Consider the following 111,733-nt stretch of genomic DNA (forward strand, 5'->3'; position numbering starts at 1 on the left):
TGGGCGGTGGCTTCTATGACCGCAGCCTGGCCTACCAGGGCCGGCGCCAGACATGGAAAAAGCCCTTGCTGCTGGGACTGGCGCACGAATGCCAGAAAGTGGAGCGGCTCAACCAGGCGAGCTGGGATGTACCGTTGCAAGGCACGGTCTCGGACCGAGGTTGGTACCTGGCACCGAAGTGAGGTGCGATCAGCGGTGCTGTTGCTGCGCCGGATCAACAGGCGCCTGCTGGTAGGCGGCATCCAGCTTGCGCTCCCAGAAGCCTTGCGCGTAACCGGTGGTGACCACGCCCAGCCCGAAGACGAAGGCCAGAATCCAGAGCAGGTCCGGTTTACGTTGTTTCATTGATCGTCCCCCAAGAACAACTGTCCAGGCTCGGCGGCTTTCTTGATGGCGGCCGGAGCGTATAGCTTAAAATCGGCGCATTTTCCGACAACATGAGTCGCCAGGCAAACGTTGACGCCAACCGACTGTCGGTTTCATGCAACGAGTTATTTCAAACTCTTTCAGGAGCAGCATCCATGGCCTACTGGCTGATGAAATCCGAGCCCGACGAGCTCTCCATCGAAGCCTTGGCACGCTTGGGCAACGCCCGCTGGGACGGGGTGCGCAACTACCAGGCACGCAATTTCCTGCGGGCCATGAGCGTAGGCGACGAATTCTTCTTCTACCACTCCAGCTGCCCGCAACCGGGGATCGCCGGCATCGCCCGGATCAGCGCCGCCGCCTACCCGGATCCGACCGCCCTGGATCCGCACAGCCACTACCACGACGCCAAGGCCAGCGCCGAGAAGAACCCGTGGAGCGCGGTGGACGTCGAGCATGTGCAGACCTTCCGCCAGGTACTCGGCCTGGGCCTGCTCAAGCAGCAGGCGGCGCTCGAGGATCTGCCCCTGGTACACAAGGGCAGCCGCCTGTCGGTGATGCCGGTGACCGCCGGGCAATGGGCCGCGATACTCGCGCTGAGCTGATTGTGCGGCTATTGTCAGGGGTTTGACCAATATCAACGCGCAAGGAAGCGCGTCGCGCCAGGATAAGGCGTGCTAGCCGCAGGATGCAGACCGATGAATCGAAAAGCCCCCAGAATCTTCGCCTCCGCCTTGGTATTGCTGTTGCTGGCGGCAGGCGGGCTGGGCTACTGGAAGTCCCTTCACGATCGCCTGCCCGAAGGCCTGAGCATGGGTAACGGGCGCCTCGAATCCACCGAGGTGCAGATCGCCAGCAAGATCCCCGGGCGCCTGGCCGAGGTGCTGGTCGATGAAGGCGACAAGGTCACCCGCGGCCAGTTGCTGGCACGCATCGACACCCGCACGATGGAGGCCCAGCGTAGCCAGGCCGAGGCCGAAGTGCTGCGCGCTCGCGAGAATTATGCCGCCGCCCAGGCCAGCGTGCAGCTGCGCCAGAGCGAACTGTTGCTGGCCAGCCAGGAACTCAAGCGGGTGCGCGAGATCTACCAGCGCAAGTTCGCCAGCCAGCAGTTGCTCGACCAGCAGCAGGCCCGCTACGACACCGCCACCGCGGCCGTGGTCGCGGCCCGGGCCCAGTTGGCGGCGATCAAGGCCGCCATCGGCGCCGCCGAGGCCCAGGTCGCCCAGCTCACCAGCGAGATCGACGACAGCAGCCTGCGCGCGCCCATCGACGGCATCATCCAGCTGCGCCTGGCCGAACCCGGCGAAGTGCTCGGCGCCGGTGGCCGGGTGCTGATGCTGATCGACCCCAGCGACCAGTACATGAACCTCTACCTGCCCGCCGCCACCACCGGCCGGCTGACCGTCGGCGACCAGGCGCGGATCGTGCTCGACGCCCTGCCGGACAAGGCCCTGCCGGCCAAGGTGGCGTTCGTCGCGGCCAAGGCGCAGTTCACTCCGAAACAGGTCGAGACCCGCGATGAGCGGCAGAAGCTGGTGTTCCGGGTCAAGCTGCGCCTGACCGAACCAAGTGCCGTGCCCCAGGCCAAGCCAGGCATGCCCGGCGCCGGGTACGTGCGCACCGCCGATGTGGGCTGGCCGGCCAACCTGCAATGAACGCGGCGATCGCCCTGCGGGCCGAGGGTGTCAGCCATCGCTATGGCGACCTGCAGTCCTTGCACACCCTCGCGTTCAGCCTGCCGGCCGGGACCCGCTGCGGCCTGATCGGCCCGGACGGCGCCGGCAAGTCGACCCTGCTCGGACTGATCGCCGGGGTCAAGCGCCTGCAACAAGGCGAGTTGCAGGTGCTCGGTGGCTCGATCCGCCAGCGCCGCCACCGCACCGCGCTGTATCCCAAGGTTGCCTTCATGCCCCAGGGCCTGGGCAACAACCTGTACCCGGAGCTGTCGATCCGCGAGAACATCCGTTTCTTCGCCACCCTGTTCGGCCTGGGCCGCGCCGAATGCGAGCAACGCATGGCCAGCCTGCTGCGCGCCACCGACCTGGAGCGCTTCGCCGAGCGCCCGGCCGGCAAGCTCTCGGGCGGCATGAAGCAGAAGCTGGGGCTGTGCTGCGCGCTGATCCACGAGCCGGACCTGCTGATCCTCGACGAGCCGACCACCGGCGTCGACCCGCTGTCGCGACGGCGCTTCTGGGAGCTGGTCGAGCAGGTGCGCGCCCAGCGCCCGCAGCTGACCCTGCTGGTGGCCACCGCCTACATGGAAGAGGCCGAGCAGTTCGAGCATTGCCTGATGCTCGACGCTGGCCGCCTGCTGGCCGCCGGCCTCAGCCGCGAACTGGCGGCGGTTACGCCCAGCGGCAAGCTGGACGACGCCTTCACCCACTTCCAGGGCGCCGGCCGCGCACAGCCCGAGCCCCTGCGCATTCCGCCACGCCAGGCCGACGACGGGCCGATCGCCATCGAGGCCCACGACCTGACCCTGCGCTTCGGTGACTTCACTGCAGTGAACAAGGTCAGCTTCGCCATCGGCCGCGGCGAGATCTTCGGTTTCCTCGGCTCCAACGGCTGCGGCAAGACCACCACCATGAAGGTGCTCACCGGCCTGATGCCGGCCAGCGAGGGTAGCGCCAGCCTGCTCGGCCGCCCGGTGGATGCCGGCGACCTGGCCACGCGCAAGCGGGTCGGCTTCATGTCCCAGAGCTATTCGCTGTATGGCGAACTGAGCGCCCGACAGAACCTCGAACTGCACGCCCGCCTGTTCGACCTGGCCAAGGCCGACAGCGCGCCGCGCATCGCCGAGCTCATCGAACGCTTCGACTTAGGCGCCATTGCCGACCAGCCGTCCGGCGCCCTGCCCCTGGGCCTGCGCCAACGCCTGTCGCTGGCCGTGGCGGTATTGCACCGCCCGGAAGTGCTGATCCTCGACGAGCCGACCTCGGGGGTCGACCCGGCGGCCCGCGACGACTTCTGGCGCCTGCTGGTGGAGTTGTCCCGCGAGCAGGGCGTAACCATCTTCCTGTCCACCCATTTCATGAACGAGGCCCTGCGCTGCGACCGCATCTCGCTGATGCACGCCGGTCGGGTGCTGGCCTGCGACACCCCGCTGGCGCTGCAGCGCCAGTTCGGCGGCGAGACCCTGGAAGACGCCTTCGTGCGCTGCCTCGAACAAGCCCAGGACGCGCCCGCCCAGGCGCAGGCCGATGCAGGGTTGGAACAGGCCGCCGCCCCAGCGCCCGCCTTGCGCCAGGCCTTCAGCCTGCGCCGCCTGCTGGCGGTGGCCAGCCGCGAAGGCAAGGAGCTGCTGCGCGACAAGGTGCGCCTGGCCTTCGCCCTGCTTGGCGCGCTGTTCATGATGGTGATCTTCGGCTACGGCATCTCGCTGGATGTAGAGAACCTCGCCTTCGCCGTATACGACCAGGACCAAAGTCCGCAGAGCCGCACCTACCTCGAGGCCTTCCGGGGCTCGCGCTACTTCGCCGAGCAGGCGCCGATTCGCGATGCCCGCCAGCTGCACCAGCGCCTGCAACGCTCGGAGATCAAGCTGGCCCTGGAAATCCCGCCGGGTTTCGGCCGCGACCTGCATGCCGGGCGCCAGCCGGTGGTGGCCGCCTGGCTGGATGGCGGCATGCCGTTTCGCGCCGAGACCAGCCGCAACTATGTGGAGGCCGTGCACCAGGCCAACCTTGAGCAGCTGGCCGCCCTCGGCCCGCACCCGGTGGCGCGCCAGCAGCCGGTACGCCTGGAAACGCGCTTTCGCTACAACCAGGACGTGGTCAGCGTGAACGCCATCGGCCCCGGCGTCATGGCACTGATCCTGGCCTTCATCCCGGCCATGCTCACCGCGCTGGGCATCGTCCGGGAAAAGGAACTGGGCTCGATCACCAACTTCTACGCCACCCCGCTGACCCGCCTGGAGTTCCTGCTCGGCAAACAGGCGCCCTACCTCGCGGTGAGCCTGGTCAACCTGGCGCTGCTGGTGGCGATGAACCGCTGGCTGTTCGGCGTGCCGCTCAAGGGCAGCCCGCTGGCCCTGGCCTGCGGAGGCCTGGCCTACCTGCTGGCGACCACCAGCCTGGGCCTGCTGATCTCGGCGTTCACCCGCACGCAGATCGCGGCGATCCTCGGCACCATGATCATCACCAGCCTGCCGACCATCCAGTTCTCCGGCCTGATCGTGCCGCGCTCGTCGCTGGACGGCGCGGCGGCGCTGATGGGCCAGCTGTTCCCGGCCGGCTATTTCCTCGACATCGCCGTCGGCACCTTCACCAAGGCCCTGGGCCTGCGTGAGCTGTGGCCGCAGTGCCTGGCGCTGCTGGGCTTCTTCGCCGCCTTCACCGGGCTGAGCCTGGCCATGCTGAAAAAGCAGGAGGCCTGAGATGAGCCGCCTCTCCCACACCCTGCGCCTGGGCCTGAAGGAACTCACCAGCCTGCGCCACGACAGCGTGTTGCTGCTGTTCCTGCTGTACGCCTTCAGCGTGGCGATCTACATGCCCGCCGCCGGCTCCGTGATCGGCGTGCACAACGCCAGTGTCGCGGTGGTCGACGAAGACCACGGCGCCGTCTCGCGCAAGCTCGCCGAATCGCTGCAGCCGCCGGAGTTCCAGCCTGCCGTGGCACTGCCGGCGGATCGCCTGGACCAGGCCATGGACAGCGGCCAGTACACCTTCGTGGTCAACGTCCCGGTGAACTTCCAGGCCGACCTGCTGGCCGGGCGCTCGCCGGAGCTGCAGGTCAACGTCGATGCCACGGCCATGAGCCAGGCCTTCATGGGGGCCGGCTACATCGGCCGGATCTTCGAGCGCGAACTGCTGGAGTACGCCGGCCGCGGCACCAGCAGCCCGGCCCTGCTCAACCCGAAAGCCCTGTTCAACCCCAACCTGGAAGGAGGCTGGTTCCTGGCGGTGATCCAGATCGTCAACAACATCACCATCCTGGCCATCGTCCTCACCGGCACCGCGCTGCTGCGCGAGCGTGAGCACGGCACCCTCGATCACCTGCTGGTGCTGCCGCTGACGGCGCTGGAAATCATGCTGGCGAAGATCGCCAGCAACGCCCTGGTGGTGGTGGCCTGTACCTGGATATCGCTTGAAGTGGTGGTCAAGGGCGCCCTGGGCGTGCCGCTGGCGGGCTCCATGGGGCTGTTCCTGGGGGTGACCGCGCTGTACCTGTTCGCCAGCACGGCGCTGGGTATCTTCCTCGCCACCCTGGCGCGCTCGACGCCGCAGTTCGGCCTGCTGGCGATCCCGGTGATCATCCCGATGCTGCTGCTCTCGGGGGGCAGCACGCCGCTGGACAGCATGCCGCAGTGGCTGCAGTGGGTCATGCAGGGCTCGCCCTCGACCCACTTCGTCAGCCTCGGCGCGGCGATCCTGTTCCGCGACGCCGGACTGAACGTGGTGTGGCCGGATGTGGCGGCCCTGGCCGCGATCGGCCTGGTGTTCTTCGGCGTGGCCCTGGCGCGCTTTCGCCGCAGCCTCGCCGCCTGATCACTGCACGATCAGGTTGTTGAACAGCAGGTCCTCGACGATCGGCTTGCCCTCTTCGGACTCCATCACCTGCTGCACCTGCTTCAGGGCTTCCTGACGCAGTTTTTCCCTTGGCCTCGACGTTGCTCATGTTGTCCACGCCCTGCTGGGTGAACAGCGCCACCAGCTGGTTGCGGATCAGCGGCTCGTGGTGCTTGACCGCGGTGGCGGCGGCATCGCCAGTCACGCGCAGGGCGACGTCGGCCTTGAACACACGCAGCTTGGGGCTGCCGTCGAGGGCGTAGTTGCCGACGAAGGGCGGGCTGAGGCTGATGTAGGCGACCTTGGGCTCGCCTTCCTTTTCCTCGGCCATCGCCGCCACTGGCAGCATCAGGGCCAGCACCATCAAGATCCACGCTTTCACGAATTCGCTCCTCAATACAGTTGGCGCCAGCTTACCCAGCGCGCCGGCCAAACCCAAGCCCGGGCTTATGCCGGCTCATCAGGGCCGGCCATGCTCGTTGACCCTGGGGGTGGCCCTCCTACACTTATCGGCCACCACACGCAAAGGAATAGCCCTGATGAAAGCCTTGTTGTGCAAAGCCCTGGGCCCGGCGCGGGACCTGGTCCTGGAAGAGGTCGCCAGCCCCGCGCCCAAGAAGAACGAGATCCTCCTCGACGTGCACGCCGCCGGGGTCAACTTCCCCGACACCCTGATCATCGAAGGCAAGTACCAGTTCCAGCCGCCGCTGCCGTTCGCCCCGGGTGGTGAGGCGGCCGGCGTGGTGGCCGCGGTCGGCGAGAAGGCCGGCGCGTTCAAGGTCGGCGACCGGGTCATGGCCCTGACCGGCTGGGGCGCCTTCGCCGAGCGGGTGGCGGTGCCGTTCTACAACGTGCTGCCGATCCCGGCGGGCATGGACTTCACCACCGCCGCCGCGTTCGGCATGACCTACGGCACCTCGATGCACGCCCTGACCCAGCGCGGCCAGCTCAAGGCCGGCGAAACCCTGCTGGTGCTCGGTGCCTCGGGCGGCGTCGGGCTGGCGGCGGTGGAAATCGGCAAGGCCCTGGGCGCGCGGGTGATCGCCGCGGCCAGCAGCGCCGAGAAACTGGCAATCGCCCAGGCGGCCGGGGCCGACGAACTGATCGACTACAGCCAGGCCAACCTCAAGGACGAGATCAAGCGCCTGACCGGCGGCCAGGGCGTGGACGTGATCTACGACCCGGTCGGCGGCGCGCTGTTCGACCAGGCCGTGCGCGGGCTGGCGTGGAACGGGCGGTTGCTGGTGGTGGGCTTTGCCAGCGGCACGATCCCGCAACTACCGGTGAACCTGACCCTGCTCAAGGGCGCGTCGGTGCTCGGGGTATTCTGGGGCGCCTTCGCCCAGCGCCAGCCGGAAGACAACGCCGCCAACTTCCGTCAGCTATTTGCCTGGCACGCCGAAGGCAAGTTGAAGCCGCTGGTGTCGCAGACCTTTGCACTGGCCGAGGGTGGCGCGGCGGTCGAACGCCTGGCGCAGCGCCAGGCGGTGGGCAAGCTGGTGGTGACGATCCCGCGCTGACCGCTCACGTAAACCATTGATTTGACCTAACCCTGTGGGAGCGGGTTTACCCGCGAAGAATCCAGCGCGGTGTATGGCACCGGCTTCGCCGGTGTTCGCGGCGGTGCGGCGGTCCGACAAGCCCGCTCCCACAGGGATAGCATTTCCCTGCACGACAGGGCCGACCCTGCAGTTCTTCTATCCATATTCCTAAACGGTAGTTCATAAACTTTTTCTAAACGAATAGGGTATATCGACCGGACCACCGGACCAGCAAACGTCTGTCGCCATCAGCTGAGGCGACGCTTTCAACTTTGTGAGGTTAGGAATGGTCAGGATCACAATCACCCCAGTGCATAACGCCAGGGCATTGAGTGCAGCCAAGGAGCGGTACTGATGTCCAGCCAACCAACTACTACCCGATTCCACAGCGATCTCGACAGCTCGCCGCTGCTGCTGCCGGCCACGGTGTTGCGCAACGACGAAGAGGCCCTGCAGGCCGCCCGCGAACTGGCCGAGGTGGCCCGCCAGCAGGCCGCCAAACGTGACCAGCAGCGCAAGCTGCCCTGGGCCGAGATCGAACAGTTCACCCGCAGCGGCCTGGGCAGCATCAGCGTGCCCAAGGCCTTCGGCGGCCCCGAGGTGTCCTTCGCCACCATCGCCGAAGTGTTCCGCCTGATCAGTGCCGCCGACCCGGCGCTGGGGCAGATTCCGCAGAACCAGTTCGGCATCCTGCAACTGGTCCGCCTGACCGCCACCCAGGCCCAGCAGGAACTGATCTTCCGCTCGGTGCTCGACGGCTGGCGCATCGGCAATGCCGGCCCCGAGCGCGGGACCAAGGACACCCTGACGCTCAAGGCGCGCCTTACCCGTGATGGCGATGGCTATCGCATCAGCGGCGAGAAGTTCTATTCCACCGGTGCCTTGTACGCCCACTGGGTGGCGGTCAAGGCGCTGGACGACGATGGTCGCCAGCGCCTGGCGTTCGTCCGTCGCGGCAGCCCTGGGCTGCGCATCGTCGACGACTGGTCCGGCTTCGGCCAGCGCACCACCGCCAGCGGCACCGTGCTGCTCGACCAGGTGCCGGTGGACGCCGACCTGGTGGTGGACAACGGGCGCCTGCGTGAGGAACCCAGCATCCAGGGCGCCGCCTCGCAGTTGATCCAGGCGGCGATCGACGCCGGCATCGCCGAAGCGGCGATCGAGGACACAATCCAGTTCGTTCGGGAGAAGTCCCGGCCGTGGATCGAGGCCAAGGTCGAACGCAACAGCGACGACCCCTATGTGATCGCCGACATCGGTCGCCTGAAGCTCGAACTGCATGCCGCCGAGGCCCTGCTGCGCAAGGCTGCCAAGGTGCTCGACGAGGTGAACGCCGGCGTGATCGATGCCGCCGCCGCGGCCCGTGCCTCGATTGCCGTGGCCGAAGCCAAGGTGCTCACCACCGAGACCTCGCTGCAGGCCAGCGAGAAGCTGTTCGAGCTGGCCGGCAGCCGCGCCAGCCTGGCCGAGTTCAACCTCGACCGGCACTGGCGCAACGCCCGGGTCCACACCCTGCACGACCCGGTGCGCTGGAAGTACCACGCCGTCGGCGCCTACCACCTCAACGGCACCCTGCCTGCCCGCCATTCCTGGATCTGATTTCGAGCCTTGGGGCTGCTGCGCAGCCCTTCGCGGGTAAACCCGCTCCCACAGGGATCGCACTGATTCCGATAACAGCGCTGTACCTGTGGGAGCGGGTTTACCCGTGAAGAGGCGCACGACGTCCCCAGGCTCCGGAGAGCAAAATGACTGCATCCATCATCACCACCGACGCCCAGGCCCTGGCCGTCGCCGACGAACTCGCCCAACACCTGCGCCAGGACAGCGCCCTGCGCGACCGCGAGCGCCGCCTGCCCCATGCCGAACTCGAACGCTTCGTGCAATCTGGCCTGTGGGGCATCAGCGTGCCCAAGGCCTTTGGCGGCGCCGGGGTGTCCAACGTCACCCTGGCCAAGGTCATCGCCCGCATCGCCCAGGCCGACGCCTCGCTCGGGCAGATCCCGCAGAACCACTTCTACGCCCTGGAAGTGCTGCGAGTGAACGGCAGCCCCGAACAGCAGAAACGCCTCTACGCCGAAGTCCTCGCTGGCCGCCGCTTCGGCAACGCCCTGGCCGAGCTAGGCACCAAGAACGCCCACGAGCGCACCACCCGCCTGAGCCGCGACGGCGACCACTATCGCATCGACGGCCGCAAGTTCTATTGCACCGGCGCGATCTACGCCCAGCGCATCCCGACCCTGGTGATCGACGAGCAGGATGTGTCGCACCTGGCCTTCGTGCCCGCCGACAGCCAGGGCATCGAGGTGATCGACGACTGGAGCGGCTTCGGCCAACGCACCACCGGCAGCGGCTCGGTGGTGTTCAACCACGTGGCGGTCCGCGCCGAGGACGTGGTGCCGTTCCAGAGCGCCTTCGAACGCCCGACCACGGTCGGCCCGCTGGCGCAGATCCTCCATGCCGCCATCGACACCGGTATCGCCCGCGCCGCCTACGAGGACGCCCTGCACTTCGTGCGCACCCGCAGCCGCCCCTGGATCGACTCCGGCCTCGACAAGGCCAGCGACGACCCGCTGACCCTGAAGAGCTTCGGCCACCTGGCGATCCGCCTGCACGCCACCGAGGCGCTGCTCGAGCGCGCCGGGGAAATCCTCGACATCGCCCAGGCCGACAGCAACGCCCAGACCCTGGCCGCCGCTTCCATCGCCGTGGCCGAGGCCCGGGCGATCAGCACCGAGATCTCCCTGGCCGCCGGCACCACGCTGTTCGAGCTGGCCGGCAGCCAGGCCACCCTGGCCGAGCACAACCTCGACCGCCACTGGCGCAACGCCCGGGTGCACACCCTGCACGACCCGGTGCGCTGGAAGTACCACGCCATCGGCAACTACTACCTCAACGACGAGAAGCCGCCGCGCCGGGGGACTATCTGATGGCGAAGGAGATCCTGCTCAATGCCTTCAACATGAACTGCATCGGGCACATCAACCACGGTTTGTGGACCCACCCACGGGACACCTCCACGCGCTACAAGACCCTCGAGTACTGGACCGACCTGGCCCGCCTGCTCGAGCGCGGGTTGTTTGACGGGCTGTTCATCGCCGACATCGTCGGCACCTACGACGTCTACGGCCAGTCGGTCGACGTGACGCTCAAGGAGTCGATCCAGCTGCCGGTCAACGACCCGCTGCTGCTGGTCTCGGCCATGGCGGCGGTGACGAAGCACCTGGGCTTCGGCCTCACCGCCAACCTGACCTACGAGGCGCCCTACCTGTTCGCCCGGCGCCTTTCCACCCTCGACCACCTGAGCAATGGCCGGGTCGGCTGGAACATCGTCACCGGCTACCTCGACAGCGCCGCCCGGGCCATGGGCCTGGAGCAGCAACCCGAGCACGACCGCCGCTACGACCAGGCCGACGAGTACCTGCAGGTGCTGTACAAGCTGCTCGAAGGCAGCTGGGCCGACGATGCCGTGGTCGCCGACCGCGAGCAGCGGGTCTATGCCCACCCGGACAAGGTGCGCAAGGTCGAGCACCACGGCGAGTTCTACAAGGTCGAGGGCTACCACCTGTGCGAGCCTTCGCCGCAGCGTACGCCCGTGCTGTTCCAGGCCGGCAGTTCGCCACGCGGGCTGGCCTTCGCCGGCAACCATGCCGAGTGCGTGTTCATCAGCGGCCAGAACAAGGTCGCCACCCGCGCCCAGGTCGACAAGGTGCGCGCCGCGGCCAAGGCGGCCGGGCGCGACCCAGAGGCGGTCAAGGTGTTCATGGGCATCACCGTGATCGTCGCGCCGACCGAGGCGCAGGCGCAGGCCAAGCACGCCGAATACCTGCGCTACGCCAGCGCCGAGGCCGGGGTCGCGCACTTCGCCAGCTCCACCGGTATCGACTTCTCGCGCTACGAACTGGACGAGCCCATCGGCTTCGCCAAGGGCAACGCCATCCAGTCCGCCACCCGCCAGTTGCAGGAAAGCGCCTGGACCCGCCGCCGTCTGCTCGAACAGCACGCCTTGGGCGGTCGCTACGTGACCCTGGTGGGCGACGCCGAGCAGGTGGCCGAGCAGCTGATCGCCTGGATCGACGAAACCGGCCTGGACGGTTTCAACCTGACCCGCACCGTCACCCCGGAAAGCTACGAGGACTTCATCGAGCTGGTGGTCCCCGCCCTGCAAAGCCGCGGTCGCTACAAGACCGCCTACGCCGAGGGCACCCTGCGCGAGAAGCTGTTCGCCAGCGGCGAGCCGCGCCTGCCCGCCGGACACCCCGGCGCCCGCTACCGCAACACCCCCGACCCTGCCCCGACTGGAGCCCTGCACCATGCTTGAGAAACTGTTCCGGCCCGTCGCGGCCATTGCCCTGGGCCTCGGCCTGTCCGCCGCCGCCCTTGCCGCCGAACCCCTGAAGATCGGCACCACCGCCGCCTTCGCCATCCCCCTGGAGGCGGCGGTGGAGGAGGCCCATAAACAAGGCCTGGAAGTGAAGCTGATCGAGTTCAGCGACTGGATCGCGCCCAACGTCAGCCTCAACAGCGGCGATATCGACGTGAACTACTTCCAGCACATCCCGTTCCTGGAAAACGCCAAGGCCGCCGCCGGCTTCGACCTGGTCCCGTACGCGCCGGGGATCATCAACAACGTCGGCCTGTACTCGAAAAAATACAAGAGTCTCCAGGAACTGCCCGAGGGCGCCAGCGTGGCCATCGCCAACGACCCGATCAACAGTGGCCGTGGCCTGCAGTTGCTGGCCAAGGCCGGGCTGATCACCCTCAAGCCGGGCGTGGGCTACAAAGCCACCGAGGACGACATCGTCGCCAACCCGAAGCAGATCCGGATTCTCCAGGTCGAAGCCGTGCAGCTGGTACGCGCCTACGATGACGCCGACCTGGTCCAGGGCTACCCGGCCTACATCCGCCTGGCCAACAGCTTCGACGCCACCTCGGCGCTGCTGTTCGACGGCCTGGAGAACAAGGAATACGTGATCCAGTTCGTCATCCGCCCGCAGGAGAAGAACGACCCGCGCCTGGCCAAGTTCGTCGATATCTACCAACACTCGCCCGGTCGTGCGCGCCGCCCTGGACAAGGCCCATGGCAAGCTCTACCAGGCCGGGTGGGAAGGCTGACATGGCCCAGGCCAGCGCCCTCAGGGCGCCCATCCCGCCCGCCGAACCGCTCAAGGCCGAGGAAACGGCCCTGCGCCCGGAGGTGAACCAGGCGCACATACGTTTCCTCGGCCTGGGAAAGACTTATCCGGGCCAGAGCCAGCCGGCACTGCAAGGCATCGACCTGAACATCCGCCGGGGCGAGATCTTCGGCATCATCGGCCGCAGCGGCGCCGGCAAGTCCTCGCTGCTGCGCACCATCAACCGCCTGGAGCAACCCAGCCAGGGCCGGGTGCTGATCGACCAGGTGGATATCGCGCCGTTCGACGAGGACCGCCTGGTGGCCTTGCGCCGGCGCATCGGCATGATTTTCCAGCACTTCAACCTGATGTCGGCCAAGACCGTGTGGCAGAACGTCGAGCTGCCGCTGAAGGTGGCCGGGGTGGCCAAGGCCAAGCGCCAGCGCAAGGTGCGCGAGCTGCTGGAGCTGGTCGGCCTGGCGGAAAAACATCACGTCTACCCGGCGCAGCTGTCAGGTGGGCAGAAGCAGCGCGTCGGCATCGCCCGGGCCCTGGTACATGACCCCGAGATCCTGCTGTGCGACGAGGCCACCTCGGCGCTGGACCCGGAAACCACCGCCTCGATCCTCGAACTGCTGCGCGACATCAACCGGCGCCTGGGCCTGACCGTGGTGCTGATCACCCACGAGATGGCGGTGATCCGCGACATCTGCCAGCGCGTGGTGGTGCTCGAACGTGGCGAGATTGTCGAGCAGGGCGAGGTCTGGCAGGTATTCGGTACGCCGCGCCACGACGTCACCCGCACCCTGCTCGCACCGCTGCAGACCAAGCTGCCGGCAGCCTTGCAGGCCAGCCTGCGCGCCCAGCCGGTCAGCCGCGACGCGGCCGTGGTGCTCAAGCTCGACCTGGTCGGCGAGCCGGAGCTGAGCGCCCTGTTCAACGACCTGGGCGGGCGCGTGCGGCTGCTCCAAGGCGGCGTCGAGACCATCGGCGAGCATGCCCTGGGGCAGTTCATCCTGTCCGTGCGCGGCTCGCCGCTGGACACCCACCAATTGCTCGAACGCGCCCGTCGCTGGGCCGCGGATGTGGAGGTACTCGGCCATGTGGATTGATCGCCTGCTGCAAGGCCTGCTCGACACCCTGCTGATGGTCGGCGTGTCCTCGCTGGTAGCACTGCTCGTCGGGGTGCCGATGGCGGTGCTGCTGGTCACCAGCGACAAGGGCGGGATCTTCGAGGCCCCGGCGCTGAACCGGGTGCTGGGCGCCATCGTCAACCTGTTCCGCTCGATCCCGTTCCTGATCCTGATGGTCGCGCTGATCCCCTTCACCCGCCTGGTGGTCGGCACCACCTATGGCGTGTGGGCTGCCGTGGTGCCGCTGACCATCGCCGCCACGCCGTTCTTCGCGCGGATCGCCGAGGTCAGCCTGCGCGAGGTCGACCACGGCCTGATCGAAGCCGCCCAGGCCATGGGCTGCCGGCGCTGGCACATTGTCTGGCACGTACTGTTGCCCGAGGCCCTGCCGGGCATCGTCGGCGGCTTCACCATCACCCTGGTGACGCTGATCAACTCCTCGGCCATGGCCGGGGCGATCGGCGCCGGGGGTCTGGGGGATATCGCATATCGGTACGGATACCAACGCTTCGACAGCCAGATCATGCTGACCGTGATCGTGATGCTGGTGGCATTGGTGGCGGTGATCCAGCTGGGCGGGGACCGTTTGGCTAAAGGTTTGAACAAGCGTTGAGGCCATCGCGGGGCAAGCCCGCTCCCACGACCCACCGTGGGAGCGGGCTTGCCCCGCGATACGATCTCAGCCCCAGTGCAGCTCCGCCGCCGGCACCGGCCGCCCGAACCAGTACCCCTGCCCCAGCTGGCATTGCTGCTCCAGCAGGAACCGCGCCTGCTCCGCCTGCTCGACCCCTTCGGCGTGCACCTGCATGCCCATGCTCCGCGCCAGGGCGATGATCACCCGCACGATGGCGATGTCGTCCTCGTCATGGGGCAGGCCCGCGACGAAGCCCTGGTCGATCTTGAGCTTCTGCACGGGCATTCGCTTGAGTCGCAGCAATGACGAATACCCCGTGCCGAAGTCGTCGATGGCCAGTGTCACGCCCAGCTCGCGCAGGCGGTGAAGCTGCTCCAGGGCAACCTCAGGGTCTTCCATCACCGCGCTCTCGGTCACTTCGAGCTCGAGCAGCGCTGGGTCCAGCCCGGTGTCGTGCAATGCATCGGCCACCTGCCGGTACAGGTCGCGCTGGCTGAACAGGCGGCTGGAAATGTTCACCGCGACGAATGCCAACTGCCGCCCCTCGGTCTGCCACTGCACCATCTGCCGGCAGGCCTGGTGCAGCACCCAGGCGTCGATCTCGGCGATCAGCCCGGTGCGCTCGGCGATGGGGATGAACTCCCCGGGCGGGACCAGGCCGCGCTGCGGATGCTGCCAGCGCACCAGTGCCTCGACGCCGATCATCCGGGCGGTGAACAGGTCGTGCACCGGCTGGAAGAACACCCGCAGCTCCTGCTGCTCCAGCGCCCGGCGCAACTCGCCGGCGGTCTCGACCCGCTGCTGGGCATGGGCGGTGAGCTCCTCGGTGTACAGCGCGTAACAGGCGCGGCCGTTGCTCTTGGCCTTGAACAGCGCCGAGTCGGCGTTGCGCAGCAACTGCTCGGCGCTCAGCGCATCGCTGGGGAACAGGCTGATGCCGATGCTGACACTGATGAACAGGCGGTTGCCTTCGAAGCAGAACGGTTCCTTCAAACGCTCGATGATCGATTGCGCCAGCTTGCCGGCCTGGCCGACCTGCTGGCAGTTCTCGGCCAGCACGCCGAACTCGTCGCCGCCCAGCCGGGCCAGGGTCACGCCACTGCCCAGCACCTCACACAGACGCTCGCCGACCAGCTTGAGCAACTGGTCGCCGATGGTGTGGCCGAGGCCGTCATTGATGCTCTGGAAATGGTCGAGGTCCAGAAGCAGCAGGGCGCAGCCGCGCTTGTTGGCCTGGGCCGCGGCCATGGCCTGCATGGCGCGGTCATTGAACAGCAGGCGGTTGGGCAGGCCGGTCAGCGGGTCGTGATGGACGAGATAGGCCAGTTCTTCCTCGGTGTGCTTGATCGCGCTGATGTCGCTGAAGACCGCGACGTAATGGCTGAGCGCGCCACTGTCATCGCGAATGGCGCAGATCGTCTGCCATTGCGGATAGATCTCCCCGCTTTTACGGCGGTTCCAGATCTCCCCGCTCCACTCGCCCTGCTCCGCCAGGGCGGCGTAGATCTGCTGGTAGAACGGCGCGCCATGCCGACCGGACTTGAACTTGCTCGGGCGCTGGCCGATGACTTCGTCCTGCTGGTAACCGGTGATGCGCATGAAGGCCCGGTTGACGTGCACGATCAGGCCATTGCGGTCGGTCACCAGCACACCCTCCAGGGTGCTGTCGAACACCGCCGCGGCCATGCGCAGGCGCTCGCGGTCTTCACTGCGCAGGCGCGCGCCGATGCCGATGAAGTTCAGCAACCGGGCGCGCGAGACGAAGATCAGCAGGGCGCTGAGCAGCACCCACACCACGACGTTGATCTGACGCCCCACGGTCAGTGCCAGCGGGTCCTCGGTCATGCTGTGCAGAACCCCCTCGGACGCTGCCAGCCAGAGGATCGAGAACACCACGTAGAGCCCGGCCATGCGCAAGGCGTCGCGAACGGAAACAGACATGTCGGGTGGATGAGCCCATGAAAAAGGAAGGGGCATTATAAGGGCTGAAACACCCTGTGACCTCCTATCTAAAAGAGCGACTGGTTTTATTTACCCACCCGGGGATAATGCGAGCGCTGTTCCCCCTGAGTTTTCGAGGGTCTTTCCCGTTATGTGGTACTACGGTCTACTCGACTTGTCGGCCTGGCAACTGGTCGCCGTCACCCTGCTGATGACCCACCTGACCATCGTCAGCGTCACCATCTACCTGCACCGCTACTCGGCGCACCGCGCCCTGGAGCTGAACGCGGGGCTCAAGCATTTCTTCCGTTTCTGGCTGTGGCTCACCACCGCGCAGAACACCCGCGAGTGGACCGCCATCCACCGCAAGCACCACGCCAAGTGCGAAACCCCGGACGACCCGCACAGCCCGGTGCACAAGGGCCTGGGCACCGTGCTGCGCAAGGGCGCCGAGCTGTACCGTGAAGAGGCGCGCAACGAGGAAACACTGCGCATCTACGGCAAGAACTGCCCGGACGACTGGATCGAGCGCAACCTCTACACCCGCTACAAGCTCGGCGGCATCGCCCTGATGGCGGTGATCGACCTGCTGCTGTTCGGCACCATCGGCATCACCATCTGGGCGATCCAGATGATGTGGATCCCGTTCTGGGCCGCCGGCGTGGTCAACGGCCTGGGCCATGCCGTGGGCTACCGCAACTTCGAATGCCGCGACGCCGCCACCAACCTGGTGCCGTGGGGCATCATCATTGGCGGCGAGGAACTGCACAACAACCACCACACCTACCCCAACTCAGCGAAGCTCTCGGTGCGCCGCTGGGAGTTTGACATGGGCTGGATGTGGATCCGCCTGCTGAGCCTGCTGCGCCTGGCCAAGGTGCAGCGCGTCGCGCCCATCGCCCATCGCGTGGAGGGCAAGGCGTCGCTGGACATGGACACCGCCATGGCGATCCTCAACAACCGCTTCCAGATCATGGCCCAGTACCGCAAGCTGGTGATCGGCCCGCTGGTCAAGCAGGAGCTGGACAAGGTCGACGCCTCGGTGCGCCACCGTTTCCGCCGTGCCAAGCGCCTGCTCTCGCGGGAGACCAGCCTGCTGCAGGACCGCCACCACGTGCGCATCGAGTCGATGCTGGCCCACAGCCAGGCACTCAAGACCATCTACGAAAAGCGTCTGGCACTGCAGCAGATCTGGGCGCGCACCAGCGCCAACGGCCATGACATGCTCGCCGCGATGAAGGATTGGGTGCACGAGGCTGAGGCCAGTGGCATCCACTCGCTGCGTGACTTCGCCGCCCAGCTCAAGACTTACTCGCTGCGCCCCAACGGCGCCTGAACACCGTTGATCGGCATGCCCCGCAATGGGGCGTGCCGGCCGGAACTTCCCCCCCGAAAACCGACTCAAACCCGGCATATCGCCCGCGTGGCGGGCCGGACTGTGGCCGCACGCCCATCGTCGAGAAATGTTCCGTGCTCATGGCCAAAGACCTCCCACCCACACCTGCCAGCACTCCCCGCCCAGAAGCCGCCCAGACCCTGCTGGCCCTGCTCCACGCCCAAGGCGAAGTGGCTCGCCTGAGCGAACGCGAGCAGCTGTACAGCTCGCTGCTCGACAGCGTCAACGCCGTGCTCTGGGCCTTCGACTGGGAAACCCGCCAGGTGCTCTACGTCAGCCCCGCCTACGAGCGCATCTTCGGCCGCCCGGCCAGCCTGGTACTGGCCGACTACAACGAATGGCGCGACGCCATCTACCCGGACGACCTGGAGTACGCCGAGCGCAGCCTGGCCCAGGTGCTGGTCAAGGGCACCGTCGAGGACCGTGAGTACCGCATCCTCAATGCCGCCGGCGAGGTGCGCTGGCTCAGCGACAAGTGCTACATCAACCAGCAGCGCGAGGGCGACCAGCGGGTGATAATCGTCGGCATCGCCGAGGACATCACCGAAAAGAAACAGCTCGAAGGCGAGTTGCAACGCCTGGCCACCACCGATGTGCTCACCCAGAGCAGCAACCGCCGACACTTCTTCGAGTGCGCCCAGCAGGCCTTCGACAGCGCCCGCGAGGACGGCACGCCAATGGCCTTCCTGCTGCTGGACATCGACGATTTCAAGCACATCAACGACACCTACGGCCACCAGGAAGGCGACCAGGTACTACAGCGCATCGCCGACAGCGGCAAGGCCGTGCTGCGCCGTGGCGATCAGTTCGGGCGAATCGGTGGCGAGGAGTTTGCCGCCGTGTTCCCCGGCTGCACCGCGCAGGTGGCCGAGCAGATTGCCGAGCGTCTGCAGCGGGAGATCCAGCGGTTGAGTTTTAGCCATGGCGAGCACACCTACGGGGTTACCGTAAGCCAAGGGCTGACCGGGTTGCAGGATGAGGATGAAACGCTCGACAGCCTGTTCGCCCGAGCAGACGCCGCCATGTACCGTGCCAAGCGCCAAGGCAAGAACCAGATCGTTAAAGGCTGAAGCGGATCACTTCACGGCTGCGGTACTCCACTCGTAATCGATCGGCCCGCTACGTGGCCCAGCCAACTTCCCCTCAGGCTCTTTTTCCAGACCCTCCTTGAACCCGACTTCAAGAAAATGCCATTGCTGATCGGTGATTTCACCCGCCAGAGCGATGGCTTGGGCTGTGTAGCGTTTGATCAATGCAGCCTTCCTGGAATCGTTCGAATAGCTCATTGGTACCTCCGATATGTGGAAAGTACGTTGCTGGCTCATAGCCGCAACGGGGATCACGAGACTCCCGGCCGAATCGCGAACGAAACCAAGCGACTGATACAGGGGTTCAGCCCCTGGGTCGGGCTGTTGAACTTCGATTCGCGAGTACTTGAGCATCCTTGCGTACTCCGCAACCGCCAGCAGCGACAGTGACGCCACGAGCCCCCTCAATGGGTTACCCGGCCCGGGATTGCCCTCCAGCAGGATAATCTTGATGCAGCGCCTGCTTTGCCGGGGACTGGCATAGCAAAGACCGCAGAGCTCTCGTTCTGACCACAACGACAGGTCGAAACCTTTAAGATCGCAGTCCGTCCATCGCGGCACCTCTTCCCAAGGAAAGTGGTGAGTCTGCTCGCCCCAGCGCTGAAAAGCCTCGACAGCCCTGTGACCTAAGGGCTCGAAACACACCTTGTCGACGTCAAACCCGGGACTGAGCAGACGTTGACTCCTGCAGAATGCTTCCTGGGCAAGCTTCCGCGCTTGCGATCGATAGACCTGATAGCGCAGACCACGATGTCTGTACGTGCTCATCTTCAGCCGCAACCTTCCTGCCATTCCGCTGATGGAGTGGAGGGAAAGCTACGCCTGGAGGACTTCTCTGGATACGAACAGTCGTCCGCAATATCTGTAGGAAGGGTCCCAAGCCTGATACAACCCCGGCGATGCGCCGATCAGGCCTGGCGCTCCTCGCCCTCGGCCGGGCCTGCATCGGTAGCCGACGCAATGATCGGGGCAACCTCCGGCTCGCTGGCAGCAGCTTCCGCCGCCAGACGCTCGGCCTCCTCCCGCGCCAGCGCCTCAGGGTCCACCTTGCGCAGCCGTGACAGCTCCGGCAACCCAAGTTTGAGCAGGCGCGCGGTCTTGCTGCTGGCGACCTTCTCCAGCCCTTCGCTGGGCTTGAGCCGCGACAGCTGTCCAGCCAGGTTCATCGCCAGGATCTCCCGGGAATAGACGCCGCCGCCCAGCTGGTACACCGCGGCGATCAGCTCGCGCAGGTCCAGCGGCAGGCGCCAGCGGGTGCGCAGCGCCGAGCCGAACGGCGCGCCGAACTCGTTGAGCGACAGCTCCACCTGGTCCTCGTCCAGCTCGCCACCGGCCAGGCGCCACTCCTGCAGGGTACGCAGCACCGCCAGGTCACCCAGGCAGTGCAGCAGCCCCGCGCAGTAACAGCGTGCTTCGTCCACCTCGAGCATGCGCGCCAGGGTGCGGCCGTACTCGGCGGTGTGCAGCGAAAGGTTCCAGTAATGGGTGGCGTGCCGCGCCAGCAGCGGGTCGGTCAAACGGGCGCTGCGCTTGAGCGTGAGGCCGAGGATAAGGTTCATGCTCTGGGTGCTGCCGAGCTTGTTCAGTGCCTGCAGCAGGGTCTGTACCGGCGCTTCGCGGTGCAGGGCGGCACTGTTGGCGGCGGCGATGAGCACGCCGGTGATCTGCGGGTCGTTGCGCACCTCTTCCTCAAGCACCTTGAGGTTGAGGCCGTGAGGGTTGAGGGCACGCTTGACCGCCAATTGCACATCGGCGAACAGCGGGCCGCCATCGGCGCTGGCCCGGCGCTGTTCCAGGTAGGCCGGCAGTTGCGCGCCCGGCTGCAACGGCGGTACCGGGCAGGCGATCTGCTCACCCACCGCCAGCAGCAGGTTTTCCAGGCGCTTGCGCAGATTGTCCAGGTCGAGTGGCTTGCTCAGGTAGGCGGTCGGGTGCAACGGCAGCGCCTCGCGCACACTGGCGCTATCGGTGCGGTCACTCATCAGGATGAACGGCAAACCGGGCTTGTCGCCCTTGGCGCGCACCTTGCGCAGCAGATCGAGGCCGTCGAGCCCGGAGAGTTCGCGGGCGGCGATGATCAGGTCAGGCTTGGCCGCCAACGCGCTCAGCGCCTCGGAACCATCGGCGCAGACCTGCAGGCGGGCGTCGCAGCGCACGCTGAGCAGCATTTCGCTGAGCATGTCGCGCACCCAGGGATCGCCTTCGGCAATCAGCACGCAGGGGGGGACGGGGTCGACAGCGCTCATGGGCTATTCTCCAGGCTATGACGCGCGATCCATCGCAGCTTCCACGGAATCCTCGTACAACCTTAGCGCCTGATGCCGGCCAACGGCACAAAAAAAACCCGCCGAGGCGGGCTTTTTTCTGAAGCGTGTCACATTTTTCAGGCCAGTTCGGCGAAGCACTCTTCGATGATGGCCAGGCCTTTGTCCAGCAGCGCGTCTTCGGCGGTCAGCGGAACCAGGATCCGCAGGACGTTGCCGTAGGTGCCGCAAGACAGCAAGATCAGGCCCTTGTCGCGAGCCTTGGCGACCACCTGGGCAACGGCGGCGGCGTTCGGGGTGTGGGTGCCTTTCTCGAAGACCTCCACGGCGATCATCGAGCCCAGACCACGGACATCGCCGATGATCGAATGCTTCTTCTGGATTTCACGCAGGCCGGCGGTCAGGCGCTCGCCGACAGCCTTGCTGCGATCCAGCAGTTTCTCTTCCTCGAACACTTCGATCACGGCCAGGGCCGCGGCGCAGGCGATCGGCGAACCGGCATAGGTGCCGCCCAGGCCGCCCGGGGCGATGGCGTCCATGTACTCGGCCTTGCCGCACACACCGGCCAGCGGGAAGCCGCCGGCGATCGACTTGGCGAAGGTGGTCAGGTCAGGCGCGACGCCCATCTGTTCCATGGCGAAGAAGGTACCGGTACGGCCGGCGCCGGTCTGCACTTCGTCGGCGATCAGCAGGATGCCGTGCTGGTCGCACAGCGCGCGCAGGCGCTGCATCAGCTCTTTCGGCGCTGGCAGGAAGCCGCCTTCGCCTTGTACCGGCTCGAGGATGATCGCGGCGATATCACGCGGCTCGGCGTCGTTCTTGAAGATGCGCTCGACCGAGGCGATGGCGTCGTCGACGCTGATACCGTGCAGTTCGCTCGGGAACAGGGCGCGGAAGATGCCGCCTGGCATCAGGCCCATGCCAGCGGAGTACGGCACAACCTTGCCGGTCAGGCCCAGGGTCATCATGGTGCGGCCGTGGTAGCCGCCGGTGAAGGCGATCACGCCGGCACGGCCGGTGGCGGCACGGGCGATCTTCACGGCGTTTTCAACGGCTTCGGAGCCAGTGGTGACCAGCAGGGTCTTCTTGTCGAAGTTGCCTGGGACCAGCTTGTTGATCTTCTCGCACAGCTCGACGTAGGGCTCGTAGGCCAGCACCTGGAAGCAGGTGTGGCTGACCTTGGTCAGCTGCTCTTGCACGGCGGCTACCACTTTCGGGTGCAGGTGGCCGGTGTTCAGTACCGCGATGCCGCCGGCGAAGTCGATCAGTTCGCGGCCTTCGACGTCGATCACCGTCGAGTTCTTCGCGGTATCGACGAAGATCGGGTGGATCTGGCCGACGCCACGTGGGACGGCGGCTACACGGCGTTGCATCAGGGATTCGTTGGTCTTGCTCATAGTGCCCTCAATTGCGCCGGTTCTGCGGCGCTTTTATTCGGGGGTGGCTGGATGCAGGCGTGCACAGTATTCGTTGATCGACTGCCACACATGCCCTGGCCACCAGGTACCGCTATGTCAAAAAGGCCAGCGAGACGTCGCTCTCGCGCCCCGCTGGCAGAGGTAAAAGCGTTTACCTGGCGATCAGACGCTGATGCACAGGTATTTGATTTCGAGGTAGTCCTCGATACCGTACTTGGAGCCTTCACGGCCCAGGCCCGAAGCCTTGATGCCGCCGAACGGCGCCACTTCGTTGGAGATCAGGCCGGTGTTGATACCCACCATGCCGTATTCCAGGGCCTCGGCGACGCGGAACACGCGGCTCATGTCGCGGGCGTAGAAGTACGAGGCCAGGCCGAATTCGGTGTCGTTGGACATGGCGATGACTTCGGCCTCGTCCTTGAAGCGGAACAGCGGCGCCAGCGGGCCGAAGGTCTCTTCCTTGGCGACGGCGGCGGTTTTCGGCACGTCGACCAGGATGGTCGGCTCGAAGAAGTTGCCTTCGATGATCTTGCCGCCGGACAGCACCTTGGCGCCCTTGGCGACGGCGTCCTCGATGTGCTCCTGGACCTTGGCGACAGCCTTGCCGTCGATCAGCGGACCAGTGGTGGTGCCTTCTTCCAGGCCGTTGCCGATCTTCAGCTTGGCCACGGCGGCTTTCAGCTTCTCGGCAAACGCGTCGTAGACACCGTCCTGCACGTAGATGCGGTTGGCACAGACGCAGGTCTGGCCGTTGTTACGGTACTTGGAGATGATCGCGCCTTCGACCGCCTTGTCCAGGTCGGCGTCGTCGAACACGATGAACGGAGCGTTGCCGCCCAGCTCCAGGGAAACCTTCTTGATGTCCTTGGCGCATTCTTCCATCAGCTGGCGGCCGATTTCGGTGGAGCCGGTGAAGGACAGCTTGCGCACCAGGGAGTTGCCGGTCAGCTCGGAGCCGACTTCGCCGGCGCTGCCGGTGATCACGCTCAGCACACCGGCCGGGATGCCGGCACGGGTAGCCAGCTCGACCAGGGCCAGGGCGGAGTACGGGGTCTGCGAAGCGGGCTTGAGCACCATGGTGCAACCGGCGGCCAGGGCCGGGCCGGCTTTACGGGTGATCATCGCGGCCGGGAAGTTCCACGGGGTGATGGCGGCGGTGACACCGATCGGCTGCTTGATGACGATCAGGCGCTTGTCCGGCTGGTGGCCAGGGATGACGTCGCCGTACACGCGCTTGGCTTCCTCGGCGAACCACTCGATGAACGAGGCGGCATAGGCGATCTCGCCCTTGGCTTCAGCCAGTGGCTTGCCCTGCTCGGTGGTCATCAGGCGGGCCAGGTCGTCCTGGTGCTCGATCATCAGCTCGAACCAGCGACGCAGCTTGCCAGCACGCTCCTTGGCAGTCAGTGCGCGCCAGGCCGGCAGCGCCTTGTCGGCGGCCTCGATGGCGCGGCGGGTCTCGGCGGCGCCCATCTTCGGCACGGTACCGATCACCTCACCGGTGGCCGGGTTGGTCACCTTGATGGTCTGACCGCTGTCCGCATCCAGCCATTCACCGTTGATGAAGGCCTGCTGGCGGAACAACTGAGCGTCTTTGAGCTGCATGTCGGCTTCCCTTTACTGCGAATTATTGATTGTTGAAAAGGCGCCCCCGAGCGGGGGCGGCCGTCACAAATTCGTGCACCAGGGTGTTCGACGCCTGGGTGCCGAGCGTTTGAAATCTCAAACGGAATGCTAAGCGGGGGTTGGGGTGTTGGACAATAGGCTGTTCGAAAAAAAGAACGAATGGTCGGAATTCAGATCAGTGGAAATGCATCGCGGGGCAAGCCCGCTCCCACGCAGTCTTTGCACGGACGGCGTGGGAGCGGGCTTGCCCCGCGATAGGGTCCTGGGAGGTTAGTCCATCAGAACGCCTTGTCGAGATCGATCACCAGCGCCCGATAGCCCACGCTGCCCGGCTGGCGACTGTGCACTTTCAGCTCCACCGCCACCTCCTGGGTGCCGCGACGCACTTCATTGAGCACGCTGGTCGTCAGCTTCTCGGGCGTCAGGAAATTCACCGATGCCGAGTAGATGAACTGGGTATCGGTATCCGCCCGGTACGCCACCACCGAGGTGATCGGGCTATACCACTCGTCACCGCGCTCCTTGCCGTACTGCCACACCTGCTCGACCGTGCCCTTGGCCTCGTCGATGCGGTACTCCACCGCCCGGCTGTAGTTTCCGCTCAGTTTCGTCGGCCCGAAGTCGCGGCCCCAGCCGTTGTCGAACACGGTCAGCGTGCCGCGCCCGGTCAGCCAGGCAGTGTGCTGGGTCCAGGACCATTCGAAACCCTCGCCCACCGGTTTGAGAACTTTGTCCTGCAAACGTGCCGGCCAGCCTTGCGGCGCGGCGAGAATCCACTTCACCTGCTTGTCGCGGCCGATCTTCACCACGCCCTGGTGCCGTGCTGAAACGATGATGCTGTCGTCATCGGCATCGTAGTCGATGGCATTGACGTGGGCCCAGTTGCGCCCGGTACCGACGCCGGGAGTGTCGCCGAACGGCAGGTCGCCTTCGGCCAATTCGTTGGCCAGCCGGTCATCCTGTTTTTGCACACCGTCCGGCAGCTGGATCGCGGCCTTGCCCAGGGTTTCCAGCAACTCGCCGCGGTACGGGTCGAGGATCTGGTTCAGGTCCCAGAAGTCCAGCACATCGCCGGCCTCGTTGACCTCGATGATATGGTCGCGGATCGAGCGCACGCGCTTGGCGTCCGGGCGGCGGTAGTCGCTGGTGCCGACCCGAAGCAGGTAGCTGCCGTTCACCGTCTCGCGGATCTCGTGGGAGAAGTCGGCGAACTTGTCCGGCAGGTTGCGCTGCCACACCTTGCGCCCCAGCAGGTCGTACTTGGAGTAGGTCTGGCCCTGGCCCCAGATCAGCTTGCCGTCGCGGGTCTGGTGGAAACCCATGGTGCCGCCCAGGCCGTCGCGGTGGTTGGAGTCGTGGATCTGCTCGATGTCCAGGTACCAGCGCACGTCACCGTTGCTGTCGGCGATCCAGTTGTTGCCCACCGAGTCCCATTCGGCGGCGCCGCCCAGGCCGTTCCACTTGAAGGCACGCCCGCCGGGGATCTCGGCCAGCAGGTGGTTGAACAGGTACAGGCGCTGCTCGAAACCGGGCGCGACCTTGACCGGCTCCACCTCGGGCAGCGCGGCGGTCTGGTTCGCCACTACCGGCAGGCGCACCGCCGGGGCGTAGATTTGGTAACGCTCGCGGATGCGTTCGCCATCGAGCTTGTAGCTCACCTCGACCTGGTTGACGTGGTCGGGGTACAGGCCGAACACCGGGATGCCGCCGTAGGTCCACAGCGAACGGTCGGACACGTCGTAGACGATATCGACACCGCGCTCGCCGCGGCCCAGCACCCGCACATGGGCGGCGCTCAGGGTGCGTCCGCCGTCACGGATGATCGCGGTCAGCGGCGCCAGGCGGTACGGGTTGACCACCACGTCACCGAGCAGGGCTTGGTCGCGGTCGGGCACCTTGGCGGTGAGGCAGGCGCCTTCGGGCAGGTCGTGCGGTTGGGTCTTGGCATTCATGGCAAAGCTCCTTGTGCTCAGAAGTCGTAACGGGCGGTGGCACCCACGGTGCGCGGGGTGCCCAGCACGCCGGCATAGCCGCCGTTGGCGGAGTTCCACAGGCTGGTGAAGTAGGTCTTGTCGCCGGCGTTCTTCACCCACAGCGACAGGTCGAGCACGCCGTCGCCCTGGTCCAGGCGCACGCCGGTGGACAGGTTGACGATGCCGTAGCTGGGGATCTGGCCGTAGTCGGAGTCATCGATGGTACCGACGGCCTTGGAGCGGAACGCGTAGCTGGCGGTGACGTAGGGCTCGATGCGCTCGCTGAGCTGCCATTTGTACTGGCCATTGAGGTTGGCGATGTACTTGGAGGCACCGACCACCTGGTGGCCGGACAGGTCGCAGGTGGCGGCGGGGTTGGCCAGGCTTACCTCGGGCGGGCACGGCGCGTCCTTGTAGTCGGTGTAGCGCACGTCGTTCCATGAGCCGTTGAAGTTCAGCGTCAGGCCTCGGATCGGCAGGGCCGTGGCTTCGAACTCCAGGCCGCGAGAACGCACGCTACCGGCGTTGGCCAGGTACTGCACACGGTTGGCTTCGTCGTAGACGTTGGCCTGGTAGCCGTGAACTTCAGTCCAGAACAAGTTGGTGTTCAGTTGCAGGCGGTTGTCGAACAGGGTGCTCTTGAGCCCGAGTTCGGCGTTGTTGGCCCGCTCGGTACCCACCAGCAGCGAATCGGTGCCCAAGCGTGGGGCGGCACCGACGGTCAGGTTGACACCCCCGGACTTCTCGCCGTGGGACAGGCTGGCATAGCCCAGCACGTCGTCGCTGAAGCGGTAGCTCAGGCTGAGCAGCCCGGAAGGTGAGAAGCTGTACTGGTTGAGGTCACCTGAATCGTAGGCGCCCACCCGGCCCTGACGGGCGGCGGCCGCCGCACCGGTGACGGGCGCGCCACCGGACGGCGCATCGCGGGTCACCCAGGCGCTTTTCTCCTCGTAGGTGCCACGCACCCCGGCGGTGAAGTCCAGGCGTTCGGTCAGGTGCCAGGTACCCTGGGCGAACAGGGCGTAGCTGTCGGTGTCGATGTGGCCATTGCCGATGGTGTTCACGTTGGCCAGGGCGCCGGCCGGGGTCAGGTTCCAGACATCGGCCTGCGGCCCGTAGTAAGTGAACGATTTATTGTCCAGGTCCTGCTTGAAGTAGTACGCACCCAGTACGTAGTCGAAGAAGCCGCCGGTGGGTGAGGCCAGCCGAATCTCCTGCGAGTACTGCTTGTCCCGCACCGAAACCCCGGCACTGTAGAACACCGGCACGTTGAGACCGTCGTCGTTGCGCGGGGTGAAATCCCACCAGCGGTAGGCGCTGATCGAGGTGAAGGTGAAGTCGTTGGGCAGGGTCCAGTTGGCCTCCACCGAGGTGCCGCCCTGGAACACCTTGACCATCTGGTCGGCGTCGAAGTTGACCTTGCGGTCCTTGCCCGACACCAGGGTGGCGCCGGCCTGGGCGGCCAGGCTTTCGTAGCGGTTCACGCCATTGATGGTCGGGCCGGTGCTGTACAGGCTGAGGATGCCGTTATCGGAGTCTTCTTCGTTGTACTCGCCGATCCAGCGCAGGTTGAAGGTTTCGCTGGGCTTGAACAGCAACTGGGTGCGAAAGCCCTGGCGCTTGCCGCCATTGAGGTCGTGGCCGTTGTAGATGTTCTTAACATAGCCGTCGTCCTCGGTGTGGTAGGCGCTGATGCGCCCGGCGAGGGTGTCGGTCAGAGGGCCGGAGAAGCTGCCCTGGGTCTGCCAGTAGCCATCCTCGCCCAACGACGACTGCACGCTGCCTTCCTGGTGGAAGGTCGGCTTGCGCGTGGTGATGTTGAGCACCCCGGCGGTGGTGTTCTTGCCGAACAGCGTGCCCTGCGGTCCGCGCAGCACCTCCAGCTGCTCGACATCGAGCAGGTCGAACACCGCCATGCCCGGGCGCCCCAGGTAGACGTTATCCAGGTACACGCCAACGCTGCCTTCCAGGCCATCACTGGCCGGGTTGTTGCCCAGGCCGCGAATGGAAATGCTCGACTGTCGGGCGTGGACATAGGCGACGTTGGTACTCGGCACCAGCTGTTGCAGGTCCTGCACGCGGTAGATGCGCTGGGTCTCCAGGGTTTCGCTGCCCAGCACGCTGATCGGCGTGGGCACGCTCTGGGCGGTCTCCTCACGGCGCCGGGCATTGACGGTGACGGTGCCGAGCTTGGCTTCCTGCTCCACGGCCGGTGCGGGGCTGGGCTCGTCGGCGAAGCTGCCGCCGGCGGCGCCCAGCAGCATCCCGGCAGCCAGGGGTTGTAGGACGAACAACGAGGCGCGCGCGGGCCAACGGGAAAGTCGGGACATGCAGATGCTCCTTGAGGCAAGGGCCCAGGCGAGCATTTCCGTTGGCGGAACCGAATCGCGGTCAGGCTGGCTTATATTCTTTTAGGAAATATAAATATTTGTATTTCATATTTTGTGGAATAAGTGACTCCCTTTATAAGGTTCCCAACCCTTCCCAGCAATTGCATTCCACCGAAAGTTTCCATGTAGAAAATGCATATCGACCTGCGCCAGCTCCGCCACTTCATCGCCCTTGTCGAGCACCGCAGCTTCGTAGCCGCGGCGGCGGCGGTGAACCTCTCGCAATCGGCCTTCAGCCGCAGCATCCAGACGCTGGAACACAACGTCGGCTGCCGCCTGGTCGACCGCGCCAGCAAGGAACTGGCGCCGACCCGCCAGGGCCTGCTGGTGCTGGAGCATTCGCGGCGGCTGGTGCACGGGGCGCACAACCTGGTCAACGAGATCAACCAGTTCAATGGCGCCACCACTGGCGTGGTGCGCTTCGGCTCGGGGCCGGCGCCCGCCGGCGGGCTGGTGCCGCGGGCGGTGGCGCGGTTCGTTGCCGAATACCCGGCGGCGCGTACCTGCTTCCAGGTGGACAACTGGCAGGCACTGAACCGGCGGCTGATCGCCGAGGAGATCGAATTCTTCGTCGCCGATACCCGCCAGTTCGAGGCCGACCCGGACTACCAGGTGCACAAGCTCAAGCCACAGCGCTGGCACTTCTGCTGCCGCCGGGGGCATCCATTGACCGAGCTGGACGAGGTCAGGGCGCGGGACCTGTTCGATTACCCGCTGGCCACCACCTTTCGCCCGCCGAACATCCGCAAGATCCTCAGCGACCTGAGCGGGCGGCAGGATTTTCTGCCCAGCGTGGAGTGCGAGCATGGCTATGCGCTGCTCAATGTTGTGCTGCATTCGGACACCATCGGCATCGCCTGCAGTGCGAACCTGCGGCCCTATGACGGCCTGGTGGCCCTCAAGCTGGTGGACCTGGCGCCGGAGCAGGAAGAGGCGTTCTACACCCGTTATGGGGTGGTGAGCCGGGTGGGGTATGGGTTGTCGGCACTGGCGCAGGGGTTGGTGAGGCAGTTGGTGGCCTGTGATACCGAGTTGTAGCGGATAGGGGCTGCTGCGCAGCCCTTTCGCGGCGCAAGGCCGCTCCTACAGGGGAACAAGATCTCCTGTAGGAGCGGCCTCGTGCCGCGAAAGGGCCGCAAAGCGGCCCCAACGATCTCAGCCCTTGCGCGTGGTCCGGCTCAGTTGCCCATCCACCCCCACCGGCACCTCGCCAGCCAGGGTCACGCGGCGCACGATGCGCGGCTGGGTACCGTAGTCATCCACCGCATAGTGCTGCGTCGCGCGGTTGTCCCAGATCGCCACGTCCCCCGCCTGCCAGCGCCAGCGCACGGTGTTTTCCAGGCGTGTCACATGCCCCTGCAGCAGCGCGAACAGATGCTGCGAGTCCGCCAGCGAGTAACCCTTGATGCGCTTGACGAAATGCCCCAGCTGCAACGCCCGCTCGCCGCTGATCGGATGCACCCGCACCACCGGGTGCTCGGTCTCGTACACCGTCGAGGTGAACACCTTGCGGTAGCGCTCAAGCTTCGCCGGATCGACATCCGGCTTCACGCTGGCATAGTCGTACTCGTTGCTGTGCACCGCCCACAGCTTGTCGGCCAGTTCGCGCAGCGGCTCGGGCAGCTCCTGGTAGGCCGCGGCGGTGTTGGCCCACACCGTGTCGCCACCGGCAGCCGGGGCCACCACGCTGCGCAGGATCGAGGCCTTGGGGTAGGCGTCGACGAAGGTCACGTCGGTGTGCCAGGAGTTGGCCCGCTGCCCCTCGGCGCCATCGAGCTGCAGCAGGTAGCTGGTGCCATCGACCACCGGCACCGTGGGGTGGGCGATCGGCTCGCCGAGCAACTGGGCGAAGGCCTCCTGGCCCACGTCGTCCAGGTGCTCCTGGGCCCGGAAGAAGATCACCTTGTGGCGCACCAACGCCGCCTGGATGGCATCGATGGTGGCCGGATCGAGGTCGGCGGACAGCTTGATGCCACGGATCTCGGCGCCGATGCGCCCGGCAACGGGGTGGATGTCGAGTTCGAGGGTTTGCGGCGCGGTGGCCAGTGCGGCGTTGCTCATGGTCGTGCTCCTAAGGGTTGTTGTCGGGTCAGCGAGCGGCCTGGACGACCTGGTCCTGGCGCTGGGCGGCATCGATGAAACGCGGTTCGATCCAGTCGGCCACCTGGAAGCCGCGGCGGATCAGGCGCTCTTGGACGGCCAGGTCCACGCCCTGTTGCAGCAGGCCAACGAAACCGGCATCCAGGCGTGGGTCGAAGTAGTTGGCAAGGTTCTCCTGGGCAAGGTCGTCGCGCAGGATCGCCTTCGGCCAGTTGGCCGTGTTCGCCACCAGATCCACATAGGCTTCGCGGTTGCGTTCGTCGCGCAGCCACTTCACCGCCTGCTCCTGGGCGTTGACCACGCGCTGCACCAAGTCGGGGTGCTGGCGGATGAACTCGCCGGTACCGAGCAGCACCGCCTGGGTGCTACCGGCGCCCTTGAGGTCCCGGGAGTTGACCGGCAGCTCGACCAGCCCGCGCTCGCGCAGCGACAGCAGGTTGGACAGGCCCCAGGTGGCGTCGATCTGCTTGGCGGCCAGGGCGGCGTTGGCCGCGTTGAAATCGAGGTTGATGACTTTCAGCTCACGTTCGGACAGCCCCTGGCTGGCCAGGGCGCTGGCGAACGACAGCTGGTTGGCGGTGCCGCGGAACACCGCCACGCGCTTGCCCTTGAGGTCCTGCAGGCTGTGGATGCCCGAGCCCGGCACCACGCCGAGGTAGCTCTTCACCCCACGCACCCCGGCCGACAGCACACGGGTGTCGAGGCCGTTGGCCTTGCCGATGATCGCGGCCAGGTCGCCCAGGTAGGCGAAGTCCGCCTGGCCGTTGGCCAGGGCCTCGTTGACCACGGGGCCGGCGCCCTTGAAGAAGCGCCAGTCGATACGGATGCCGTCCTTGGCGAACTCTTTCTCCAGCAGTTGCTGGTCGCGAAGCACATCCACCACGCCGCCGGCGCTGGGCTTGCTGCCGGCGCTGAGGTCGGGCACGGCGATGCGGATCACATCCGGCTGGGCGGCATGGGCTGCCACGGGCATGGCGCTCAACACGGCGGCGAGCAACGGGCTGAGCAGATGGCGGAAGGCGGTTTTCATGGCAAGGCTCCTTGGCAGGCTGCCACCGGCGATGGCCGGCGCTATGGGCCAGAAGCTAGGCAGGTCCGGTTAGAACCTACAAAGATCAAAACTTCATTTTTTAGTAACCAGAAGACATAAACCAGGCGTCATGCGGGCCTGCGGCTGGCTTGCAGGAAACGCATGGAAAATATGAGGAAAACGCAACGGGACGGGGCTTTCGCATGCACCGGGCGCATGCTCTTATCTCTTGAGTTTCGCTTGTGACAATTTTTAATTCCATAAGCGAATAAACAAGGAACGGTTTGAGAGGTGCCCTGATGAGCGAAGTCTTGAGCGTAAGCCTACGCCGTCTATGGGGGCCGCTGCGCGGCCCTTTCGCGGCGCAAGGCCGCTCCTACCTGCCGTGGATCATGCCACTGGCGGTGGCGGCCTTGTGGGTCGTCGCCAGCCGTGAGCACTGGATGAGCGAGCAGATCCTGCCTGCCCCCGCGCTGGTCTGGCAAAGCGCGCTGGAGTTCGGCTCCGGCGAACTCTGGGCTCACCTGTGGATAAGTCTGCAACGCCTGATCTGGGGGTTGCTGGCAGGGATCACCAGTGGCTTGCTGCTGGGTACCTGGCTGGGTGGATCACGGCGGGCGCAGACCCTGGTACTGCCTACCTTCATCGCCCTGGCGCAGATCCCGACCCTGGCCTGGATCCCGCTGTTCATGCTGTTCTTTGGTATCGGCGAACTGCTCAAGCTGGTGGTGCTGGTCAAGGCCGTGGTGGTGCCGGTCACGCTGCATACCCTGGTGGGTGTGCGCGATGCCCAACCTAAACTGCGCGAAGCCGCCGCCGTCCTGCGCCTGCCCCCTCACCTGCTGTTCCTGCGCCTGCTGCTGCCCGCCGCGCTGCCTGCGTTTCTTGCCGGTGTGCGGCTGGCCCTGGCCACCGGCTGGACGTCATTGCTGGCGGTGGAACTGCTGGCCTCCAGCGAAGGCATCGGCTACCTGATGGTCTGGGGGCGGCAGTTGTTCATGCTCGACCTGGTGTTCCTCTGCATCTTGCTGATCGGCCTGGTCGGCGCACTGATGGATCGCGGCTTCTCACGCCTGGAACGCGGCCTGTTGCACTGGCCGCAACCGGTCACGGGCGAACAGCTGCGCGGCCAGGTGCCACGCGGCTGGCAAAGCCTGCTGCTGCCCGCGGGGCTGTTGCTGCTGTGGCAGGCGGCCAACAGCCTTGGCTGGGTCGATGCCAACATCCTCTCTTCACCGCTGGATGTGCTGCGCAGCCTGTACGCAGGCCTGCTCGACGGTTCGTTACCCGAGGCCCTGCGCCTGAGCCTGCAACGCACCCTGGCCGGTCTGCTGCTCGGCGGCGGGGCAGGCTTCGTGCTGGGCCTACTGCTGGGCCTGTCAGCCAACGCCGAGCGCCTGCTCGGCCCGAGCCTGTCAGCGTTGCGCCAGGTGGCGCTGTTCGCCTGGGTGCCACTGCTGACTGCCTGGTTCGGCCTGGGCGAAGGCGCCAAGCTGGTGTTCGTCGCCTTGGCGGCGTTCTTCCCGCTGCTGATCGCCACCCAGCGCGGCATCGCCAGCCTCCCGCCACAGCTGGGCGAGGCGGCACAGGCCCTGCGCCTGGACCTGCCACACCGGCTGCGCCTGCTGGTGCTGCCCGGCGCCGCCCCGGCGATCTTCGCCGGGCTGCGCCTGGCGCTGATCTACGCCTGGCTCGGCACCATCGGCGCCGAGTACTTCATGCCCTCGGACGGCGGCATCGCCAGCCTGATGATCGGCGCCCAGCAATTGTTCCGCATGGACCAGGTGATGGCCGCCATGGTCCTGATCGGCCTGGTCGGCGCCCTGCTCGGCCACCTCGGCCAACGCCTCGAATCGCGCGCCACGCGCTGGAGATCCGCATGAACGCCTTCATCACCCCGGCCCTGCACGCGGCCAACCAACCCGACGCCACGCCGCCGCTGGTCAGTTTCGAGGGGGTCGGCAAGACCTTCAGCGTCGATGGCCAGCCGTTCGAGGCGATCCGCGACTTCGACCTGTCGATCAACGAAGGCGAGTTCATCGCCATCGTCGGCTCCTCCGGCTGCGGCAAGTCCACTCTGCTGCGTCTGCTGGTGGGGCTGGACACCGACTACAGCGGTACGATCCGGGTCGACGGCCAGCCGGTCAACGGCATCGGCGGCGAACGCGGCATCGTGTTCCAGGAGCACCGCCTGTTCCCATGGCTGACGGTGGCGCAAAACATCGGCCTGGGGCTGGTAAACGAGACACTCACCCAGGGCGAGCGCGCCCGGCGCGTGCACGAGTACGTGCAACTGGTGGGCCTGGTCGGCTTCGAATCCGCCTATCCGCACCAGCTGTCCGGCGGCATGGCCCAGCGCGTGGCCATCGCCCGCGGCCTGGTGGCCAGCCCACGGATCCTGCTGCTGGACGAACCCTTCGGCGCCCTCGACGCGCTGACCCGCCAACAGCTGCAGGATGAACTGCTGGCGATTCGCGAACGCTCGGAGATCACCATCCTGCTGGTCACCCACGATGCCGAGGAGGCGACCTACCTGGCCGACCGGGTGGTGGTGCTGGAGCCGAGGCCCGGACGGATCAAGGCGGTGGTGGAAATCGACCTGCCGCACCCGCGCCAGCGCACCGGCGTGGCATTGCATGGCTTGCGCGAAAAGGTCCTGCACCAGATCACCGGGGATGGCGGGTATCTCAAGCCTGCGGGACAGCGGGTGGAGGGGCTGCGGCCGGAGCTGATCGCGCTGTGACCGGCACCCGCTGTCCCCCCCGGGAAAAAACTCCACAGATCAAGGCCATGGACGCCACCGACACAGATGGGTATCATGCGGCCCGTTGCACTCGTAGCTCAGCTGGATAGAGTACTGCCCTCCGAAGGCAGGGGTCGTGGGTTCGAATCCCGCCGAGTGCGCCATGACATCAGCAAAAGCCCCGCTCAGATCGCTCTGGCGGGGCTTTTTCGTTTCCGGGCCTCAGCACTGCACGATGATCTGGCCTTGCAAGTTCCGGAACAATGGTCTCGAGGGGGCTTCTCTGGTGACACGATGTTTATTACAAAAAGCGCTAATGATACGCATTTTTGTCATAAACCTGCAGGCCGCGCCGTAGATGAAAGCTTGCACGTTTGTGCAGAAAAGCACATTGCCACCTCTCCCGTGCCGGTGGTCATTGGTGATAGCTTGAGCATCTTCCGTTTGCGTAAACGGTCACCCTCCACCCCTTGCAAAGGAATGCCCACACCCATGCCCTTCACCAAGCTATCCGCCGTATCGCTCCTGCTGGCCAGCGTGGCCATGTTCTCGATCCCGGCCCAGGCCAACCTCTCCCAGCAGCAGTCCGCCGCCATCATCAAGGCCTACGACGGCAGCGACCCGGCCGACTTCAAGCAGTTCCTCGGCAAGCTGGCCGGCAGCGACCTGGCCAAGGCCGCCAAGCTGGACGACACCCTCAAGCTGTACCTGGCCGGCAAGCCGCTGAGCGCCGAGCAGCAGGACGAGATCAACCGCCTGCTGGGCCTTTACACCCGCATCAAGTACGGCAAGGCCGCCAAGGAAACCCTGCGCGAGCTGGTGGAAATCCCGACCGTTCGCAAAGAGGGTGTGCCGCAGCACGAGAACCCTGAGTTCATCAAGATCGCCGACAAGATCAAGGCCCTGGCCGAGGGCTTCGGCCTGACGTTCCGCAACATCGACAACCGTGTCTACGAGATCACCCTCGGTGAAGGCAAGGAAGTGATCGGCATCCACGCCCACGCCGACGTGGTACCGGTCACTCCGGAAAACTGGAAGCTCAAGGACGGCACCAAGCTCGACCCGTTCAAGGTCACCCTGGTGGGCGACCGCATGTATGGCCGCGGCACCGAGGACGACAAGAACGGCATCGTCGTCGCGCTGTACGCGCTGAAGGTGGCCAAGGACGAGAAGCTGCCGCTGGCGCGCCAGTTCAAGCTGTTGGTGGACACCACCGAGGAAACCACCGGCGACGCCATCCCCTACTACTTCGAACGCAACGCCACCCCCGACTACAACCTGGCGCTGGATGGCGGCTACCCGGTGGTGATCGCCGAGAAGGGCTATGGCACCGTCATGGCCACCTTCGCCAAGCGTGCCGGTGACGGCAAAGGCGCCGAAGTGATCAACCTCACCGGTGGCCTGGCCACCAACCAGATCCCCGGCAGCTCGGTGGCGACATTGACCGGCGACAAGCCGGCCGACCTGGCCAAGGCGCTGAACAAGGCCGGCGCGGCCTACGTCAAACGCCATGGTGGCGACTTCAGCATCGACGCCAAGGTCGACGGCAAACAGGTGCTGCTCACCGTGACCGGCGTGTCGGCGCACTCCTCCGAGCCCGAGTCCGGGGTCAACCCGGTGGCGCGCATGCTCGACTTCCTCAACGGCCTGGGCAAGGACGTACCGCTCAAGCACAACCACATCACCGACGCCGCCCGCTACGCCTCCGACAACTGGGGCCTGGACTACCTGGGCAACAAGCTCGGCGTCGGCTTCAAGGACGACTTCATGGGCCCGCTGACCACCTCGCTGACCTTCGTCGGCCTGGATGACCAGGCGCTGAAGCTGGCCGTGAACCTGCGCATTCCAAAGGGCAAGTCGCTCGACACCCTGAAGGGCGAGATCGCCGGCAAGCTCGATGCGTGGAAGGCCAAGAGCAAGACCCCGGTGGCCTTCGACTACACCCTCGACGAGCCGATGTACCGCAACCCCGAGGGCGAATGGGTCAAGGCCCTGCTGGCCGTGGCCAGCGAGAACCTGGGCATGAAGCACGAGTACGGCACCTCCGCCGGCGCCACCTCGGTGCATGACCTGCCCAATGGCGTGCAGTTCGGCCTGGCCATGCCGGACGTGAAGTACACCGGGCACAACGACAACGAGTTCAAGACCGTGGAGCAGTTCATGCTCGACCTGCAGATCGTCAGCGAGATGGTGGCGCGGATCGGGCAGATGCCGAAGCTCTGAGGTTCTCGTCCCAAGGGCCATGCCTTTCAAGGTGTTGAGAATTGGCGTCCGGCTTAGGCCTGCCGGGGCTGCTTTGCAGCCCTTTTCGCGACACAAGGCCGCTCCTACAGGGGCGCGCGGTCGCCTGTAGGAGCGGCCTTGTGTCGCGAAAGGGTCGCAAAGCGACCCCGGCAATCTTGAGTTGGAGCGGTCATATCCCAAAAACGCATAACCCTTAAAAGGGATGGTCCCAAGGGCGGGCATTGTGGGAGCGGGCTGATGATGCCAGTCGTACAGTGCCACCGCGCCCTGGTGGACGCGATGACGTTTTTCAATCACCTCGATGCCGTTTCCTGCATTGCCGTGCAGAGCGCCGTGCCGGATGCTTTATTTACTCCGACACGTCGCGTTTCCACCCACAGAGGCCCGTATGAAGAACGTCGAACAAATCCTCAAAGCCAAGTCCCAGCACCAGACCGCCTACACCATCGGCCCTGATGACTCGGTGCTGGATGCCTTGAAGCTGCTGGCGGAGAAAAATGTCGGCGCCTTGCCGGTGGTGAACAATGACCAGGTGGTAGGGATCGTCAGCGAACGCGACTACGCCCGTAAACTTGTACTCAAGGGGCGCTCATCTCCATTCACCAAGGTACACGAGATCATGAGCGCCCCTGTGATCACCGTGGAACCCAAGCAGAACCTTGAGTACTGCATGAACCTGATGACCAACCGCCACCTGCGTCACCTGCCCGTGGTTGAAAACGGCAAGCTCATCGGCCTGCTTTCGATCGGTGACTTGGTTAAAGAGATCATCGCTGAGCAGGCAAACCAGATTGTCCAGTTAGAGCAATACATCCGCGGTGAATGACCCTGCTCAGTGATAGGCGCGCTCCAGCTCGTCCAGCTGATGGTCGAAGCTGCGCAGGCGCGCCGACCAGGTGTACACCAGCACTTCCAGATCCCTGTTGAGCACGGCGGTGTTGCCGCCGTCACGGGCCGGCGCGTCGCACAGGTCCAGCTGATAGCGCTCGCGGGCCATGGCCGTGGCCACGCTGGACAGGTCGCGGGCATTGGCCAGCCAGTGATGGTGATGGTCGTGCACTTCCCGGTCGAGTTCCCGGCACTGGCGCTTGAGGGCGTCCAGGCTCTGCTCCAGCGGCGTGCCCTTGAGCTCGCCCATCACCTCCTCGAAGGTGCGCCCGGAATGCCAGTAGCTGCCCCAGAAATAACGGTCGAACACCGTCTCGACCCGGCGCAGGGCGACCTTGGTGTTCCAGATGGTCAGCAACGTTCGCCCCTGGGCGACTTCGCGCCTGTTCAGGTGCAGCTGCTGCCAGGCGATCCACGCCAGGCCGCACAACGCCACCGCCGCGGTCACGGCGGCGGCGGCATAGAGAAACTGCACGGCCTGGTTCATCGTGTGGGTGTGCCGGATACCGTAGAAGTAGCCGGCGGTCAGGGTGCCCAGGATCGTCACGGTGCACCAGAAACCTGGTGCGTAGGGATCTTTCATTGCGCCATCCCCTCTTGTTTTCCCTGAGCATAGCAACGCCCCGATCACCCATCAGGTGCCGCTCGGCGCTTTATTGGCGGGGACGGCGCAGCGCTTCGTTGAGTTGGTCGAACAGCTCCGCCCAATCGGCATCTTCAAGGATGCTGTCCCTGAGGAACGAACGCTGGGACTCGTTCCAGAACGGCGCATCCACCAGCTTCACATCCCCCTTGAGCGGCGAATGACTGGTGATGAACTGGTCGATGCCCAGCGCATCGTCCGGCAGGCCCAGTTGCTTGAACAGTTCGGAAAACTTGTGGATCGGCGCTTCCATGATTCACTCCTATGGCCGGGCCGGTCGTCCACGACGCCAGCCCGGCGTGGGTTGCGAGCATCAGCTCAGTTCGCGCACTTCGGCGTGCGGCACCAGTTTCAAGTATTGCTCCATGCTCATGTGGATAAGGTGATCGTGGTCACCTGCCTCGAGATAGACATCACCCTGGCGGGTAAGGGTCCGGTCGAGCAGCATGGGAATGTTGTAGGCGTCGCCCAGGGCCGGGATGGCGCCGCGCTCGCAATCGCCGAATAGGCTCGGCAGGTTGCTTTCGCGGGTCAGCTGCCAGGCGCCGGTCATGCGCACCTCGGTCATGTCCAGGTGCCGGTTGGCCGGCAGCACGGCCATGATGTAGTTGCCATGGCGGTCATCGAGCATCACCGACTTGGCGACCCGCTCGGCGGGTACGCCGGCCGTGCGCGCCGACTCCAGGCTGGTGGCCGAATGGGGATGGGGAATGATGTCGTAGTCGCAGTTGGCCTGGTCCAGGCGCTGCTGAAGGGTCTTGGCCATACGCATGATGCACCTCCGGTTTTGCCCCCACCCTCAAGTTTAGGCCGTGGCCCGGCAGCCACGGCTAAACTTCAGGGACAGGTCCGCATGAGGTGACGACAGGTGATCGCCCGGCGCTGGCACATGCTGCTGTTGCTGCTGATCCTGGGCTTCGCCCCGGGCGGCCAGGCCGCGCCCGGCGGCAACGTGTGGCTGCTGAGCGTCGACGACGCCATCGGCCCGGCCAGCGCCGACTACCTGCTGCGCGGGCTGGACCAGGCGCAGGCGCAAGGCGCGCAACTGGTGGTGATCCGCCTCGACACCCCCGGCGGGCTCGACAGCGCCATGCGCCAGATCATCAAGGCCATCCTCGCAAGCACGGTGCCGGTGGCCACCTACGTCGCCCCGGGCGGTGCCAGGGCGGCCAGCGCCGGCACCTACATTCTCTACGCCAGCCACGTGGCGGCCATGGCCCCAGGGACCAACCTGGGCGCGGCGACGCCGGTACAGATCGGTGTCCCCGGCACGGAGGAAAAGCCCGCCGCGAACAGCGAGCAGGACACCCTCGCCCGCAAACAGGTCAACGATGCCGCGGCCTACATCCGCGGCCTGGCGCAATTGCGCGGGCGCAACGCCGACTGGGCGGAAAAGGCCGTGCGCGAGGCGGTCAGCCTGTCGGCCAGCGAAGCCCAGCGGCTGAAGGTGATCGACCTGGTCGCCGCTGACCTGCCCGACCTGCTGCGCCAGCTCGATGGCCGGACGCTGACCGTCGCCGGCCAGGCCCTGCCCCTGCAGACCGCTGGCGCCAATGTGGTGGAGCACCTGCCGGACTGGCGCACCCGCCTGCTGGCGGTAATCACCAACCCCAGCGTGGCGCTGATCCTGATCATGATCGGCGTGTACGGCCTGTTGTTCGAATTCATGAATCCAGGTTCCGGGGTCGGCGGGGTGGTCGGCGGCATCTGCCTGCTGCTGGCGCTGTACGCCCTGCAATTGCTGCCGGTGAGCCACGCCGGGGTGGCGTTGATCCTGCTCGGGGTGGCGTTCATGGTCGCCGAGGCGTTCCTGCCCAGTTTCGGGGTGATCGGCTTCGGCGGCATCGTCGCCTTCGTGGTCGGCGCGGTGATCCTGATGGACACCGACGCCCCTGGCTTTGGCATTCCGCTGACGCTGATCATCAGCCTGGCGGTGCTCTCGGCGCTGTTGCTCGGTGGCGTGCTGGGCATGGCGCTGAAGGCGCGCAAGCGCGCCCTGGTCAGCGGCGATGCCGGGCTGGTCGGCAGCCTGGTGACAGTGACCCAGGTGCGCGCGGACAACCCGTTCTGCGGCTCGGTACAGGCCCAGGGCGAACAGTGGCAGGCGCAGTGCGCGACACCGCTGCAGCCGGGCCAGCACGTGCGGGTAACGGCCCGTCATGGCGTGACGCTGGAGGTCAGCGCCACTGCGCCCACGGCGCAAGGAGAGTAGACGATGTTCATGCAATTCGGATTCAGCGCCGTGCTGGTGCTGCTGGGCATACTGCTGCTGTCGGCCCTGCGCATCCTGCGCGAGTACGAGCGCGGCGTGGTGTTCCAGCTCGGGCGCTTCTGGCAGGTCAAGGGCCCAGGGTTGATCATCCTGATTCCCGGTATCCAGCAGATGGTCCGCGTGGACCTGCGCACCGTGGTCCTCGACGTGCCGCCCCAGGATGTGATCACCCGCGACAACGTCTCGGTCAAGGTCAACGCCGTGCTGTACTTTCGCGTGCTCGACCCGCAGAAGGCGATCATCCAGGTCGAGGACTTCCTCACCGCCACCAGCCAGCTGGCCCAGACCACCCTGCGCGCCGTGCTCGGCAAGCATGAGCTGGACGAACTGCTGGCCGAGCGCGAGCAGCTGAACTCGGACATCCGCGAGGTGCTGGACGCGCAGACCGACGCCTGGGGCATCAAGGTGGCCAACGTCGAGATCAAGCACGTCGACCTCAACGAGTCGATGGTCCGCGCCATCGCCCGCCAGGCCGAGGCCGAGCGCGAACGACGGGCCAAGGTAATCCATGCCGAAGGCGAGCTGCAGGCGTCGGAGAAACTGATGCAGGCGGCGCAGATGCTGGGCAAGGAGCCGGGGGCGATGCAGTTGCGCTACATGCAGACGCTGGGGTCAATCGCCGGGGACAAGAGCTCGACCATCGTGTTTCCGATGCCGATGGATCTGCTCAAGGGGCTGGTGGACAAGCAGAAATAGCGGCGCGGCATTCGCGGGTATACCACTCCTCTCCAGGACAGTGGCGTACCTGTGGGAGCGGGTTTACCCGCGAATGGCTTCATGCGATTGATCAGATCGGCGCCCGGCGCAGAGTGGCGAGGAACGTCGCCGCACCGATGAACAGCCCGGCAAAGGTGCGGTTCAGACGCTTCTGCTGCTTCGGTGTGCGCAACAGGCGCAGCACCCGCGAAGCCAGCCCGGTGTAGCCCGCCATCACCAGCAGGTCGACACTGATCATGGTCACGGTGATCGCCACATACTGCGGCAGCAACGCCTCGTGCGGGTTGATGAACTGCGGCAGCACCGCCAGCATGAACACCAGCGCCTTGGGGTTGCTGACGTTGACCAGGAAGCCGCGGAACACCAGGCTCAGCGGCTTGCCGATCGGCCGCACGCCGGACTCGTCGCTCATGTCCATCGGCAGGGCGCGCCATTGCTTGTAGGCGAGGTAGACCAGGTAGGCGACGCCGAACCACTTGATGACCTGGAAGGCAGTGGCTGACGCGGCGAGGATGGCGCCGACACCGGCGGCGATGATGGCGATCTGCACGATCAGGCCCAGTTGCAGGCCCAGGGCGTTCCAGTAACCACGCCAGAAACCGTACTGCAGCCCGCTTGACATCGAGGCAATGGCCCCGGCGCCCGGCGACAGGCTGATCACCCAGCACGCGGCAAAGAAGGCCAACCACGTTTCCATCGACATCGCACACCTCGCTCGAACAGCTTTTGCAAACCGCTAAACTAAGGTGTTGGCGAAAAAATAACCAGTGGTTTTTCTGCTTGAAACGATCGCGGGGCAAGCCCGCTCCCACGCCAGCGATCCAACAGGACCAGGGCGTGGGAGCGGGCTTGCCCCGCGATTTAAACGAGCAGCACCCTGTCAGTCGCCCTCGACAGGTGCCTCTTGCAGTGCCACCGAAGCCTCGGCGCCACGCCAACGCCGCACCGCCTTCTGGAAGAACTGGCTGTTCGGCACCTGTACCAGCGCCCCACCCGCCTCCGGCGTTTCCATTAGCGTGGTGTACAGCAGGTTGATGGCGATCACCCGGCCTTTCACCCCCGGCTTGTCGAGGGTATCGACCAGCTCGACCACATCGCCGATGCGAAACGGCCCGACGGTGAAGATCAGCACCGCGCACAGCAGGTTGGACAGCACGCTCCAGATGGCGAAAAACGCCACCGCTGCCACCGCGACAAAGCCCGATAACGCCGTCCACAGCACCGTGGCGGACACCCCCATGCGCTCCAGCACGAACAGCAGCGCGCTGCCCATGATCAGCCAGCGCAGGGCGCCGCGTACCGGCACCATCAGTTCGTGCGGCAACGGGTAGCGTTCGCCCAGGCTGCGCAGGCCGCGGGCGACCATGCGCTGCAGGATGAACGCGGCGATCAGGATCAGCAGGATCTGCAGCCCCAGCCAGAACGTGTCCATCCACTGCCCGGGCAGCAGCGAACGCAGCTCCTCCATCAGGACAGCGCCTCGAGCTCGGCCTGCATGCTTTCCAGCGTTTCCAGGGCTTCCATCCAGCCTTCCTCGAGCTCGCCTTCGCGTTGCTTGAGCTTGGTCTGGCGGGCCAGCAAGTCGCGCAGCTCATCCTTGCGCGAGGCCTCGTACAGACCGCTGTCGCCCAACGCCGTTTCGATCTCGGCCAGTTGCTGGTGCACCTGGTTGAGTTCGGTCTCCAGCTTGTCGGCCGCCTTCTTGTGCGGGGCCAACTGTTGGCGCAAGGCCGCGGCGGCCTGGCGCTGGGCCTTCTTGTCGGTCTTGTCCGGATTCACCGGAGCGGAGCTGGCCGGCGCGTTGCGCTGGCGGAACTCCACCAGCCAGCGGCTGTAGTCGTCCAGGTCGCCGTCGAAGGTGTCGACCTTGCCATCGGCCACCAGCAGGAAGTCGTTGGTGGTGCTCTTGAGCAGGTGACGGTCGTGGGACACCACCACCACGGCACCGGCGAACTCCTGCAGGGCCATGGTCAGCGCCAGGCGCATCTCAAGGTCGAGGTGGTTGGTCGGTTCGTCGAGCAGCAGCAGGTTCGGCCGCTCCCAGGCGATCAGCGCCAGGGCCAGGCGGGCCTTTTCGCCACCGGAGAAATTCACCACAGGCTCATCGACACGGTTGCCGTGGAAGTCGAAGCCGCCGAGGAAGTCGCGCAGGGTCTGCTCGCGCTCACCCGGGGCGATGCGCTGCAGGTGCAGCAGCGGGCTGGCCTTGTCGTCCAGCGAGTCGAGCTGGTGCTGGGCGAAGTAACCGACGGCGAGGTTCTCGCCGCGCACCAGGCGCCCGGACAACGGCTGCAGCTCGCCGGCGAGGTTCTTGATCAGGGTCGACTTGCCCGCGCCGTTGGGGCCAAGCAGACCGATGCGCGCACCCGGCGCCAGTTGCAGCTTGACCTTCTCGAGGATGGCCTTGTCGCCATAGCCCAGGCGGCCTTCGGACAGGTCGAGCAAGGGGCTGGAGATCTTCTCCGACTCGCGGAAGACGAAGTCGAACGGCGAATCGACATGGGCCGCCGACAACTCCTCCATGCGCTCCAGGGCCTTGATCCGGCTCTGCGCCTGGCGGGCCTTGGTGGCCTGGGCCTTGAAACGGGCGATGTACTTTTCCATGTGCGCGCGCTGCGCCTGCTGCTTCTCGTAGGCCTGCTGCTGTTGCGCCAGGCGTTCGGCGCGGGTGCGCTCGAAGGCGCTGTAGCCGCCCTTGTAGAGATTGAGCTTGCGCTGTTCGACATGCAGCACATGGTCGACCACGGCATCGAGGAAGTCGCGGTCGTGGGAGATCAGCAGCAGCGTGCCCGGGTAGCCCTTGAGCCACTCCTCCAGCCAGAGGATGGCATCGAGGTCCAGGTGGTTGGTGGGCTCGTCGAGCAGCAGCAGGTCGGACGGGCACATCAGTGCCTGGGCCAGGTTCAGGCGCATCCGCCAGCCACCGGAGAAGTCGCCGACGCGGCGGTCCATCTGCTCGTTGCTGAAGCCCAGGCCGGCCAGCAGCTTGCGCGCACGGGCATCGGCGGTGTAGCCGTCGGCGCTGTCCAGCTCACTGTGCAGGCGCGCCAGGGCGGTGCCGTCGTGGGCCTGCTCGGCGGCCGCGAGATCCGCCTGGACCTTGCGCAGGCGGGCATCACCGTCGAGCACATAGTCCACGGCGATGCGGTCGAGGGTGTCGACCTCCTGGCGCATGTGGGCAATGCGCCAGTCGCCGGGCAGCAGGCAATCGCCGGCATCGGGCGACAGCTCACCGCGCAGCAGGGCGAACAGGCTGGATTTGCCAGCGCCGTTGGCGCCGATCAGGCCGGCCTTGTGACCGGTGTGCAGGGTCATCTCGGCGCCTTCTAGCAGGCGCTGGGGACCACGCTGTAAAGTGAGGTTCGATAGTCTGATCATGATGGTCGCGGAGTCTACCAGCTTCGCCGATCACTGGCGCGAGTGAAACCATGCACACCGACCTGTGGAATCACGCCCTGGCCTTGTATGCCCGGCCAGGCGTCGAGGCTGCCAGCCTGGCCCTCCAGGAACTGGGCGGCGATGTCTGCCTGCTGCTCTGCGGCACCTGGCTGCAGGCCCGCGGCGTGGCCGCCAATGAACAGCGGATCGCCGCCCTGCAGGCCCTGGCCGGCCCCTGGCAACGCGATGTGGTGACGCCGCTGCGCGCGCTACGCCGGCAATGGCGCGAGCAGGCGCTGGCCGACCCGCAACTGAGCGTGATGCGTGAGCAGGTGAAGGCGCTGGAGTTGCAGGCTGAACGCACCTTGCTGGAGCGTCTGGAGGCGTTGGCGCACGAGTGGCCTGCGCAAGCGGGCGCCGCGCAGGACTGGCTGACCCGGCTGGCGCCGGACCAGGCCCGGGACCACGACGCGCTGCATCAGCTGCGCGCCGCGGCCCGTGAGCTTCAGGACGCCGAAGTCGGCGACTGAGCCGCAGTGGCGGTGGCCGCAGGCGTGGCCGCGCTGGTCGCGCTGGTCGCAGGCGTCGGGGTGGCGCTGGCGGTCGGCGTGGCTGGCTTGCTTTCGGCTGGCTTGCTGGCTACAGACTTGGCCGGAGCTTTGGCAGCGGCCGGTTTGGCTGCTGGCTTGGCTGCAGGTTTCGCCGCGGGCTTGGCCGCTGCTGGCTTGGCCGGGGCCTTGGCGGCGGCAGGCTTGGCCGGAGCTTTGGCTGCTGGTTTCGCTGCAGCGGTCTTCGCCGGGGCCTTGGCAGCAGCTGGTTTGGCCGCTGGCTTGGCAGCAGGTTTCGCGGCGGCGGTCTTCGCCGGGGCCTTGGCAGTAGCAGGCTTGGCCGCTGGCTTGGCGGCAGGTTTCGCGGCGGCGGTCTTCGCCGGTGCCTTGGCGGCAGCAGGCTTGGCCGCTGGCTTGGCGGCAGGTTTCGCGGCGGCGGTCTTCGCCGGTGCCTTGGCAGCAGCAGGCTTGGCCGCTGGCTTGGCGGCAGGTTTCGCTGCAGCGGTCTTCGCGGGAGCCTTGGCAGCAGCCGGTTTGGCCGCTGGCTTGGCGGCAGGTTTCGCGGCTGCAGTCCTCGCCGGGGCCTTGGCCGCAGCAGGCTTGGCCGCTGGTTTGGCAGCAGGTTTCGCGGCCGCTTTCGGTGCCGCAGTACGCGAGTCCAGGGCCTTGGCGGCCGCCTCACGCACTTTGCCAACACCCTGGGCCAGTTTCAGGCTTTCCTGGGCATCACGCTTGAGTTGCTGGATGTAAGTTCGGGTCTGGGCCTGGCGATCCTTGAGCGAATCGAGCAAGTGTTCAAGTTCACCCGCGGCTTTTTGCGCCTTGCCCTGAGCCTTGGCTTTACCGGCCTTGGCGGCGTCCTGCAACTTCAGGCGAGCGTTATGCAGTTTCTCCTGGGCCTTGCCACGTTGTTTTTCCAACTTGGCCAACAGTTTCTCGGCATCCGCCAGCGCTTGGGAGCAGGCATCTTCCAAATGTTCGAGCAAGCTACCCGAAAGTTGCTGGAGCAGGTGCAACGGCGTACTGACTGCTTTCTTCTTGGCCGACATGGTTTACCTCCTGGCTGACGAGAGTGCGGCTCATACTATGCTTCTGCTGCTACCGCCGCTAGGGCATGTTGACAGTCTCAGTAGCGCCGCGTTGCATGCCTGGGCAAAGTTGTTGTCTTGCAGCTGGAAACAAGTGTAGTTGCCCATTAGTGCACTGCCGATATTTACACATCTTCGCCCAACAACGCTGGCATACTTTGCGCTCTTTACCGCAGGAACCGTCCATGCCTCGTTATCTGATTCTGGGCCTGTGCCTGGTGATGCCGCTCTCCCTGGCCAACGCCGAAACCGCTCCCGCCAACGACAGCGACCTGGCCTACAGCCTTGGTGCCAGCCTGGGCGAGCGCCTGCGCCAGGAAGTCCCCGGCCTGCAGCTCGACGCCCTGGTCGAAGGCCTGCGCCAGGCCTACCAGGGCCAGCCGCCACGCATTGCCAAGTCACGCATGCAGGCCATCCTCGAGCAGCACGAGACGCAAGCCAACGCCGCCGCCGAACAGGCCCAGGTGGACAAGCTGGTGGAAGCGGAGAAACGCTTCATTGCCGGCGAGCGGGCCAAGGCCGGGGTACGCGAGCTGCCCGAGGGCATCCTCTACAGCGAACTGGCCAGCGGCAGCGGCGCGCAACCCAAGGCCAGCGGTCGCGTGCAGGTGCGCTATGTGGGGAAACTGCCGGATGGCACGGTGTTCGACCAGAACCTGCAACCGCAATGGTTCAAGCTGGACTCGGTGATCGAGGGCTGGCAGGTGGCACTGCCACGGATGAAGGCGGGGGCGAAATGGCGCCTGGTGATCCCGTCGGCGCAAGCTTATGGCGCCGACGGTGCGGGTGACCTGATCGCACCCTATACCCCACTGGTGTTCGAGATCGAACTGCTGGACGTGGCCAACTGAATCAGGCCTGCAGCGCGTCCTCTTCCTTGTGCGCGGTATGCAGCACTTCGATGAGGCAGTCCTCCAGCTCGAAGCGTTCTCGCAACAGGCCGCCCAGCTTGCCCAGCTTGTCCGCGAAGCGCTCGGGGTCGGTGCACTCGCCCTTCTCGCAATGGTCATTGAAAGCCAGCGCGATCTGGGTGCTGTCATCGATACGCGGGTTGATCTGTGTGGCAAGCTCCAGGGCCTTGGTATCGCCAAAGGCCTTGGCTTCGCTGACCAGCTGCTCGCTGACTTCGAAGTGCCAGGCCGAGACATAGTCGACCAGGAGCGCGCAAAAATCGCGGTTCTTGTCCTTGTCGGCAAAGGCCGGCTTGGCATCGCGCAAGGCGCGGAAGGCATGCACCAACTCCTGGCGCTCCTCCAGCCAACGATCGATCAGCTTGTGAACACCGCCCCAGCGTTCCTGGGCGTTCTGGCAACTATCGAGCATGGCGATCTCTTCCCTTCTGGGTAGATGCCGCTGCACCTCGCGACACAACACCGTGGCACAAAGGTGACGTCAGCAAACGGCATCGAGCAGTTGTATTTTCGGTAAGCGTGCTGGGAGATTATTCCCGTGCGACCTGCCCTTCAAGGTACGCAGCAGACTAAGTTCATACAAGCGTTTAATCCCGCCGTCGGCCACCGCTGGTCGCGCAATCCCAGGTGCATTGCCGTGGATCAACCCGCCGCGTCCTGGCGCAATCGATACAGCACCAGCCACGACAACGGCACCGCCGCCAGCAACAGGAACGCCAGCAGGCTCCATTCCGGCAGGGTCAGGTCGAGGAAGCTCCAGTTGACCGACACGCAGTCCGGGCTGCCCAGCAGGAATGCCTGCAGGATCTCGCTCCACGGGCGTTCGACCACATGCGCCAGGGGCAGGTGGCAACCACTGGCGGGCAGCGGCTCGGCCTGCAGCCAGACATGCCGCCCGGCCAGCAAGGCGCCAGCCAACGCGAACAGCAGCGCCAGCCAGGCAGGCCAGCGGCGGCCGCCAGCGTGGAACATGGCAACCAGGCAGGCCAGCGCAAAACAGCCCAGCATCAGGCGCTGGCTGAAACACAACGCGCAGGGGTCCAGGCCGACCACGTTTTCGAGACGAAACGATGCGACCAGCACCGCCACGGCGGCCAGGAAGGCGGGAAGGAACGAGCTGCGCAAGCAGGCCAGCGACATGGGCAGAAGTGATCCGAAAATGAAGGAAGTGGTGTGAAACGGTAGAGGAAAGGGGCGCTTTGTATCAAGGCGCTACAGTGCAGACAAGTCGCTGAATGGCTAGGGAATCATTTTCGCGGAACGTGGGAATATTCCGACGCGGACGAAGGACGATTCGACGCCCTCTACGCAGAGGGCGTCTTGAGTCATCGCTCATCAGATAATGCAACGCGCCGCTGGCAAAACATCGCACCGGCACAAGCAGGTATGCCCGCGATGCGCGACAGGTCCATCCCTTTCAAGGTCTTTGCGCTTTTTCGGATATGGCCGCTTCAATTCAATATTGCCGGGGCTGCTTTGCAGCCCATTCGCGGCACAAGGCCGCTCCTACAGGATTGCGCGATCACCTGTAGGAGCGGCCTTGTGCCGCGAAAGGGTCGCAAAGCGACCCCGGCGAGTCCAAGTCGAACGCCCCTTCTCAACACCTTGTAAGGGTTGGGTCTCAGGCCCGAACCCCCTCCGGCAGTGGCAACGCCAGCAGGCGCTCATCCAGCAGCCCCAGGCCCTCCTGAAACAGCTGATTGCTGCGCTCGGTCTCGCCGAGCCCGGCCAGCAAGCGTGCCAACTCGGCGCAGGTTTCCGGATTACGCTCCAGGCGCAGACTGCTTTCCAGATAGTCCCGCGCCTTGCCCCACAAGCGATTCTGCAGGCTCAGCCGGCCAAGGGTGAGCAGCAGGCTAGGATCCTGCGGGTGCTCCTTCAGCCAGCCTTCGGCCGTCTGCAGCTGGCGCGCCGGATCGTCGCCGCGAACCAGCCCGTACAGGCGCGCCAGATGGCTTTCGTAGCCGCGCTTGAGCGCGCCGCGAAGCACCTGTTCGGCCTCGCCCTGGGCACCGACCTGACGCAGTTGCTCGGCGTAGGCCGACACCAGTTGCGGTTCCTGGCGCTGGGCGTTGGTCAGTTGCTGCCAGGCGCGCTCGAGCGCCTGGCGTGCCGTCTGCGGATCCTCGCCACGGGCCGCCGCGAGGCCCAGGTTCTGGCCCCAGGCGCGCTGTTCCAGGTCGGCCAGTTCCGCCGCAGGCAGCACCTTGTGCTTGCGCAGGTCCGGCAGCAGGCGGATCAACGCCGGCCAGTCGCCCCTCTCCAGGTGCAGGCGCTGCAACAGGCGCAGCACCTGGGCATTGTGCGGATGACGCTCCTGCATCGCCTGCAGGGCCTCCAGGGCACCCTCGCTCTCGCCCCGGTCCATCTGCAATTGGGCATGGGTCAGGGCGACGGCGAGCTCGGCCTGGGGCTGACGTTCCAGGGCGCGTTCGAGCAGATTGTCGCGTTCTTCGACCCGTCCCTGTTCGTTGGCGGCACGCGCGGCGCCGAGGTAGTAGAGCAGCGGCTGGCGATCGGACTCGGCAGCACGCTGCAAGTGCCGCTGGGCACTCGCCCAGCGCCCCTCGGCCAGGTCCAGCTGGCCTTGCTCGACAGCGATGCGGGTGCGGCGGCTGCGGTTGCGTCGCGACCACGGGTTGACCACCCCGGACGAAGTCAGCACCAGCCCGACCAGGTAACGCACCAGCAACAGCAGCAGGATGATACCGACCAACGCGCCGAGCGCCGCCCACAGTCCCGACTGGTAGCGGAAGCTGCCGTAGGCGATCAGTACGTAGCCACTGTGCTTGGCGATCGCGATGCCCAGCGCCGCGGCGACGACAATCGCCAATACCGCCAGCAGGTAGACACGCTTCATGGCTTGGCCCCTTCGGCGGCAGCCGGCAGGTGGCGACGCTGGATATAGGCCTGCACTGCGGCCAGGCTCTCGCTCAGGTCAGGCGTGACCACCGACACCGGCTGTTCGGCCAGCTGGTTGAGGTTGTCGAGCATCGCCTTGCTTTGCGGGTTGTCCGGGTTGAAGTTGGCCAGCAACACGCTGCGCGCATCGTCCAGGGCCTGGGCATAGACCTTGGCCTCGCCGTTGAGCGCCGCCCACTGCGCCTGCTCGATGGTCAGGCTCAGGGCCAGGCGCAGCTGGTTGAGCGACTGCCCGGACAGCAACGGGCGCACGTTGTCGTCGGCATTGAACTCGATCTGGAAGTACTTGGAGATCTCGGCCCACCACTGCGACCAGCGGCTGGCGCCATCGCCATCGGCGGTCAGCGCGCCCATGGCGTCAGCCTTGCTGTCGAATTCCGGCGACTGGGCACTGAGCTGCTGCACCAGCTCGCGTTGCGCGGCGAGCTTGAGGAACAGCCCGGTGCGATCCGGCTGCTCGGTGCCGGATAGCGTCGCCAGGCTGCGGGCCAACTGTTCGCGGGCGGCGAAGGCACCGGGATCGCTCTGCTCGCGAAGGATCTCATCGGCACCTTCGACCAGCGCCTTGGCGCTGGTGATGTCCTGCAACGCCGACAGGCGCAGGGTGGCCAGGCGCAGCAGGTGCTCGGCCTCGGCCAGGCGCCACTCCTTGCGGCTCTCCCCGAGCACGGTCTCCAGGCGCTGGCTAAGGCGTTGCTGGTCGCCCTGCAGTTGCGCCACCAGGCGCCGGCGGTCTTCCAGCTCACTGGCCGCCGGCAGGCTGCCCAGCTGCGCACTGAGCTGCTGCTCACGCTGCTGCAGCGCGTCGGCGCGCTGATTGAGCGCTTGCAGGTGTTCGCCCTGGTCATGCTCGCTGCCTTGCAGCTGGCGGACCTGCCAGGCGCCCCAGCCGCCAACCGCGACGCCGGCGGCGCCCAGCAGCAGGGCCAGTAGCGCCAAGCCGTTGCCGGAGCGTCGGGCGGGTTTGGCGGTGACGGATTGCGACGCTTCTGGCGCCGAGGGCTGTTCGGTGTTGGACAAGACAGTTTCGCTCACGTATCCATCCTTTGCATGGTGGCGCATCGCTCTCTAGCTTAGCGCCTTAAGAGGCAGGCGCAGCGCTTCGCTGCACGGCTGCCAGCAAGGCCGCGGCGCTGGCGCCACGGCAATCCACAATGTCTTTTGCCCCGAGTGCACGGGCCTGCTCGGCCACCCGGGGGCTGGGCACGAACAGCGGCAAGCGGGAAAACCGCGGCCAATCCGCACCTGCCAATCGATGCAAGTGTTCCAGACCCTGCCCACTGCTGACCACCAGGCCATTGAGGCGTTCCCCATCGATGCGCTGGGCGAGGGTCGTGGCGGGGTAGTGCGGCAGGCAGCGGCGATACAATTCCAGATAATCGACACTAGCACCTTGCTCGGCAAGACGCTCGGCCAGCAGTTCACGACCTCCGACACCGCGAACGATAAGGACGCGGGGTGCCGGCACGGCCATAGCCTCGCGCAGGGCGGGCAGTGCGAGCAAGGCTTCGCTGTCATCGCCGGCCGCCGGAAAGGCCACCTGCAACCGGTGCTCCTGAAGGATCCGCGCCGTCGCCTCGCCCACCGTGAACCAACCGGCGGACGGCGGCGTCACCCCTGTCTCGGCGAGCTGCTCCAACAGCAGGCGGGCCGCCGGCTTGCTGACCACGATGATGGCCCGGGCCTCGCCGATCGCCCGCAGGCGCTGCACCTGCTCAGGGCCTGGAGCAATCGCCTCGATCACCAGCAACGGCAGGCTGGCGCTGGCGATGCCCGCGTCGGCCAGGGTCTGCGCCAGCGCCGCACAGTCCTCTTCAGGCCGGGTCAGCAGCAGGCGCCAGGGGCTCACGGGTGGCCGGCCTCGCCGTAGACTTCCTTGAGGATCGCCTCGGCGCCCTGCCCGAGCAGGTCTTCGGCGACCTGCACGCCCAGGCGCTCGGCATCGGCACGCGGCGCCCGGGCCTCGGCCACCAGCAAGATGCCGCCGGAGGGCTGCCCGACCAGGCCGCGCAGCCACAGCTGCTCGCCTTCGAGCACCGCGTAGCAGGCGATCGGCACCTGGCAGCCGCCATTGAGGCGCTTGTTCAGGGCACGCTCGGCCACCACCCGGTCGGCGGTGTCGGCATGGTGCAACGGCGCCAGCAAGGCATGAATCTCGGCGTCGGCGCTGCGGCATTCGATGCCCACCGCGCCCTGGCCGCCCGCCGGCAGGCTGTCATCGACGCTGATGGAGGCAGTGATGCGGTCCTCGAAGCCGAGGCGGATCAGGCCGGCGGCGGCGAGGATGATGGCGTCGTACTCGCCGGCATCGAGCTTGGCCAGGCGGGTGTTGACGTTGCCGCGCAGGAAGCGGATTTCGAGGTCGGGCCGGCGCGCCAGCAACTGGGCTTGGCGGCGCAGGCTGGAAGTGCCGACGATGCTGCCGGCCGGCAAGGCCTCAAGACTGGCGAAGTTGTTGGAAACGAAGGCGTCGCGCGGGTCTTCACGCTCGCAGATGCAGTACAGGCCCAGGCCCTCGGGGAAGTCCATGGGGACATCCTTCATCGAGTGCACGGCGATATCGGCCTCGTTGTCGAGCAGGGCGGTTTCCAGCTCCTTGACGAACAGGCCCTTGCCGCCGATCTTCGCCAGCGGCGCGTCGAGCAGCTTGTCGCCGCGGCTGACCATTGGCACCAGGGTCACCAGAAGGCCGGGATGCGCCTGTTCCAGGCGGGCTTTGACGTATTCGGCCTGCCACAGGGCCAAGGCACTTTTACGGGTGGCAATGCGGATTTCGCGAGTGGACATGAAACGCACCGATCCAGAGAAATACCGCCGATGATAACAGCTCCTCCGGTTGTGCCCGCAGATTCAGATCAGCAATCACGCTCCCTGCACAGTCGATACTGGTCGCGATTTGCGTGGGAGCGGGCTTGGCCCGCGATTGCGATGGCGGATCTTGCACTGCTATCGCGGGGCAAGCCCGCTCCCACGTTCCCTGAGGCCTTTCAGTGCAGGCTCTGCATCATCTTGCGCACCCCCGCCACATGGCGGCGGCTGACGGTCAGGGCGTCGCCTTCCAGGCCCTTGAGATAGAGCTGGAAATGCCCCAGCGGCGTGCGCTGCAGGCGCTCGATGCGCTCACGGGCGACCAGCGCGTTGCGGTGGATGCGCACGAAACGCTCGCCAAACTCGTCCTCCAGGGCCTTGAGCGGTTCATCGAGCAGTACCTCGCCCGCTTCATGGCGCAGGGTGACGTACTTGTGGTCGGCGATGAAGTAGATGACCTGGGGAATGGGGATCAACTCGATGCCTTTGCGGGTACGGGCACTGATATGGCTGCGCGGGCCGCCACCGGCCTCGCCGGCCGGGCGGGTCAGCGCCGCCAGTTGGGCACGGTTGGGTTTTTCCGCCCGGCGCAGGGCGTCGCGCAGGGCCTGGGGCTGGATGGGCTTCTCGACATGGCTCAGGGTGCTGTCCCTGAAGGCTTCGCTGCCGTATTCATCGTCGCCGGTGCAGAACACCACCGCCGGCGGCGACTCGCGCTCGCACAGCCGGGCGGCGACCTGCAGGCCATCGAGGCCCGGCATGCCGATATCCAGCAGCACCACATCGGGCTTGAGGCTTTCGATCAGGGTCAGGGCCTCCTCGCCGTTGGTGGCGCTGGGCTCCATCACGGTGTAACCCTCCAGCTCGCCAAGCAGCCGGCTCAGGCGCTCGCGGCCCAGGGGTTCATCATCAACGATCAGGACATTCATAATTGCGCTGGATTCCTGAGTGAGTCTCGCACGGGTATAGCGTAGACAAGTGTGGGGCGACCGAAACGCGGTCACGCTACAGACCGGTGCGAAGGCCAAAGATTCACTGGTCTGGCAGATTCACCGCCAGTCCTTTGTCCAACTGTAGACGCTCCGTGGAACACTGCCGTTCAATCGTTGAATATGCCGCACCCCCTTGTAACCGGACGATTCTCGCGACCAGCGCCCTGCGGCGGCGGGCGCAACCCTGCTATGATCGCGACACTTTTTCCGTTCACGCCTTCAACGAGTGAATCCATGAGCACCGACAAGACCAATCAGTCCTGGGGCGGCCGCTTCAGTGAGCCCGTCGACGCCTTCGTCGCCCGCTTCACCGCCTCGGTCGATTTCGACAAGCGCCTGTACCGCCACGACATCATGGGTTCGATCGCCCACGCCACCATGCTGGCGCAGGTCGGCGTCCTCAGCGATGCCGAGCGCGACACCATCATCGATGGCCTGAAGACCATCCAGGGCGAAATCGAGGCCGGCACCTTCGACTGGCGCGTCGACCTCGAAGACGTGCACATGAACATCGAAGCGCGCCTGACCGACCGCATCGGCATCACCGGCAAGAAGCTGCACACCGGCCGCAGCCGCAACGACCAGGTGGCCACCGACATCCGCCTGTGGCTGCGCGACGAGATCGACCTGATCCTGGCCGAGATCACCCGCCTGCAGCAGGGCCTGCTGGAGCAGGCCGAGCGCGAGGCCGAGACCATCATGCCCGGCTTCACCCACCTGCAGACCGCGCAGCCGGTGACCTTCGGCCACCACCTGCTGGCCTGGTTCGAGATGCTCAGCCGCGACTACGAGCGCCTGGTCGACTGCCGCAAGCGCGCCAACCGCATGCCCCTGGGCAGCGCCGCGCTGGCCGGCACCACCTACCCGATCGACCGCGAACTGACCTGCAAGCTGCTGGACTTCGAAGCCGTGGGCGGCAACTCGCTGGACAGCGTCTCGGACCGCGACTTCGCCATCGAATTCTGCTCGGCGGCGAGCATCGCGATGATGCACCTGTCGCGCTTCTCCGAAGAGCTGGTGCTGTGGACCAGCGCCCAGTTCCAGTTCGTCGACCTGCCTGATCGTTTCTGCACCGGCAGCTCGATCATGCCGCAGAAGAAGAACCCGGACGTGCCGGAGCTGGTGCGCGGCAAGAGCGGCCGCGTGTTCGGCGCCCTGACCGGCCTGCTGACCCTGATGAAAGGTCAGCCGCTGGCCTACAACAAGGACAACCAGGAAGACAAAGAGCCGCTGTTCGACGCCGCCGACACCCTGCGCGACTCGCTGCGCGCCTTTGCCGACATGATCCCGGCGATCAAGCCCAAGCACGCGATCATGCGCGAAGCGGCCCTGCGCGGTTTCTCCACCGCCACGGACCTGGCCGACTACCTGGTACGCCGCGGCCTGCCGTTCCGTGACTGCCACGAGATCGTCGGCCACGCCGTGAAGTACGGCGTCGATACCGGCAAGGACCTGGCCGAGATGAGCCTGGACGAGCTGCGCCAGTTCAGCGACCAGATCGAGCAGGACGTGTTTGCCGTGCTGACCCTGGAAGGCTCGGTCAACGCCCGCAACCACATCGGCGGCACCGCGCCGGCCCAGGTGCGCGCGGCAGTGGTTCGCGGCAAGGCCCTGCTGGCTTCGCGCTAAACCACAATCGCGGGGCAAGTCGCATCGGCGCACCGCCGCTCCCACCAGCCTCGCTCAGGCTCGTGGGAGCGGCGGTGCGCCGATGCGACTTGCCCCGCGATCGTTTGTGGCCTCAGCGCTTGCTCTTGATCATTTCGAGGAACGCCGGCATCGCCGCGTCCTTGTCCGCCACGATCCGCGCCATGTGCGGGTTCTCGCGCAGTTTCTCCAGCAACGCGGTCGCCTGCGGGAAATCCGCCAGGAAGTCGATGTTCAGCACCTTCTTGCCCACCGCGCAGGCCAGGTCGACCGAGAAGCAGAACATCAGGTCTGCGATGGTCAGTTGCTCCCCGGCCACGTATGGCTGGAACCGTCCATTGCGCTTGAGGGTGGCGAAGCCTGCCAGCAGGTCCGCCCGCGCCCGCTCCTTGATCAGCGGCTCCACCGCCGCGCCGAAGAACGCCTCGGCGTAGCAGGTACGCGCCGGCAACTCGATATACAGCTCGATCTCCCGCAGCAGCTCGCGGACCTTGGCCTGGCCGAAGGCATCGGCTGGCAGCAGCGCCTTGCCCGGCTGGGTCTGCGCGATGTAGTCGAGGATCACCCCGGTCTCGCTGATGAAACCATGCTCGGTCTGCAGCGCCGGCACCTTGCCACGCGGGCTTTTGGCCAGGGCCTCGGGGGCCTGGCCGCCGAAGAATGGCACCTCTTCGAAGGGCACGCCTTTCTCCAGCAAGGCCAGCTTGACCATGTTGTAGTAGTTGCTGACCGCGAATCCATGAAGCTTGAGCATTGAGACAGCCTCCAAGGCCGTATGGGGTTGGCCCGGCTTTTATAGCCCCCTTCCCCACCCTTGGCCAGCTTCATGCCCGGCGTCGATGACCGGGCATTGCTGGCGCAGGCGTGGCAAACTGTGCCCCCCACCACAGGAGTAACGCCATGAGCGAGCCCACCGACATCGACAATGACGACGAAGACTTCGCCGAGGCGACACTGACCCAGGCCATCGAGAACCAGATCGAAAGCGGCGAGCCGCCGGCGGCCAAGGCCACGTTCAACAAGCTGAGCCTGGTCGGCTACGAGCGCGAGGACATCCTCAACCTCATGGCCCACGTGCTGGCCATCGAGATCGACGCCATGCTCGACGAAGACCGCCCGTTCAACACCGAATGGTATGAAACCGCCCTGCGCGCCCTGCCGGAGCTGCCACCTGAGGCGGATCAAGGCGACATCGAATAAACCTGACTACACTCCTGACTTCCATCCTTGTCTCGAAGTCAGGAGTAGCCCATGCCCTTCAACCCCGAACTGATCGCCGAACTGGAAGTGCTCGCCCAGTTCAACCTGGACAGTCACCAGGAAGGCATCAAGGTTTGTAGCGACGCCTCCCCGGCATTGGTCGCCGCAGCCAAGCGCCTGCACGACAAAGGTCTCACTGACCAACCCGACGGCGGCTACCTCACCAGCCTGGGCACTGATGCCGCTGAAAGTATGCAGTTACTCCTCAGGGTGCTTAAAACTCCGCAGCCTGCCTGAGTTCACCAAGCCCGCCCCCGTGGGAGCGGGCTTGCCCCGCGATGAGCCCTAGAGGATCGCTGTAAAACTGACGTCAAAAAGCCACCAACCCCTTATCCGACCGCCCCACTCAGGCTAAACTCGCCAGTGCTCCCCCTGCCTGCCTGAGTGCGCAATGAACCACCCCCATGAAATCCGCCCCGATCTCGACCAAGGCATCGACCGCAAGGAGCTGTCCAAGCTGCGCGCGCGTTTCCTGAAGATCAACCAGGGCCGCCTGGCACGGGCCATGGAGGGGCTGTCCACGCGCCAGCAGCAGGTCCTCACCCTGTTGCCGCTGTTCTTTCACGTTAATCACCCGCTGCTGCCGGGTTATGTCTCGGGCACCACCCCCGCTGGCGTGTCCGGCTTCGAACCCGACAGCGACCTGCTGGCCGAGGCCCAGCGCCTGACCCGCTCGTTCACCTACAAGCCGCGCCACGGCAAGCCGCCGCAACCGATCCACGGCCTGTTCCTGATGGGCAGCCTGGGCACCCTGGCCCAGGCCGAACAGAGCGACATGGACCTGTGGGTCTGCCATGCACCCGACCTGGACGAGCAGGCCCTGGCCGACCTGCGGCGCAAATGCCAGCTGCTCGAGGCCTGGGCCGCCAGCCAGGGCGCCGAGGCGCACCTGTTCCTGATCGAGCCTCGCGGCTTCGTCCAGGGCGAGCGTGACAGCCAGCTCAGCTCCGACGACTGCGGCACCACCCAGCATTACCTGCTGCTCGACGAGTTCTACCGCACCGCCATCTGGCTGGCCGGACGCACGCCGCTGTGGTGGCTGGTGCCGGTCTACCAGGAGCACAACTACCGCGACTACACCCAGACCCTGCTGTCCAAGCGCTTCATCCGCGCCCAGGACGATCTCGACCTTGGCCACCTGGCGCACATCCCGTCGGGCGAGTTCGTCGGCGCCGGGCTATGGCAGCTGTTCAAGGGCATCGACTCGCCCTACAAGTCGCTGCTCAAGCTGCTGCTCACCGAGGCCTACGCCAGCGAGCACCCGCAGGTGCGCTGCCTGAGCCTGGACTACAAGCAGGCCGTGTTCGCCAACCAGCTGGACCTGGACGAGCTCGACCCCTACGTCATGGTCTACCGGCGCATCGAACGCTACCTGCGCCAGCGCGGCGAATCGGCACGCCTGGAGCTGGCGCGGCGCAGCCTGTACCTGAAGGTGAACAAGAAGCTCAGCGACCTGGGCCGCACCCGCAGCGGCGGCTGGCAGCGCCAGCTGCTCGGGCGCCTGACCGAGGAATGGGGCTGGGACGAGCGCCAGCTGGCGCTGCTCGACAGCCGCAGCCAGTGGAAAGTGCGCCAGGTGGCGGTCGAGCGCCGCGAGCTGGTGGCCGAGCTGAACCACAGCTACCGCTTCCTGACCCAGTTCGCCCGCCTGCAGAACGCCAACAGCCGCGCCGACCAGCGCGACCTCAACGTCCTCGGCCGGCGCCTGTATGCCGCCTTCGAGCGTCGGGCCGGCAAGATCGAGGTGATCAACCCGGGCATCGCCCCGGACCTGGCCGAAGACACCCTCACCCTGGTCCACTCGCCCAACCGCAAGGAGCCCGGCACCCATCACTGGGGCCTGTACAACGGCAACCTGGGCGTGCACGAGTGGGAGCACTTCAGCCCAATCAAGCGCTGCCGCGAGCTGCTCGAACTGCTCACCTGGGCCCATCGCAATGGCGTGATCGACAGCGGCACACGCCTGGCCCTGCACCCTGGCGCCAGCGACCTCAGCGAGTTCGAGCTGTTCAACCTTGTCGGCAGCCTGCAGCAAAGCATCCCCCTGCCATTGGAGACGGTCAGCGAGGTGCGCCTGCTGCAACCGAGCGTGGCCGACGAGATCCTGCTGCTGGTGAATGTCGGGGTCGATCCGCTGCGCCATCACCGCGACCTGAATATCCTGATGACCACCGAGCGCACCGACTCGCTGAGCTACGCCGGGGTGCGCGAGAACCTTGTACTGACCCTCGACCAGATCACCCTCAACAGCTGGAACGAGGTGCTGGTACAGCGCTACGACGGCGAGCATGCGCTGGTGCGCTGCCTGCGCGACTTCCTCAACAGCCTGGGCCAGCGCAGCCACCGCCCGCGGGTGCGGGTGCGCTGCTACTGCCACAACCGCGCCCAGGCCATCAGCCAGCGGGTCGAGGACATCTTCGACACCGTGCAGTTGCTGCTCGACCAGGGCCTGAATCACCGTTACCTGCTGCAGGTCGCCCAGCACACCCACATCCTCGACCTGCAGCCCGGGCAAGTCACCCTGGCCAGCCTCGCCGACCATGATGCGGTGCTGGCGGCTCTCGGCGAAGAGCGCATCCGCTACAGCCCGCTGCACCTGGACGCCCACGCCTTGCAGGACCACGACCTGCCGCTGGTCCTGGGCCAGGGTCGCCCCGGCTGCATCCAGGTGTTCTACCGTCTGCTCGAAGGCTGGGCCGACCTGTACGTGCTCGACGAGCACAACGCGCTCTGGCAACAACGGTTGCCGCTGCAGGACGAGCAGCACCTGCTGCTGCCGCTGCAACGTTTCCTGCAATCGATGCTGATGCGCCGCGATGCCCAACTGCCCCTGGATAGCCTGCCGCTGGCGTCGCTGGACATCCTTTACTACCAGCTGCTGCCTTCAGGCACCGGCAAGGCGCGCAGCCTGGAGCCGCGGCAGACGCCGCTGGACAGCCAGAACCAGGCGCACTACGAGGTCCAGGCGATCCTCCAGGCGGGTACCGGCGACGAGGTGCATGTCACGCTCTACTGCGACCAGCAGGAGTTTTCCGAACTGGAGCACGGCGACCAGCTGTATGCCGTGGTCGCCCGGCAGATCCTGGGCCAGCGCCGCAGCAGCGGCCGTTACCGCTGCTACATCACCGACCTCGACCTGTCCGAGCTGCTGGAAGACGAGCAGGGGTCCACCAGCCTGTACCTGCGCTACAAGCGCGAGCTGGAGCAGGCGCTCAACGATGGGCTGGAACAGCTGCAGGCGCGGCTGGAGCCCTGATTTTCTCTGCCTTCACCGATCCCTCTATAGGAGCGGCCTCGTGCCGCGAAAGGGCCGCGAAGCGGCCCCGGCACTATATGACCTGGCACAGCAGGTGGGGCCGCTACGCAGCCCATTCGCGGCACAAGGCCGCTCCTACAGGGCATTTACGCAGCATCAGAGATCGAAATCCCCTGCCGCCTCCGGCTGGTACTCGACCGCCAGCAGCTCCAGCCTGAGGGTCTTGCCGCCTGGCGCCGGCCAGTCGATCTGGTCGCCCACCGACAACCCCAACAAGGCACAGCCGATTGGCGCGAGGATCGAGACATTGCCCTCGGGGCCGGCATCCTTCGGGTACACCAGGGTCAGGTGATAGTCCTTGCCACTGGCGATCTCGCGGCAGTGCACGCGCGAGTTCATGGTCACCACGCCGGCCGGTACTTCCTCGTGACCCACCACATTCTCGGCACGGTCCAGCTCGTCCTGCAGGGCGAGCACACCCGGGGTGCTTTCATCGAGGTCGTCGAGCAGGCGCTCAAGACGCTGCACGTCCAAGCGGGTGAGGATGAGGGAAGGCTTGGTGCTCATGATCCAGTCAGACTCCTTTGAACAGGCAATTTTCAACAGGCAGATAAAGCAAAACCCCGCCCAAGGGCGGGGTTTGCGAAATGCTGTGGCGTCATCGACGCAGACCCTGACACTACCACAGCGGGGCAAATACTCAAGCCCACACCTTCGTTGTGCCTATGCCGATGCCCGCGATTTCAGGGCCAGCGCCTCACGACAGATCTGCCGGCGCCGCTCGTCATCGGCCGAGCGCCACTCGCGGATATGCTCGACGTGGCGGTGGCAGCCGGTGCAGACCTTGTGCTCATCCAGCCGACATATGCTGATACAAGGTGACGGCACCGCCGGGCTCACGTTGCTGTAGAGCGGCTTGGGTGGCCGGGGCAGGTCGCTCATCTCAGATCTCGTCGAAGTCCAGCTTCTCGCCGGCGCGCTCCCAGACGATGCGCTCGAGCATCTCGCCCAGCAGCTCTTCGCTCTTCTCGCAGACCCACTTGCCGCTCTCTTCGTCGTAGTCGAAGTGGAAGCCGCCGGATTTGTCCGCCAGCCACAGCTGGCGCAGCGGCTCCTGGCGGCTGAAGATCAGCTGGCTGCCGTTGTCGAACTTGACGGTGAGAACGCCGGCGGAGTTCTCCATGTCCAGGTCCATGCCGCTTTCATCGAACAGGTCTTCCAGGGCCTGTTGGGTCGCATCGACCAGGTCGTGGAAACGCGCTTCGCTCAAACTCATTGCAGGGACCTCGAAAAATGGCTGTACACACGCAAGCCGGGCACGATAAGGGCGAACGCCTCAAGCTACAAGCTAATCGCTGTAAGAAAAAGCCGCATGTCCTTCGGTCGCCCACGCCCGCCGAGCGGGGGCGACCCTCGCATAGGCAATCAGGTGGGCGCTCGGTATACTCGGCCGCAATACTGCATATTTCCAAGGATTTCACCCATGAAACGCCTGATTTCCTCCCTCGCGGCGCTGGTCGCGGTTGCCTGCCTCGTTTCGGCCTGCGGTCAGAAAGGCCCCCTGTACCTGCCTGAAGACGGCAAGGACGGCAAAGGCCCGCGCAAATCGCACCAGCATGCCAAGCCTGTCCAGCCGCAACCGGTGCTGGTGCAGCCGCAAGAGCAGCCAGAAGAGTCGCCCGCGCAGTAAGGAAATCCCATGGACGCATTCAACTACCGCGGCGGCGAGCTGTTCGCGGAAGGGGTGGCCCTGACGGCGATCGCCGAACGCTTCGGCACGCCCACCTATGTGTACTCGCGCGCCCATATCGAGGCCCAGTACCGCAGCTACACCGACGCCCTGCAAGGGGTCGAGCACCTGGTCTGCTTCGCGGTCAAGGCCAACTCCAACCTGGGCGTGCTGAACCTGCTGGCGCGCCTCGGCGCGGGCTTCGACATCGTTTCCGGCGGTGAGCTGGAGCGCGTCCTGGCTGCCGGCGGGCGCGCCGATCGCGTGGTGTTCTCCGGGGTCGGCAAGACCCGTGAAGACATGCGCCGCGCCCTGGAAGTGGGCGTGCACTGCTTCAACGTCGAGTCCACCGACGAGCTCGAGCGCCTCCAGGTCGTTGCCGCCGAAATGGGCAAGACGGCCCCGGTTTCGCTACGTGTGAATCCGGACGTCGACGCCGGCACCCATCCGTACATTTCCACCGGCCTCAAAGAGAACAAGTTCGGCATCGCCATCGCCGACGCCGAGGCGATCTACGTGCGCGCCGCGCAGCTGCCCAACCTGGATGTGGTCGGCGTCGACTGCCACATCGGCTCGCAGCTGACCAGCGTCGAGCCCTTCCTCGACGCCCTCGACCGCCTGCTGGTGCTGGTCGATCGCCTGGCCGAGTGCGGCATCCACTTGCGCCACCTGGACCTCGGTGGTGGTGTCGGCGTGCGCTATCGCGACGAACAGCCACCGCTGCTGGCCGACTACATCGCTGCCATTCGCGAGCGCGTCGGCGAACGTGACCTGGCCCTGGTGTTCGAGCCGGGCCGTTACATCGTCGCCAACGGCGGCGTGCTGCTGACCCGCGTGGAATACCTCAAGCACACCGAGCACAAGGACTTCGCCATCATTGACGCGGCCATGAACGACCTGATCCGTCCTGCCCTGTACCAGGCCTGGATGGACGTCAGCGCGGTCAAGCCCCGTGACGGCGAAGGCCGCGCCTACGACCTGGTCGGCCCGATCTGCGAGACCGGCGACTTCCTGGGCAAGGACCGCGTAATGGACCTGGCCGAGGGCGACCTCCTGGCCGTCCGCTCCGCAGGCGCCTATGGTTTCGTCATGAGCTCCAACTACAACACCCGTGGCCGTTGCGCCGAAGTGCTGGTCGATGGTGACCAGGCCTTCGAAGTGCGCCGCCGTGAAACCATTGCCGAACTGTTCGCCGGCGAAAGCCTGCTGCCGGAGTGAACCCATGTTGCTGCGTTTTACCAAGATGCACGGGCTGGGCAACGACTTCATGGTCCTCGACCTGGTCAGCCAGCACGCACACATCCAACCCAAGCACGCCAAGCAATGGGGCGATCGCAATACCGGTATCGGCTTCGACCAGCTACTGATCGTCGAGGCGCCGAACAATCCGGAAGTGGACTTCCGCTACCGGATCTTCAATGCCGACGGCTCCGAAGTCGAGCAGTGCGGCAACGGCGCGCGCTGCTTCGCCCGCTTCGTGCTGGACAAGCGCCTGACCGCCAAGAAGCGCATTCGCGTCGAGACCAAGGGCGGCATCATCGAGCTCGATGTGCGCAACGACGGCCAGATCTGCGTCGACATGGGCCCGCCGCGCTTCGTGCCGGCCGATATCCCGTTCATTGCCGACGAGCAGGCCAGCAGCTACGCGCTGGAAGTCGATGGCCAGGTGCACCAGATAGCCGCCGTGTCCATGGGCAACCCGCATTCGGTACTGCGCGTCGACGACGTGCGCAGTGCGCCGGTTCATGAGCTGGGGCCGAAGATCGAGCATCACCCGCGCTTCCCGCAGCGGGTCAATGCTGGCTTCATCCAGGTGGTCGACCGCCACCGCGCCAACCTGCGGGTATGGGAGCGTGGCGCCGGCGAGACCCAGGCCTGCGGTACCGGCGCCTGCGCCGCGGCCGTGGCGGCGATCAGCCAGGGCTGGATGGACTCGCCGGTGACCATCGACCTGCCGGGTGGCCGTCTGAGCATCGAGTGGGCCGGCCCTGGCAAACCGGTGCTGATGACCGGCCCTGCAGTCCGCGTGTTCGAAGGACAAGTTCGTCTCTAAGCGAGTATCCGCCATGACCGATCAGCCTAACGTTGCATCCCCGCAGGCCAGTGAGCTCGATGCCGAAGCGGTGGTCGCCTACCTGCGCGCCCACCCGACCTTCTTCGCCGAGCACGACGAACTGCTGCTCGAACAGCGCATCCCCCACCAGCGCGGCGATAGCGTGTCGCTGGTGGAGCGCCAGCTCAAGCTGCTGCGCGACCGCAACATCGAGATGCGCCATCGCCTGTCGCAGCTGATGGACGTGGCCCGCGACAACGACCGGCTGTTCGACAAGACCCGCCGGCTGATCCTCGATCTGCTCGACGCCGGCACCCTCGAAGAGGTGGTGATGGCGGTCGAGGACAGCCTGCGCCAGGAATTCCAGGTGCCCTTCGTCAGCCTGATCCTGTTCGGCGAGAACGCCGCGCCGGTGGGCCGCTGGGTCTCCGGTGCCGAGGCGCAACAGGCCATTGGCGGCCTGATCGGCGGCGGCAAGACCATCAGCGGCAGCCTGCGCGAGCATGAGCTGGCCTTCCTGTTCGGCGATGCCCAGCACAAGGAAGTCGGCTCCAGCGCCGTGGCCACCCTCGAGTACCAGGGCCTGCACGGCGTGCTGGCGATCGGCAGCCGCGACCCGCAGCACTACAAGAGCAGCGTCGGCACCCTGTTCCTCAGCTACATCGCCGAGGTGCTTGGCCGCGTGGTGCCGCGCTTCACCCAGACGCTGCGCTCGGTGCGCTGATGGAACGCCAGCTGGAGGCTTATTGCGCTCACCTGCGCAACGAGCGCCAGGTGTCCGAGCACACCCTGCTGGCCTACCGTCGCGACCTCGAGAAAGTCATCGAATTCTGCAACACCCAGGGCATCGCCGGCTGGGGCGCCCTGCAGGTCCAGCAGCTACGCCAGCTGGTCGCCCGCCAGCACCACCATGGCCAGTCCTCGCGCAGCCTGGCGCGCCTGCTTTCGGCGGTGCGCGGCCTGTACCGCTTCCTCAACCGCGAAGGCGATTGCCAGCACGACCCGGCCAACGGCCTAGCGCCGCCCAAGGGTGAGCGGCGCCTGCCCAAGGTGCTGGACACCGACCGCGCCCTGCAACTGCTCGATGGCGGCGTCGACGACGAATTCATCGCCCGTCGCGACCAGGCGATCCTCGAACTGTTCTACTCGTCCGGCCTGCGTCTGTCGGAGCTGACCGGGCTCGACCTCGAACACCTGGACCTGGCCGCCGGGCTGGTGCAGGTGCACGGCAAGGGCGGCAAGAGCCGCGTGCTGCCGGTGGGCCGCAAGGCCCGCGAAGCGATGCAGGCGTGGCTCAAGCTGCGCGGCATTGCCGGCCCGCGGGACGGCGCGGTGTTCCTCAGCCGCCAGGGCAAGCGCCTCGGCCCCCGCGCCATCCAGCTGCGGGTCAAGGCCGCCGGCGAGCGCGAGCTCGGCCAGCACCTGCACCCGCACATGCTTCGCCATTCCTTCGCCAGCCACCTGCTGGAATCGTCCCAGGATCTGCGCGCGGTGCAGGAGATGCTCGGTCATGCCGACATCAGCACCACGCAGATCTATACCCACCTGGACTTCCAGCACCTGGCCGCGGTGTACGACAGCGCCCACCCTCGGGCCAAACGCAGCAAGGACACGGACTCATGAGCATCAAGCTGATCACCTTCGACCTGGACGACACCCTCTGGGACACCGCGCCGGTCATCGCCAGCGCCGAAGTCGTCCTGCGCGACTGGCTCGAAGCCAACGCGCCGATCCTCGGCGGCGTGCCGGTGGAGCACCTGTTCGCCATCCGCGAGCGCCTGGTGCAGGCCGAACCGGGCCTCAAGCACCGCATCAGCGCCCTGCGCCGACGGGTGCTGTTCCACGCCCTGGAAGAGGTCGGCTACAGCGAGAAGCACGCCCAGGAGCTGGCCAACGAAGGTTTTGAAGTGTTCCTGCATGCCCGGCACCAGGTCGAGGTGTTCCCCGAGGTGCAGCCGGTGCTGGAGATCCTGCGCCACCACTACACCCTCGGCGTGGTCACCAATGGCAATGCCGACGTGCGCCGCCTGGGGCTGGCGGACTACTTCCGCTTCGCCCTGTGCGCCGAGGACCTGGGCATCGGCAAACCGGACCCGGCACCGTTCCTTGAAGCGCTGAAGCGCGGCGAGGTGGACGCGGGGGCGGCGGTGCACGTCGGCGACCACCCGGGCGACGACATCGCTGGCGCCCAGCGCGCCGGGTTGCGGGCGGTGTGGTTCAACCCGCAACACAAGCCCTGGAGCGGCGAGCAGGCGCCGGATGCCGAGATCCAGCGGCTGTCGCAGTTGCCCGATGTGCTCGCGCGCTGGCGCTGAGCCGGCTTCGCTATCCCTGTAGGAGCGGCCTTGTGCCGCGAAAGGGCTGCGCAGCGGCCCCAGGATTTTAGTATCGACAACGACCCTGGGGCCGCTTTACGACCCTTTCGCGGCACAAGGCCGCTCCTACAGAGACCGTGCCAACCTGACAGGCACAAAAAAGCCCGCAGCGACGGCGGGCTTTTTTGCGTTCAGCCACTCAGATAGGGCGGCTGCCGTACTTGTTGTCCGGCTTCTTGGGCGGATCGGCGACCACGTTGGCCTCCACTTCCTGCACCTTGCCACCGCGCGACAGGAACTCTTCCATCGCCTTGGCCAGCGCATCGCGCTCTTTCTGCTTGGCTTCCATGCTCGGCATCTCGTCTACCGAGACCGCCGCCTTGGACTTGCCCTTGGCCGCCGGAGCCGGGCTGCTGTCGTCGTCGCCGGAGTCTTCCGCGCCGTCGTCAGCCGCTGCCTCAAGGCCTTCATCAGCCTCGTCTTCGTCGCCTACCTCGAGGTCGTCATTTTCCAGATCGTCGTCGCTCATGTTCTACCTCATGACTTGCGAAAAGCAGGTTAGTTATAGACCGGTGCAGCCGTAGACCGGCAGCCACCAGTGAAAATTCAACTGGCCGTGGATTGGCCACTGCCCTGGGTGTCCACCCCCTCATGGGGGGTCCGGCACCCTGCAGGCCCTGCTCCTGGCAAGGCCTGACAAAATTTTTTGAGCCCTTGCTGGCCACAGGCTATTGGCAAGCCTAGCAAAGGGTAGCGAAGTGTGTGGACTACTCGTCCAGCTTCCTTCGGCGCGCATTCTAGCGCGCTCGCAGAAAAAGCAAAGCACCAGAAACACCCGATGGCTTGTAAGTTTTAACCCCAGGTCGCGATCAGCGCAGGGAAACCGTTTGCCCCAGGCCAAACGGTAAATTACAGGCAAAAAAATGCCCGGCGAACCGGGCAAGTTTTCCAGCATCGCGGTTACAGGTTGTAGCCGCGCTCGTTGTGTTGAGCCAGGTCGAGGCCGACCGACTCTTCTTCTTCGCTGACCCGCAGGCCCATCACCAGGTCGAGGACCTTGAGGATCACGTAGGTGACAATGGCGGTGTAGACCACGGTGAAGATCACACCCTTGGCCTGGATCCAGAACTGCGCGGCGATGTCGGTGACCGCGCCGAAACCGCCCAGGGCAGGCGCCGCGCACACACCGGTGAGCAGGGCGCCGATGATCCCGCCGATGCCGTGTACGCCGAAGGCGTCCAGGGAGTCGTCATAGCCCAGCTTGCGCTTGAGGCTGGTGGCGCAGAAGTAGCAGACCACGCCGGACACCAGGCCGATCACCAGCGCGCCCATCGGGCCGACGGTGCCGGCGGCCGGGGTGATGGCGACCAGGCCGGCGACCACGCCCGAGGCGATGCCCAGGGCGCTTGGCTTGCCGTGGAAGATCCACTCGGCGAACATCCAGCCCAGGGCGGCGGCGGCGGTGGCGATCTGGGTCACCAGCATGGCCATGCCGGCGGTGCCGTTGGCGGCAGCGGCGGAACCTGCGTTGAAGCCGAACCAGCCGATCCACAGCATGGCCGCGCCCATCAGGGTGTAGCCCAGGTTGTGCGGGGCCATCGGCGTGGTCGGGTAACCCTTGCGCTTGCCCAGCACCAGGCAGCAGACCAGGCCGGCGATACCGGCGTTGATGTGCACCACGGTGCCGCCGGCGAAGTCCAGCACGCCCCAGTCCCACATCAGCGCGCCGTCACCGCTCCAGACCATGTGCGCGATCGGCGCATAGACCAGGGTGAACCACACGCCCATGAAGATCAGCATCGCCGAGAACTTCATGCGTTCGGCGAAGGCGCCGACGATCAGCGCCGGGGTGATGATGGCGAAGGTCATCTGGAAGGTGATGAACACCGCCTCGGGGAACAGGGCGGTGGCCGAGGTCAGGCCCGACGGCGTGACGCCGTTGAGGAAGGCCTTGGAGAAGCCACCGATGAAGGAATTGAAGTTGAGCACGCCCTTTTCCATACCCGCGGTATCGAAAGCCAGGCTGTAGCCGTAGATGACCCAGAGGATGCTGATCAGCCCGGTGATGGCGAAACACTGCATCATCACCGACAGCACGTTCTTCGAGCGCACCATGCCGCCGTAGAACAGGGCCAGGCCCGGGATGGTCATGAACAGGACCAGTGCCGTCGAGGTGAGCATCCAGGCGGTGTCGCCGGAGTTCAGCACGGGGGCGGCAGTTTCCTCGGCCAGGGCCAGCCCTGGCATTACGAGGGACAATAGGGCTCCTAGCCCTGCGATCTTGCGCAGAGTCATGTTGTTTTCTCCTGGGGCGTTGGGTTTGGTGAGGCTTTGCTTGGCGCTTAGATCGCGTCGGTATCGGTTTCGCCGGTACGGATGCGGATCGCCTGCTCCAGATTGACCACGAAGATCTTGCCGTCGCCGATCTTGCCGGTGTTGGCCGCCTTGGTGATGGCTTCGATCACCCGATCGAGGTCCTTGTCGTCGATGGCGACATCGATCTTCACCTTGGGCAGGAAATCGACCACATATTCAGCGCCGCGATACAGCTCGGTGTGACCCTTCTGCCGGCCGAAGCCTTTGACTTCGGTCACGGTGATGCCCTGCACGCCGATTTCCGACAGCGACTCGCGCACGTCGTCCAGCTTGAACGGCTTGATGATGGCAGTGACTAGCTTCATGAAACTCTCTCCCGATTTGGTGGACTTGCCCCAGGAAAACAAACCCGTCTCAAGTCTAAGCGCAGCGCCTGGCTTTGTAACGCGTCGTCGGCTCCATCCTCCCCGCCGACGCACGATCCGGCTGTGACGAAGAACCTTCCGGCTCCGCCTGCGCACTGCCTGGTCACAAGGGACTGCATCAGTGCATGGCTCGCTCAGGTCATTGCAGAAACCTTGCCAGTTGGCGCAAGTCACGGGAAAACAGGTAGTTGCGTGAACCGGTAGGGATTGGCCAATCGCCAGCAGGGAAAAAGCGCACAAAATCGGTGCGCGACCTTTGGCCGCCCTGCGCGAAAAGCGTGCAGCGCAAGTGGCCCGGGGGCCCGTGCTACACTGCTGCCCTTTCAGTGATCAGCGGATACCAGACATGCTCGCGCCCAAAGCCTTCCTCGATGCCCTGAGCGACCAGGCATCGCGCCTGTTCAGCGGTGACACCGCCGCGCCCCGCGCCGAACTGGAAAGCCAGTTCAAGGTGCTGATGCAGGGCGCCTTCAGCAAGCTCGACCTGGTCAGCCGCGAAGAGTTCGACAGCCAGATGGTAGTGCTGGCCCGCACCCGCGCCCGCCTCGAAGCCCTCGAGCAGCAATTCGCCGAGCTGGAAGCACGGATCGCCCCGCCTACTCAGGAATAAGTCATGCAACCGTCCAGCGATTACCCGGTGCTGCTGTTCTCCTACGGCACCTTGCAGGACAAGGCCGTGCAACTGGCCAACTTCGGCCGTGAACTGACCGGCCAGGCCGACCGCATGCCGGGCTATCGCCAGGACTGGGTGCAGATCACCGACCCGCAAGTGCTGGCCACCAGTGGCAAGAGCCACCACCCCATCGTCTCCCCCAGCGAGCGGGCCGAAGACAGCGTCGCCGGCATGGTCTTCCAGATCAGCGAACAAGAGCTGGCCGCTGCCGATCGCTATGAAGTAGCGGACTACAAGCGTATCGCCGTCGGCCTCGCCTCGGGGCTGACCGCCTGGGTTTATGTACGCGCCTGGTGACCACCGCCACCAGCTTCTCGTCGCCGGCCAGGGTCAGCTCGACCTCGGCATTCACCGCCCCCGGCTTGATGTCGCTGACGCTACCTTCGAAGACATTGCGTGCACTGACTTTCATGGGGAAGCACTCCGTGTGATCATTCACCACGCCCGCGCGCACCCTGTGGGAGCGGCTTCAGCCGCGAAGCAAGCGACGCGGTGGATGGCACCGGCTTCGCCGGTGTTCGCGGCTAAAGCCGCTCCCACAGGTACTACGCCAACCTGTAGGAGCGGACTTGCCCCGCGATAGCACTTGCGCAGTACCTTGCATTAATTCCCCTCCCAGCAGATGAAACATATTTAAGTTACGCCTTCCCGGTTGACTTCCCCGCTATGCTTTGCATAAAGTTCACCCGCCCCGAAAAGCGGGCCTTTATTTCAACTCACGAAGAATTCAATGGACACAGTATCTAGTCGCTGTCTGGCAGCCTTTGGCCGCCAGGCACTTGAACCGGAACTCCGGGCCCGCCCCTAGGTCGGGCAAGCCGCGCCAGAGCCTGCTGCTCCGCCGTCGCTTGTCGCCCCGGGTGCCCGCCCGGTCGGAGGCAAGCTCATGAACCTCGATATCGCCATCCCTCGCCTGCGCACCTGTGCGCACAAGGCCCCGCACCGTCCTGTCCTCGGCTGGGGTTTGACCTCGTCCCTGGAACCGCCCAGTCGATAGCGCGCCCGTTGCTGCCTGCAGTGACGCGCGCCGTGCTGTCCGTTCGCTGAACTGACGCCATATAAATCGTCAGAAACTTCCGAACTTTAAGTAATTAAAGTTCGTTGAAGTTCTATTGGCCCGCCATTTAACAAAGGGATTAACCGACCATGGAATCAGCCAGTAGAAAGTTCGCTGCCGATCTTATTTCCGGCATTCGCCAGCGAACACGTAAACGTCGGAAAAACCACGTTTTTCATTGTTTTAATCATTGCGACACGGGACACGTTCACTCACCTTCCCAACCGTGAGTCGACTGTGTGTCGTGCCGCCTCCTGCGGCAGGAGCACAGCCAAATGACCGTAAAAGACCGCAACACCCACAGCAAAGCCGGCGATGATGCCCGCCTGTCCATGCGTGCCGCCCGCGAGGCACGCAACGGCCTGGCCGTGACCCTGGCCAACCTCGACGCCAGCGAGCTGGGCCTGACCGAACACGAGGCCGCCAAGCGCCTGCAGCGCGACGGCGCCAACCAGGTCGCCCACGACAAACCGCAACCGGCCCTGGTGCAATTGCTCAAGGCCCTGCACAACCCCTTCATCTACGTGCTGCTCACCCTCGCCGGCATCAGCTTCGTCACCGACTACTGGCTGCCGGTAAGCGCCGGCGAGCTGGAGGAAGCGGACCTGACCAAGGTCATCATCATCATGACCATGGTCAGCCTCAGCAGCCTGCTGCGCTTCTGGCAGGAGTACCGCTCGGGCAAGGCCGCCGATGCGCTCAAGGCCATGGTCCGTACCACCGCCACCGTGCTGCGCCGCGAGCGCCACGACCAGCCGGCGCGCCTGCGCGAAGTGCCGATGAACGAACTGGTGGCCGGCGACATCGTGCAACTGGCCGCTGGCGACATGATCCCCGCCGATATCCGCCTGATCGAGTCCCGCGACCTGTTCATCAGCCAGGCCGTACTGACCGGCGAAGCGCTGCCGGTGGAGAAATACGACACCCTCGGCCACGTCGCGCAGAAATCCGCCGGAGGCAGCGCCAACGATGAAAGCGGCCTGCTGGACCTGCCCAACATCGGCTTCATGGGCACCAACGTGGTCAGCGGCCGCGCCCGCGCCGTGGTGGTGGCCACCGGCAAGCGCACCTACTTCGGTTCGCTGGCCAAGGCCATCGTCGGCTCGCGCAGCCAGACCGCCTTCGACCGCGGGGTGAACAGCGTCAGCCGTCTGCTGATCCGCTTCATGCTGGTGATGGTGCCGGTGGTGTTCATGCTCAACGGCGTGGTCAAGGGCGACTGGAGCGACGCCTTCCTGTTCGCCCTGGCCGTGGCCGTGGGCCTGACCCCGGAAATGCTGCCGATGATCGTCAGCGCCAACCTGGCCAAGGGCGCCGTGGCCATGGCCCGGCGCAAGGTGGTGGTCAAGCGCCTGAACGCCATCCAGAACTTCGGCTCGATGGACGTGCTGTGCACCGACAAGACCGGCACCCTGACCCAGGACCGCATCATCCTCGAGCACCACGTCGACGCCAGCGGCCACCAGGACCCGCGCCTGCTGCAACTGGCCTGGCTCAACAGCCACCACCAGAGCGGCGTGAAGAACCTGATGGACCAGGCCGTGCTGCGTTTTGCCGGCGAAGACCAGGGCTTCCAGCCACCCTATGCCTACGCCAAGGTCGACGAGCTGCCCTTCGACTTCATCCGCCGGCGCCTGTCGGTGATCGTCAAGGATGCCCTGGGCGACCACCTGCTGGTGAGCAAGGGCGCCGTCGAGGAAATGCTGGCCATCGCCACCCATGTCGAAGAAGGCGGCCAGCGGGTCGTCCTGGATGCCGGACGACGCCAGCAACTGCTGGATACCGCCAGCGCCTACAACCAGGAGGGCTTCCGCGTGCTGCTGGTTGGCACCCGCGACATTCCGGCCGCCGCCGGCAAGCCCCAGTACCACACCGATGACGAGCGCGAGCTGGTGATCCGGGGCTTCCTGACCTTCCTCGACCCGCCCAAGGAAACCGCCGGCCCGGCCATCGCCGCCCTGCGCGAGATGGGCGTGAAGGTGAAGGTGCTGACCGGCGACAACCCGGTGGTCACCTGCAAGGTCTGCCGCGAAGTGGGCCTTGCGCCCGGCCAGCCGCTGCTCGGCCAGGACATCGAGCGCCTGGACGACACCCAGCTCAAGGCGCTGGTCGAGGAACGCACGGTGTTCGCCAAGCTCACCCCGCTGCAGAAGTCGCGGGTGCTCAAGGCGCTGCAGGCCAACGGCCACACCGTGGGCTTCCTTGGCGACGGCATCAACGACGCCCCGGCGCTGCGCGATGCCGACGTGGGCATCTCGGTGGACAGCGGTACCGACATCGCCAAGGAATCGGCCGACATCATCCTCCTGGAAAAGAGCCTGATGGTGCTGGAAGAAGGCGTGCTCAAGGGCCGCGAAACCTTCGGCAACATCATGAAGTACCTGTGCATGACCGCCAGCTCCAACTTCGGCAACGTGTTCTCGGTGCTGGTGGCCAGCGCGTTCATCCCGTTCATGCCGATGCTGGCGATCCACCTGTTGCTGCAGAACCTGATGTACGACTTCTCCCAGCTGTCGCTGCCGTGGGACCGCATGGACAAGGAATTCCTGCGCGAGCCACGCAAGTGGGATGCCCGCAACATCGGTCGTTTCATGCTGTGGATCGGCCCCACTTCGTCGATCTTCGACATCACCACCTTCGCCCTGATGTGGTACGTGTTCGCCGCCAACAGCGTGGAAATGCAGGCGCTGTTCCAGTCCGGCTGGTTCATCGAGGGGCTGCTGTCGCAAACGCTGGTGGTGCACATGCTGCGCACCCGCAAGGTGCCGTTCTTCCAGAGCACCGCGGCGCTGCCGGTGATCCTGGCCACCGGCCTGGTGATGTGCCTGGGCATCTACATCCCGTTCTCGCCGCTGGGAGCGATGGTCGGGCTGGTGCCGCTGCCGTGGGAATACTTCCCGTGGCTGGCCGCCACCCTGCTGGGCTACTGCCTGGTGGCCCAGGGCATGAAAACCCTGTACATCCGCCGCTTCGGCCAGTGGTTCTGAGGGGGTGGGCATGCGCGTACTGATCTGCGCGGGGCGCAACTACGCCGACAGCCAACGCTGCCGCCAGGCGCTGGACGCCCTCCAGCGCCAGCAACCGATCCGGGTGCTGATCCACGGCGGCAGCCAGCACCTGGGCGGCGAGATCGAAGGCTGGGCCCGCGAACAGGGCGCCGACATCGTGCGCTACCCGCCCAACTGGCAGCTGCACGGCAAGCTGGCCGAGCGCCTGCGCAACGTCTTCATGCTGCGCGACAGCCGGCCCGACCTGGTGCTGGCGTTGCCGGGCGGGGACGACACCGAGGAACTGCTGGCACGGGCGCGGGGTTCGGGGATTCCGGTGATCTGCGGCAGGCAGCCTCGGGCGGCAGGCGCCAACGGTACTGAGTGCCAGGCCGGACAAAACTCGACGCACTCTTCTCGTCCACCTGCCCAAGAGCACCACTAAGCTTTGCCAGGCCGCAGGATGCGGCCATCACCTGCAAATACGGAGTGCCCATGTCCCTCGCCCTCGTCCACAGCCGCGCCCAGGTGGGCGTGCAGGCCCCCGCCGTCAGCGTCGAAACCCATCTGGCCAACGGCCTGCCCACGCTTACCCTGGTCGGTCTGCCGGAAACCACGGTCAAGGAGAGCAAGGACCGGGTACGCAGCGCCATCGTCAACTCCGGCCTGGACTACCCGGCCCGGCGCATCACCCAGAGCCTCGCCCCCGCCGACCTGCCCAAGGACGGTGGCCGCTACGACCTGGCCATCGCCCTGGGCATCCTCGCCGCCAATGGCCAGGTGCCGGTAGCCACCCTCGACGATATCGAATGCCTGGGCGAACTGGCCCTGTCGGGTGCATTGCGCCCGGTACAGGGCGTGCTGCCCGCGGCATTGGCGGCCCGGGATGCGGGCCGGGCGTTGGTGGTGCCTCGGGAGAATGCCGAGGAGGCCAGCCTGGCCAGCGGCCTGGTGGTGTATGCAATGGGGCACCTGCGCGAGCTGGTGGCCCACCTGAACGGCCAGCCCGCGCTGTCTCCCTACGCAGCCAATGGCTTGCTGCTGGAACAACGCCCCTATCCGGACCTCAGCGAAGTCCAGGGCCAGATCGCCGCCAAGCGCGCCCTGCTGGTCGCCGCGGCCGGGGCGCACAACCTGTTGTTCACAGGTCCCCCGGGCACCGGCAAGACCCTGCTCGCCAGCCGCCTGCCCGGGCTGCTGCCGCCGCTGGACGAGCGTGAAGCGCTGGAGGTGGCGGCGATCCGCTCGGTCAGTGGCCATGCACCGCTCGACAGCTGGCCGCAGAGACCCTTTCGTCACCCTCATCATTCCGCATCCGGCCCGGCATTGGTGGGCGGTGGCAGCCGGCCGCAACCCGGCGAGATCACCCTGGCGCACCATGGCGTGCTGTTTCTCGACGAGCTGCCCGAGTTCGAGCGACGCGTGCTGGAGGTGCTGCGCGAACCGCTGGAGTCCGGCGAGATCGTGGTGGCCCGGGCCAAGGACCGCGTACGTTTTCCGGCGCGCTTCCAGCTGGTAGCGGCCATGAACCCCTGCCCCTGCGGCTACCTGGGCGACCCCACCGGCCGCTGCCGGTGCAGCAGCGAGCAGGTCCAGCGTTATCGCAACAAGCTGTCGGGCCCACTGCTCGACCGCATCGATCTGCACCTGACGGTGGCTCGGGAAAGTACCGTGCTGACCCACCAGCCCAGTGGCGAGACCAGCGCCAACGTCGGCCAGAGGGTGGCCGAGGCCCGGGCGCTGCAGCAGCGCAGGCAGGGCTGCGCCAACGCCTTCCTCGACCTCAAGGGACTGCGCCGGCATTGCCCGCTGGAGCCGGTTGACCAGGCCTGGCTGGAGCAGGCCTGCGAACGGCTGACACTGTCGTTGCGGGCGGCGCACCGGCTGCTGAAGGTCGCCCGCACGCTGGCGGACCTGGAGGGCGCGCAATCCATCGCCAGGGCGCACCTGGCGGAAGCGTTGCAGTACCGACCCAGCGCTTGATGCTGCCTCCCTGTGGGAGCGGGTTTACCCGCGAAACAGACAACGCGGTGCCTGGCACCCGCTTCGCGGGTGTTCGCGGGTAAACCCGCTCCCACAGAAGCTGGCCAAGACGCACTCAATCAGCGTCATAGCGGAAATATATTTTGCGCGCTAAATATTTGCGCGCAATATTCACATCAAGCAGCAAGCAGTCGCCAACCCCACTCAGCAGAACCCGGAGAACGATCATGACCCTTCGCAAAGCCTTCGCCCTCACCGTCACCACCCTGGCCCTCGGCACCAGCGCCGGCAGCTTCGCCAACGAGGCCACCCCGTACCGCTACGGCATGGACCTGGATATCGCCAAGGTCGTCAGCGTCGATGCACCCGCCAGCGCCCAGGGCCAGACCAGCACCGCCACCCTGACCTACCGCGACAGCAGCGGCCAGCTGCGCGCCGTGAGCTACGTGCAACCCACCGTCCTCGCCAACCAGAACTGAGCCACGACTCGAACCCCTAAAGGAGCTAGAACATGAAACTGTCCCACACCCTGACCGCCGGCCTGCTGGCCCTCGCCGTGAACAGCGCCTTCGCCGCCGGCAGCCCCGGCGTCGAGCACACCACCCAGGGCTTCCTCAAGGCCCTGGCCGCTGGTGGCGGCAAGCCGCTTGAAACCCTCTCGCCCAAGGATGCCCGTGCGGTGCTGAGCGGTGCCCAGGCCGGGGTGAAGGTCGACCTGTCGGGGATCCGCGTCGAACGCCGGACCATCCAGGCCGATGGCCAGCCGCTGGAGATCCGCGTGGTGCGGCCCGAAGGCGCCAAGGGTGAACTGCCAGTGTTCATGTTCTTCCACGGCGGCGGCTGGGTGCTGGGCGACTACCCCACCCACGAACGCCTGATCCGTGACCTGGTGGTGGGTTCCGGCGCCGCGGCGGTGTACGTCGACTACACGCCATCGCCGGAAGCCAGGTTCCCCACCGCGATCAACCAGGCCTATGCCGCCACCCGCTGGGTCGCCGAACACGGCAAGGAGATCGGCGTGGACGGCAGCCGCCTGGCGGTGGCCGGCAACAGCGTCGGCGGCAACATGGCCGCGGTGGTGGCGATCAAGGCCAAGGAGGCCGGCACGCCGAAGCTGCGCTTCCAGGCCCTGCTGTGGCCAGTGACCGACGCCAACTTCAACAACGCGTCCTATAACCAGTTCGCCGAAGGCCACTTCCTGACCCGCAACATGATGCAGTGGTTCTGGAACAACTACACCACCGACCCGCGCCAACGCGACGACGTCCACGCCTCGCCGCTGCGCGCCAGCCTCGAGCAGTTGCAAGGCCTGCCGCCAGCCCTGGTGCAGACCGCCGAGATGGACGTGCTGCGCGACGAAGGCGAAGCCTATGCCCGCAAGCTGGACGCCGCCGGGGTACCGGTGACCGCCGTGCGCTACAACGGCCTGATCCATGACTACGGCCTGCTCAATGTGCTGAGCAGCGTGCCCAGTGTGCGCAGTGCCATGGACCAGGCAGCGCAGGCCTTGAAAACCCATCTGCAATAAGTGGCCGATCGCCATCGCGGGGCAAGCCCGCTCCCACGAAGGTTTTATACCTTGCGTGGGAGCGGGCTTGCCCCGCGATGGATTCGGCAAAGGTCCTACTTTCAGAACGCTGCTTCCTGTAACCCCGGGATTGTCCTGTTTCCCATCTCACCCGAAAATGCCCGCCTCTTTCATCGATGACATAAGCTGTTGCATCAAACGCTGCCGCACGCAGTTCAAGGAGTCCGAGCAATGCCACACGAAGGCAGCCTTCTACAAACCGCCGTCATCTTCCTCCTCGCCGCCGTGGTCGCCGTGCCCCTGGCCAAGCGCCTGCAACTGGGCGCCGTGCTCGGCTACCTGCTGGCCGGCGTGGCCATCGGCCCGCAGGCCCTGGGGCTGATCCGTGACACCGAGAGCGTCGCGCACATCTCCGAGCTGGGCGTGGTGTTGCTGCTTTTCATCATTGGCCTGGAGCTGTCGCCCCGGCGCCTGTGGCTGATGCGCAAGTCGGTGTTCGGCGTCGGCACCGCGCAGGTGGTCCTGACCGGCGCGGCGCTCGGCGCCATCGCCCTGTTCGGCTTCAGCCAAAGCCTGCCGGCGGCCATCGTGCTCGGCCTGGGCCTGGCGCTGTCGTCCACCGCCCTGGGTCTGCAGAGCCTGGCCGAGAGCAAGCAGCTCAACGCGCCCCACGGCCGCCTGGCCTTCGCCATCCTGCTGTTCCAGGACATCGCCGCGATCCCGCTGATCGCCCTGGTGCCGCTGCTGGCCGCCAGCGGCCCGGACACCAGCCAAGGCGACAGCTTCGAGCATGGCCTGAAGGTATTCGCCAGCATCGCCATCGTCATCGTCGGCGGCCGCTACCTGCTGCGCCCGCTGTTTCGCACCGTTGCCCGCACCGGCCTGCCGGAGGTGTCCACCGCCACCGCGCTGCTGGTGGTGATCGGCACTGCCTGGCTGATGGAGGAAGCCGGTATTTCCATGGCCCTGGGCGCCTTCCTCGCCGGCCTGTTGCTGGCCGACTCCGAATACCGCCACGAACTGGAAGCGCAGATCGAACCGTTCAAGGGCCTGCTGCTGGGGCTGTTCTTCATCAGCGTCGGCATGGGCGCCAACCTGCGCCTGCTGTTGGAAATGCCGCTGGTGCTGCTGGGCATGACCATGCTGTTGATCGCGGTGAAGCTGGTGCTGCTGATCGGCGTCGGCCGCATCGCCGGGGGCCTCAACAGTGCCAGCGCGCTGCGCCTGGGCATGGTGCTGGCCGCCGGTGGCGAATTTGCCTTCGTGGTGTTCAAGCTGGGCAAGGACCAGGGCCTGTTCGACACCCTGACCTACGACCTGCTGCTGATGACCATCACCCTGTCGATGGCCCTAACCCCGCTGCTGATGATCGGCTGCGCCCGCGCCCTCAAGCGTCCGCAACCCGCCCGGGAAGTGCCCGAGCAGTACAAGCAGATCGACGCCGGCACGCCACGGGTGGTGATCGTCGGCATGGGCCGCATGGGCCAGATCGTGGCGCGCATCCTGCGGGCGCAGAAGATCCCCTTCGTCGCCCTGGAAACCTCAGTGGACACCATCGAGATGACCCGCATGTTCGAGCAGGTGCCGGTGTTCTACGGCGATCCGTCGCGCACCGAGGTGCTGCATGCGGCCAAGGTCGGCGAAGCCGAGTACGTGATCATCACCATCGATGACCCCGAGGCCGCCACCCGCACGGCCGAGCGGGTCAAGCGCCTGTACCCGCACCTGAAGGTCATCGCCCGGGCGCGCAACCGCCAGCATGTGCACAAGCTGGTGGACGTGGGCGCCGAGCCGATTCGCGAGACCTACCATTCCAGCCTGGAGATGAGCCGGCGGGCGCTGGTCGGGCTGGGGCTGACCGAGGCCCAGGCGGCGGATCGCATCGCCCGCTTCACCGAGCATGACGAGCAGGTGCTGGAGGCCCAGGGGCATGTGCGCGACGACCGGGCCAAGGTGATGCAGACGGCGAAGGAGGCGCGGGTGGAGCTGGAGCGGTTGTTTGCGTCGGATGAGGATTGACGCTCAGGCGAACGCCAGCCGCTCGATAGGTGGATGCGCGCGGTGTGCGGCCTGCCACAGGTCGTAGGCCGCCTGCTCGGCCAGGTACTGACGGGCACTGCCAAGACCGGCCAGTTCGAGGCGATAGGCCAGGTCGGCTGAAATGGCTGCGTGGCCGTTGAGCACTGTGGATAACTGACCACGTGAATAGCCCAGGTGGCGGGCCAGGGAGGAGACGTTCATGCCGATGGCGGGCAGGACGTCTTCGCGCAGGGCTTCGCCGGGGTGGGGTGGGTTGTGCATAGTTGTCACTTCGTCTTGAAATCTTGGGGCTGCTACGCAAGTTCTCGCCACTGGATAGCAACTGGTTTCGCCTGAAACCATACAACAGCGGCAGTGCAGATCAACCGAGAAGCTTCCGACAAGCTCGAAGGAATGTGTTCAAAAAACGCTCGAATCTGCTGAGCTCAGCCATGTCCTACGTGATCTGAAAACCTTTCCTACTGAGCAGCCTGCAGCCCAAGAAATACCCTACAAAGTCTGTCGATACCCTTCTGATTGTCCGGGGAAATCATGCCCTCTAGGCTGACCAGGTCGCTGTCGGTTCAGCGATCGGGCGTGGAAACCCGGCTGGTTGGTTATCGGATTATCTGTCGTAACGGCAGCTGTACGCGGGAGGCCGCAAAGCCTGCCGGGGTTCTCCGATAACCTGGTTTTCCACCCCGTGTACAGCCGCCACCCTTCGCGTGGAAACGGACGGTGCCGGTCAATTTCTATCGGAGTTTGACCATGAAAAAGATCGTCCCCGACCCACCCCTCCCCGACACCCGCCACCACCCCTTCGGCAAATGCGACGCCGGCCACCCACCGCTGTTCGCAGTAAACCCCAATATCAACGCCCACGACGCCCTGGTGCATGTCGCCGAGTACCTGCGCAGTGCCTACAACGTCGGCTACAAGGCGCTGGAGCATATGGATGAAACCGGCAGGAGCCTGTTGTGGGCCAGCCTGCATGGCATCGAGATGGCCGAAGGCCTGACGGAAGCGATGCTGGAGGGAATCGAGTCGTCCTGAGCGATATTGGCTTGAAGGGAGTTGGATGAGGGCCACCATCGCCCGGTAGACTGCGAACCATTGTCCCCGGCGCGCTGCGGAGATCGCCCCTTGGAAGACCTCAACTCCCTCTACTACTTCACCCAGGTGGTCGAGCACGGTGGCTTTGCCCCGGCCGGACGGGCGCTGGACATGCCCAAGTCCAAGCTCAGCCGGCGCATCGCCGACCTGGAGGAGCGCCTCGGCGTGCGCCTGCTGCACCGCACCAGCCGGCACTGCTCGCTGACCGAGATCGGCCAGGCCTACTACAACCGTTGCCTGGCCATGCGCGTGGAAGCCGAGGGTGCCGCCGAGATCATCGAGCGCAACCGCAGCGAACCACGCGGGCTGGTGCGCATCAGCTGCCCGACCACTCTGCTCAACTCCTGGGTCGGACCGATGCTGACCCGCTACATGCTAAAGTATCCGCAGGTGGAGCTGTTCATCGAGAGCACCAACCGCCGCGTCGATCTGCTGCATGAGGGCTTCGACGTGGCGCTGCGGGTGCGTTTCCCGCCGCTGGAGAACACCGACATGGTGATGAAGGTGCTGAGCAACAGCACCCAGTGCCTGGTCGGGCATCCGTCGTTCCGCGAACAGCTTGCGCAAGGCTTTGACCCGCTGCAACTCAGTGAGCTGCCCAGCGTGCATTGGGGTGGCGCCCAGCGTGAATACCAGTGGGAGCTGTTCCAGGGTGAGGACATGAGCCGCAGCCTGGTGATCCCGCACAAACCACGGATGGTCACCGACGACCTGTTCGCCCTGCGGCATTTCGTGGTGGCGGGCGTGGGGATCGCGCACCTGCCCAGGGTGGCGGTGCGCGAGGACCTGGCGGCGGGGCGGTTGGTGGAAATGCTGCCGGACTGGCATCCGCGTTGCGGCATCGTGCATGCGATCTTCCCGTCGCGGCGCGGGTTGCTGCCGTCGGTGCGGTCGTTGATCGATCATCTGGCGGAGGAGTTCGCCATCAGCGACATGGCTTAGATACTGGGGCTGCGTTGCAGCCCTTTCGCGGCACAAGGCCGCTCCTACATGGGAATGCGCTCGCCTGTAGGAGCGGCCTTGTGCCGCGAAAGGGCCGCAAAGCGGCCCCTGGCCCACTCAGAAGGCGAAGCAGGAACAACCCAACGCACCCCAGAAGCCCTGGTAATCACTCACCGGAACACTGGAATGCCGCGCCTTCTCATGGCTGTGGGCATGCACCCCGCACGGCCCGACACACTGGTGCAGCGCCGCCGCCATCGGCGCACCGGCGCGCCAGTGCCCCGGCACCTTGGCCACCGGCGACCACTCCGGCAACACCGGCACCTGCGCAGGGCCGAGCTTGTCGAACTCGGCGGCACCGTACACCACCTTGCCGTCGACAACGGTCAGCACCGACTCGATGCCCTTGATCGCCTCTTCATCAACGCTGAAGAAGTCCAGCGACAGCGCCGCCAGGTCCGCCAGCTGACCGACCTTGATCTGCCCCTTCTTGCCCTGCTCGCTGGAGAACCAGGCGCTGCCATGGGTGAACAGCTGCAGCGCGGTCTCGCGGCTAAGGCCCTCCGGATACAGTTCCAGCCCGCCGACGGTCTTGCCGCTGACCATCCAGTACAGCGAAGTCCATGGGTTGTAGCTGGACACCCGGGTAGCGTCGGTACCCGCCCCCACCGGCACGCCCATGTCGAGCATGCGCTTGATCGGCGGTGTGTGCTCGGCGGCCTTGGCGCCATAGCGGTCGACGAAATACTCACCCTGGAAGGCCATGCGGTCCTGGATGGCGATGCCACCGCCCAGTGCCCTCACCCGCTCGATGTTCTGCGGGGTGATGGTTTCGGCATGGTCGAAGAACCAGGGCAGGCCATTGAACGGGATGTCGCGGTTGACCTTCTCGAACACGTCGAGCATGCGCGAGATCGACTCGTCGTAGGTGGCGTGCAGGCGGAACGGCCAGCGCTGCTCGACCAGGTGACGCACCACCGGCTCCAGCTCCTGCTCCATGGTCTGCGGCAAGTCCGGGCGCGGTTCGAGGAAGTCCTCGAAGTCGGCGGCGGAGAACACCAGCATCTCGCCGGCGCCGTTGTGGCGGAAGAAGTCGTTGCCGTCGCCGGGCTTTACCTTCTGCGTCCAGTTCTTGAAGTCGGCCAGTTCTTCCTTGGGCTTCTGGGTGAACAGGTTGTAGGCAATGCGCACGGTCAGCTGGTCGTTGTTGGCCAGCTCCTGGATCACCTGGTAGTCGTCCGGGTAGTTCTGGTAGCCGCCGCCGGCATCGATGGCGCTGGTCAGGCCGAGGCGGTTGAGCTCGCGCATGAACTGGCGGGTGGAGTTGACCTGGTACTCCAGCGGCAGCTTCGGCCCCTTGGCCAGGGTGGCGTAGAGAATGGTGGCGTTGGGCCGGGCGATAAGCATGCCGGTGGGATTGCCGAACTTGTCGCGCTGGATCTCGCCACCCGGGGGATTGGGCGTGTCCTTGCTGTAGCCCACCGCCCTGAGCGCGGCACGGTTGAGCAGCGCGCGGTCGTAGAGGTGCAGCAGGAACACCGGGGTGTCCGGCGCGGCCTGGTTGATCTCTTCCAGCGTGGGCATGCGTTTCTCGGCGAACTGGAACTCGTTCCAGCCACCGACCACGCGCACCCACTGCGGGGTCGGCGTGCGCTCGGCCTGGTCCTTGAGCATGCGCAGGGCGTCGGCCAGCGACGGCACGCCTTCCCAGCGCAGTTCGAGGTTGTAGTTCAGGCCGCCGCGGATCAGGTGCAGGTGCGAGTCGTTAAGGCCGGGGATCACCGTGCGCTGCTTGAGATCGATGATCTGCGTGGCGGTCCCCTTGTGGGCCATGGCTTCGGCGTCGCTGCCCACGGCGAGGAACTTGCCGTCCTTGATGGCGACGGCGCTGGCGGTGGGCTTCTCGCGGTCAACGGTGTGCAACTTGCCATTGAACAAGATGAGGTCGGCGTTCATGGGATCTCCTGAAAGGGCGGCATGGGCGGAATCGGTGAACGGCAATGCGCTCCACAGCGCGCCGGCGGCACCGAGCACGGTGCTGGTGGCGAGAAACTTGCGGCGGCTCTGGTCGGTAGGGTCCTGGCTCATGGTGCTCTCCGTCCGGGTGGGTGATCGGCAGGCGGTTGAAGGCTAGCAATGGATCACGGCGGGCGCTCAGCGGCGCAACCAGCCGGCACAGCGGCGCGTCACCCAGGGCATGATGTAGAACACCACGGGCAGGATGACGAACAGGTTGGTGATCAAGTTGCCGGTGATCGGGCCACCCAGCAGCGGATAGCGGGCAAACAGCGGCGCCAGCAGCTGGGGAATGACCAGGGTCATCGGGCAGATCACCAGGTAGGTCAGCAGGGCCTGTTTCCAGCGCGGCGGTTGCGCGGCGCCGACGCTGGGCGGGGTGAACCAGAATTCCGGGTCATCGTGCACCTGGGTCTGGTCGCCGTCTTCCAACAGTGGCAGCACTTCACTGATCAGCGCCTGACGCTCGGCAGAGTTGACCCAGGCCTGCAGCAGGCCGGCGTCGGCGAAGCGCACCACGGTGGTGAAGTGGCGACCGCCGTCGTCCGGGCGGATGACATTGACGTCCAGATGACCTGGCTGCTGGCGAGCGGTAGTCACGGCGCGCTTGAGCCAGGTTTCGTAGTGCACCAGCGCCTGGGCACGGACCTTGTGCTGGATCACCAGCGTGACGACGCTGCGGTTGCCTTCGGTTGCGGTGTTCATCGCTGACATTCCCTGGAGATGAGCTGGCCTGCATCCACTGTGCAACAGCAGACGAGCGCTGGATTGGATGGGTGTGCTGCCTTGCCTGGCACCTCGCGGTGCCAGGCTGGCGGCGGCTTACTTGCCGGCGGTCAGGGCGTTGTAGCTGGTGATCAGGTTGCGGTAGTCCGGGATGTGGTTGGAGAACAGCGCGGCCAGCCCTTCGACGTCGTTGCGCCAGTCGCGGTGCAGCTCACAGGCGACGCCGAACCAGGTCATCAGTTGCGCGCCGGCCTGGCTCATGCGGTCGTGGGCAGCATCGCGGGTCATTTCGTTGAAGGTGCCGGAAGCATCGGTGACCACGAACACCTCGAACTCTTCTTCCAGGGCCGCCAGCGCCGGGAAGGCCACGCACACTTCGGTCACCACGCCGGCGATGATCAGCTGCTTCTTGCCGGTGGCCTTCACCGCCTTGACGAAGTCTTCGTTGTCCCAGGCGTTGATCTGGCCGGGGCGAGCGATGTACGGGGCATCCGGGAACAGTTCCTTGAGTTCCGGCACCAGCGGGCCGTTGGGGCCTTGCTCGAAGCTGGTGGTGAGGATGGTCGGCAGGTTGAAGTACTTGGCCAGGTCCGCCAGGGCCAGCACGTTGTTCTTGAAGCGGTCCGGCTCGATGTCGCGGACCAGGGACAGCAGGCCGGCCTGGTGGTCGACCAGCAGTACGGCGGCGTCGTCTTTGTTCAGGCGGTTGTATTTGAAGTTGTTCATTGCCGGTGCTCCTTGGGTTTCGATCTTCAGTGGGGTGGGTGTTTCGCGTTGATGGGAGAAGATTAAAACCTGTACCTTTGTGGCGGTAGATAGCGAAATTTGGCTGTAGCGTTCTATTTTATGAACGATTGGGCGTGCTGGCTTCTTCGCGGGTAAACCCGCTCCCACAGGGATCGCACAGGCCTTGAAGGCGGCGAAGAACCTGTGGGAGCGGGTTTACCCGCGAAGAGGCCATCAGCACTATCACCAACCCATTGCCTGCCACCCCAACCTGCTCTATTACTACCCACAGCCCTCCCCCGCACCGAGACCACCATGCTGGCGTTCATCCAGTCATACCCGCTGTTGCTCGGCACCTTGCTGATCCTGCTCGACCTGCTGCTGTGGCAGCTGATTCCGCTGCACCACCGGGCCTGGCGTATCGCCACGCGGCTGGTGTTCTTCCTGCTGTTCAGCGCGGTGCTGCTGACGGCGGGCATGAGCCCGCTGCAACCGCCGCCTTGGGCCGACGATGTGCCGGCGCAACCTGATGGCCACGGTGCTGGCGATCGGCTGGTGGCTGTTCGGCGCACGCACGGTGACGGTGGTGTTCGGCCTGTTGCTGGTGGCACGCGGCAGCCACGGCGGGCGTCTGCTGCAGGATGTGGTCGGGGCGCTGATCTTCCTGGTCGCGGCGGTGGCGGCGGCGGCCTATGTGATGCAATTGCCGGTCAAGGGCCTGCTGGCGACCTCCGGGGTGATGGCCATCGTCATCGGCCTGGCGTTGCAGAGCACCCTGGCCGACGTGTTCTCCGGCATCGTGCTGAACACCACGCGGCCCTACCAGATCGGCGACGCGATCTCGATCGACGGCACCGAGGGCAAGGTGGTCGACATCGACTGGCGCGCCACCCGCCTGATCACCGGCAACAGCAGCCTGGCGGTGATCCCCAACTCGGTGGCGGCCAAGGCCAAGATCCTCAATTTCAGCCGCCCGGCCGAAGTGCATGGGGTGTCGATCAGCGTGGTGGTGCCAGCCAAGGTGCGTCCGCAGCGGGTGTTCGATGCGCTGGAAAAGACCCTGCAGGGCACCAGCATCCTGCTCGACAAGCCGGCGCCCAAGGTCACGGTGAAGGCTTCGAGCCTGGAGTCAGTGGAGTACGAAGCCAGTGGTTTCATCGCCGAGATGTCACGCAAGACCGAGGTGCGCAACCAGCTGTTCGACCTGGCCCACCGCCACCTGGAGGCCAGCGGCGTGACCTGGAATACCGAGCTCGGCGCCCCCGTGCGCAGCCGCCAGCGCGAGCTGCTGGAGGAGGTGCGGGTGTTCCGCTCACTGAGCAACGAAGAGCGCGATGCCCTGAGCCAGCGCATGACCACGGTGGAGTACCTGGCCGACCAGGTCATCCTCGGCATCGGCGAGCGCTCGGAGCATGTGCTGCTGATCAGCCGTGGCGTGGTGCTGGCCTCGGTGCGCGACGGCGAGCGGTTGATCGAAGGCGGGCGCATGGGACCTGGGGAGGTGCTGGGGCTGGAGGGGCTGGTGGACGACGAGGCGTCTCCGGTCGAGTTCCGCGCCCTGAGCGGCTGCATGCTCTATCGCATCGACAAGGAACAGGTGCGCGGTTGCCTGACCGAGAGCGGGGATGTGAAGTCGGCGCTGACCAAGCTGCAGCGGTTCCGCCGGCAGAAGCGCGAGTCACTGCTGCTGCAGAAACCGGCGGCAGTGAAGAAAGGTGGGTTCCTGAGCTGGCTGCATAAATGACCTGACCCTCTGCGCCGCCTTCTTCGCGGGTAAACCCGCTCCCACAGGTTTTGCACGTCCCCTGTGGGAGCGGGTTTACCCGCGAAGAAGGCGGCGCCATTACAGCACCACCCGCAGACACTGCCCTGCGTGATACAGCGAGAACCCCGATTCATAGAACGCCGTGCGCAAGGACGGCGCGCTCACCGGCCTCATGGGCGAGAACGGAATCGGCAGGCTGTCCGGATCATCCTTGAGCAGAAACTCGGCAAACGCCCGGCCGATCACCGTGCCGGTGGTGTTGCCGCGCCCGTTGTAGCCGGTCACCGCCACCAGCCCCGGCGCCGGTTCGAACAGGCGCATCAGGTGGTCCGGGGTGAAGTCGATGCAACCGGTCCAGTGCATCTCCCACTCGACCTTGCCCAGCGCCGGGTAGTAGTGGCTCTGGATACGGTCGGCCCAGCTGCGCACGAACCACGCCGGCTTGTTGTCGACCCGGCCGAGGCTGCCGAGCAGCAGGCGGCCCTGGTCGTCGCGGCGGATGCTGCTGAGCACGGTGCGGGTGTCCCACGAGCCCTGGCCATGGGGCAGGACCTTGTCGGCGGCGGCGCCGTGCAGGGGCTTGGAGGCGACCTGGTAGTAATAGCCGCGGAAGAAGTGCTTCTGCAGGTTGCTCCAGTCGCCTTCGGTGTAGGCGCCAGTGGAAATCACCACCTTGTCGGCGCGCACCGCGCCGCGCGCAGTCTTCACTCGCCAGGCATCGCCGTCGCGCTCCAGCCCTTCGACCGAGGACTGCTGGAACAGCTTGCCGCCCAGCCGGTTCACGGCGGCGGCCAGGCCTTGTGTATAGCCCATGGGGTTGATGGTGCCAGCGCGGCGGTCGAGCAGCGCGGCGGCAATCTTGTCGGTACCGCAGTATTCCTGGCATTGCGCGCCGGTCAGCAGCTCGACGTCGGCGCCGCGCCGGGTCCATTGCTGGTGGCGGGCCTCGAGGTCGGCGATGCCGGTGGCGTTGTGCGCCATGTGCAAAGTGCCCTGGTGCCGGGCCTGGCAGTCGATACCCAGGCGCTCGATCATGGCGAACACTTCACCCGGGGCCTCGCCGAGCACCTTGTTCAGGCGGCCGCCCTGCTTGTGGCCGAGGGTGGCCTCGACGTCGTCGGGGCGGATCCAGGTGCCGGCGTTGACCAGGCCGACGTTGCGCCCCGAGCCGCCGTGGCCAATCTTCCAGGCTTCCAGCAGGATCACCGACTTGCCCTGCTCCAGCAGGTGGATCGCCGCGGACAGGCCGGTAATGCCGCCGCCGATCACACAGACATCGGCCTTGTGCTCACCGGCCAGGGCCTGGGCGGCGACGGTTGGCTGGGTGACGTGGTCCCACAGACATTCTTGACGCAGTTCGGACATGGCCCGGCTCCAGCTGTTGTTCTTCTTGCCCATGGGGCCGCTGCGCGGCCCTTTCGCGGCACAAGGCCGCTCCTACAAGGAAGCGCGTTGCCTTTGTAGGAGCGGCCTTGTGCCGCGAAACGGGGGCAAAGCCCCCGCCTGCGATCATCAGTCGAACACGATACCCTGCGCCAGCGGCAGTTCCCGCGAATAGTTCACGGTATTAGTCTGCCGACGCATATAACCCTTCCACGCATCCGACCCGGACTCACGCCCGCCTCCGGTCTCCTTCTCACCCCCGAACGCCCCGCCGATCTCCGCGCCGCTGGTGCCGATATTGACGTTGGCGATGCCGCAATCGCTGCCCGAGGCGCTCTGGAAACGCTCGGCCTCGCGGATGTCGGTGGTGAAGATGCACGACGACAGGCCTTGCGGCACCTCGTTGTTCAGGCGCAGGGCCTCTTCGAAGTTGTCATAGGCCAGCACGTAGAGGATCGGCGCGAAGGTCTCGTGGCGCACCACGTCGCTCTGGGCCGGCATCTCGGCAATGGCCGGCGACACGTAGTAGGCGTTCGGATACTGCTCGGCCAGCTGGCGCTCGCCACCGAACACCTGGCCGCCCTCGTCGCGGGCCTTGGCCAGCGCGCCCTGCATGGCATCGAACGACTGCTTGTCGATCAGCGGGCCGACCAGGTTGTCCTTGCGCGGGTCGCCGATGCGCACCTTGGCGTAGGCGGCTTTGACCCGGGCGACCACTTCGTCCTTGATTGAACGGTGGACGATCAGGCGGCGCAGGGTGGTGCAGCGCTGGCCGGCGGTGCCGACCGCCGAGAACAGGATGCCGCGCACGGCCAGGTCGAGGTCGGCGCTCGGGGCCAGGATCATGGCGTTGTTGCCGCCCAGCTCGAGGATGCTGCGCCCGAATCGCGCGGCGACCCGCGGGCCGACTTCACGGCCCATGCGGGTGCTGCCGGTGGCGCTGACCAGCGGCACACGTGAGTCGTCGACCAGTGCTTCGCCTGCTTCGCGGCCACCGATCACCAGTTGCGCCAGGCCAGCCGGCGCATCGCCGAAGGCTTTCACTGCCTTGTCGAACAGTGCCTGGCAGGCCAGGGCGGTCAGCGGAGTCTTCTCGGACGGTTTCCACACCACGGCGTTACCGGCCACCAGCGCCAGCGCGGTGTTCCACGCCCATACCGCCACCGGGAAGTTGAAGGCGCTGATCACCCCCACTACACCCAGCGGGTGCCAGGTTTCACGCATGTGGTGGCCCGGGCGCTCGGAGGCGATGGTCAGGCCGTACAGCTGGCGCGACAGACCGACGGCAAAGTCGCAGATGTCGATCATTTCCTGCACTTCGCCCAGGCCTTCCTGGGTGATCTTGCCGGCTTCGATGGAGACCAGTTCACCGAGGTCGGCCTTGTGCTCGCGCAGCACCTCGCCAAACAGGCGCACCAGCTCGCCGCGACGCGGGGCCGGCACGCTGCGCCAGGCTTCGAAGGCCTGTTGTGCCTGGTCGATGCGGGCAATGGTGTCGGCCTTGCCGAGCAGCTTCACCGAGGCGATGCGGCTACCGTCGATCGGGGTGTGAACAGGGTAGTCGCCCTGGGTGTGAGCCGCGGCGGCAACGCCAAGACGCTCGAGCAATGCAGCAACCATTGTGCTTCTCCTTTCATCGGGTGAAGGGGTGGAAAAGGATGTGGGTCAGTATTAATCCGATTACACAGGTGCAACAAACGACCTTTATTCCGCATATCATTCCGCCAGGTAATGATTTCAGCCGCCGAGACCGCTTATGTCCAAACGCCTGGTTCCGTCCATGACCGCCCTGCAGTGCTTCGAGGCCGCAGCCCGCCACCTGAGCTTCACCCGTGCCGCCGAGGAGCTGCACCTGACCCAGAGCGCGGTGAGCAAGCAGGTGGCGCAGCTCGAGGAGATGCTGCGCCACCACCTGTTCCTGCGCATCCGCCGACGCCTGCAACTGACCCCCGCCGGCAGCCTGTACCTGGCCGAGGTGAACAAGATCCTCACCCAGGTGGACATGTCCAGCCGCTATGTCCTGAGCTATGGCTCGCAGACCGAAGTATTGAAGGTAGCCACTCAACCGAGTTTCGGCGTGCGCTGGCTGATTCCGCACCTAAAAGGCTTCGGCAAGCGCCACCCGAACATCCACCTGGATATCCGCAACGAAATGGAGCCGTTCGCCCTGTTGCAGGGGTCGGCCGACGTGGTGTTCTTCTATGGCCAGGGTACCTGGCCCGGGGCGACCTGCGTCGAGCTGTTCGGCGAAGAGGTGGTGCCGGTGTGCGCGCCGGAGCTGTTGCAAGGGCGCACACTGCCTGACGCGGGTGCGGTGGCGGAGCTGGTATTGCTGCAGAGCACCTCGCGCCCGGAGGCCTGGCACGCGTGGTTCCTGGAGCAAGGGCTGCACACCGACAACAGCTACCACGGGCCGCGCTTCGACACCTTCTACATGGCCTTGAGCGCGGCGCAGGCTGGGTGCGGGGTGGCGCTGGTGCCGCGTTACCTGGTGGCCCGGGAGCTGGCCGAGGGCAGCCTGGTGCTGGCCTGGGACCATGCAATGAAGAGCAATGGCGCGCATTACCTGGCGTATGCCGAGCATGCGGCGGAAGTGCCGAAGGTGCGGGCGTTGGTGGAGTGGGTTGCCGAGCAGATCCAGCGGCGCGACCACTGACGCCATCGCGGGGCAAGCCCGCTCCCACACAGTTCGTGGGAGCGGGCTTGCCCCGCGATAGGGTCGTCAAGGTCGATCAAAAAAGGAATGAAACCCGCACTTTTTTTCGCTTGTACGCCGGCTCCATTCCCAGTTTTCATGTAAGTGTCCTCCACTCACCCAGGAAGCTTGCGATGCCCGCCCATGATTTCGTCAGCCCCGACAGCATCCGCGCGCAGTTCTCTGCCGCCATGTCGCTCATGTACAAGCAGGAAGTCCCCCTGTACGGCACGCTGCTTGAGCTGGTGAGTGAGACCAACCAGCAGGTCATGGCCGCACAGCCCAAGGTGGCCGAGGCCTTGCGCTGGACCGGCGAGATCGAACGCCTCGACCAGGAGCGCCACGGCGCCATCCGCGTGGGCACCGCCGAGGAACTGGCCACCATCGCACGCCTGTTCGCGGTGATGGGCATGCAGCCGGTCGGCTACTACGACCTGAGCTCGGCTGGCGTACCGGTGCACTCCACCGCATTTCGCGCCGTGCACGAACAGTCGCTGCACATCAGCCCGTTCCGCGTGTTCACCTCGCTGCTGCGCCTGGAGCTGATCGACAACCCGCAACTGCGTGCACTGGCCCAGGGCATCCTGGAGAAACGGCAGATCTTCACCCCCCGCGTACTCGAACTGATCGCCCAATGCGAACGCGACGGCGGCATGGGCGCGAGCGATGCCGAGACCTTCGTCCAGGAGGCGCTGCACACCTTCCGCTGGCACCAGGACGCCACGGTCAGCGCCGAGCAGTACCAACAGTTGCACGACCAGCACCGGCTGATTGCCGACGTAGTGGCATTCAAAGGCCCGCATATCAACCACCTGACCCCGCGCACCCTGGACATCGACGCGATCCAGCTCGGCATGCCGGCCAAGGGCATCCCGCCCAAAGCCGTGATCGAAGGGCCGCCCACCCGGCGCCAGCCGATCCTGCTGCGTCAGACCAGCTTCAAGGCCCTGCAGGAAAAGGTCGCCTTCAGCGATGCCCAGGGCAGCCACACGGCGCGCTTCGGCGAGATCGAACAGCGCGGCGCAGCGCTGACGCCCAAGGGGCGCCAGCTGTACGACCGTCTTCTGGATGCGACCCGCGCAGCCCTGGGCGGCGCGCCGGCGGAGGCCAATGCCGAGCGATATATGGCGCTGCTCGCGGAGCACTTCGCCGAGTTTCCGGATGACCTGGGGCAGATGCGCGAGCAGGGGCTGGCGTACTTCCGCTACTTCGCCACCGAGAAAGGCCTGGCCGAGCGTGGGCAACAGGATCGCCCGACCACCCTGCAGGGGTTGATCGACGCCGGGCACGTGCATTTCGAGGCGCTGGTGTACGAGGATTTCCTGCCGGTGAGCGCGGCGGGGATCTTCCAGTCCAACCTGGGGGATGATGGGCAGGCCGACTATGGCAGCAACGCCAACCGCGAAGCCTTCGAGCAGGCGCTGGGGTTGCAGGTGCAGGATGAGCTGGCGCTGTATGCGCAGAGCGAGCGCAGGTCGTTGCAGGCGTGTGCGCAGGCGTTGGGTCTGGGGACTCTGTAGGGTTTGAAACTGCTGGGGCCGCTTCGCGGCCCTTTCGCGGCACAAGGCCGCTCCTACATGGGAACGCGCTCGCCTGTAGGAGCGGCCTTGTGCCGCGAACGGGCTGCAAGGCAGCCCCAGTGCACTACCGGTGGGTACGGAACCGATCCACTTCCTGGCGCAACTGCCCCGCCAGCCCTTCCAGCTCGCGGGCCGTCATGGCCAGTTCATTGGCCACATCGCGCTGCTCGCTATTGGCCTGGGCGATGCTCTGCAGGTTGCGGCTGAGCACCGTCGCGGTGCTGCTCTGCTCCTGGGTCGCGGTGCTGATCACGGCGAACTGCTCGCCCGCCACCCTGCTCTGCTCGTCGATCCGCGCCAGGGCCTCGGCCACTTTGTCGTTGCGCGCAAGGCCTTCCTGCATCAGCTGGTTGCCCTGCTCCAGGGTGCTGATGGCATGGCCGGTCTGCTGCTGGATGCTGGCGATCATGCCCGAGATCTCGTCGGTGGCCTGGCGGGTGCGCGCGGCCAGGCCACGGACCTCGTCGGCAACCACGGCGAATCCACGGCCCTGCTCGCCGGCACGCGCCGCCTCGATGGCAGCGTTCAGCGCCAGCAGGTTGGTCTGCTCGGCGATCGAGGTGATCACCCCGACAATCCCGCCGATCTCCTGCGAGCGGGCGCCCAGGGTGTCCATTACACTGGCGGTTCCGCCCAACGCCTCGGCGATCTGCCGCAGGGAAACCGAGGCTTCGTCCATGGCACTGCGGCCGATACGGGTCTGCTGGGCATTGTCGCGGGCCATGCGCTCGGTGCCGGCCATGTTGTCGGCGATGTTCATCGAGGTGGCGCTGAACTCTTCCACCGCGCCGGCCATGCTGGTGATCTCGCCGGACTGCTGGTCCATGCCCTCGCAGGCGCCGGACGACAGGCCCGACAGCGAACGGGCGCGGCCACTGACCTGGTCTGAGGCGGTGCGGATATGCTCGACCATGGTCGCCAGCGCCTCGCCCATCTGGTTGAAACTGCGGGCCAGCTGGCCGATTTCATCCTGGCTGGTGACGCTCAGCCGGGCATTCAGGTCGCCGGCGCCGAGGGCTTCGGCCTGGCGCACCAGGTCGCCCAGCGGGCGCAGCTTGCGCCGCAGCAGCCAGAGGGTGGCGGCCACGGCCAGCAGCATCGCCAGCACGCTGCCGATGGCCAGGCGCAGGCCGACGCTCCAGGTCACTTCGCGGATCTCGCCCTCGGGCATGCTTGCCACCACGGTCCACGGGCCCTCGGCGAACGGCTCGGTGACGCTGAACAACGGCTCGCCGGCACCAGCCCAGAACTGCCCTGCTCCCGGCTTGATCGCCTTGACCGCCTGGGCCGCCGCCTCGCCATCACGCACCTCGGCCGGCGGCACCAGCCACTTGCCCTGCTCGTCCAGCAACGCCAGCGAACCGGTCTGGCCGATGCGGAAGCGCTTGAGGTTGGCGAACTGGGCGTTCTGCGCGTCGGTGTAGTCGAAACCGACGAACAGCACCGCGATCACCCTGCCACCGCCGTCACGCACCGGCACATAGCGGGTCATGTAGTTGCGCTCGAACAGCACGGCGCGGCCGACGTAGGTCTGCCCGGCCATCAGCTTGGAGTAGGCCGGATGCTGGCGGTCGAGCTGGGTGCCGATGGCACGGCTGCCGTCCTGCTTGGTCAGGCTGGTGCTGATGCGCACGAAGTCGTCGCCGCTGCGCACGAACAGGGTCGCCACCCCGGCGGTCATCTGCTGGAACTCGTCGACCTGGCGGAAATCGTTGTTCAGCAGGTGGTCGCCCAGGTACAGCGCCGGTGTCGCGGCACCGGCGACGTTGACCGTCTCACCGGCGCGCAACGCCAGCCCCGAGGCGAATCGGCGCTCGAACAGGCCGCTCAGGCGCTGGGTGTTGTCCTTGAGCGAGCCGTGGAAGGTGTCGAGCTGGTCGGCCAGCAGGCGCGCCTCGCTGGCCAGGTGCGCCTGGCGGGTGGTGAGGTTGGCGTCGTCCAGCGAACGCAGGGCGAACAGGGTACTGCCGGTGATCACCAGCGCCAGCACGATGGCGAGGGCAATCCCGAGCTGCGAGGCGATTCGGGCACGCGGTTGAGACATGGCAAGGCTCCTGGCAAGAGGCCGGGATCGTCCTGATCACGCTGACCGCCCGCTGCATATCGACGGGGAATCGCGTCCTCTTCCGGGACGCTGGTGCAAGTTGATCGGCGTCTGTAGGAAATACTTGAGTGCCGGACCGGGATATTCGCAAACGTTTTCTTGCGACTGGGCCCTGTCGCTCTGCTTAGGTGATTACCCAGCGCTTTGGGTTGCACTGTCGCCCGGGGAACAGAGTTGCAGGCATCATCAGCGTGGGAGCGGGCTTGCCCCGCGATGGTCCTCAGCCTTGCGCCGACAGTACCTGCACCGCCGGCAGGTCCATAGCCGCCGCCTCCTCCTGCAGGAATACACTCAACCTGCGCAGCCGCTCCCCGCCCGGCCGGGTCCGCGGCCACACCAGGTAGTAGTCCATGCCACTGGCCACCGCGGTCGGCCAGGGCAGGCTCAGCCGGCGCTGGGCCACGTCCTCGGCCACCATCAGCAGATCGCCCATGGAGATCCCGTAACCCCGTGCCGCGGCGATCATGCCCAGCTCCAGGGTGTCGAACACCTGCCCGCCCTTGAGCGAGACCTTGTCGGTCAGCCCCATGCGCGCCAGCCAGGCACGCCAGTCGCGCTTGTCCGGCGTGGGGTGCAGCAGTTCGATGCCCGCCAGGCGCCGCTCGTCCCAAGGCGCGTCGTCGAGCAGGTCCGGCGCGCCCACCGGGATCAGCAACTCGGAGAACAACCGGCGCACCTCCCAGTCCGCCGGGAAGCTGCCATCGCTGAGCAGCACCGCGCAGTCGAATGGCTCCTGGTTGAAGTCGACATGATCGACATCCATCCAGGCGCTGGTCAGCTGCACCTCGTTGCCCGGCTGCAGGTGGCGAAAACGGCTCAGGCGCGCCAGCAGCCAGCGCATGGTCAGGGTCGAGGGCGCCTTCATGCGCAGGATGTCGTCCTCGCCACGCAAGGCGTCGCAGGCCCGCTCCAACGAGGCGAAGCCGTCGCGCACACCGGGCAGCAACATGCGTGCGGCTTCGGTCAGTTGCAGGCTGCGGCCGCTGCGCACGAACAGGCGGCAGGCGAAATGCTCCTCGAGGGTGCGGATATGCCGGCTGACCGCGCTCTGGGTGATCGACAGTTCTTCCCCGGCACGGGTAAAAGAGCTCAGCCGGGCGGCGGCTTCGAATGCGCGCAGCGCATAGAGCGGAGGCAGTTGGCGGGTCATGGCGCACCTGTCATGCGGGGCGTAGGTCGGATACACAGGATCATACAGGCATGAGTCAGACTCATGTCAGTGATCGCATTTATCCTTTTGTGCAAAGCTGACCGAGGCCTCAGAATCAACGGCTCGCTTCCCCGAATCATCCAGAAGGATCGCCCCCATGCATGTCGCGCCCACCACTGAACTCAAGGCTTTGCTGCGCCTGGCCGGGCCGCTGATCGCCTCGCAGTTGGCGCACATGCTGATGGTGCTCACCGACACCCTGATGATGGCCCGCATCAGCCCGCAGGCCCTGGCCGGTGGCGGCCTGGGCGCGGCGAGCTATTCGTTCGTGTCGATCTTCTGCCTGGGCGTGATCGCCGCGGTCGGCACGCTGGTGGCGATCCGCAAGGGCGCCAACGACACCGAGGGCGTCACCCGCCTGGCCCAGAGCGGCCTGTGGCTGGCCTGGGGCCTGGCGCTGGTCTCGGCGCTGGTGATGTGGAACCTCAAGCCGGTGCTGCTGCTGTTCGGCCAGAAGCCGGAGAACGTCGATTCTGCGATGCAGCTGCTTACCCTGCTGCCGCTCGCCCTCCCCGGCTACATGACCTTCATGGCCCTGCGCGGCTTCACCAGCGCCCTGGGCCACTCGACCCCGGTGATGGTCATCAGCCTGGTGGGCACGGTGGTCAACTACCTGTTCAACCATGCGCTGATCGAGGGCATGTTCGGCCTGCCCAAGCTCGGGCTGATGGGTATCGGCCTGGTCACCGCGGTGGTGACCCTGGGCATGGCCATCGCCCTCGCGCTTTATATACGCTGGCACAAGGCCTATGCCGCCTACCCGCTGCGCAAGGGCCTGTCGCGCCCTTCCCTGCCGGCGCTGCGCGAGTTGTGGCGACTGGGGCTGCCGATCGGCGGCACCTATATGGTCGAAGTGGGCCTGTTCGCCTTCGCCGCCCTGTGCATGGGCGTGCTGGGCAGCACGGAACTGGCTGCGCACCAGATCGCCCTGCAGATCGTCTCGACCGCGTTCATGGTACCGACCGGCCTTTCTTATGCGGTGACCATGCGCGTCGGTCTCTACTATGGTGCCGGCAACCTGTTGGCGGCGCGCAGCGCCGGGCGCGTGGGGATCGGTTTCGGCGCCTCGCTGATGTTCGCCTTCGCCGCACTGTTCTGGTTGCTGCCGGACGCCCTGGTCGGGCTGTTCATCGACCGTAACGACCCGGCCTTCGCGGCGATCTTCATGCTGGCGGTACAGTTGGTGATGGTGGCGGCGTGGTTCGAGCTGTTCGACGGCGTGCAGACCATCGCCATGGGTTCTATCCGTGGTTTGAAGGACGCCAAGACCACGTTCCTGATCGGCCTGGTGTGCTACTGGCTGGTAGGCGCGCCGAGCGCGTGGCTGTTTGCTTTCAACCTCGGGGGCGGCGCGCAGGGTATCTGGTGGGGGCTGGCACTGGGCCTGGCTTGCGCGGCGGTGGCGCTGACGTTCGGCTTTGAGTGGCGGATGAAGCGGTTGCTGGGCAAGGCCGAGCGGGCGCGGGGGGCGGCGGTGTCGGCGTGAGGGGTTTGGGGATCGCGTAATGGCGGACAGGTGCCTGGCGATGGTCTTGCAGCGCCCTTGAGACCGAGCGCCGCCCGCGCGGCGCATCGCGGGACAAGCCCGCTCCTACATTTATTGCAACGTGCCTAACCTGTCAGGCCATGGTTGCCCGCCTTGGTGCATGTCTTGAGGCAGGTGAAGCGGCAGTGGTGTCCACATTGAAATTGCGTCGTAAAAACAAGGCGGACCAGGTAATGGCACAGGATTGACTGGCCCGAAACAGATGTAGGAGCGGCCTTGTGCCGCGATGCGCCGCGCGGGCGGCGCTCGATTTCATAGGCACTGCAACTCTGTCGTCGAACACTTTCAAGCCAAAACATATCTAAAACTGTACTACTGTACCGCCAAAAACATAACTCCCTGCTTACCATTTCCCCACCAACACCACAAAATCGCACCAAACCAGTGCACACCAGTACAGTTCCCTCAATAACCAGTGCAACAGTCCCTTCCAACAGTTAACTGCCCCCTCACAATACACCTGAACTGTACCTACTGTTCTGGACGAGAGAAGAGGAAGATGGGCACCAGTTAAATCACTCCCTAATGCCGCCACAAGCGGAAGGATGACACATCATGGAACGTACCCTCAGTTCCGGTCTGGTTTTCGAAAACGCCCAAGCTTCCAACGCCGCCCTGCCGCTGCGCGTCCTGTCCACCCTGGTACTGTGGCAGCGCCGCATGGCCAGCCGCCGCCAGCTGGCGCGCCTGGACTCCCGCCTGTTGGCCGACGCCGGCATCAGCGAGTCGCAGCGCTACGAAGAGCTGAGCAAGCCTTTCTGGCGCTAAGCGCCGGCCGCCGGCCCAGGCCGGCACCGCGAATTCACAAGAACCCGTTGCAGGAAACTGCGACGGGTTTTTTGTTTTAAGCCCGGGCTAGAGCGGCCGCACAACAGAACAACACAGTTTTAATAAATCACAAATCTACAGGTACAGTTACGATTTGTGATCTTTTCTCGAACCAAACGCCCGAACCAGCGCGTGTTACGCTTGTCCTACACGCCTGGCAGAGAAAAGTACCGTGACGAGCCAAGCGAGCGTCCGATAAGCAGAACTATCCAGACCCAGTGCAGGAGTCCCCGACCATGTCCCGTTATCACCTGTTTGGCGCCGCCTTGCTGCTGTCGCTCGCCGGCGCAGCCAATGCCACCAGCTTCGTCGTCACCACCGACGCCGTGGTGGGCGCGGTAGCCGCCTCCACCGACGCCACCTCCGACATCTCCTCCTCGTTCCGCGACGACAAGATCGTCAAAGCCGCCCGTGACGATGCCGCCAGCTTCGTCGGCAGCGACGGCGCCATTCGCGGCGCCAAGCTGGAGAGCGCGTTCGTGCACATTCGCCAGCAACTGCCGGAGCTGCAGGCCAGCGACGCGCAGCTGGCCCGCGCCATCCTCGCCATCTGAGCCCCGCACTGCCCGGATTCACTGGCCCGGCCAGTGGATCCGGGGTAGCCTTCGCAGCCCGAGACCATCGCCGCCAGACCGCCCATGCGTTACCTGTTGCCTTCACTGTTCGCCCTGGCCTGCATCAGCAGCGCCCAAGCCATGGATACCACTACCCAGAGCCTGGTCATCAGCGGCTACGTCACCAGCCAGGTCAGCGCCGCGCCGTTCGACCGCAAGCTGGTCGCCGCCGCCCGTGACGACGCCGCCGCGTTCGTCGCCAGCGACGGCCGGATCCGTGGCGCGCGCCTGCAGGCGGCGCTGGACATGCTGCACCAGAACGTCGCCCGGCACTCTGTCGGCGACCGTGAACTGGCCGAAGCGATTCTCGTCCAATAACTACATTCGACTCCCCTGTATTTCCGGAGATGCTCCATGCGTAAACCGCTGATCGCCGCCACCCTCGGCATGCTGCTGCTCGCCGACCTGGCCCAGGCCCACACCCTGGTGGCCACCAGCAACATCATCGTCCGCGCCTTTGGCCGTTCGATCGATTTCACCTCCGACACCACCACCTCGATCCGCGACTCGAAAGTGGTGCGTGAAGCCCACGACGACGCCGCCAGCTTCGTCGCCAGCAACGGTGACATCCGCGGTGCCCAGCTCGAGGCCGCCTTCGACACCCTGCGCGCCCGCGTCCCCGAGGCCCGTGACGCCAGCGACCAGGTGCTGGCCGAAGCCATCCTCGCCCTGTGAAGCGCGTGCGTGCCTGGCTGCTGGGCTGCGCCCTGACGCTGCTCGGCACGCCCGCCCTGGCCGACCTGCAGCTGGTACTGCAGCGCGACGGCCTCGACCCTGCGCAACAGCAGGCGACCCAGACATTGCTCGACGAAGCCATGGCCAAGCTGCCACCGCGCTTCAAGCAGCAACTGGACCGGCAGATCCTGGTTGGCTGGACCGAGCGCATGCCCGAGGACGCCTACGGCCAGGCCTCTCCGGTGGCCAGCCTGGACCTCAACCGGCGCCTGCTGCCGGGCCTGGTCGACGGCAGCGCCGCCCGCGAGAAGACCAACCGTCCCCACGGCACGGTCCGCGAGGAACTGCTGGCCACCGTGCTCCACGAGCTCACCCATATCTATGACCGCGCACGCCTGTGGCCGGACGCCGAGCGCCAGCTGATCAGCCGCTGCAAGCGCCAGCAGGGCGCTTTGGGCAAGGTCGGGCTGCCGCAGGACTGCCGTGGCCAGGCCGAACGCCGCTTCACCCTGAGCGACGACCCGCGCCTGCTGGACCTCGCCGGCTGGCCGCAGTACGTCGGCCGGCGCGGCGAGCGCGAGCAGCACAACGGCCAGCTGGTGCGCAGCCCGGATCCCTACGAGCTGAGCAGCCCGAAGGAGTTCATCGCGGTCAACATGGAGTACTTCCTCCTCGACCCGAGCTACGGCTGCCGTCGCCCGGCGCTCAACCAGTACCTGCGCGAGCACTTCGGCTGGGCGCCGCAACAGGATGCCTGCGCCAAGGGCCTGCCGTTCCTCAACGCCGGCAACGACTTCGCCCGCCAGCCATTGGGCGAGATCGACCCGGAGCGGGTCTACGAGGTGGACTACCTGCTGGCCGAGGCCAACCAGAACTGGGTCAGCCGCTGGGGCCACAGCATGCTGCGCCTGGTGATCTGCGCCCCGGGCCGCCCGCGCGGGCCGGCCTGCCGCCTGGACCTGGACCAGAGCCTGGTGCTGTCGTACCGCGCCTTCGTCAACGATGTGCAGCTGTCCAGCTGGGACGGCCTGACCGGCGCCTATCCCTCGCGGCTGTTCGTGCTACCGCTGGGGCAGGTGATCGACGAATACACCAAGACCGAGCTGCGCAGCCTGGCCTCGGTGCCGCTCAAGCTCAGCCGTGGCGAGATCGAGAACCTGGTGCGCCAGGCCGCCGAGATGCACTGGAGCTACGACGGTAACTACTACTTCCTGTCCAACAACTGCGCCGTGGAATCGCTCAAGCTGCTGCGCAGCGGCACTGGCAACCCGCGCCTGAACGACCTCGACAGCATCATGCCCAACGGCTTGCTGGAGGTGCTCAAGGGCAGGGGACTGGCCGATACCCACGTGCTCGACGACCCGCGCGAGGCCCTGCGCCTGGGTTATCGCTTCGACTCCTACCGCGACCGCTACCAGGCGATGTTCGATGTGCTGCGCAAGCAGTTGCCGATCAGCCAGACCAGCGTGGAAGACTGGCTGGCGCTGGACGCCGAGCAGCGCCGCCAGTGGTTCGACCGCGCCGACCTGCGCACCAGCGCGGCCTTGCTGCTGCTCGAGCAGGCCGGCCTGCGCCGCCAGCTGTTGCTGGCCCAGGACGAGGTCAAGCAACGGTACCTGAACGGCCGGGCACTCAAGGACGGCAGCTTCGACAAGGCCAACGAGACCTTGCAGGCGATGCTGGCCAACAGCGGCTTCCTCAGCCGCCCGGCGGAGTTGCTGGGGGCAGGGGGCTACGGCCTGCCGCAGCCTGCCGAACGCAAGCAGCTGGAGCAGGTAAGCAGCGAGCGCCAGGCACAGCTGCTGCGGCTGAGCACCGACCTGGACCAGCAGGTGAGGGCGCTGCTGGGGCCGGAGCGGGGCAGGGAGATCAAGGCGGTGGAGGCCAATATCAAGCAGGTGGGCGAGCACCTGCGGGCGTTGCACAAGGCGGCCGGGGGGCTGCAGCTGCCCTGAGGTATGGGTCCACCATCATCGCTGTAGGAGCGGCCTTGTGCCGCGAATGGGCTGCGTAGCAGCCCCAGGATTTCAGTGTTGACGCAAAAATCGCCGGGGCTGCTCTGCAGCCCATTCGCGGCACAAGGCCGCTCCTACAGAAGTCTCGCAGCCCGACAGCCAGCACCAAACCTCAAAGGCTTTCCTCGTCCTCCTCCGGCAACCCCTGATCCACCTGCAACCACGGCAACCGGCTCCCCACCCAGATATGCCGATTGGCTGGCACCCGCTCCGGGTGATCCAGCGTCGCCACCGTCACATCGATCGTTTCAGGACTATGCGCGGTCACCAGCGCCACATGCGCCCCGCAGTTGCCACAGAAATACCGGCTGCAACTCTGCGGCGCCATGTAGCGCTGGGGCGAGCCCGCCAGCCACTGGAAGCCCGCAAGGGGCAGGGTGACCCAGGTAACCAGCGTGCCGCCGCTGACCCGCCGGCAAATCGAGCAATGACAATGGGCGACATCGCCCAGATCGGCCTGCAGCCGGTAGCGCAACGCCCCGCAATGACACCCGCCTTCCACGACATCCACCATCGAACGACCTCCCGTCGCCTGACCGCAGCCGAAAGCTGGCTGAAAGCTTGCCCACATAGGATAGCGCCACCACCGGCAGCAGACCGGTCAGCCAGGGCACCCGGAAACTTCCGCGCCCGGCCCAATCAACAACAACAATGGTGATTCTGATGTTTTCCTGTGCCCGCCTTTTCGCAGTACCCCTCCGCCTGCTCCCCGCGCAGCGCCTGACGCGCTGATCCGCCCGAATCGTCCTTCCTTTCGCCGCGCCACGCCTGGAGTACCGCCATGCTGACCTTCCTCGGCTTCGCCATGGTCATCACCTTCATGTACCTGATCATGACCAAGCGCCTGTCGGCCTTGATCGCGCTGATCCTGGTACCGATCCTGTTCGCCCTGTTCGGTGGTTTTTCCGCCAAGATCGGCCCGATGATGCTCGAAGGCATCAGCAAGCTCGCGCCCACCGGCGTGATGCTGATGTTCGCCATTCTCTACTTCGCCCTGATGATCGACTCCGGCCTGTTCGACCCGGCCGTGCGCAAGATCCTCAAGCTGGTCAAGGGCGACCCGCTGAAAGTCTCGGTCGGCACCGCGGTGCTGGCCCTGGTGGTGTCCCTCGACGGTGACGGCGCCACCACCTACATGATCTGCTGCGCCGCCATGCTGCCGCTATACAGCCGTCTGGGGATGAGCCCGCGAATCATGGCCGGCCTGATCATCCTCGCCGGCGGGGTGATGAACATGACCCCGTGGGGCGGCCCTACCGCCCGCGCCGCCAGCGCCCTGCACGTGGACCCGTCGGACATCTTCGTGCCGATGATCCCGGCCATGGCCTTCGGCGTGGCGGCGATCCTGGCCATCGCCTACTGGTACGGCAAGCGCGAGCGTGCCCGCCTGGGCGAGCTGCACCTGCCGACCGACGACATCGACCACAGCGAAATCAGCGTGTCGCAGTTCCCCGAAGCACGTCGGCCGAAACTGATCTGGTTCAACGGTGCCCTGACTGCCGCGCTGATGGTCGCGCTGATCGCCGGCCTGCTGCCGCTGCCGGTGCTGTTCATGATCGCCTTCAGTATCGCCATGATCGTCAACTACCCGTGCCTGCAGCAGCAGAAGGACCGTATCGCCGCCCACGCCTCCAGCGTGCTGGCCGTCAGCGGGTTGATCTTCGCCGCGGGCATCTTCACCGGCATCCTGTCGGGCACCGGCATGGTCGACGCCATGTCCAAGAGCCTGCTGGCGGTGATCCCGGAGGCGTTCGGCCCGTACATGGCGGTGATTACCGCGATCGTCAGCATGCCATTCACCTTTTTCATGTCCAACGACGCCTTCTACTACGGCGTGCTGCCGGTACTGTCGGAGTTCGCCAGCCACTACGGCGTCACCCCGGTTGAGATGGCCCGCGCGTCGATCGTCGGACAGCCGGTACACCTGCTCAGCCCGCTGGTACCCTCGACCTACCTGCTGGTGGCCCTGGCCGGCATCGAGTTCGGCGATCACCAGCGCTTCACCCTCAAGTGGGCAGTGCTGGTGTGCCTGTGCATAATGTTCGGCGCGCTGGCCCTGGGGACTTTCCCGCTGTTCAGCAGTCTGTAACACAAGCGCATCATCCAACCGCAAAGCGCCCACCATTTGGGCGCTTTGCCTTTACTGCTCGAAGGAATACACATGGAATGGCTGACCAGCCCGGAAATCTGGGTTGCCTTTTTAACCCTCACGGCCCTTGAGATCGTGCTCGGGATCGACAACATCATCATGATCTCGATCCTGGTCAGCCGCATGCCCAAGCACATGCAGCCGCGCACGCGGATCTTCGGCCTGGCCCTGGCCATGGTCACGCGGATCATGCTGCTGCTGTCGATCACCTGGGTCATGCGCCTGACCGACGACCTGTTCCATGTGCTCGGCCAGGGCATCTCCGGGCGCGACCTGATCCTGTTCTTCGGCGGCCTGTTCCTGCTGTGGAAAAGCTCCCAGGAGATCTACCACGGCCTGGAAGGCGAGGACGAGAGCGCGGACGAGCCGAAAGGCGCGGGCGGCAAGTTCTTCTACACCATCATCCAGATCGCCATCATCGACATCGTGTTCTCCCTGGACTCGGTGATCACTGCCGTGGGCATGGTCTCCCACGTACCGGTGATGATCGCCGCGATCATCGTCGCGGTGCTGGTGATGATGCTCTGCGCCGGCACCATCAGCGACTTCATCGACAAGCACCCATCGCTGAAGATGCTCGCGCTTTCGTTCCTGATCGTCGTCGGTACCGTGCTGATCGCCGAATCTTTCGATGTTCACGTGCCGAAGGGCTACGTCTACTTCGCCATGGCCTTCTCGCTGGCGGTTGAAGCGATCAACATCCGCATGCGCACGGCGCTGGCGCGCAAGAAGGGCAAGGAGCACGATCCGGTGAAACTGCGCAAGGACATTCCGGGTCAGTAAGACCTGGAAGCGCAGAAAGACAAAGGGCCCTTCGGGGCCCTTTTTCGCATCCACGCCCCCTGTAGGAGCGGCCTTGTGTCGCGAAAGGACCGCAGAGCGGTCCCGACAATCTTGCATGATGCCAAGATCCTGGGGCCGCTGCGCGCCCCTTTCGCGACACAAGGCCGCTCCTACAGGCCACTCGTGTTTCAAATATATTTCAGCCATGCCAAGCTGGCGCCAGCCAGGCAAAACAACTAAAGCTTCAGTGAGCACTGAAAAAACCAGCCCACCCCCGGGCCAGGCTCACCGCCGCACCCATTGGCCCCGTCCAGGGGCATAGAAGAAAAGGGGGCCCGACCATGCTGACCCTGCTCAACCTGCTCTCCGCCGTGGCGCTGCTGGTGTGGGGCACCCATATCGTGCGTACCGGCATCCTGCGGGTGTATGGCTCGAACCTGCGTCGGGTGCTCGGCCAGAACATGAACAAGCGCCCGCTGGCGTTCATTGCCGGGATCCTGGTCACCGCCATGGTGCAGAGCAGCAACGCCACCGCCATGCTGGTCACCTCGTTCGTCGGCCAGGGCCTGATGGCCATGACCCCGGCCCTGGCGATCATGCTCGGCGCCGACGTGGGCACCGCGCTGATGGCGCGGGTGCTGACCTTCGACCTGTCCTGGCTGTCGCCGCTGCTGATCTTCCTCGGGGTGATCTTCTTCCTCTCGCGCAAGCAGACCCGCGCCGGCCAGCTGGGCCGGGTGGGCATCGGCCTGGGCCTGATCATCCTGGCGCTGCAGTTGATCGTCCACGCCGCCGCGCCGATCACCCATGCCCAGGGGGTCAAGGTGCTGTTCGCCTCGCTGACCGGCGACATCCTGCTCGACGCCCTGATCGGCGCGCTGTTCGCCATGATCTCCTACTCAAGCCTGGCCGCCGTGCTGCTTACCGCCACCCTGGCCGGCGCCGAGGTGATCAGCCTGCCGGTGGCCATCGGCCTGGTGATCGGCGCCAACATCGGCAGCGGCCTGCTCGCCTTCCTCACCACCAGCCTGCAGAACAGCGCCGGGCGCCGGGTGGCGCTGGGCAGCCTGCTGTACAAGATCGTCGGCCTGCTGCTGATCATCCCGGTGCTGCACCCGCTGGTGGCGTGGATGGACAGCCTGAGCTTCAGCCCGCAAGAGCTGGTGATCGGCTTCCACCTGCTCTACAACACCTTGCGCTGCCTGCTGATGCTGCCGACGGTCAAACCCATGGGCCGTGTGTGCAGCTACCTGTTGCCCGAACGTGACAACGGCAACGGCCATCACCAGCCGCGCCACCTGGACCCGACCGCGCTGAACACCCCCAGCCTGGCACTGGCCAACGCCGTGCGCGAAACCCTGCGCCTGGGCGATATCGTCGACAGCCTGCTCGAGGCCATGCTCGGCGCCCTGCGCGGCACCCAGACCGCGATGCCGCAGCAGGTGCGGGCCCTGGGCGAGGACGCCGAGGCCCTGTACAACGCCATCAAGCTGTACCTGGCGCAGATGCCCCGCGAGGATCTTGGCGAGCAGGACAACCGGCGCTGGGCGGAAATCATCGAGCTGGCGATCAACCTCAAGCTGGCCAGCGACCTGATCGAGCGCATGCTGCGCAAGGTCCAGCAGCAGAAGACCTCGCAGCGCCGGGAGTTTTCCCAGGTCGGCCTGGAGGAACTGACCGGCCTGCAGGAGCAGCTGCTGGCCAACCTGCGCCTGGGCCTGACGGTGTTCCTCAGCGCCGACCCGCAGAGCGCGCACCAGTTGCTGCGCGAGAAACGCCGCTTCCGCGCCCAGGAAAGGCGCCTGGCCCACGCCCATGTCAGCCGCCTGCAACGTAAAGTGGTGCAGAGTATCGAGACCAGTTCGCTACACTTGGAGCTGATTGCCGACATGAAGCGTTTGAACTCTTTGTTCTGCAGCAGTGCCTATGTGGTACTGGGCGGCACCGACACCGGCGGGCTGATGCTCGACAGCGTGCCGGACGAAGCCCGCCAGCCTTGAGCCCAGACACCCCGGAGACCGAAGCTCGCCTATGCGTTGCCTGTTGTTCGCCTGCCTGCTGACCCTCAGCCTGCCCACGCTCGCCCTCGATCGCTCACGGGTCGAGGGTTACCTGCTGCCCAACGGCCTGCAAGTGATCCTCAAGTCCGGCTACGAGCGCGACCATGTGTCGATCCGCCTGGTGGTCGGCGTGGGCCTGGACGACTTCGACTGCGACCAGCGCGAGCTGCCGCACCTGCTCGAGCACCTGCTGTTCAGCGGTATCGACGAGACGGGCGAGGGCGGCCTGGAGGAGCGCATGCAGGCCCTGGGCGGGGAGTGGAACGCCTTCACCAGCAGCGCCGACACCACCTTCGTCATCGAGGCCCCGGCGCGCAACCAGCGCAAAGTGCTCGACCTGCTGCTGGCAATCCTGCGCGACACCCGCATCGACGAAAAGGCGCTGGCCACCGCGAAGAAGATCATCGAACGCGAGGACGGCGGCCACTACGGCCGTCTGCAGCGCTGGCTCGACCGCCAGGACATCGGCCACCCGGCCAGCGACCAGCTGGCCACCGAGCTGGGCCTGAAGTGCCCCGAGCGCTCCAACCTCGACGACATGACCCTGGAGCAGGTCCGGCAACTGCGCGAACACTGGTACGCGGCCAACAACATGTCGCTGATCGTCGTCGGCGGCCTCGACCGCCTGCTGCCGGCCTACCTGGAACGCACCTTCGGCGAACTGCCGGCCACCGAGCCCGAGGAGCGCCGCAACCTGGAAAGTATCAGCCAGCAGGCCGAGCAGCGCCGCGACCTGACCCGCGGCTGGTTGGGCGACAACGTCAAGCTGCACTGGCTGTTCATCGAGCCAACGCTGGAGGAGGGCCACGACCAGACCCTCGAGCTGCTCTCGCGCTACCTGGACTGGGCGCTGTACGACCAGTTGCGCCTGCGCCACGGCCTGTCCTATGGCCCGTCGGTGCAACGCGAGAGCTTCGGCGACAGCGGGATGCTCAGCCTCAATGCCGACCTCGAGCGCCAGGACCTCGACGAGGCGCTGAAGGTGCTCGGGGAGCTGTTCGACCACTTGCGCAAGCACGGCCTGGACCCGGACACCTTCACCCGGATCAAGGAAGCGGCGATTGCCCGGGAAAGCTGGACCACCCAGGGCAACGCGGCGCTCGCCGACTATTACTGGGGGGCGCTCAACGCCTACGAGGACGGGCGTTTCACCGATCCGGTGCGGCAACTGCGCCAGGTCAGCCTCAAGCAGGCCGACGCGGCGCTGCGCGAACTGCTCAAGGAGCCGGGGTACCTGCGCATCGAGAAGCCGTTGCTGGGGTATGACGAACTGTATGGTCTGGCGGCGCTGGTGCTGGGGCTGATCCTGGCCGCGGGGCTGATCCGCCGGCGCCGCGTGGTGGCCAATCGCCCGAGTGGTGCTACACGGGAGCCGTGATTCGGCGGTATCCTGTCGGCCAACAGCGTCTGCGTGGGAGCGGGCTTGCCCCGCGATGATCTCATCGCGGGGCAAGCCCGCTCCCACGACGCCTCGAACACGCCTTTTCCTGTTGTAAACCCATGCCCCCGATCCCCAGCTTCATCCTGCGCATCATCGAGCTGCTCAAACGCTATCCTGGCATCATCGCGCTCTACGGTTTCCTCTCCGGGATCGGCAGCTTCATCCTGGTCGACCGCCAGGCCGGGCTGGCCAGCTGGATCGCCATCGTCATGCTGGTCAGCTGGATCTGGCTGATGCTGGAGAACACCCTCACCGAGCTGTTCGCCCGCACCTTCAAGCGCGAGATCCCGCAGCCGCTGCTGCGCTTCGCGACGCAGATGATCCACCAGGAAAGCCTGTTCTTCGTCCTGCCGTTCTTCTTCATCACCACCACCTGGAACAGCGGCCAGCTGATCTTCACCGGCCTGCTCGGCGCCGCCGGGCTGATCTCGATCGTCGACCCGCTGTACCACAAATGGCTGGCGCCGCGGCGCTGGCTGTTCCTGGCGCTGCACACCCTGACACTGTTCGCCGCGATGCTCACGGCGCTGCCGATCATCCTCCACCTGACCACCGCGCAGAGCTTCAAGCTGGCGCTGATCGCCGCCATGGTGCTGTCGTTCCCGAGCCTGGCCAGCAGTTTCCCGATCAACAACTGGCGCCGCGGCGTGGCCCTGGTGCTGGTGACCCTGGCGGTCGGCGGCGGCGGCTGGCTGCTGCGTTCCTGGGTGCCACCGGCCACGCTGTGGATGACCGATGTGGCGATCAGCACAGAAGTGCTCAACCGCCAGCCGGGCGCCTCGCTGGACGAAGTGGCTGCCAGTCGCATCCGCAGTGGCGGACTGTACGCCTATACCGCCATCAACGCGCCCCGTGGCCTGAACGAACGCATCTACCATGTGTGGCAGCTGGACGGTAAGGAAGTGGACCGTATCGCCCTGGATATCCACGGCGGGCGCAAGGAAGGCTACCGGGCCTGGACCCACAAGCAGAACTTCCCAGCCAATCCGGTGGGCAAGTGGCAGGTGAGGGTGCTGACCGAGGACGGGCAGGTGATCGGGGTGTTGCGGTTCAAGGTTGTGGACGACACCGCCCGCTGAAAAAACCCTGTAGGAGCGGCCTTGTGCCGCTCCTACAGGAATGCGGCCCGCTGCGCTATGATCAGCCTCTATGCCCTCAGTCAGACGCATGGAGCCTATGACCGTCCCGAGCGCTACCCTGGACACTACCGAGCAGCCCTCGCACCTGCGCATCGTCGGCGACTGGACCCTGGCCCACTACGCCAGCCTCAAGCGCGAGTGCGAGAGCCTGGGCAGCCAGTACGGCGATGACACCCAGGTCGACCTCAGCCAGCTGGGCCGCCTGGACACCGCCGGCGCCTCGCTGCTGGCCGAGCTGCTGGGCTCCGAGCGCCTGTCGCGCTGCACCGACGAACTCCCCGACGCCAGCCGCGCGCTGCTGAAGAACGTCTACTGCTCGGTGCAGGACTACTGCATCCCGGTCAAGGAGCCTGAGCAACCGGTGCTACTCCTGCTGCTGGCGCGCATCGGCCGCGCCGTCGACCAGCTGTGGCAGGACACCAACCAGGTGCTGGGCTTTATCGGCCTGATCTTGCAGACCCTGTTCCTGCGCCTGTTCCAGCCGCACCGCTGGCGTGTCACGCCGGTGGTCGCGCACCTCGAGCAGACCGGCCTGGACGCCGCGCCGATCGTCGCCTTGCTGACCTTCCTGGTGGGCGCGGTGGTGGCCTTCCTCGGCGCCACGGTGCTGGCCGACTTCGGCGCGACCATCTTCACCGTCGACCTGGTGGCGTTCTCCTTCCTGCGGGAATTCGCCGTGCTGCTCACCGCCATCCTCATGGCCGGTCGCACCGCCAGCGCGTTCACCGCGCAGATCGGCTCGATGAAGGCCAACGAAGAGATCGACGCCATCCGCACCCTGGGCCTGAACCCCATCGAACTGCTGGTGGTGCCAAGGGTGCTGGCGCTGCTGATCGCGCTGCCGCTGCTGACCTTCGTCGCCATGCTCTGCGGCATGATCGGCGGCGCGGTGGTCTGCGCCCTGACCCTGGACATCTCACCGGCCATGTTCCTCTCGCTGCTGCAGAGCGACATCGGCGTGCAGCACTTCCTGGTCGGCCTGGCCAAGGCGCCGTTCTTTGCCTTCCTGATCGCCGCCATCGGCTGCCTGGAAGGCTTCAAGGTCAGCGGCAGCGCCGAGTCGGTGGGCGCCCACACCACGTCTGCCGTGGTGCAATCGATCTTCGTGGTGATCGTGCTGGACGCGGTGGCCGCGCTGTTCTTCATGGAGATGGGCTGGTGACTGAAGCTGTGATCGAAGCCCGCGGCCTGTGCAACCGCTTCGGTAGCCAGAGCGTGCACGAGAACCTCGACCTGGACCTGTACCGCGGCGAGATCCTCGCCGTGGTCGGTGGCTCGGGCAGCGGCAAGTCGGTGCTGTTGCGCAGCATCGTCGGCCTGCGCCGGCCCAACGAAGGCACGGTCAAGGTGTTCGGCCAGGACCTGGCCACCCTCGACGAAACCCAGCGCTCGCTGGTCGAACGCCGCTTCGGCGTGCTGTTCCAGAAGGGCGCGCTGTTCTCCTCGCTGACCGTCACCGAGAACGTCGCCCTGCCGCTGATCGAGCATGCCGGGCTGTCGCGGGCCGATGCCGAGCACCTGGCCGGGGTCAAGCTGGCCCTGGCCGGGCTGCCGATCAGCGCCGCCGACAAGTACCCGGCGTCGCTGTCCGGCGGCATGATCAAGCGCGCCGCCCTGGCCCGCGCCCTGGCCCTGGACCCGGATATCCTGTTCCTCGACGAGCCCACCGCCGGCCTCGACCCGATCGGCGCCGCCGCCTTCGACCAGTTGATCCTCACCTTGCGCGATGCCCTGGGGCTGTCGGTGTTCCTCATCACCCACGACCTGGACACCCTCTACACCATCACCGACCGGGTGGCGGTGCTGTCGCAGAAGAAGGTGCTGGTGGCAGGGCCCCTGGCCGAGGTCGAGCAGACCGATGACCCGTGGATTCACGAATACTTTCACGGCCCGCGTGGCCGGGCGGCCGAAGACGCCGCCCTGCGCGCCCGCCAGGAGCGCTGAACGATGGAAACCCGAGCTCATCATGTCCTGATCGGCCTGGTCACCGTGCTGGTGGTGGCCGGCGCCATGCTGTTCGGCCTGTGGCTGACCAAGTCCAGCGTCGACGACGCCTTCAAGGACTACGAAGTGGTGTTCAATGAGGCGGTCTCCGGCCTGTCCCGTGGCAGCCCGGTGCAGTACAACGGCATCAAGGTCGGTGACGTCAGCAGCCTGCGCCTGGACCCGAACGACCCGCGCCGGGTGCTGGCCCGAGTGCGCCTGAGCGGCGACACGCCGGTCAAGGAAGACACCCAGGCCAAGCTGACCTTGGCCGGGGTGACCGGCAACTCATTCATCCAGCTCAGCGGCGGCACCCCGCAGAGCCCCGAGCTCAAGGGCAAGGGCGGCAAGCTGCCGGTGATCGTCGCCTCGCCGTCGCCGATCTCGCGCCTGCTCAATGACAGCAGCGACCTGGTGACCAACATCAACCTGCTGCTGCACAACGCCAACCTGATGTTCTCCGAAAGCAACATCGAGCGCCTGAGCAACACCCTGGCCAACCTGGAGCAGACCACCGGCGCCTTCGCCAGCCAGAAAGGCGGCATCGCCGATGCCATCGAGCAACTGGCCCAGGTCGGCAAGCAGGCCAACGCCACCCTGGCCGAGACCCAGGCGCTGATGCGCAACGCCAACGGCCTGCTCGGCACCCAGGGCAAGCAGGCCATCGGCAGTGCCGAGCAGGCCATGCAGTCGCTGGCCGAAAGCACCGCCACCATCAACAGCCTGCTGCAGGACAACCGCCAGTCCCTGGACGACGGTGCCCAGGGCCTGAACCAGATCGCCCCGGCGATCCGCGAACTGCGTGAGACCCTCAACTCGCTCAAGGGCATCTCCCGGCGCCTGGAAGCCGACCCCAGCGGCTACCTGCTGGGCCGCGACAACAACAAGGAGTTCCAGCCATGATCCCGTCGCTGCGCCTGGCCTTCGCCGCCGCCACGCTGAGCCTGGTTTCGGCCTGTTCGATCCTGCCGCAGAGCGAGCCTGTGGATATCTATCGCCTGCCGGTGAACCAGTCGGCCCGCGCCGCCGCGTCGCTGGACTGGTCGCTGCGCCTGAACAAGCCGCTGGCCAGCGAAGCCCTGGCCGGGCCGCGCATCGCGGTGATCCCCCAGGGTGACGTGATCAGCAGCTACAAGGGCGCACGCTGGAGCGACCCGACGCCGATGCTGGTGCGCAACCGCCTGCTCGACGGTTTCCAGCGCGATGGCCGGGTGCAGCGCCTGAGCGCCGATGACAGCAACCTGCAGGCCGACTACGAGCTGGGCGGCGAGCTACAGGCCTTCCAGAGCGAATACCGCCCGGGCGGTGCGGTGGAGG

General features: G+C 65.9%; 99 protein-coding genes, 1 tRNA gene and 5 pseudogenes (2 of these 105 only partly in view). 62 read left to right on the forward strand and 43 right to left on the reverse strand.

Annotated elements, in window-relative coordinates:
- On the forward strand, positions 1–182 hold the end of the coding sequence (locus ACZ899_RS18470; RefSeq protein ID WP_234561239.1) for a 5-formyltetrahydrofolate cyclo-ligase. The gene continues 427 nt to the left of window position 1, outside the view; only the last 182 of its 609 coding nucleotides appear in the window; the start codon falls outside the window, past its left edge; it ends in the stop codon at positions 180–182.
- A gap of 7 nt (positions 183–189) precedes the next feature.
- Here ACZ899_RS18470 and ACZ899_RS18475 read toward each other — a convergent pair whose 3' ends face one another.
- Positions 190–345 (reverse strand): hypothetical protein, encoded by a 156-nt coding sequence (locus tag ACZ899_RS18475; RefSeq protein WP_203648837.1) that lies wholly within the window; start codon positions 343–345, stop codon positions 190–192.
- A gap of 176 nt (positions 346–521) precedes the next feature.
- Here ACZ899_RS18475 and ACZ899_RS18480 point away from each other — a divergent pair, with 176 nt between their 5' ends.
- From ACZ899_RS18480 to ACZ899_RS18495, 4 genes are all read left to right on the forward strand, one after another.
- Positions 522–971: an EVE domain-containing protein gene (locus tag ACZ899_RS18480; RefSeq protein WP_203648849.1), complete on the forward strand. Its 450-nt coding sequence runs from the start codon at positions 522–524 to the stop codon at positions 969–971.
- 93 nt (positions 972–1,064) lie between these two features.
- The gene (locus tag ACZ899_RS18485) at positions 1,065–2,024 is read left to right on the forward strand and encodes an HlyD family secretion protein (RefSeq protein WP_050703321.1); all 960 of its coding nucleotides are present in this window, start codon (positions 1,065–1,067) and stop codon (positions 2,022–2,024) included.
- Positions 2,021–4,744, forward strand: coding sequence for a ribosome-associated ATPase/putative transporter RbbA (rbbA, locus tag ACZ899_RS18490; protein WP_234561240.1), 2,724 nt, complete (start codon positions 2,021–2,023; stop codon positions 4,742–4,744). The genes ACZ899_RS18485 and rbbA overlap by 4 nt, the downstream gene beginning before the upstream one ends.
- Before the next feature lies 1 nt (position 4,745).
- Complete coding sequence (locus tag ACZ899_RS18495; protein ID WP_232854819.1) at positions 4,746–5,855, forward strand: ABC transporter permease; 1,110 nt, start codon at positions 4,746–4,748, stop codon at positions 5,853–5,855.
- Here the strand turns inward: ACZ899_RS18495 and ACZ899_RS18500 are convergent.
- Positions 5,856–6,258: pseudogene (locus tag ACZ899_RS18500) on the reverse strand (flagellar basal body-associated protein FliL).
- A gap of 157 nt (positions 6,259–6,415) precedes the next feature.
- Between ACZ899_RS18500 and ACZ899_RS18505 the strand changes: the two are divergent.
- From ACZ899_RS18505 to ACZ899_RS18535, 7 genes and pseudogenes are all read left to right on the forward strand, one after another.
- Positions 6,416–7,396 carry an NADPH:quinone oxidoreductase family protein gene (locus ACZ899_RS18505; protein WP_234561241.1) on the forward strand — a complete coding sequence of 327 codons (981 nt, stop codon included), beginning with the start codon at positions 6,416–6,418 and terminating at the stop codon, positions 7,394–7,396.
- A gap of 375 nt (positions 7,397–7,771) precedes the next feature.
- The gene (locus tag ACZ899_RS18510) at positions 7,772–9,016 is read left to right on the forward strand and encodes an SfnB family sulfur acquisition oxidoreductase (RefSeq protein ID WP_234561242.1); all 1,245 of its coding nucleotides are present in this window, start codon (positions 7,772–7,774) and stop codon (positions 9,014–9,016) included.
- A 146-nt stretch (positions 9,017–9,162) separates the two neighbouring features.
- Positions 9,163–10,344 (forward strand): SfnB family sulfur acquisition oxidoreductase, encoded by a 1,182-nt coding sequence (locus ACZ899_RS18515; protein WP_203648868.1) that lies wholly within the window; start codon positions 9,163–9,165, stop codon positions 10,342–10,344.
- Positions 10,344–11,735, forward strand: a complete 1,392-nt coding sequence (locus ACZ899_RS18520; protein ID WP_234561243.1) for an LLM class flavin-dependent oxidoreductase — start codon at positions 10,344–10,346, stop codon at positions 11,733–11,735. Before ACZ899_RS18515 ends, ACZ899_RS18520 begins: the two co-directional genes overlap by 1 nt.
- Positions 11,728–12,529 (forward strand): annotated as a pseudogene (locus ACZ899_RS18525) (MetQ/NlpA family ABC transporter substrate-binding protein). The gene ACZ899_RS18520 and the pseudogene ACZ899_RS18525 overlap by 8 nt, the downstream one beginning before the upstream one ends.
- A gap of 1 nt (position 12,530) precedes the next feature.
- Positions 12,531–13,640: a methionine ABC transporter ATP-binding protein gene (locus ACZ899_RS18530; protein ID WP_234561245.1), complete on the forward strand. Its 1,110-nt coding sequence runs from the start codon at positions 12,531–12,533 to the stop codon at positions 13,638–13,640.
- Complete coding sequence (locus tag ACZ899_RS18535) at positions 13,630–14,274, forward strand: methionine ABC transporter permease (RefSeq protein WP_125466000.1); 645 nt, start codon at positions 13,630–13,632, stop codon at positions 14,272–14,274. The genes ACZ899_RS18530 and ACZ899_RS18535 overlap by 11 nt, the downstream gene beginning before the upstream one ends.
- 66 nt (positions 14,275–14,340) lie before the next feature.
- Here the strand turns inward: ACZ899_RS18535 and dibA are convergent, their stop codons facing one another.
- Positions 14,341–16,236, reverse strand: coding sequence for a phosphodiesterase DibA (gene dibA, locus ACZ899_RS18540; protein WP_234562459.1), 1,896 nt, complete (start codon positions 16,234–16,236; stop codon positions 14,341–14,343).
- Between the two features lie 151 nt (positions 16,237–16,387).
- On the opposite strand from dibA, the gene desA reads away from it, so the two are divergent.
- A complete protein-coding gene (desA, locus tag ACZ899_RS18545) occupies positions 16,388–17,572 on the forward strand; it encodes a delta-9 fatty acid desaturase DesA (protein WP_050703307.1) in 1,185 nt (394 codons plus the stop codon).
- 140 nt (positions 17,573–17,712) lie between these two features.
- Positions 17,713–18,702, forward strand: a complete 990-nt coding sequence (locus tag ACZ899_RS18550; RefSeq protein ID WP_234562460.1) for a GGDEF domain-containing protein — start codon at positions 17,713–17,715, stop codon at positions 18,700–18,702.
- A 6-nt stretch (positions 18,703–18,708) separates the two neighbouring features.
- Here ACZ899_RS18550 and ACZ899_RS18555 read toward each other — a convergent pair whose 3' ends face one another.
- From ACZ899_RS18555 to ACZ899_RS18580, 6 genes are all read right to left on the reverse strand, one after another.
- Positions 18,709–19,488, reverse strand: a complete 780-nt coding sequence (locus tag ACZ899_RS18555; RefSeq protein WP_234562461.1) for a hypothetical protein — start codon at positions 19,486–19,488, stop codon at positions 18,709–18,711.
- Positions 19,489–19,628: 140 nt separating this feature from the next.
- Positions 19,629–20,966, reverse strand: coding sequence for a response regulator (locus tag ACZ899_RS18560; RefSeq protein WP_234562462.1), 1,338 nt, complete (start codon positions 20,964–20,966; stop codon positions 19,629–19,631).
- Between the two features lie 137 nt (positions 20,967–21,103).
- Positions 21,104–22,381, reverse strand: a complete 1,278-nt coding sequence (gene gabT, locus ACZ899_RS18565; RefSeq protein ID WP_203648896.1) for a 4-aminobutyrate--2-oxoglutarate transaminase — start codon at positions 22,379–22,381, stop codon at positions 21,104–21,106.
- 183 nt (positions 22,382–22,564) lie between these two features.
- Positions 22,565–24,007 (reverse strand): NADP-dependent succinate-semialdehyde dehydrogenase, encoded by a 1,443-nt coding sequence (gene gabD, locus ACZ899_RS18570; RefSeq protein ID WP_028688580.1) that lies wholly within the window; start codon positions 24,005–24,007, stop codon positions 22,565–22,567.
- Positions 24,008–24,306: 299 nt separating this feature from the next.
- Complete coding sequence (locus tag ACZ899_RS18575; protein ID WP_234562463.1) at positions 24,307–25,980, reverse strand: aryl-sulfate sulfotransferase; 1,674 nt, start codon at positions 25,978–25,980, stop codon at positions 24,307–24,309.
- 17 nt (positions 25,981–25,997) lie between these two features.
- The gene (locus tag ACZ899_RS18580; RefSeq protein ID WP_234562464.1) at positions 25,998–28,331 is read right to left on the reverse strand and encodes a TonB-dependent receptor; all 2,334 of its coding nucleotides are present in this window, start codon (positions 28,329–28,331) and stop codon (positions 25,998–26,000) included.
- A gap of 192 nt (positions 28,332–28,523) precedes the next feature.
- Between ACZ899_RS18580 and ACZ899_RS18585 the strand changes: the two genes are divergently transcribed.
- Complete coding sequence (locus tag ACZ899_RS18585; protein ID WP_203648901.1) at positions 28,524–29,429, forward strand: LysR family transcriptional regulator; 906 nt, start codon at positions 28,524–28,526, stop codon at positions 29,427–29,429.
- A gap of 117 nt (positions 29,430–29,546) precedes the next feature.
- Here the strand turns inward: ACZ899_RS18585 and ACZ899_RS18590 are convergent, their stop codons facing one another.
- Both ACZ899_RS18590 and ACZ899_RS18595 read right to left on the reverse strand, forming a co-directional pair.
- The gene (locus tag ACZ899_RS18590; protein ID WP_062359903.1) at positions 29,547–30,452 is read right to left on the reverse strand and encodes a TauD/TfdA dioxygenase family protein; all 906 of its coding nucleotides are present in this window, start codon (positions 30,450–30,452) and stop codon (positions 29,547–29,549) included.
- 28 nt (positions 30,453–30,480) lie between these two features.
- On the reverse strand, positions 30,481–31,521 hold the full coding sequence (locus tag ACZ899_RS18595; RefSeq protein ID WP_234562465.1) for an ABC transporter substrate-binding protein: 1,041 nt from the start codon (positions 31,519–31,521) through the stop codon (positions 30,481–30,483).
- A 299-nt stretch (positions 31,522–31,820) separates the two neighbouring features.
- Between ACZ899_RS18595 and ACZ899_RS18600 the strand changes: the two genes are divergently transcribed.
- From ACZ899_RS18600 to ACZ899_RS18620, 5 genes are all read left to right on the forward strand, one after another.
- Positions 31,821–33,404 (forward strand): ABC transporter permease, encoded by a 1,584-nt coding sequence (locus ACZ899_RS18600; protein WP_267967233.1) that lies wholly within the window; start codon positions 31,821–31,823, stop codon positions 33,402–33,404.
- A complete protein-coding gene (locus ACZ899_RS18605) occupies positions 33,401–34,264 on the forward strand; it encodes an ABC transporter ATP-binding protein (RefSeq protein ID WP_234562466.1) in 864 nt (287 codons plus the stop codon). Before ACZ899_RS18600 ends, ACZ899_RS18605 begins: the two co-directional genes overlap by 4 nt.
- Before the next feature lie 87 nt (positions 34,265–34,351).
- A tRNA-Arg gene (locus ACZ899_RS18610) sits at positions 34,352–34,428 on the forward strand.
- A 328-nt stretch (positions 34,429–34,756) separates the two neighbouring features.
- Entirely contained in the window at positions 34,757–36,487 is a 1,731-nt protein-coding gene (locus ACZ899_RS18615; RefSeq protein ID WP_234562467.1) for a dipeptidase, read from the forward strand.
- Between the two features lie 409 nt (positions 36,488–36,896).
- Positions 36,897–37,334, forward strand: a complete 438-nt coding sequence (locus tag ACZ899_RS18620; RefSeq protein WP_203648906.1) for a CBS domain-containing protein — start codon at positions 36,897–36,899, stop codon at positions 37,332–37,334.
- 6 nt (positions 37,335–37,340) lie between these two features.
- Here the strand turns inward: ACZ899_RS18620 and ACZ899_RS18625 are convergent, their stop codons facing one another.
- From ACZ899_RS18625 to ACZ899_RS18635, 3 genes are all read right to left on the reverse strand, one after another.
- Positions 37,341–37,979 (reverse strand): hypothetical protein, encoded by a 639-nt coding sequence (locus ACZ899_RS18625; protein ID WP_028688591.1) that lies wholly within the window; start codon positions 37,977–37,979, stop codon positions 37,341–37,343.
- A 70-nt stretch (positions 37,980–38,049) separates the two neighbouring features.
- The gene (locus tag ACZ899_RS18630; RefSeq protein WP_028688592.1) at positions 38,050–38,292 is read right to left on the reverse strand and encodes a DUF2789 domain-containing protein; all 243 of its coding nucleotides are present in this window, start codon (positions 38,290–38,292) and stop codon (positions 38,050–38,052) included.
- 60 nt (positions 38,293–38,352) lie between these two features.
- On the reverse strand, positions 38,353–38,811 hold the full coding sequence (locus ACZ899_RS18635; protein ID WP_028688593.1) for an aminoacyl-tRNA deacylase: 459 nt from the start codon (positions 38,809–38,811) through the stop codon (positions 38,353–38,355).
- Positions 38,812–38,907: 96 nt separating this feature from the next.
- Between ACZ899_RS18635 and ACZ899_RS18640 the strand changes: the two genes are divergently transcribed.
- Together ACZ899_RS18640 and ACZ899_RS18645 are read left to right on the forward strand one after the other, a co-directional pair.
- On the forward strand, positions 38,908–40,251 hold the full coding sequence (locus ACZ899_RS18640; RefSeq protein ID WP_234562468.1) for an NfeD family protein: 1,344 nt from the start codon (positions 38,908–38,910) through the stop codon (positions 40,249–40,251).
- A 3-nt stretch (positions 40,252–40,254) separates the two neighbouring features.
- On the forward strand, positions 40,255–41,007 hold the full coding sequence (locus ACZ899_RS18645; protein ID WP_203648914.1) for a slipin family protein: 753 nt from the start codon (positions 40,255–40,257) through the stop codon (positions 41,005–41,007).
- Positions 41,008–41,098: 91 nt separating this feature from the next.
- Here the strand turns inward: ACZ899_RS18645 and ACZ899_RS18650 are convergent, their stop codons facing one another.
- The 3 genes from ACZ899_RS18650 to ACZ899_RS18660 form a co-directional block, all read right to left on the reverse strand.
- Positions 41,099–41,731, reverse strand: coding sequence for a LysE family transporter (locus tag ACZ899_RS18650; protein WP_203648922.1), 633 nt, complete (start codon positions 41,729–41,731; stop codon positions 41,099–41,101).
- A 177-nt stretch (positions 41,732–41,908) separates the two neighbouring features.
- Positions 41,909–42,496 (reverse strand): mechanosensitive ion channel family protein, encoded by a 588-nt coding sequence (locus ACZ899_RS18655; protein ID WP_234562469.1) that lies wholly within the window; start codon positions 42,494–42,496, stop codon positions 41,909–41,911.
- On the reverse strand, positions 42,496–44,406 hold the full coding sequence (locus ACZ899_RS18660) for an ATP-binding cassette domain-containing protein (RefSeq protein WP_203648933.1): 1,911 nt from the start codon (positions 44,404–44,406) through the stop codon (positions 42,496–42,498). Before ACZ899_RS18660 ends, ACZ899_RS18655 begins: the two co-directional genes overlap by 1 nt.
- Before the next feature lie 50 nt (positions 44,407–44,456).
- Between ACZ899_RS18660 and ACZ899_RS18665 the strand changes: the two genes are divergently transcribed.
- Complete coding sequence (locus ACZ899_RS18665) at positions 44,457–44,936, forward strand: TIGR02444 family protein (protein WP_234562470.1); 480 nt, start codon at positions 44,457–44,459, stop codon at positions 44,934–44,936.
- On the opposite strand, the gene ACZ899_RS18670 is transcribed toward ACZ899_RS18665, so the two are convergent.
- The gene (locus tag ACZ899_RS18670; protein ID WP_234562471.1) at positions 44,912–46,003 is read right to left on the reverse strand and encodes an AlgP family protein; all 1,092 of its coding nucleotides are present in this window, start codon (positions 46,001–46,003) and stop codon (positions 44,912–44,914) included. The two genes, ACZ899_RS18665 and ACZ899_RS18670, sit on opposite strands and share 25 nt — an antisense overlap.
- Before the next feature lie 224 nt (positions 46,004–46,227).
- Here ACZ899_RS18670 and ACZ899_RS18675 point away from each other — a divergent pair, with 224 nt between their 5' ends.
- The gene (locus ACZ899_RS18675) at positions 46,228–46,893 is read left to right on the forward strand and encodes an FKBP-type peptidyl-prolyl cis-trans isomerase (protein WP_203648946.1); all 666 of its coding nucleotides are present in this window, start codon (positions 46,228–46,230) and stop codon (positions 46,891–46,893) included.
- Between the two features lies 1 nt (position 46,894).
- Here ACZ899_RS18675 and ACZ899_RS18680 read toward each other — a convergent pair whose 3' ends face one another.
- From ACZ899_RS18680 to ACZ899_RS18710, 7 genes are all read right to left on the reverse strand, one after another.
- Complete coding sequence (locus ACZ899_RS18680; protein ID WP_050703285.1) at positions 46,895–47,365, reverse strand: Rsd/AlgQ family anti-sigma factor; 471 nt, start codon at positions 47,363–47,365, stop codon at positions 46,895–46,897.
- Between the two features lie 230 nt (positions 47,366–47,595).
- Positions 47,596–48,093, reverse strand: a complete 498-nt coding sequence (locus ACZ899_RS18685) for a disulfide bond formation protein B (protein ID WP_232854799.1) — start codon at positions 48,091–48,093, stop codon at positions 47,596–47,598.
- 481 nt (positions 48,094–48,574) lie between these two features.
- Entirely contained in the window at positions 48,575–49,813 is a 1,239-nt protein-coding gene (locus ACZ899_RS18690) for a heme biosynthesis protein HemY (RefSeq protein WP_232854798.1), read from the reverse strand.
- The gene (locus ACZ899_RS18695; protein ID WP_232854797.1) at positions 49,810–50,910 is read right to left on the reverse strand and encodes a uroporphyrinogen-III C-methyltransferase; all 1,101 of its coding nucleotides are present in this window, start codon (positions 50,908–50,910) and stop codon (positions 49,810–49,812) included. Before ACZ899_RS18695 ends, ACZ899_RS18690 begins: the two co-directional genes overlap by 4 nt.
- A 46-nt stretch (positions 50,911–50,956) precedes the next feature.
- Complete coding sequence (locus tag ACZ899_RS18700; protein WP_234562472.1) at positions 50,957–51,724, reverse strand: uroporphyrinogen-III synthase; 768 nt, start codon at positions 51,722–51,724, stop codon at positions 50,957–50,959.
- Positions 51,721–52,662, reverse strand: coding sequence for a hydroxymethylbilane synthase (gene hemC / locus ACZ899_RS18705; protein WP_232854795.1), 942 nt, complete (start codon positions 52,660–52,662; stop codon positions 51,721–51,723). Before hemC ends, ACZ899_RS18700 begins: the two co-directional genes overlap by 4 nt.
- Before the next feature lie 200 nt (positions 52,663–52,862).
- Positions 52,863–53,612, reverse strand: coding sequence for a LytR/AlgR family response regulator transcription factor (locus tag ACZ899_RS18710; RefSeq protein ID WP_234562473.1), 750 nt, complete (start codon positions 53,610–53,612; stop codon positions 52,863–52,865).
- A gap of 297 nt (positions 53,613–53,909) precedes the next feature.
- Here ACZ899_RS18710 and argH point away from each other — a divergent pair, with 297 nt between their 5' ends.
- On the forward strand, positions 53,910–55,304 hold the full coding sequence (gene argH, locus ACZ899_RS18715; protein ID WP_234562474.1) for an argininosuccinate lyase: 1,395 nt from the start codon (positions 53,910–53,912) through the stop codon (positions 55,302–55,304).
- Positions 55,305–55,416: 112 nt separating this feature from the next.
- Here argH and ACZ899_RS18720 read toward each other — a convergent pair whose 3' ends face one another.
- Positions 55,417–56,076, reverse strand: coding sequence for a glutathione S-transferase (locus tag ACZ899_RS18720; protein ID WP_234561863.1), 660 nt, complete (start codon positions 56,074–56,076; stop codon positions 55,417–55,419).
- A 146-nt stretch (positions 56,077–56,222) separates the two neighbouring features.
- Here ACZ899_RS18720 and ACZ899_RS18725 point away from each other — a divergent pair, with 146 nt between their 5' ends.
- The 3 genes from ACZ899_RS18725 to ACZ899_RS18735 all read left to right on the forward strand — a co-directional run bounded on the left by ACZ899_RS18725 (position 56,223) and on the right by ACZ899_RS18735 (position 59,838).
- Complete coding sequence (locus ACZ899_RS18725) at positions 56,223–56,522, forward strand: hypothetical protein (RefSeq protein WP_203648973.1); 300 nt, start codon at positions 56,223–56,225, stop codon at positions 56,520–56,522.
- Between the two features lie 51 nt (positions 56,523–56,573).
- Positions 56,574–56,819, forward strand: coding sequence for a TIGR02647 family protein (locus ACZ899_RS18730; RefSeq protein ID WP_050703275.1), 246 nt, complete (start codon positions 56,574–56,576; stop codon positions 56,817–56,819).
- Between the two features lie 154 nt (positions 56,820–56,973).
- On the forward strand, positions 56,974–59,838 hold the full coding sequence (locus tag ACZ899_RS18735) for a class I adenylate cyclase (protein WP_234561865.1): 2,865 nt from the start codon (positions 56,974–56,976) through the stop codon (positions 59,836–59,838).
- A 156-nt stretch (positions 59,839–59,994) separates the two neighbouring features.
- Here ACZ899_RS18735 and rnk read toward each other — a convergent pair whose 3' ends face one another.
- The 3 genes from rnk to cyaY form a co-directional block, all read right to left on the reverse strand.
- Positions 59,995–60,405 (reverse strand): nucleoside diphosphate kinase regulator, encoded by a 411-nt coding sequence (rnk, locus tag ACZ899_RS18740; RefSeq protein WP_234561867.1) that lies wholly within the window; start codon positions 60,403–60,405, stop codon positions 59,995–59,997.
- Between the two features lie 156 nt (positions 60,406–60,561).
- A complete protein-coding gene (locus tag ACZ899_RS18745; RefSeq protein ID WP_234561869.1) occupies positions 60,562–60,780 on the reverse strand; it encodes a DUF1289 domain-containing protein in 219 nt (72 codons plus the stop codon).
- A 1-nt stretch (position 60,781) separates the two neighbouring features.
- Positions 60,782–61,114, reverse strand: a complete 333-nt coding sequence (cyaY, locus tag ACZ899_RS18750) for an iron donor protein CyaY (protein WP_028688616.1) — start codon at positions 61,112–61,114, stop codon at positions 60,782–60,784.
- A 207-nt stretch (positions 61,115–61,321) separates the two neighbouring features.
- Between cyaY and lptM the strand changes: the two genes are divergently transcribed.
- From lptM to ACZ899_RS18780, 6 genes are read left to right on the forward strand one after another with little or no spacing between them, the layout of a single operon-like run.
- Positions 61,322–61,528, forward strand: coding sequence for an LPS translocon maturation chaperone LptM (gene lptM / locus ACZ899_RS18755; RefSeq protein WP_050703271.1), 207 nt, complete (start codon positions 61,322–61,324; stop codon positions 61,526–61,528).
- Between the two features lie 9 nt (positions 61,529–61,537).
- Positions 61,538–62,785: a diaminopimelate decarboxylase gene (gene lysA, locus ACZ899_RS18760; RefSeq protein WP_234561871.1), complete on the forward strand. Its 1,248-nt coding sequence runs from the start codon at positions 61,538–61,540 to the stop codon at positions 62,783–62,785.
- Positions 62,786–62,789: 4 nt separating this feature from the next.
- Positions 62,790–63,620: a diaminopimelate epimerase gene (gene dapF / locus ACZ899_RS18765; protein WP_110734086.1), complete on the forward strand. Its 831-nt coding sequence runs from the start codon at positions 62,790–62,792 to the stop codon at positions 63,618–63,620.
- 13 nt (positions 63,621–63,633) lie between these two features.
- Positions 63,634–64,344, forward strand: coding sequence for a DUF484 family protein (locus tag ACZ899_RS18770; RefSeq protein WP_110734084.1), 711 nt, complete (start codon positions 63,634–63,636; stop codon positions 64,342–64,344).
- The gene (gene xerC, locus ACZ899_RS18775) at positions 64,344–65,243 is read left to right on the forward strand and encodes a tyrosine recombinase XerC (protein ID WP_234561873.1); all 900 of its coding nucleotides are present in this window, start codon (positions 64,344–64,346) and stop codon (positions 65,241–65,243) included. Before ACZ899_RS18770 ends, xerC begins: the two co-directional genes overlap by 1 nt.
- The gene (locus ACZ899_RS18780; protein ID WP_046853674.1) at positions 65,240–65,935 is read left to right on the forward strand and encodes an HAD family hydrolase; all 696 of its coding nucleotides are present in this window, start codon (positions 65,240–65,242) and stop codon (positions 65,933–65,935) included. The genes xerC and ACZ899_RS18780 overlap by 4 nt, the downstream gene beginning before the upstream one ends.
- Positions 65,936–66,134: 199 nt before the next feature.
- On the opposite strand, the gene sutA is transcribed toward ACZ899_RS18780, so the two are convergent.
- The 3 genes from sutA to glnK form a co-directional block, all read right to left on the reverse strand.
- Complete coding sequence (gene sutA / locus ACZ899_RS18785) at positions 66,135–66,464, reverse strand: transcriptional regulator SutA (protein ID WP_110734080.1); 330 nt, start codon at positions 66,462–66,464, stop codon at positions 66,135–66,137.
- 431 nt (positions 66,465–66,895) lie between these two features.
- Positions 66,896–68,230: an ammonium transporter gene (locus ACZ899_RS18790; protein WP_234561875.1), complete on the reverse strand. Its 1,335-nt coding sequence runs from the start codon at positions 68,228–68,230 to the stop codon at positions 66,896–66,898.
- Between the two features lie 47 nt (positions 68,231–68,277).
- Entirely contained in the window at positions 68,278–68,616 is a 339-nt protein-coding gene (gene glnK, locus ACZ899_RS18795) for a P-II family nitrogen regulator (protein ID WP_002555808.1), read from the reverse strand.
- A 406-nt stretch (positions 68,617–69,022) separates the two neighbouring features.
- Between glnK and ACZ899_RS18800 the strand changes: the two genes are divergently transcribed.
- Complete coding sequence (locus ACZ899_RS18800) at positions 69,023–69,286, forward strand: accessory factor UbiK family protein (RefSeq protein WP_203648991.1); 264 nt, start codon at positions 69,023–69,025, stop codon at positions 69,284–69,286.
- Positions 69,287–69,289: 3 nt separating this feature from the next.
- The gene (locus ACZ899_RS18805; RefSeq protein WP_234561877.1) at positions 69,290–69,646 is read left to right on the forward strand and encodes a gamma-glutamylcyclotransferase family protein; all 357 of its coding nucleotides are present in this window, start codon (positions 69,290–69,292) and stop codon (positions 69,644–69,646) included.
- Here the strand turns inward: ACZ899_RS18805 and ACZ899_RS18810 are convergent.
- Positions 69,642–69,761, reverse strand: a pseudogene (locus ACZ899_RS18810) (TOBE domain-containing protein); the annotation flags it as partial. The gene ACZ899_RS18805 and the pseudogene ACZ899_RS18810 overlap by 5 nt on opposite strands.
- A 920-nt stretch (positions 69,762–70,681) precedes the next feature.
- On the opposite strand from ACZ899_RS18810, the gene mgtA reads away from it, so the two are divergent.
- The 6 genes from mgtA (at position 70,682) to ACZ899_RS18840 (ending at position 78,923) form a co-directional block, all read left to right on the forward strand.
- Positions 70,682–73,393 (forward strand): magnesium-translocating P-type ATPase, encoded by a 2,712-nt coding sequence (mgtA, locus tag ACZ899_RS18815; protein ID WP_234561879.1) that lies wholly within the window; start codon positions 70,682–70,684, stop codon positions 73,391–73,393.
- A 10-nt stretch (positions 73,394–73,403) separates the two neighbouring features.
- Complete coding sequence (locus tag ACZ899_RS18820) at positions 73,404–73,838, forward strand: DUF2493 domain-containing protein (protein WP_232854786.1); 435 nt, start codon at positions 73,404–73,406, stop codon at positions 73,836–73,838.
- A 50-nt stretch (positions 73,839–73,888) separates the two neighbouring features.
- The gene (locus ACZ899_RS18825; RefSeq protein ID WP_234561881.1) at positions 73,889–75,376 is read left to right on the forward strand and encodes a YifB family Mg chelatase-like AAA ATPase; all 1,488 of its coding nucleotides are present in this window, start codon (positions 73,889–73,891) and stop codon (positions 75,374–75,376) included.
- Between the two features lie 227 nt (positions 75,377–75,603).
- Positions 75,604–75,855: a DUF2790 domain-containing protein gene (locus ACZ899_RS18830; RefSeq protein ID WP_234561883.1), complete on the forward strand. Its 252-nt coding sequence runs from the start codon at positions 75,604–75,606 to the stop codon at positions 75,853–75,855.
- Positions 75,856–75,887: 32 nt separating this feature from the next.
- Positions 75,888–76,904, forward strand: coding sequence for an alpha/beta hydrolase (locus ACZ899_RS18835; protein WP_234561886.1), 1,017 nt, complete (start codon positions 75,888–75,890; stop codon positions 76,902–76,904).
- 231 nt (positions 76,905–77,135) lie between these two features.
- Complete coding sequence (locus tag ACZ899_RS18840; protein WP_203649045.1) at positions 77,136–78,923, forward strand: monovalent cation:proton antiporter-2 (CPA2) family protein; 1,788 nt, start codon at positions 77,136–77,138, stop codon at positions 78,921–78,923.
- A gap of 3 nt (positions 78,924–78,926) precedes the next feature.
- Here the strand turns inward: ACZ899_RS18840 and ACZ899_RS18845 are convergent, their stop codons facing one another.
- Complete coding sequence (locus ACZ899_RS18845) at positions 78,927–79,205, reverse strand: HigA family addiction module antitoxin (RefSeq protein WP_234561888.1); 279 nt, start codon at positions 79,203–79,205, stop codon at positions 78,927–78,929.
- A gap of 486 nt (positions 79,206–79,691) precedes the next feature.
- On the opposite strand from ACZ899_RS18845, the gene ACZ899_RS18850 reads away from it, so the two are divergent.
- Both ACZ899_RS18850 and ACZ899_RS18855 read left to right on the forward strand, forming a co-directional pair.
- Positions 79,692–79,976, forward strand: a complete 285-nt coding sequence (locus ACZ899_RS18850; RefSeq protein WP_028688634.1) for a DUF6124 family protein — start codon at positions 79,692–79,694, stop codon at positions 79,974–79,976.
- Between the two features lie 90 nt (positions 79,977–80,066).
- Complete coding sequence (locus ACZ899_RS18855; RefSeq protein WP_234561890.1) at positions 80,067–80,978, forward strand: LysR substrate-binding domain-containing protein; 912 nt, start codon at positions 80,067–80,069, stop codon at positions 80,976–80,978.
- 117 nt (positions 80,979–81,095) lie between these two features.
- Here ACZ899_RS18855 and ACZ899_RS18860 read toward each other — a convergent pair whose 3' ends face one another.
- The 3 genes from ACZ899_RS18860 to ycaC form a co-directional block, all read right to left on the reverse strand.
- A complete protein-coding gene (locus tag ACZ899_RS18860; RefSeq protein WP_234561892.1) occupies positions 81,096–83,066 on the reverse strand; it encodes an amidohydrolase in 1,971 nt (656 codons plus the stop codon).
- Between the two features lie 66 nt (positions 83,067–83,132).
- A complete protein-coding gene (locus ACZ899_RS18865; protein ID WP_234561894.1) occupies positions 83,133–83,699 on the reverse strand; it encodes an antibiotic biosynthesis monooxygenase in 567 nt (188 codons plus the stop codon).
- Positions 83,700–83,816: 117 nt separating this feature from the next.
- On the reverse strand, positions 83,817–84,446 hold the full coding sequence (ycaC, locus tag ACZ899_RS18870; RefSeq protein WP_110735958.1) for an isochorismate family cysteine hydrolase YcaC: 630 nt from the start codon (positions 84,444–84,446) through the stop codon (positions 83,817–83,819).
- Between the two features lie 315 nt (positions 84,447–84,761).
- Here ycaC and ACZ899_RS18875 point away from each other — a divergent pair.
- A pseudogene (locus ACZ899_RS18875) lies at positions 84,762–86,190 on the forward strand (mechanosensitive ion channel domain-containing protein).
- A 99-nt stretch (positions 86,191–86,289) separates the two neighbouring features.
- Here the strand turns inward: ACZ899_RS18875 and amaA are convergent.
- Both amaA and amaB read right to left on the reverse strand, forming a co-directional pair.
- Positions 86,290–87,576 (reverse strand): L-pipecolate oxidase, encoded by a 1,287-nt coding sequence (amaA, locus tag ACZ899_RS18880; RefSeq protein WP_234561898.1) that lies wholly within the window; start codon positions 87,574–87,576, stop codon positions 86,290–86,292.
- Positions 87,577–87,723: 147 nt separating this feature from the next.
- The gene (gene amaB / locus ACZ899_RS18885) at positions 87,724–89,214 is read right to left on the reverse strand and encodes an L-piperidine-6-carboxylate dehydrogenase (protein WP_326491853.1); all 1,491 of its coding nucleotides are present in this window, start codon (positions 89,212–89,214) and stop codon (positions 87,724–87,726) included.
- A gap of 136 nt (positions 89,215–89,350) precedes the next feature.
- Here amaB and ACZ899_RS18890 point away from each other — a divergent pair, with 136 nt between their 5' ends.
- Complete coding sequence (locus ACZ899_RS18890; protein ID WP_234561900.1) at positions 89,351–90,250, forward strand: LysR family transcriptional regulator; 900 nt, start codon at positions 89,351–89,353, stop codon at positions 90,248–90,250.
- Between the two features lie 173 nt (positions 90,251–90,423).
- Positions 90,424–91,809 carry a 2-oxoadipate dioxygenase/decarboxylase HglS gene (gene hglS, locus ACZ899_RS18895; RefSeq protein WP_234561901.1) on the forward strand — a complete coding sequence of 462 codons (1,386 nt, stop codon included), beginning with the start codon at positions 90,424–90,426 and terminating at the stop codon, positions 91,807–91,809.
- Between the two features lie 124 nt (positions 91,810–91,933).
- On the opposite strand, the gene ACZ899_RS18900 is transcribed toward hglS, so the two are convergent.
- The 3 genes and pseudogenes from ACZ899_RS18900 to ACZ899_RS18910 form a co-directional block, all read right to left on the reverse strand.
- A complete protein-coding gene (locus tag ACZ899_RS18900) occupies positions 91,934–92,803 on the reverse strand; it encodes a methyl-accepting chemotaxis protein (protein WP_442799994.1) in 870 nt (289 codons plus the stop codon).
- Positions 92,801–93,913, reverse strand: a pseudogene (locus ACZ899_RS18905) (Cache 3/Cache 2 fusion domain-containing protein); the annotation flags it as partial. The gene ACZ899_RS18900 and the pseudogene ACZ899_RS18905, both read right to left, overlap by 3 nt.
- Positions 93,914–94,193: 280 nt before the next feature.
- Positions 94,194–95,123, reverse strand: a complete 930-nt coding sequence (locus ACZ899_RS18910; protein WP_232855486.1) for a LysR substrate-binding domain-containing protein — start codon at positions 95,121–95,123, stop codon at positions 94,194–94,196.
- 157 nt (positions 95,124–95,280) lie between these two features.
- On the opposite strand from ACZ899_RS18910, the gene ACZ899_RS18915 reads away from it, so the two are divergent.
- The 6 genes from ACZ899_RS18915 to ACZ899_RS18940 all read left to right on the forward strand — a co-directional run bounded on the left by ACZ899_RS18915 (position 95,281) and on the right by ACZ899_RS18940 (position 100,801).
- On the forward strand, positions 95,281–96,669 hold the full coding sequence (locus tag ACZ899_RS18915; protein ID WP_234561906.1) for a NorM family multidrug efflux MATE transporter: 1,389 nt from the start codon (positions 95,281–95,283) through the stop codon (positions 96,667–96,669).
- Positions 96,670–97,284: 615 nt separating this feature from the next.
- Positions 97,285–97,497 carry a DUF1127 domain-containing protein gene (locus ACZ899_RS18920; RefSeq protein WP_110735977.1) on the forward strand — a complete coding sequence of 71 codons (213 nt, stop codon included), beginning with the start codon at positions 97,285–97,287 and terminating at the stop codon, positions 97,495–97,497.
- Positions 97,498–97,793: 296 nt separating this feature from the next.
- The gene (locus ACZ899_RS18925) at positions 97,794–98,111 is read left to right on the forward strand and encodes a DUF2388 domain-containing protein (RefSeq protein ID WP_203649074.1); all 318 of its coding nucleotides are present in this window, start codon (positions 97,794–97,796) and stop codon (positions 98,109–98,111) included.
- Between the two features lie 84 nt (positions 98,112–98,195).
- Positions 98,196–98,489, forward strand: a complete 294-nt coding sequence (locus tag ACZ899_RS18930; protein WP_203649077.1) for a DUF2388 domain-containing protein — start codon at positions 98,196–98,198, stop codon at positions 98,487–98,489.
- Between the two features lie 36 nt (positions 98,490–98,525).
- On the forward strand, positions 98,526–98,846 hold the full coding sequence (locus tag ACZ899_RS18935; protein ID WP_011531558.1) for a DUF2388 domain-containing protein: 321 nt from the start codon (positions 98,526–98,528) through the stop codon (positions 98,844–98,846).
- Positions 98,843–100,801, forward strand: a complete 1,959-nt coding sequence (locus ACZ899_RS18940) for a DUF7844 domain-containing protein (protein WP_203649079.1) — start codon at positions 98,843–98,845, stop codon at positions 100,799–100,801. The genes ACZ899_RS18935 and ACZ899_RS18940 overlap by 4 nt, the downstream gene beginning before the upstream one ends.
- A gap of 172 nt (positions 100,802–100,973) precedes the next feature.
- Here the strand turns inward: ACZ899_RS18940 and ACZ899_RS18945 are convergent, their stop codons facing one another.
- On the reverse strand, positions 100,974–101,375 hold the full coding sequence (locus ACZ899_RS18945; RefSeq protein WP_028688651.1) for a GFA family protein: 402 nt from the start codon (positions 101,373–101,375) through the stop codon (positions 100,974–100,976).
- 267 nt (positions 101,376–101,642) lie between these two features.
- Here ACZ899_RS18945 and ACZ899_RS18950 point away from each other — a divergent pair, with 267 nt between their 5' ends.
- The 9 genes from ACZ899_RS18950 to ACZ899_RS18990 all read left to right on the forward strand — a co-directional run.
- Positions 101,643–102,950, forward strand: a complete 1,308-nt coding sequence (locus ACZ899_RS18950; RefSeq protein ID WP_203649083.1) for a CitMHS family transporter — start codon at positions 101,643–101,645, stop codon at positions 102,948–102,950.
- 72 nt (positions 102,951–103,022) lie between these two features.
- Entirely contained in the window at positions 103,023–103,793 is a 771-nt protein-coding gene (locus ACZ899_RS18955; RefSeq protein WP_186712185.1) for a TerC family protein, read from the forward strand.
- A 341-nt stretch (positions 103,794–104,134) separates the two neighbouring features.
- The gene (locus ACZ899_RS18960; protein WP_110735984.1) at positions 104,135–105,793 is read left to right on the forward strand and encodes a Na/Pi cotransporter family protein; all 1,659 of its coding nucleotides are present in this window, start codon (positions 104,135–104,137) and stop codon (positions 105,791–105,793) included.
- 31 nt (positions 105,794–105,824) lie between these two features.
- The gene (locus ACZ899_RS18965; protein ID WP_232855482.1) at positions 105,825–107,231 is read left to right on the forward strand and encodes a M16 family metallopeptidase; all 1,407 of its coding nucleotides are present in this window, start codon (positions 105,825–105,827) and stop codon (positions 107,229–107,231) included.
- A 122-nt stretch (positions 107,232–107,353) separates the two neighbouring features.
- Positions 107,354–108,373 carry a DUF5924 family protein gene (locus ACZ899_RS18970; RefSeq protein ID WP_110735988.1) on the forward strand — a complete coding sequence of 340 codons (1,020 nt, stop codon included), beginning with the start codon at positions 107,354–107,356 and terminating at the stop codon, positions 108,371–108,373.
- Between the two features lie 88 nt (positions 108,374–108,461).
- The gene (locus ACZ899_RS18975) at positions 108,462–109,595 is read left to right on the forward strand and encodes an ABC transporter permease (RefSeq protein WP_232855500.1); all 1,134 of its coding nucleotides are present in this window, start codon (positions 108,462–108,464) and stop codon (positions 109,593–109,595) included.
- Positions 109,592–110,377: an ABC transporter ATP-binding protein gene (locus ACZ899_RS18980; protein WP_110735994.1), complete on the forward strand. Its 786-nt coding sequence runs from the start codon at positions 109,592–109,594 to the stop codon at positions 110,375–110,377. The genes ACZ899_RS18975 and ACZ899_RS18980 overlap by 4 nt, the downstream gene beginning before the upstream one ends.
- 3 nt (positions 110,378–110,380) lie before the next feature.
- Positions 110,381–111,319 carry an MlaD family protein gene (locus tag ACZ899_RS18985; protein WP_028688659.1) on the forward strand — a complete coding sequence of 313 codons (939 nt, stop codon included), beginning with the start codon at positions 110,381–110,383 and terminating at the stop codon, positions 111,317–111,319.
- Positions 111,316–111,733: the 5' portion of an ABC-type transport auxiliary lipoprotein family protein gene (locus ACZ899_RS18990; RefSeq protein ID WP_234562778.1), read on the forward strand. It continues 197 nt past the right edge of the window; the window shows 418 of its 615 coding nt (coding positions 1–418); its start codon is at positions 111,316–111,318; its stop codon lies off the right edge, out of view. The genes ACZ899_RS18985 and ACZ899_RS18990 overlap by 4 nt, the downstream gene beginning before the upstream one ends.

Source organism: Pseudomonas sp. TE31087 (assembly GCF_057284075.1).

What these genes read in the sequence shown, in the direction of transcription:
- gabT (WP_203648896.1), bottom strand. Translation starts at nt 22,381, where the DNA reads ATGAGCAAGACCAACGAATCCCTGATGCAACGCCGTGTAGCCGCCGTC.
- dapF (WP_110734086.1), top strand. Translation starts at nt 62,790, where the DNA reads ATGTTGCTGCGTTTTACCAAGATGCACGGGCTGGGCAACGACTTCATG.
- ACZ899_RS18675 (WP_203648946.1), top strand. Translation starts at nt 46,228, where the DNA reads ATGCCTCGTTATCTGATTCTGGGCCTGTGCCTGGTGATGCCGCTCTCC.
- ACZ899_RS18730 (WP_050703275.1), top strand. Translation starts at nt 56,574, where the DNA reads ATGCCCTTCAACCCCGAACTGATCGCCGAACTGGAAGTGCTCGCCCAG.
- ACZ899_RS18770 (WP_110734084.1), top strand. Translation starts at nt 63,634, where the DNA reads ATGACCGATCAGCCTAACGTTGCATCCCCGCAGGCCAGTGAGCTCGAT.
- ACZ899_RS18825 (WP_234561881.1), top strand. Translation starts at nt 73,889, where the DNA reads ATGTCCCTCGCCCTCGTCCACAGCCGCGCCCAGGTGGGCGTGCAGGCC.
- ACZ899_RS18475 (WP_203648837.1), bottom strand. Translation starts at nt 345, where the DNA reads ATGAAACAACGTAAACCGGACCTGCTCTGGATTCTGGCCTTCGTCTTC.
- ACZ899_RS18655 (WP_234562469.1), bottom strand. Translation starts at nt 42,496, where the DNA reads ATGGAGGAGCTGCGTTCGCTGCTGCCCGGGCAGTGGATGGACACGTTC.
- ACZ899_RS18960 (WP_110735984.1), top strand. Translation starts at nt 104,135, where the DNA reads ATGCTGACCCTGCTCAACCTGCTCTCCGCCGTGGCGCTGCTGGTGTGG.
- argH (WP_234562474.1), top strand. Translation starts at nt 53,910, where the DNA reads ATGAGCACCGACAAGACCAATCAGTCCTGGGGCGGCCGCTTCAGTGAG.
- desA (WP_050703307.1), top strand. Translation starts at nt 16,388, where the DNA reads ATGTGGTACTACGGTCTACTCGACTTGTCGGCCTGGCAACTGGTCGCC.
- ACZ899_RS18930 (WP_203649077.1), top strand. Translation starts at nt 98,196, where the DNA reads ATGCGTTACCTGTTGCCTTCACTGTTCGCCCTGGCCTGCATCAGCAGC.
- ACZ899_RS18965 (WP_232855482.1), top strand. Translation starts at nt 105,825, where the DNA reads ATGCGTTGCCTGTTGTTCGCCTGCCTGCTGACCCTCAGCCTGCCCACG.
- hglS (WP_234561901.1), top strand. Translation starts at nt 90,424, where the DNA reads ATGCCCGCCCATGATTTCGTCAGCCCCGACAGCATCCGCGCGCAGTTC.
- ACZ899_RS18635 (WP_028688593.1), bottom strand. Translation starts at nt 38,811, where the DNA reads ATGCGTATGGCCAAGACCCTTCAGCAGCGCCTGGACCAGGCCAACTGC.
- ACZ899_RS18615 (WP_234562467.1), top strand. Translation starts at nt 34,757, where the DNA reads ATGCCCTTCACCAAGCTATCCGCCGTATCGCTCCTGCTGGCCAGCGTG.
- ACZ899_RS18985 (WP_028688659.1), top strand. Translation starts at nt 110,381, where the DNA reads ATGGAAACCCGAGCTCATCATGTCCTGATCGGCCTGGTCACCGTGCTG.
- ACZ899_RS18925 (WP_203649074.1), top strand. Translation starts at nt 97,794, where the DNA reads ATGTCCCGTTATCACCTGTTTGGCGCCGCCTTGCTGCTGTCGCTCGCC.
- ACZ899_RS18780 (WP_046853674.1), top strand. Translation starts at nt 65,240, where the DNA reads ATGAGCATCAAGCTGATCACCTTCGACCTGGACGACACCCTCTGGGAC.
- ACZ899_RS18720 (WP_234561863.1), bottom strand. Translation starts at nt 56,076, where the DNA reads ATGCTCAAGCTTCATGGATTCGCGGTCAGCAACTACTACAACATGGTC.
- ACZ899_RS18735 (WP_234561865.1), top strand. Translation starts at nt 56,974, where the DNA reads ATGAACCACCCCCATGAAATCCGCCCCGATCTCGACCAAGGCATCGAC.
- ACZ899_RS18725 (WP_203648973.1), top strand. Translation starts at nt 56,223, where the DNA reads ATGAGCGAGCCCACCGACATCGACAATGACGACGAAGACTTCGCCGAG.
- ACZ899_RS18800 (WP_203648991.1), top strand. Translation starts at nt 69,023, where the DNA reads ATGCTCGCGCCCAAAGCCTTCCTCGATGCCCTGAGCGACCAGGCATCG.
- ACZ899_RS18970 (WP_110735988.1), top strand. Translation starts at nt 107,354, where the DNA reads ATGCCCCCGATCCCCAGCTTCATCCTGCGCATCATCGAGCTGCTCAAA.
- glnK (WP_002555808.1), bottom strand. Translation starts at nt 68,616, where the DNA reads ATGAAGCTAGTCACTGCCATCATCAAGCCGTTCAAGCTGGACGACGTG.
- ACZ899_RS18790 (WP_234561875.1), bottom strand. Translation starts at nt 68,230, where the DNA reads ATGACTCTGCGCAAGATCGCAGGGCTAGGAGCCCTATTGTCCCTCGTA.
- ACZ899_RS18690 (WP_232854798.1), bottom strand. Translation starts at nt 49,813, where the DNA reads ATGAAGCGTGTCTACCTGCTGGCGGTATTGGCGATTGTCGTCGCCGCG.
- ACZ899_RS18530 (WP_234561245.1), top strand. Translation starts at nt 12,531, where the DNA reads ATGGCCCAGGCCAGCGCCCTCAGGGCGCCCATCCCGCCCGCCGAACCG.
- mgtA (WP_234561879.1), top strand. Translation starts at nt 70,682, where the DNA reads ATGACCGTAAAAGACCGCAACACCCACAGCAAAGCCGGCGATGATGCC.
- ACZ899_RS18920 (WP_110735977.1), top strand. Translation starts at nt 97,285, where the DNA reads ATGGAACGTACCCTCAGTTCCGGTCTGGTTTTCGAAAACGCCCAAGCT.
- gabD (WP_028688580.1), bottom strand. Translation starts at nt 24,007, where the DNA reads ATGCAGCTCAAAGACGCTCAGTTGTTCCGCCAGCAGGCCTTCATCAAC.
- ACZ899_RS18620 (WP_203648906.1), top strand. Translation starts at nt 36,897, where the DNA reads ATGAAGAACGTCGAACAAATCCTCAAAGCCAAGTCCCAGCACCAGACC.
- ACZ899_RS18900 (WP_442799994.1), bottom strand. Translation starts at nt 92,803, where the DNA reads ATGGGCGAGGCGCTGGCGACCATGGTCGAGCATATCCGCACCGCCTCA.
- ACZ899_RS18625 (WP_028688591.1), bottom strand. Translation starts at nt 37,979, where the DNA reads ATGAAAGATCCCTACGCACCAGGTTTCTGGTGCACCGTGACGATCCTG.
- xerC (WP_234561873.1), top strand. Translation starts at nt 64,344, where the DNA reads ATGGAACGCCAGCTGGAGGCTTATTGCGCTCACCTGCGCAACGAGCGC.
- ACZ899_RS18935 (WP_011531558.1), top strand. Translation starts at nt 98,526, where the DNA reads ATGCGTAAACCGCTGATCGCCGCCACCCTCGGCATGCTGCTGCTCGCC.
- ACZ899_RS18910 (WP_232855486.1), bottom strand. Translation starts at nt 95,123, where the DNA reads ATGACCCGCCAACTGCCTCCGCTCTATGCGCTGCGCGCATTCGAAGCC.
- ACZ899_RS18950 (WP_203649083.1), top strand. Translation starts at nt 101,643, where the DNA reads ATGCTGACCTTCCTCGGCTTCGCCATGGTCATCACCTTCATGTACCTG.
- ACZ899_RS18645 (WP_203648914.1), top strand. Translation starts at nt 40,255, where the DNA reads ATGTTCATGCAATTCGGATTCAGCGCCGTGCTGGTGCTGCTGGGCATA.
- ACZ899_RS18595 (WP_234562465.1), bottom strand. Translation starts at nt 31,521, where the DNA reads ATGAAAACCGCCTTCCGCCATCTGCTCAGCCCGTTGCTCGCCGCCGTG.
- amaA (WP_234561898.1), bottom strand. Translation starts at nt 87,576, where the DNA reads ATGTCCGAACTGCGTCAAGAATGTCTGTGGGACCACGTCACCCAGCCA.
- ACZ899_RS18975 (WP_232855500.1), top strand. Translation starts at nt 108,462, where the DNA reads ATGGAGCCTATGACCGTCCCGAGCGCTACCCTGGACACTACCGAGCAG.
- ACZ899_RS18820 (WP_232854786.1), top strand. Translation starts at nt 73,404, where the DNA reads ATGCGCGTACTGATCTGCGCGGGGCGCAACTACGCCGACAGCCAACGC.
- ACZ899_RS18945 (WP_028688651.1), bottom strand. Translation starts at nt 101,375, where the DNA reads ATGGTGGATGTCGTGGAAGGCGGGTGTCATTGCGGGGCGTTGCGCTAC.
- ACZ899_RS18560 (WP_234562462.1), bottom strand. Translation starts at nt 20,966, where the DNA reads ATGAGCGCTGTCGACCCCGTCCCCCCCTGCGTGCTGATTGCCGAAGGC.
- ACZ899_RS18580 (WP_234562464.1), bottom strand. Translation starts at nt 28,331, where the DNA reads ATGTCCCGACTTTCCCGTTGGCCCGCGCGCGCCTCGTTGTTCGTCCTA.
- ACZ899_RS18515 (WP_203648868.1), top strand. Translation starts at nt 9,163, where the DNA reads ATGACTGCATCCATCATCACCACCGACGCCCAGGCCCTGGCCGTCGCC.
- ACZ899_RS18805 (WP_234561877.1), top strand. Translation starts at nt 69,290, where the DNA reads ATGCAACCGTCCAGCGATTACCCGGTGCTGCTGTTCTCCTACGGCACC.
- rbbA (WP_234561240.1), top strand. Translation starts at nt 2,021, where the DNA reads ATGAACGCGGCGATCGCCCTGCGGGCCGAGGGTGTCAGCCATCGCTAT.
- ACZ899_RS18835 (WP_234561886.1), top strand. Translation starts at nt 75,888, where the DNA reads ATGAAACTGTCCCACACCCTGACCGCCGGCCTGCTGGCCCTCGCCGTG.
- ACZ899_RS18590 (WP_062359903.1), bottom strand. Translation starts at nt 30,452, where the DNA reads ATGAGCAACGCCGCACTGGCCACCGCGCCGCAAACCCTCGAACTCGAC.
- dibA (WP_234562459.1), bottom strand. Translation starts at nt 16,236, where the DNA reads ATGTCTGTTTCCGTTCGCGACGCCTTGCGCATGGCCGGGCTCTACGTG.
- ACZ899_RS18660 (WP_203648933.1), bottom strand. Translation starts at nt 44,406, where the DNA reads ATGATCAGACTATCGAACCTCACTTTACAGCGTGGTCCCCAGCGCCTG.
- amaB (WP_326491853.1), bottom strand. Translation starts at nt 89,214, where the DNA reads ATGGTTGCTGCATTGCTCGAGCGTCTTGGCGTTGCCGCCGCGGCTCAC.
- ACZ899_RS18480 (WP_203648849.1), top strand. Translation starts at nt 522, where the DNA reads ATGGCCTACTGGCTGATGAAATCCGAGCCCGACGAGCTCTCCATCGAA.
- ACZ899_RS18680 (WP_050703285.1), bottom strand. Translation starts at nt 47,365, where the DNA reads ATGCTCGATAGTTGCCAGAACGCCCAGGAACGCTGGGGCGGTGTTCAC.
- ACZ899_RS18860 (WP_234561892.1), bottom strand. Translation starts at nt 83,066, where the DNA reads ATGAGCCAGGACCCTACCGACCAGAGCCGCCGCAAGTTTCTCGCCACC.
- ACZ899_RS18550 (WP_234562460.1), top strand. Translation starts at nt 17,713, where the DNA reads ATGGCCAAAGACCTCCCACCCACACCTGCCAGCACTCCCCGCCCAGAA.
- ACZ899_RS18830 (WP_234561883.1), top strand. Translation starts at nt 75,604, where the DNA reads ATGACCCTTCGCAAAGCCTTCGCCCTCACCGTCACCACCCTGGCCCTC.
- ACZ899_RS18845 (WP_234561888.1), bottom strand. Translation starts at nt 79,205, where the DNA reads ATGCACAACCCACCCCACCCCGGCGAAGCCCTGCGCGAAGACGTCCTG.
- ACZ899_RS18510 (WP_234561242.1), top strand. Translation starts at nt 7,772, where the DNA reads ATGTCCAGCCAACCAACTACTACCCGATTCCACAGCGATCTCGACAGC.
- ACZ899_RS18665 (WP_234562470.1), top strand. Translation starts at nt 44,457, where the DNA reads ATGCACACCGACCTGTGGAATCACGCCCTGGCCTTGTATGCCCGGCCA.
- ACZ899_RS18555 (WP_234562461.1), bottom strand. Translation starts at nt 19,488, where the DNA reads ATGAGCACGTACAGACATCGTGGTCTGCGCTATCAGGTCTATCGATCG.
- ACZ899_RS18955 (WP_186712185.1), top strand. Translation starts at nt 103,023, where the DNA reads ATGGAATGGCTGACCAGCCCGGAAATCTGGGTTGCCTTTTTAACCCTC.
- ACZ899_RS18575 (WP_234562463.1), bottom strand. Translation starts at nt 25,980, where the DNA reads ATGAATGCCAAGACCCAACCGCACGACCTGCCCGAAGGCGCCTGCCTC.
- ACZ899_RS18850 (WP_028688634.1), top strand. Translation starts at nt 79,692, where the DNA reads ATGAAAAAGATCGTCCCCGACCCACCCCTCCCCGACACCCGCCACCAC.
- ACZ899_RS18840 (WP_203649045.1), top strand. Translation starts at nt 77,136, where the DNA reads ATGCCACACGAAGGCAGCCTTCTACAAACCGCCGTCATCTTCCTCCTC.
- ACZ899_RS18520 (WP_234561243.1), top strand. Translation starts at nt 10,344, where the DNA reads ATGGCGAAGGAGATCCTGCTCAATGCCTTCAACATGAACTGCATCGGG.
- ACZ899_RS18650 (WP_203648922.1), bottom strand. Translation starts at nt 41,731, where the DNA reads ATGTCGATGGAAACGTGGTTGGCCTTCTTTGCCGCGTGCTGGGTGATC.
- hemC (WP_232854795.1), bottom strand. Translation starts at nt 52,662, where the DNA reads ATGTCCACTCGCGAAATCCGCATTGCCACCCGTAAAAGTGCCTTGGCC.
- ACZ899_RS18890 (WP_234561900.1), top strand. Translation starts at nt 89,351, where the DNA reads ATGTCCAAACGCCTGGTTCCGTCCATGACCGCCCTGCAGTGCTTCGAG.
- ACZ899_RS18915 (WP_234561906.1), top strand. Translation starts at nt 95,281, where the DNA reads ATGCATGTCGCGCCCACCACTGAACTCAAGGCTTTGCTGCGCCTGGCC.
- ACZ899_RS18505 (WP_234561241.1), top strand. Translation starts at nt 6,416, where the DNA reads ATGAAAGCCTTGTTGTGCAAAGCCCTGGGCCCGGCGCGGGACCTGGTC.
- ACZ899_RS18745 (WP_234561869.1), bottom strand. Translation starts at nt 60,780, where the DNA reads ATGAGCGACCTGCCCCGGCCACCCAAGCCGCTCTACAGCAACGTGAGC.
- ACZ899_RS18485 (WP_050703321.1), top strand. Translation starts at nt 1,065, where the DNA reads ATGAATCGAAAAGCCCCCAGAATCTTCGCCTCCGCCTTGGTATTGCTG.
- ACZ899_RS18600 (WP_267967233.1), top strand. Translation starts at nt 31,821, where the DNA reads ATGAGCGAAGTCTTGAGCGTAAGCCTACGCCGTCTATGGGGGCCGCTG.
- ACZ899_RS18535 (WP_125466000.1), top strand. Translation starts at nt 13,630, where the DNA reads ATGTGGATTGATCGCCTGCTGCAAGGCCTGCTCGACACCCTGCTGATG.
- ACZ899_RS18495 (WP_232854819.1), top strand. Translation starts at nt 4,746, where the DNA reads ATGAGCCGCCTCTCCCACACCCTGCGCCTGGGCCTGAAGGAACTCACC.
- lptM (WP_050703271.1), top strand. Translation starts at nt 61,322, where the DNA reads ATGAAACGCCTGATTTCCTCCCTCGCGGCGCTGGTCGCGGTTGCCTGC.
- ACZ899_RS18605 (WP_234562466.1), top strand. Translation starts at nt 33,401, where the DNA reads ATGAACGCCTTCATCACCCCGGCCCTGCACGCGGCCAACCAACCCGAC.
- sutA (WP_110734080.1), bottom strand. Translation starts at nt 66,464, where the DNA reads ATGAGCGACGACGATCTGGAAAATGACGACCTCGAGGTAGGCGACGAA.
- ACZ899_RS18630 (WP_028688592.1), bottom strand. Translation starts at nt 38,292, where the DNA reads ATGGAAGCGCCGATCCACAAGTTTTCCGAACTGTTCAAGCAACTGGGC.
- ACZ899_RS18710 (WP_234562473.1), bottom strand. Translation starts at nt 53,612, where the DNA reads ATGAATGTCCTGATCGTTGATGATGAACCCCTGGGCCGCGAGCGCCTG.
- ACZ899_RS18685 (WP_232854799.1), bottom strand. Translation starts at nt 48,093, where the DNA reads ATGTCGCTGGCCTGCTTGCGCAGCTCGTTCCTTCCCGCCTTCCTGGCC.
- rnk (WP_234561867.1), bottom strand. Translation starts at nt 60,405, where the DNA reads ATGAGCACCAAGCCTTCCCTCATCCTCACCCGCTTGGACGTGCAGCGT.
- ACZ899_RS18865 (WP_234561894.1), bottom strand. Translation starts at nt 83,699, where the DNA reads ATGAACACCGCAACCGAAGGCAACCGCAGCGTCGTCACGCTGGTGATC.
- cyaY (WP_028688616.1), bottom strand. Translation starts at nt 61,114, where the DNA reads ATGAGTTTGAGCGAAGCGCGTTTCCACGACCTGGTCGATGCGACCCAA.
- ycaC (WP_110735958.1), bottom strand. Translation starts at nt 84,446, where the DNA reads ATGAACAACTTCAAATACAACCGCCTGAACAAAGACGACGCCGCCGTA.
- ACZ899_RS18585 (WP_203648901.1), top strand. Translation starts at nt 28,524, where the DNA reads ATGCATATCGACCTGCGCCAGCTCCGCCACTTCATCGCCCTTGTCGAG.
- lysA (WP_234561871.1), top strand. Translation starts at nt 61,538, where the DNA reads ATGGACGCATTCAACTACCGCGGCGGCGAGCTGTTCGCGGAAGGGGTG.
- ACZ899_RS18670 (WP_234562471.1), bottom strand. Translation starts at nt 46,003, where the DNA reads ATGTCGGCCAAGAAGAAAGCAGTCAGTACGCCGTTGCACCTGCTCCAG.